This is a genomic window from Microbacterium sp. XT11, from assembly GCF_001513675.1.
GTDB lineage: Bacteria > Actinomycetota > Actinomycetes > Actinomycetales > Microbacteriaceae > Microbacterium.
This window is the reverse complement of record NZ_CP013859.1, coordinates 2,390,588-2,503,331: the sequence shown is the minus strand read 5'-3', so window position 1 is coordinate 2,503,331 and position 112,744 is coordinate 2,390,588. Positions and strand designations below refer to the sequence as shown.

112 protein-coding genes and 2 tRNA genes (2 of these 114 cut by a window edge) are annotated in these 112,744 nt (G+C 68.8%); 41 read left to right on the top strand and 73 right to left on the bottom strand.

The features are described from left to right. A protein-coding gene (gene glgB / locus AB663_RS11760) for a 1,4-alpha-glucan branching protein GlgB (protein WP_067199186.1) crosses the window boundary here: on the top strand, window positions 1-1,500 show its 3' portion. It extends 705 nt beyond the left edge of the window; only the last 1,500 of its 2,205 coding nucleotides appear in the window; its start codon lies beyond the left edge, outside the window; it ends in the stop codon at window positions 1,498-1,500. 38 nt (window positions 1,501-1,538) lie between these two features. Here glgB and AB663_RS11755 read toward each other — a convergent pair whose 3' ends face one another. Both AB663_RS11755 and AB663_RS11750 read right to left on the bottom strand, forming a co-directional pair. Beyond that, complete coding sequence (locus tag AB663_RS11755; RefSeq protein WP_067199184.1) at window positions 1,539-2,465, bottom strand: tetratricopeptide repeat protein; 927 nt, start codon at window positions 2,463-2,465, stop codon at window positions 1,539-1,541. After that, window positions 2,462-4,435: a hypothetical protein gene (locus tag AB663_RS11750; RefSeq protein ID WP_067199182.1), complete on the bottom strand. Its 1,974-nt coding sequence runs from the start codon at window positions 4,433-4,435 to the stop codon at window positions 2,462-2,464. The genes AB663_RS11755 and AB663_RS11750 overlap by 4 nt, the downstream gene beginning before the upstream one ends. Window positions 4,436-4,614: 179 nt before the next feature. On the opposite strand from AB663_RS11750, the gene AB663_RS11745 reads away from it, so the two are divergent. Continuing rightward, window positions 4,615-5,676, top strand: a complete 1,062-nt coding sequence (locus AB663_RS11745; RefSeq protein ID WP_067199178.1) for an AI-2E family transporter — start codon at window positions 4,615-4,617, stop codon at window positions 5,674-5,676. Between the two features lie 3 nt (window positions 5,677-5,679). Here the strand turns inward: AB663_RS11745 and AB663_RS11740 are convergent, their stop codons facing one another. The 9 genes from AB663_RS11740 to rpsB form a co-directional block, all read right to left on the bottom strand. Further along, the gene (locus AB663_RS11740; RefSeq protein ID WP_067199175.1) at window positions 5,680-6,399 is read right to left on the bottom strand and encodes an alpha/beta hydrolase; all 720 of its coding nucleotides are present in this window, start codon (window positions 6,397-6,399) and stop codon (window positions 5,680-5,682) included. Next, window positions 6,396-6,683, bottom strand: a complete 288-nt coding sequence (locus tag AB663_RS17570; RefSeq protein ID WP_067199173.1) for an ATP/GTP-binding protein — start codon at window positions 6,681-6,683, stop codon at window positions 6,396-6,398. Before AB663_RS17570 ends, AB663_RS11740 begins: the two co-directional genes overlap by 4 nt. Window positions 6,684-6,692: 9 nt before the next feature. Beyond that, complete coding sequence (locus tag AB663_RS11730) at window positions 6,693-7,370, bottom strand: transglycosylase SLT domain-containing protein (protein WP_232304536.1); 678 nt, start codon at window positions 7,368-7,370, stop codon at window positions 6,693-6,695. A 48-nt stretch (window positions 7,371-7,418) separates the two neighbouring features. Next, on the bottom strand, window positions 7,419-8,006 hold the full coding sequence (locus AB663_RS11725) for a DivIVA domain-containing protein (RefSeq protein WP_067199168.1): 588 nt from the start codon (window positions 8,004-8,006) through the stop codon (window positions 7,419-7,421). Continuing rightward, window positions 8,006-9,133, bottom strand: a complete 1,128-nt coding sequence (locus tag AB663_RS11720) for a phosphatidate cytidylyltransferase (RefSeq protein ID WP_067199166.1) — start codon at window positions 9,131-9,133, stop codon at window positions 8,006-8,008. Before AB663_RS11720 ends, AB663_RS11725 begins: the two co-directional genes overlap by 1 nt. Window positions 9,134-9,138: 5 nt before the next feature. Further along, the gene (frr, locus tag AB663_RS11715; RefSeq protein ID WP_067199164.1) at window positions 9,139-9,693 is read right to left on the bottom strand and encodes a ribosome recycling factor; all 555 of its coding nucleotides are present in this window, start codon (window positions 9,691-9,693) and stop codon (window positions 9,139-9,141) included. Window positions 9,694-9,765: 72 nt separating this feature from the next. Next, window positions 9,766-10,482 (bottom strand): UMP kinase, encoded by a 717-nt coding sequence (pyrH, locus tag AB663_RS11710; protein ID WP_067199163.1) that lies wholly within the window; start codon window positions 10,480-10,482, stop codon window positions 9,766-9,768. A gap of 91 nt (window positions 10,483-10,573) precedes the next feature. Beyond that, on the bottom strand, window positions 10,574-11,401 hold the full coding sequence (gene tsf / locus AB663_RS11705; protein WP_067199161.1) for a translation elongation factor Ts: 828 nt from the start codon (window positions 11,399-11,401) through the stop codon (window positions 10,574-10,576). Between the two features lie 50 nt (window positions 11,402-11,451). Then, a complete protein-coding gene (gene rpsB, locus AB663_RS11700; RefSeq protein WP_067199157.1) occupies window positions 11,452-12,285 on the bottom strand; it encodes a 30S ribosomal protein S2 in 834 nt (277 codons plus the stop codon). A gap of 302 nt (window positions 12,286-12,587) precedes the next feature. Between rpsB and AB663_RS11690 the strand changes: the two genes are divergently transcribed. Continuing rightward, a complete protein-coding gene (locus tag AB663_RS11690; protein WP_083511225.1) occupies window positions 12,588-13,211 on the top strand; it encodes a murein hydrolase activator EnvC family protein in 624 nt (207 codons plus the stop codon). 88 nt (window positions 13,212-13,299) lie between these two features. Here AB663_RS11690 and AB663_RS11685 read toward each other — a convergent pair whose 3' ends face one another. The 9 genes from AB663_RS11685 to AB663_RS11645 all read right to left on the bottom strand — a co-directional run bounded on the left by AB663_RS11685 (window position 13,300) and on the right by AB663_RS11645 (window position 20,338). Further along, the gene (locus AB663_RS11685) at window positions 13,300-14,202 is read right to left on the bottom strand and encodes a tyrosine recombinase XerC (protein WP_067199150.1); all 903 of its coding nucleotides are present in this window, start codon (window positions 14,200-14,202) and stop codon (window positions 13,300-13,302) included. Window positions 14,203-14,265: 63 nt separating this feature from the next. Then, window positions 14,266-15,441, bottom strand: a complete 1,176-nt coding sequence (dprA, locus tag AB663_RS11680; RefSeq protein WP_083511224.1) for a DNA-processing protein DprA — start codon at window positions 15,439-15,441, stop codon at window positions 14,266-14,268. Then, window positions 15,438-16,967: a YifB family Mg chelatase-like AAA ATPase gene (locus tag AB663_RS11675; RefSeq protein ID WP_067199148.1), complete on the bottom strand. Its 1,530-nt coding sequence runs from the start codon at window positions 16,965-16,967 to the stop codon at window positions 15,438-15,440. The genes dprA and AB663_RS11675 overlap by 4 nt, the downstream gene beginning before the upstream one ends. Next, window positions 16,964-17,326 carry a YraN family protein gene (locus AB663_RS11670; RefSeq protein WP_067199145.1) on the bottom strand — a complete coding sequence of 121 codons (363 nt, stop codon included), beginning with the start codon at window positions 17,324-17,326 and terminating at the stop codon, window positions 16,964-16,966. The genes AB663_RS11675 and AB663_RS11670 overlap by 4 nt, the downstream gene beginning before the upstream one ends. A gap of 98 nt (window positions 17,327-17,424) precedes the next feature. Further along, window positions 17,425-17,751: a DUF2469 family protein gene (locus tag AB663_RS11665; protein ID WP_067199143.1), complete on the bottom strand. Its 327-nt coding sequence runs from the start codon at window positions 17,749-17,751 to the stop codon at window positions 17,425-17,427. A gap of 53 nt (window positions 17,752-17,804) precedes the next feature. Next, on the bottom strand, window positions 17,805-18,464 hold the full coding sequence (locus AB663_RS11660) for a ribonuclease HII (RefSeq protein ID WP_067199142.1): 660 nt from the start codon (window positions 18,462-18,464) through the stop codon (window positions 17,805-17,807). Continuing rightward, the gene (gene lepB / locus AB663_RS11655) at window positions 18,461-19,195 is read right to left on the bottom strand and encodes a signal peptidase I (protein ID WP_067199141.1); all 735 of its coding nucleotides are present in this window, start codon (window positions 19,193-19,195) and stop codon (window positions 18,461-18,463) included. The genes AB663_RS11660 and lepB overlap by 4 nt, the downstream gene beginning before the upstream one ends. Window positions 19,196-19,313: 118 nt before the next feature. Beyond that, on the bottom strand, window positions 19,314-19,661 hold the full coding sequence (gene rplS / locus AB663_RS11650) for a 50S ribosomal protein L19 (RefSeq protein ID WP_067202652.1): 348 nt from the start codon (window positions 19,659-19,661) through the stop codon (window positions 19,314-19,316). Window positions 19,662-19,843: 182 nt separating this feature from the next. Beyond that, complete coding sequence (locus AB663_RS11645; RefSeq protein ID WP_067202648.1) at window positions 19,844-20,338, bottom strand: MFS transporter permease; 495 nt, start codon at window positions 20,336-20,338, stop codon at window positions 19,844-19,846. Between the two features lie 111 nt (window positions 20,339-20,449). Here AB663_RS11645 and map point away from each other — a divergent pair, with 111 nt between their 5' ends. Beyond that, window positions 20,450-21,232, top strand: coding sequence for a type I methionyl aminopeptidase (gene map, locus AB663_RS11640; protein WP_067199139.1), 783 nt, complete (start codon window positions 20,450-20,452; stop codon window positions 21,230-21,232). 7 nt (window positions 21,233-21,239) lie between these two features. Here the strand turns inward: map and AB663_RS11635 are convergent, their stop codons facing one another. Both AB663_RS11635 and AB663_RS11630 read right to left on the bottom strand, forming a co-directional pair. Continuing rightward, window positions 21,240-21,680 (bottom strand): pyrimidine dimer DNA glycosylase/endonuclease V, encoded by a 441-nt coding sequence (locus AB663_RS11635; RefSeq protein WP_067199132.1) that lies wholly within the window; start codon window positions 21,678-21,680, stop codon window positions 21,240-21,242. Then, on the bottom strand, window positions 21,677-22,414 hold the full coding sequence (locus tag AB663_RS11630) for a class I SAM-dependent methyltransferase (protein ID WP_067199129.1): 738 nt from the start codon (window positions 22,412-22,414) through the stop codon (window positions 21,677-21,679). The genes AB663_RS11635 and AB663_RS11630 overlap by 4 nt, the downstream gene beginning before the upstream one ends. A gap of 71 nt (window positions 22,415-22,485) precedes the next feature. Between AB663_RS11630 and AB663_RS11625 the strand changes: the two genes are divergently transcribed. Beyond that, window positions 22,486-23,079, top strand: coding sequence for a histidine phosphatase family protein (locus AB663_RS11625; RefSeq protein WP_232304535.1), 594 nt, complete (start codon window positions 22,486-22,488; stop codon window positions 23,077-23,079). Here AB663_RS11625 and trmD read toward each other — a convergent pair. The 4 genes from trmD to rpsP are packed head-to-tail and all read right to left on the bottom strand — an operon-like array spanning window position 23,076 to window position 25,066. Then, the gene (gene trmD, locus AB663_RS11620) at window positions 23,076-23,759 is read right to left on the bottom strand and encodes a tRNA (guanosine(37)-N1)-methyltransferase TrmD (RefSeq protein WP_067199127.1); all 684 of its coding nucleotides are present in this window, start codon (window positions 23,757-23,759) and stop codon (window positions 23,076-23,078) included. The genes AB663_RS11625 and trmD overlap by 4 nt on opposite strands. 19 nt (window positions 23,760-23,778) lie before the next feature. Then, window positions 23,779-24,399, bottom strand: coding sequence for a ribosome maturation factor RimM (rimM, locus tag AB663_RS11615; RefSeq protein ID WP_067199125.1), 621 nt, complete (start codon window positions 24,397-24,399; stop codon window positions 23,779-23,781). Then, window positions 24,392-24,622, bottom strand: a complete 231-nt coding sequence (locus AB663_RS11610) for an RNA-binding protein (protein ID WP_067199123.1) — start codon at window positions 24,620-24,622, stop codon at window positions 24,392-24,394. Before AB663_RS11610 ends, rimM begins: the two co-directional genes overlap by 8 nt. 6 nt (window positions 24,623-24,628) lie before the next feature. Beyond that, window positions 24,629-25,066, bottom strand: coding sequence for a 30S ribosomal protein S16 (gene rpsP, locus AB663_RS11605; protein ID WP_067199118.1), 438 nt, complete (start codon window positions 25,064-25,066; stop codon window positions 24,629-24,631). A gap of 209 nt (window positions 25,067-25,275) precedes the next feature. Here rpsP and AB663_RS11600 point away from each other — a divergent pair, with 209 nt between their 5' ends. Then, entirely contained in the window at window positions 25,276-26,427 is a 1,152-nt protein-coding gene (locus AB663_RS11600) for a glutamate--cysteine ligase (protein WP_067202640.1), read from the top strand. Window position 26,428: 1 nt separating this feature from the next. Here the strand turns inward: AB663_RS11600 and AB663_RS11595 are convergent, their stop codons facing one another. Continuing rightward, window positions 26,429-27,400 carry a sugar-binding transcriptional regulator gene (locus AB663_RS11595; protein ID WP_067199116.1) on the bottom strand — a complete coding sequence of 324 codons (972 nt, stop codon included), beginning with the start codon at window positions 27,398-27,400 and terminating at the stop codon, window positions 26,429-26,431. Window positions 27,401-27,502: 102 nt separating this feature from the next. Between AB663_RS11595 and AB663_RS11590 the strand changes: the two genes are divergently transcribed. The 3 genes from AB663_RS11590 to glpK all read left to right on the top strand — a co-directional run bounded on the left by AB663_RS11590 (window position 27,503) and on the right by glpK (window position 31,627). Further along, window positions 27,503-29,212: a glycerol-3-phosphate dehydrogenase/oxidase gene (locus AB663_RS11590; RefSeq protein ID WP_067199114.1), complete on the top strand. Its 1,710-nt coding sequence runs from the start codon at window positions 27,503-27,505 to the stop codon at window positions 29,210-29,212. Between the two features lie 93 nt (window positions 29,213-29,305). After that, window positions 29,306-30,058, top strand: a complete 753-nt coding sequence (locus AB663_RS11585; RefSeq protein ID WP_083511223.1) for an MIP/aquaporin family protein — start codon at window positions 29,306-29,308, stop codon at window positions 30,056-30,058. A gap of 54 nt (window positions 30,059-30,112) precedes the next feature. Beyond that, a complete protein-coding gene (gene glpK / locus AB663_RS11580; protein WP_067199112.1) occupies window positions 30,113-31,627 on the top strand; it encodes a glycerol kinase GlpK in 1,515 nt (504 codons plus the stop codon). A gap of 91 nt (window positions 31,628-31,718) precedes the next feature. On the opposite strand, the gene ffh is transcribed toward glpK, so the two are convergent. Both ffh and AB663_RS11570 read right to left on the bottom strand, forming a co-directional pair. Continuing rightward, entirely contained in the window at window positions 31,719-33,272 is a 1,554-nt protein-coding gene (gene ffh / locus AB663_RS11575) for a signal recognition particle protein (RefSeq protein ID WP_067199111.1), read from the bottom strand. A 64-nt stretch (window positions 33,273-33,336) separates the two neighbouring features. Beyond that, complete coding sequence (locus tag AB663_RS11570; RefSeq protein WP_067199110.1) at window positions 33,337-33,921, bottom strand: TetR/AcrR family transcriptional regulator; 585 nt, start codon at window positions 33,919-33,921, stop codon at window positions 33,337-33,339. Window positions 33,922-34,022: 101 nt separating this feature from the next. Between AB663_RS11570 and lipB the strand changes: the two genes are divergently transcribed. Then, complete coding sequence (lipB, locus tag AB663_RS11565; RefSeq protein ID WP_067199108.1) at window positions 34,023-34,676, top strand: lipoyl(octanoyl) transferase LipB; 654 nt, start codon at window positions 34,023-34,025, stop codon at window positions 34,674-34,676. After that, a complete protein-coding gene (gene lipA, locus AB663_RS11560; protein ID WP_067199107.1) occupies window positions 34,673-35,662 on the top strand; it encodes a lipoyl synthase in 990 nt (329 codons plus the stop codon). Before lipB ends, lipA begins: the two co-directional genes overlap by 4 nt. 39 nt (window positions 35,663-35,701) lie before the next feature. Here lipA and AB663_RS11555 read toward each other — a convergent pair whose 3' ends face one another. From AB663_RS11555 to smc, 3 genes are read right to left on the bottom strand one after another with little or no spacing between them, the layout of a single operon-like run. Beyond that, complete coding sequence (locus tag AB663_RS11555; protein ID WP_067199105.1) at window positions 35,702-36,202, bottom strand: DUF2004 domain-containing protein; 501 nt, start codon at window positions 36,200-36,202, stop codon at window positions 35,702-35,704. A gap of 44 nt (window positions 36,203-36,246) precedes the next feature. After that, window positions 36,247-37,119 (bottom strand): signal recognition particle-docking protein FtsY, encoded by an 873-nt coding sequence (gene ftsY, locus AB663_RS11550; protein WP_067199103.1) that lies wholly within the window; start codon window positions 37,117-37,119, stop codon window positions 36,247-36,249. Between the two features lie 44 nt (window positions 37,120-37,163). Further along, the gene (gene smc / locus AB663_RS11545; RefSeq protein WP_067199100.1) at window positions 37,164-40,712 is read right to left on the bottom strand and encodes a chromosome segregation protein SMC; all 3,549 of its coding nucleotides are present in this window, start codon (window positions 40,710-40,712) and stop codon (window positions 37,164-37,166) included. A gap of 523 nt (window positions 40,713-41,235) precedes the next feature. On the opposite strand from smc, the gene AB663_RS11540 reads away from it, so the two are divergent. The 4 genes from AB663_RS11540 to AB663_RS11525 all read left to right on the top strand — a co-directional run bounded on the left by AB663_RS11540 (window position 41,236) and on the right by AB663_RS11525 (window position 44,876). Further along, a complete protein-coding gene (locus AB663_RS11540) occupies window positions 41,236-41,517 on the top strand; it encodes a hypothetical protein (protein WP_067199099.1) in 282 nt (93 codons plus the stop codon). A gap of 8 nt (window positions 41,518-41,525) precedes the next feature. After that, complete coding sequence (locus tag AB663_RS11535; protein ID WP_232304534.1) at window positions 41,526-42,752, top strand: GNAT family N-acetyltransferase; 1,227 nt, start codon at window positions 41,526-41,528, stop codon at window positions 42,750-42,752. A 109-nt stretch (window positions 42,753-42,861) separates the two neighbouring features. Then, complete coding sequence (locus AB663_RS11530; RefSeq protein ID WP_067199098.1) at window positions 42,862-43,557, top strand: ABC transporter ATP-binding protein; 696 nt, start codon at window positions 42,862-42,864, stop codon at window positions 43,555-43,557. After that, a complete protein-coding gene (locus tag AB663_RS11525) occupies window positions 43,554-44,876 on the top strand; it encodes an FtsX-like permease family protein (protein ID WP_067199097.1) in 1,323 nt (440 codons plus the stop codon). Before AB663_RS11530 ends, AB663_RS11525 begins: the two co-directional genes overlap by 4 nt. A 12-nt stretch (window positions 44,877-44,888) precedes the next feature. On the opposite strand, the gene mutM is transcribed toward AB663_RS11525, so the two are convergent. The 6 genes from mutM to AB663_RS11495 all read right to left on the bottom strand — a co-directional run bounded on the left by mutM (window position 44,889) and on the right by AB663_RS11495 (window position 50,062). Then, entirely contained in the window at window positions 44,889-45,752 is an 864-nt protein-coding gene (gene mutM, locus AB663_RS11520) for a bifunctional DNA-formamidopyrimidine glycosylase/DNA-(apurinic or apyrimidinic site) lyase (RefSeq protein WP_067199095.1), read from the bottom strand. Beyond that, a complete protein-coding gene (rnc, locus tag AB663_RS11515) occupies window positions 45,745-46,437 on the bottom strand; it encodes a ribonuclease III (protein ID WP_067199093.1) in 693 nt (230 codons plus the stop codon). The genes mutM and rnc overlap by 8 nt, the downstream gene beginning before the upstream one ends. 17 nt (window positions 46,438-46,454) lie before the next feature. After that, window positions 46,455-46,664, bottom strand: coding sequence for a 50S ribosomal protein L32 (gene rpmF / locus AB663_RS11510; RefSeq protein ID WP_013586329.1), 210 nt, complete (start codon window positions 46,662-46,664; stop codon window positions 46,455-46,457). A gap of 2 nt (window positions 46,665-46,666) precedes the next feature. Further along, window positions 46,667-47,161, bottom strand: coding sequence for a YceD family protein (locus tag AB663_RS11505; RefSeq protein ID WP_067202631.1), 495 nt, complete (start codon window positions 47,159-47,161; stop codon window positions 46,667-46,669). Between the two features lie 171 nt (window positions 47,162-47,332). Continuing rightward, window positions 47,333-47,830 (bottom strand): pantetheine-phosphate adenylyltransferase, encoded by a 498-nt coding sequence (gene coaD / locus AB663_RS11500; RefSeq protein ID WP_067199092.1) that lies wholly within the window; start codon window positions 47,828-47,830, stop codon window positions 47,333-47,335. A gap of 57 nt (window positions 47,831-47,887) precedes the next feature. Further along, the gene (locus AB663_RS11495; protein WP_067199091.1) at window positions 47,888-50,062 is read right to left on the bottom strand and encodes an ATP-dependent DNA helicase RecG; all 2,175 of its coding nucleotides are present in this window, start codon (window positions 50,060-50,062) and stop codon (window positions 47,888-47,890) included. A 62-nt stretch (window positions 50,063-50,124) separates the two neighbouring features. Here AB663_RS11495 and rsmD point away from each other — a divergent pair, with 62 nt between their 5' ends. Next, window positions 50,125-50,718: a 16S rRNA (guanine(966)-N(2))-methyltransferase RsmD gene (gene rsmD, locus AB663_RS11490; RefSeq protein WP_067199090.1), complete on the top strand. Its 594-nt coding sequence runs from the start codon at window positions 50,125-50,127 to the stop codon at window positions 50,716-50,718. A gap of 195 nt (window positions 50,719-50,913) precedes the next feature. On the opposite strand, the gene thiL is transcribed toward rsmD, so the two are convergent. Beyond that, a complete protein-coding gene (gene thiL / locus AB663_RS11485; RefSeq protein WP_067199088.1) occupies window positions 50,914-51,909 on the bottom strand; it encodes a thiamine-phosphate kinase in 996 nt (331 codons plus the stop codon). A 23-nt stretch (window positions 51,910-51,932) separates the two neighbouring features. Between thiL and AB663_RS11480 the strand changes: the two genes are divergently transcribed. Further along, complete coding sequence (locus tag AB663_RS11480) at window positions 51,933-52,403, top strand: DUF3515 family protein (protein WP_067199086.1); 471 nt, start codon at window positions 51,933-51,935, stop codon at window positions 52,401-52,403. Window positions 52,404-52,421: 18 nt separating this feature from the next. Here AB663_RS11480 and AB663_RS11475 read toward each other — a convergent pair whose 3' ends face one another. The 6 genes from AB663_RS11475 to leuC form a co-directional block, all read right to left on the bottom strand. Next, entirely contained in the window at window positions 52,422-53,504 is a 1,083-nt protein-coding gene (locus AB663_RS11475) for a D-alanine--D-alanine ligase family protein (RefSeq protein WP_067199084.1), read from the bottom strand. After that, window positions 53,404-54,543 carry an NAD(P)H-dependent glycerol-3-phosphate dehydrogenase gene (locus AB663_RS11470; protein WP_067199082.1) on the bottom strand — a complete coding sequence of 380 codons (1,140 nt, stop codon included), beginning with the start codon at window positions 54,541-54,543 and terminating at the stop codon, window positions 53,404-53,406. Before AB663_RS11470 ends, AB663_RS11475 begins: the two co-directional genes overlap by 101 nt. Continuing rightward, window positions 54,533-55,285, bottom strand: coding sequence for a lysophospholipid acyltransferase family protein (locus AB663_RS11465; protein ID WP_067199076.1), 753 nt, complete (start codon window positions 55,283-55,285; stop codon window positions 54,533-54,535). Before AB663_RS11465 ends, AB663_RS11470 begins: the two co-directional genes overlap by 11 nt. A gap of 5 nt (window positions 55,286-55,290) precedes the next feature. Then, complete coding sequence (gene murA / locus AB663_RS11460; protein WP_067199073.1) at window positions 55,291-56,658, bottom strand: UDP-N-acetylglucosamine 1-carboxyvinyltransferase; 1,368 nt, start codon at window positions 56,656-56,658, stop codon at window positions 55,291-55,293. Between the two features lie 66 nt (window positions 56,659-56,724). Continuing rightward, window positions 56,725-57,321 carry a 3-isopropylmalate dehydratase small subunit gene (gene leuD / locus AB663_RS11455; RefSeq protein WP_067199071.1) on the bottom strand — a complete coding sequence of 199 codons (597 nt, stop codon included), beginning with the start codon at window positions 57,319-57,321 and terminating at the stop codon, window positions 56,725-56,727. Next, entirely contained in the window at window positions 57,321-58,802 is a 1,482-nt protein-coding gene (leuC, locus tag AB663_RS11450; protein ID WP_067199068.1) for a 3-isopropylmalate dehydratase large subunit, read from the bottom strand. Before leuC ends, leuD begins: the two co-directional genes overlap by 1 nt. A gap of 189 nt (window positions 58,803-58,991) precedes the next feature. Here leuC and AB663_RS11445 point away from each other — a divergent pair, with 189 nt between their 5' ends. Further along, window positions 58,992-60,287: an O-acetylhomoserine aminocarboxypropyltransferase/cysteine synthase family protein gene (locus tag AB663_RS11445; protein WP_067199066.1), complete on the top strand. Its 1,296-nt coding sequence runs from the start codon at window positions 58,992-58,994 to the stop codon at window positions 60,285-60,287. Then, on the top strand, window positions 60,284-61,597 hold the full coding sequence (locus AB663_RS11440; RefSeq protein ID WP_067199061.1) for an LLM class flavin-dependent oxidoreductase: 1,314 nt from the start codon (window positions 60,284-60,286) through the stop codon (window positions 61,595-61,597). Before AB663_RS11445 ends, AB663_RS11440 begins: the two co-directional genes overlap by 4 nt. 21 nt (window positions 61,598-61,618) lie before the next feature. Here the strand turns inward: AB663_RS11440 and AB663_RS11435 are convergent, their stop codons facing one another. Beyond that, window positions 61,619-62,620, bottom strand: coding sequence for a TerC/Alx family metal homeostasis membrane protein (locus AB663_RS11435; RefSeq protein WP_067199059.1), 1,002 nt, complete (start codon window positions 62,618-62,620; stop codon window positions 61,619-61,621). Window positions 62,621-62,915: 295 nt separating this feature from the next. Between AB663_RS11435 and AB663_RS11430 the strand changes: the two genes are divergently transcribed. From AB663_RS11430 to AB663_RS11410, 5 genes are all read left to right on the top strand, one after another. Continuing rightward, entirely contained in the window at window positions 62,916-63,476 is a 561-nt protein-coding gene (locus AB663_RS11430) for an RNA polymerase sigma factor (RefSeq protein ID WP_067199058.1), read from the top strand. Next, complete coding sequence (locus AB663_RS11425) at window positions 63,473-64,582, top strand: DUF4349 domain-containing protein (RefSeq protein ID WP_067199056.1); 1,110 nt, start codon at window positions 63,473-63,475, stop codon at window positions 64,580-64,582. The genes AB663_RS11430 and AB663_RS11425 overlap by 4 nt, the downstream gene beginning before the upstream one ends. 116 nt (window positions 64,583-64,698) lie before the next feature. Beyond that, window positions 64,699-65,247: a helix-turn-helix domain-containing protein gene (locus tag AB663_RS11420; RefSeq protein WP_067199052.1), complete on the top strand. Its 549-nt coding sequence runs from the start codon at window positions 64,699-64,701 to the stop codon at window positions 65,245-65,247. Next, window positions 65,247-66,554, top strand: a complete 1,308-nt coding sequence (locus tag AB663_RS11415) for an MFS transporter (RefSeq protein WP_232304533.1) — start codon at window positions 65,247-65,249, stop codon at window positions 66,552-66,554. The genes AB663_RS11420 and AB663_RS11415 overlap by 1 nt, the downstream gene beginning before the upstream one ends. Next, the gene (locus AB663_RS11410; protein WP_067199050.1) at window positions 66,551-67,870 is read left to right on the top strand and encodes an acyltransferase family protein; all 1,320 of its coding nucleotides are present in this window, start codon (window positions 66,551-66,553) and stop codon (window positions 67,868-67,870) included. The genes AB663_RS11415 and AB663_RS11410 overlap by 4 nt, the downstream gene beginning before the upstream one ends. 98 nt (window positions 67,871-67,968) lie before the next feature. Here the strand turns inward: AB663_RS11410 and AB663_RS11405 are convergent. Then, window positions 67,969-68,041 (bottom strand) — tRNA-Glu (locus tag AB663_RS11405). Between the two features lie 158 nt (window positions 68,042-68,199). Between AB663_RS11405 and AB663_RS11400 the strand changes: the two genes are divergently transcribed. Both AB663_RS11400 and AB663_RS11395 read left to right on the top strand, forming a co-directional pair. Continuing rightward, window positions 68,200-68,838 (top strand): MBL fold metallo-hydrolase, encoded by a 639-nt coding sequence (locus tag AB663_RS11400; protein WP_067199047.1) that lies wholly within the window; start codon window positions 68,200-68,202, stop codon window positions 68,836-68,838. A 1-nt stretch (window position 68,839) separates the two neighbouring features. Continuing rightward, window positions 68,840-69,718, top strand: a complete 879-nt coding sequence (locus AB663_RS11395) for an aminoglycoside phosphotransferase family protein (protein WP_067199045.1) — start codon at window positions 68,840-68,842, stop codon at window positions 69,716-69,718. 32 nt (window positions 69,719-69,750) lie between these two features. Here the strand turns inward: AB663_RS11395 and pepN are convergent, their stop codons facing one another. After that, window positions 69,751-72,237, bottom strand: coding sequence for an aminopeptidase N (gene pepN, locus AB663_RS11390; RefSeq protein ID WP_067199043.1), 2,487 nt, complete (start codon window positions 72,235-72,237; stop codon window positions 69,751-69,753). A 94-nt stretch (window positions 72,238-72,331) separates the two neighbouring features. Between pepN and AB663_RS11385 the strand changes: the two genes are divergently transcribed. Then, entirely contained in the window at window positions 72,332-72,757 is a 426-nt protein-coding gene (locus tag AB663_RS11385) for a MarR family winged helix-turn-helix transcriptional regulator (RefSeq protein WP_067199041.1), read from the top strand. A 45-nt stretch (window positions 72,758-72,802) separates the two neighbouring features. Continuing rightward, window positions 72,803-73,660 (top strand): 3-hydroxyacyl-CoA dehydrogenase, encoded by an 858-nt coding sequence (locus AB663_RS11380; protein ID WP_067199039.1) that lies wholly within the window; start codon window positions 72,803-72,805, stop codon window positions 73,658-73,660. 86 nt (window positions 73,661-73,746) lie between these two features. On the opposite strand, the gene AB663_RS11375 is transcribed toward AB663_RS11380, so the two are convergent. Continuing rightward, the gene (locus tag AB663_RS11375; RefSeq protein WP_083511220.1) at window positions 73,747-74,853 is read right to left on the bottom strand and encodes a DNA topoisomerase IB; all 1,107 of its coding nucleotides are present in this window, start codon (window positions 74,851-74,853) and stop codon (window positions 73,747-73,749) included. 248 nt (window positions 74,854-75,101) lie between these two features. Here AB663_RS11375 and AB663_RS11370 point away from each other — a divergent pair, with 248 nt between their 5' ends. Continuing rightward, window positions 75,102-75,683, top strand: coding sequence for an SRPBCC family protein (locus AB663_RS11370; protein ID WP_083511219.1), 582 nt, complete (start codon window positions 75,102-75,104; stop codon window positions 75,681-75,683). Window positions 75,684-75,730: 47 nt separating this feature from the next. Then, window positions 75,731-76,078 (top strand): nuclear transport factor 2 family protein, encoded by a 348-nt coding sequence (locus AB663_RS11365; RefSeq protein WP_067199036.1) that lies wholly within the window; start codon window positions 75,731-75,733, stop codon window positions 76,076-76,078. On the opposite strand, the gene AB663_RS11360 is transcribed toward AB663_RS11365, so the two are convergent. Further along, window positions 76,075-77,382: an MFS transporter gene (locus tag AB663_RS11360; protein WP_232304532.1), complete on the bottom strand. Its 1,308-nt coding sequence runs from the start codon at window positions 77,380-77,382 to the stop codon at window positions 76,075-76,077. The genes AB663_RS11365 and AB663_RS11360 overlap by 4 nt on opposite strands. Before the next feature lie 272 nt (window positions 77,383-77,654). Between AB663_RS11360 and AB663_RS11355 the strand changes: the two genes are divergently transcribed. The 5 genes from AB663_RS11355 (at window position 77,655) to AB663_RS11335 (ending at window position 80,934) form a co-directional block, all read left to right on the top strand. Beyond that, window positions 77,655-78,239 (top strand): hypothetical protein, encoded by a 585-nt coding sequence (locus tag AB663_RS11355; protein WP_232304531.1) that lies wholly within the window; start codon window positions 77,655-77,657, stop codon window positions 78,237-78,239. A 74-nt stretch (window positions 78,240-78,313) separates the two neighbouring features. Then, window positions 78,314-78,847, top strand: coding sequence for a hypothetical protein (locus tag AB663_RS11350; protein WP_067199029.1), 534 nt, complete (start codon window positions 78,314-78,316; stop codon window positions 78,845-78,847). A 164-nt stretch (window positions 78,848-79,011) separates the two neighbouring features. After that, a complete protein-coding gene (locus tag AB663_RS11345) occupies window positions 79,012-79,635 on the top strand; it encodes a hypothetical protein (RefSeq protein ID WP_157541049.1) in 624 nt (207 codons plus the stop codon). Window positions 79,636-79,691: 56 nt separating this feature from the next. Further along, window positions 79,692-80,465: a hypothetical protein gene (locus tag AB663_RS17195; RefSeq protein WP_067199025.1), complete on the top strand. Its 774-nt coding sequence runs from the start codon at window positions 79,692-79,694 to the stop codon at window positions 80,463-80,465. A 277-nt stretch (window positions 80,466-80,742) separates the two neighbouring features. Next, a complete protein-coding gene (locus tag AB663_RS11335) occupies window positions 80,743-80,934 on the top strand; it encodes a hypothetical protein (protein ID WP_067199023.1) in 192 nt (63 codons plus the stop codon). 184 nt (window positions 80,935-81,118) lie between these two features. On the opposite strand, the gene AB663_RS11330 is transcribed toward AB663_RS11335, so the two are convergent. From AB663_RS11330 to AB663_RS11295, 8 genes are all read right to left on the bottom strand, one after another. Continuing rightward, window positions 81,119-81,190 (bottom strand) — tRNA-Gln (locus AB663_RS11330). A 103-nt stretch (window positions 81,191-81,293) separates the two neighbouring features. Then, a complete protein-coding gene (locus tag AB663_RS11325; RefSeq protein ID WP_067199021.1) occupies window positions 81,294-81,791 on the bottom strand; it encodes a lipocalin family protein in 498 nt (165 codons plus the stop codon). 201 nt (window positions 81,792-81,992) lie between these two features. Continuing rightward, entirely contained in the window at window positions 81,993-83,498 is a 1,506-nt protein-coding gene (gltX, locus tag AB663_RS11320; protein ID WP_067199019.1) for a glutamate--tRNA ligase, read from the bottom strand. A 52-nt stretch (window positions 83,499-83,550) separates the two neighbouring features. Beyond that, window positions 83,551-84,813 (bottom strand): MFS transporter, encoded by a 1,263-nt coding sequence (locus tag AB663_RS11315; RefSeq protein WP_067199017.1) that lies wholly within the window; start codon window positions 84,811-84,813, stop codon window positions 83,551-83,553. Next, window positions 84,813-85,586, bottom strand: coding sequence for a fumarylacetoacetate hydrolase family protein (locus AB663_RS11310; RefSeq protein ID WP_067199015.1), 774 nt, complete (start codon window positions 85,584-85,586; stop codon window positions 84,813-84,815). Before AB663_RS11310 ends, AB663_RS11315 begins: the two co-directional genes overlap by 1 nt. Before the next feature lie 33 nt (window positions 85,587-85,619). Next, entirely contained in the window at window positions 85,620-86,720 is a 1,101-nt protein-coding gene (locus tag AB663_RS11305) for a branched-chain amino acid aminotransferase (RefSeq protein ID WP_067199013.1), read from the bottom strand. Window positions 86,721-86,781: 61 nt separating this feature from the next. Further along, window positions 86,782-87,825 carry a 3-isopropylmalate dehydrogenase gene (locus AB663_RS11300; RefSeq protein ID WP_067199011.1) on the bottom strand — a complete coding sequence of 348 codons (1,044 nt, stop codon included), beginning with the start codon at window positions 87,823-87,825 and terminating at the stop codon, window positions 86,782-86,784. Between the two features lie 65 nt (window positions 87,826-87,890). Continuing rightward, window positions 87,891-89,426 carry an MFS transporter gene (locus AB663_RS11295; protein ID WP_067199009.1) on the bottom strand — a complete coding sequence of 512 codons (1,536 nt, stop codon included), beginning with the start codon at window positions 89,424-89,426 and terminating at the stop codon, window positions 87,891-87,893. 65 nt (window positions 89,427-89,491) lie between these two features. Here AB663_RS11295 and AB663_RS11290 point away from each other — a divergent pair, with 65 nt between their 5' ends. Next, entirely contained in the window at window positions 89,492-90,070 is a 579-nt protein-coding gene (locus AB663_RS11290; RefSeq protein WP_067199007.1) for a TetR/AcrR family transcriptional regulator, read from the top strand. A 75-nt stretch (window positions 90,071-90,145) separates the two neighbouring features. Here the strand turns inward: AB663_RS11290 and serA are convergent, their stop codons facing one another. The 3 genes from serA to AB663_RS11275 all read right to left on the bottom strand — a co-directional run bounded on the left by serA (window position 90,146) and on the right by AB663_RS11275 (window position 92,737). Continuing rightward, complete coding sequence (gene serA, locus AB663_RS11285; RefSeq protein ID WP_067199005.1) at window positions 90,146-91,750, bottom strand: phosphoglycerate dehydrogenase; 1,605 nt, start codon at window positions 91,748-91,750, stop codon at window positions 90,146-90,148. A gap of 121 nt (window positions 91,751-91,871) precedes the next feature. After that, a complete protein-coding gene (locus AB663_RS11280) occupies window positions 91,872-92,228 on the bottom strand; it encodes a hypothetical protein (protein ID WP_067199003.1) in 357 nt (118 codons plus the stop codon). Then, entirely contained in the window at window positions 92,225-92,737 is a 513-nt protein-coding gene (locus AB663_RS11275; RefSeq protein WP_067198998.1) for a hypothetical protein, read from the bottom strand. Before AB663_RS11275 ends, AB663_RS11280 begins: the two co-directional genes overlap by 4 nt. 66 nt (window positions 92,738-92,803) lie before the next feature. On the opposite strand from AB663_RS11275, the gene AB663_RS11270 reads away from it, so the two are divergent. Further along, window positions 92,804-93,754: a hypothetical protein gene (locus tag AB663_RS11270; RefSeq protein ID WP_067198995.1), complete on the top strand. Its 951-nt coding sequence runs from the start codon at window positions 92,804-92,806 to the stop codon at window positions 93,752-93,754. A gap of 42 nt (window positions 93,755-93,796) precedes the next feature. On the opposite strand, the gene AB663_RS11265 is transcribed toward AB663_RS11270, so the two are convergent. Continuing rightward, entirely contained in the window at window positions 93,797-94,459 is a 663-nt protein-coding gene (locus AB663_RS11265) for a GntR family transcriptional regulator (RefSeq protein WP_067198992.1), read from the bottom strand. A gap of 74 nt (window positions 94,460-94,533) precedes the next feature. On the opposite strand from AB663_RS11265, the gene AB663_RS11260 reads away from it, so the two are divergent. Then, entirely contained in the window at window positions 94,534-97,365 is a 2,832-nt protein-coding gene (locus AB663_RS11260) for an FAD-binding and (Fe-S)-binding domain-containing protein (RefSeq protein WP_067198989.1), read from the top strand. Here the strand turns inward: AB663_RS11260 and AB663_RS11255 are convergent. The 8 genes from AB663_RS11255 to AB663_RS11220 form a co-directional block, all read right to left on the bottom strand. Continuing rightward, window positions 97,352-98,617 carry an alpha-L-fucosidase gene (locus AB663_RS11255; RefSeq protein WP_067198987.1) on the bottom strand — a complete coding sequence of 422 codons (1,266 nt, stop codon included), beginning with the start codon at window positions 98,615-98,617 and terminating at the stop codon, window positions 97,352-97,354. The genes AB663_RS11260 and AB663_RS11255 overlap by 14 nt on opposite strands. Window positions 98,618-98,711: 94 nt before the next feature. Beyond that, window positions 98,712-99,740 carry a ketol-acid reductoisomerase gene (gene ilvC, locus AB663_RS11250; protein WP_067198984.1) on the bottom strand — a complete coding sequence of 343 codons (1,029 nt, stop codon included), beginning with the start codon at window positions 99,738-99,740 and terminating at the stop codon, window positions 98,712-98,714. Window positions 99,741-99,780: 40 nt separating this feature from the next. Then, window positions 99,781-100,290, bottom strand: coding sequence for an acetolactate synthase small subunit (gene ilvN, locus AB663_RS11245; protein ID WP_067198982.1), 510 nt, complete (start codon window positions 100,288-100,290; stop codon window positions 99,781-99,783). A gap of 2 nt (window positions 100,291-100,292) precedes the next feature. After that, window positions 100,293-102,095, bottom strand: a complete 1,803-nt coding sequence (locus tag AB663_RS11240) for an acetolactate synthase large subunit (RefSeq protein WP_067198980.1) — start codon at window positions 102,093-102,095, stop codon at window positions 100,293-100,295. An 87-nt stretch (window positions 102,096-102,182) separates the two neighbouring features. Next, a complete protein-coding gene (gene ilvD / locus AB663_RS11235) occupies window positions 102,183-103,901 on the bottom strand; it encodes a dihydroxy-acid dehydratase (protein ID WP_067198978.1) in 1,719 nt (572 codons plus the stop codon). Between the two features lie 10 nt (window positions 103,902-103,911). Beyond that, window positions 103,912-104,709: a trehalose-phosphatase gene (gene otsB, locus AB663_RS11230; protein ID WP_067198976.1), complete on the bottom strand. Its 798-nt coding sequence runs from the start codon at window positions 104,707-104,709 to the stop codon at window positions 103,912-103,914. Between the two features lie 39 nt (window positions 104,710-104,748). After that, complete coding sequence (locus tag AB663_RS11225) at window positions 104,749-106,158, bottom strand: alpha,alpha-trehalose-phosphate synthase (UDP-forming) (protein WP_067198973.1); 1,410 nt, start codon at window positions 106,156-106,158, stop codon at window positions 104,749-104,751. 50 nt (window positions 106,159-106,208) lie between these two features. Beyond that, window positions 106,209-107,450, bottom strand: coding sequence for an MFS transporter (locus AB663_RS11220; protein WP_067198971.1), 1,242 nt, complete (start codon window positions 107,448-107,450; stop codon window positions 106,209-106,211). A gap of 227 nt (window positions 107,451-107,677) precedes the next feature. Here AB663_RS11220 and AB663_RS11215 point away from each other — a divergent pair, with 227 nt between their 5' ends. Continuing rightward, window positions 107,678-108,874: an aminotransferase-like domain-containing protein gene (locus AB663_RS11215; protein WP_232304530.1), complete on the top strand. Its 1,197-nt coding sequence runs from the start codon at window positions 107,678-107,680 to the stop codon at window positions 108,872-108,874. Window positions 108,875-108,883: 9 nt separating this feature from the next. Then, a complete protein-coding gene (locus AB663_RS11210; protein WP_067198969.1) occupies window positions 108,884-109,156 on the top strand; it encodes a hypothetical protein in 273 nt (90 codons plus the stop codon). 86 nt (window positions 109,157-109,242) lie between these two features. Here AB663_RS11210 and AB663_RS11205 read toward each other — a convergent pair whose 3' ends face one another. Genes AB663_RS11205 through AB663_RS11195 form a run of 3 tightly spaced genes read right to left on the bottom strand, consistent with a single transcriptional unit; the run spans window position 109,243 to window position 111,857 of the window. After that, entirely contained in the window at window positions 109,243-110,424 is a 1,182-nt protein-coding gene (locus AB663_RS11205; protein WP_067198967.1) for an acetyl-CoA C-acetyltransferase, read from the bottom strand. Window positions 110,425-110,428: 4 nt separating this feature from the next. Further along, a complete protein-coding gene (locus AB663_RS11200; protein WP_198147861.1) occupies window positions 110,429-111,082 on the bottom strand; it encodes a CoA transferase subunit B in 654 nt (217 codons plus the stop codon). 1 nt (window position 111,083) lies between these two features. Then, the gene (locus tag AB663_RS11195; protein ID WP_067198965.1) at window positions 111,084-111,857 is read right to left on the bottom strand and encodes a CoA transferase subunit A; all 774 of its coding nucleotides are present in this window, start codon (window positions 111,855-111,857) and stop codon (window positions 111,084-111,086) included. Between the two features lie 104 nt (window positions 111,858-111,961). Here AB663_RS11195 and AB663_RS11190 point away from each other — a divergent pair, with 104 nt between their 5' ends. Then, window positions 111,962-112,744: the 5' portion of an IclR family transcriptional regulator gene (locus AB663_RS11190; RefSeq protein ID WP_067198964.1), read on the top strand. Its footprint extends 3 nt past the window's final position; 783 of the gene's 786 nt are visible here — the first part of the coding sequence; the start codon lies at window positions 111,962-111,964; the stop codon falls past the right edge of the window.

Genomic DNA, 112,744 nt, shown 5'->3' with positions numbered 1-112,744 from the left:
TGGATGACGCGCAGGGCGGCGACTCACGCCGTCGCGCAGCCGCTGTCGGTGTACGAGGTTCACCTCGGCTCGTGGCGTCAAGGACTCGGGTACCGCGACATCGCGGATCCGCTGATCGCGCACGTAAAGGAAGCCGGGTTCACCCACGTCGAGTTCATGCCCTTGGCGGAGCATCCGTTCGGCGGGTCATGGGGATACCAGGTGTCGGGGTACTACGCGCCCACGAGCCGCTTCGGCTCCCCCGACGACCTGCGCTACCTCATCGACCGGCTGCACCAGGCCGGCATCGGCGTGATCATGGACTGGGTTCCCGGTCACTTCCCGAAGGACGGATTCGCGCTCGCCCGATTCGACGGTCAGGCGCTCTACGAGCATCCTGACCCGCGGCGCGGCGAACACCAGGACTGGGGGACGCTCATCTTCGACTACGGACGCCCCGAGGTCAGGGGCTTCCTCGTGGCGAACGCTCTCTACTGGCTGAGCGAGTTCCACGTGGATGGGCTGCGCGTCGACGCCGTGGCCTCGATGCTGTACCTCGACTACTCCCGCAAACCGGGCGAATGGGAGCCCAACATCCACGGCGGGCGCGAGAACCTGGAGGCGATCCGGTTCCTGCAGGAGGTGAACGCCACGGCGTACCGCTTGCACCCGGGCATCCTCATGATCGCCGAGGAGTCGACCTCGTTCCCCGGCGTCACCGCGCCGACCGACCATGCAGGACTCGGGTTCGGGTTCAAGTGGAACATGGGGTGGATGAACGACTCGCTCCAGTACATCGAGCGCGATCCGATGTATCGCGCGCACCATGAAGGAGAGATGACGTTCTCGTTCGTCTATGCGTTCGGCGAGAACTATCTGCTCCCCATCAGCCACGACGAGGTGGTCCACGGCAAAGGCAGCCTCCTGTCGAAGATGCCGGGTGACCACTGGCACAAGCTGGCCAACGTGCGCGCATACCTCGCCTACATGTGGGGTCACCCCGGCAAGAAGCTGCTCTTCATGGGGCAGGAGTTCGGTCAGCTCGCCGAATGGTCGGAGTCACGGGAGCTGGACTGGTGGCTCCTCGACCAGCCGTCGCACGCACAGCTGCAGAGCTTCGTCGGCGCGCTGAACCGGACGTACCGGGCGCAGGCGCCGCTCTGGGAGCGGGACAACGACGGGTCGTCCTTCAGCCGGATCGGCGGGCCCTCCTGGGACCCGACCGTGATCGCGTTCGAACGCCGTGACGCGCACGGCGGGCGGCTCGTGGTCGTCAGCAACTTCGCCGGGGTGGAGCGCGGCGGATACCGGCTCGAGCTCCCCCGTGAAGGGGTGTGGAACGAGATCCTCAACTCGGATGCCGCAGAGTTCGGCGGTCGCGGATCGGGCAACCTCGGGATGGTGGTCGCGGTCGCCGCCGACGGCGGCGCTCCGACGGCGACGCTCACCCTTCCCGCTCTCTCGACCATCTGGTTGCGGTACCAGGGAGAGCCGCACGTCCCCACCGTCAACCACGGGTGAGTGATCGATGCGCCCGGAGACCCGGGCGCATCGACCGCTCAGAACAGGAGCGACGTGAGCCGAGTGCGCGCGGCCGCGACGCGAGGGTCGGCGGCGCCGATCAGACCGAAGAGCTCGACGAGGCGCTCACGTACCGGGGTGCGCTCGGCGGCGGGAAGCTTCTCGAACAGATCGAGCAGGCGTGCGAACGCATCGTCGACATGACCGCCCGCGATGTCGAGATCCGCGACGTCGAACTGCGCCTGCACGTCGAGAGGGGCCGCAGCCGCCGCCGCACGTGCCTCCTGCAGGTCGAGGCGCTGCACCCGGGAGAGGAGCTTCACCTGACCGAGTCCGGCGATCGCATCCTCGTCGCGCGGGTTCTCAGCAAGCGCCTTCTCATATGCGGTGATCGCCGCCGCATAGTCACCCGCCTCGATGGCGGCGAACGCCTCAGCGTGCAGAGGCGGAAGGGGCGGCTCTTCAGGTGTCCCACTCTGTCCCCCGCCGTCGCCGACCGGAAGGGTGCCGGAGACGCCGTTCTGCGCCGCCACCTGCAGCAGCTGGGCGAAGACGTCGCGCACCTGCTGCTCGGGGACGGCACCGGTGAACATCGGCACCGGCTGCCCTGCGATCAGCGCGACCACCATGGGGATCGACTGCGCGCGGAAGCTCTGCGCCAGCTGCGGGTTGGCGTCGACATCGACCTTCGCGAGCAGCACCCTGCCCGCCAGCTCCCTCGTCACCTTCTCGATGATCGGGCTGAGCTGCTTGCAGGGCCCGCACCATTCGGCCCAGAGGTCGACCACGACCGGAACCGATCGGGAGATCTCCAGGATCTCGCCGAAGGTCTGATCGGTCGCATCGACGACCACGTCGGTGATGCCCGGCGAAGGTGCCGCCTGCGCGGCCGGTGCAATGGGGCGCCCCCTGAGGGACGAGAGATCGACGGCGCCGCGAAGGGCTGCGGGTGAGATGTCGCTCACTTGATGACCTGCTCTCCAAGAACGTCCTGGTGATAGCCGAGAAGCCGGATCTGCTCCGTGGAACCCTGTGCGGGGACCGCGAAGAAGAGCTGGATGATGTACGTCGACTCGATGCCCGACTTCGATTCCGTCACACCGGTGAGCGCCTTCGCTTGGGCGTTGTCGTTGAACCGGATGACGGCGTCGGGGTTCGTCGGCGTCACGCGCTGCGTGTCGACGACGGAGACTCCGACGATCGCGCCGCTGTCGAGCGTCGTCAGCGCCACCGGAGGTGCCGCGTCGTACGGCGTCATGTCGAAGGTCGCCTGCGACGTCTCGGATGCTCCGCTGTCGGCGAGCTTCTGCACGATGCCCTGTCTGCTGTCCCGGATCGACTGGGCGAGCGCCAGCGTCTGCTCATCGAACGAAGACGCCGATGCGCTCTTGTCGGCCTCATCGACGACGTCCGAGAACGCCGCGGCGAGCTTGCCGGGGGCGATGCTGAGGAACGCGGAATCCGCCGGGACGAGTGCGGTGCCCAGCCAGGCCGCCGCCACGTTGAGCTCGAGCTTGTCGGAGGACACGTCTGCGATGTTGGTGACCTTGTAGTTCGACCACGGGTCGGCCTGGGTCATCGTGAGAAGCACCTGCGGCGAGTCGTCGGAGCCCTTGTTCTTCGAGACCGTGAGGACGGTTCGCGGCCAGCGGTCGGTGGCCTCTGGGAGGATCACCTGCACGTCGTCGGTCGGGATGGCCGTCGGGGCCGGCGTCTCGGGGATCGCCGCGCGAAGGCGGTATTCGGTGGTCCTCGCCGCCAGCGCCGAGCCGTCGAGGCGCGTCTTGGCCAGTTCGATGTCCAGAGCGGCGTCCGCTTGCGAGAGCGTCGACGAGATCTCTCCGAGGATCCGCGTCGCCTGCGCTTCCGTGACCGCCGGTGGCTTCTGGTTCTCCGGCGCGATCACCGTCGGGGTCGGCGTGGGTTCCGCACTCGGCGTCCCCAGCTGCGGCCACGAGTCGGCGGAACAGCCGGCGGCGAGAAGGGCGGTGAGACCAAGAGCGGGCACCGCCAGCATCCGCCGACGAGACCGACGCGCGGGCCGAGAGCGCATCTCGGACGTCCCCTCGCGAGAGGGCGCTCCATCCTCATTCTTCGCCCCCGGGGTCTCCGGGTTCGTTGCGCCGTCGGGAGCAGCGTCGTCACGGGATCCCGGGCCCGAGATGGCTGCCCGATCGGCTGCCGGGATCGCCTCCAGGTCGATCGGCTCGGTCACGGGCAGCGGGCCCGGCCCCTTGCGGCGCGGACCACGCCCGCGCCGCTGATGACGGATGCCGAGGATGTACAGCACCAGCCCGATCAGCAGCACCACGACGCCGGAGGCGACGAGGGGGCCCGCGGCGGGGGTCGAGGTGTCGAGCGGCCACGAGACGGTGATGTCGTCCGGCGCCGCCTTCGAGCCGTCGTATGCGACGAGCATGCTCACACCTTCGGGGAGCATCAGGTCATCGGCGATCAGCGCGTCCTTGTCGGTGTACGAGTCGAGCCACAGGTCCGATCCGGAGGGATTGCGCCCCGCGGCCGCGGCGTCCGCAGGAGGAGCATCCGCTCCCTCGGCGCCCTCGTCGGGCGCTGGGGTCTCCGACGGCGTCGTCGACGAGTCGCCCTGCGATGCTGCGGGCACCAGCTCGACGTCGATGGCGCCCTTCTTGTTCATGGTCACGTGGTTGTAATCCGTGTCGGCGAGCCACGCCTTCATGTCGGCGGTGCGGCCGTACGCGGCGAAGATGTCCCCCTCACCGCGGATGAGGAGCGTCTGCGTGCCGGGGTGCTCGCGGAGCACGGCGCCGTCGATCATGATGAACGGAGCCGGGTCGCCGACCTCCACACTCACCTGCTGCGAGGACGGTCCAAGGAAGATCGTCCGCTGAGCGATGCCGGCGCCGATCAGCCCGAGGGCCACCACGAAGGCCACGACGGCCCATACGAAACGCACGAATAGTCTCCTCACGCGACCAGCGGGTGAGTCCACGGTCGCAACACTCGACATTTCAGACTAGCGAAAGCACCTGTGTGTTGCCCACGAGGTGCCGTCGCCGGCGCCCGGAGGGTCTGACAGCGGAGCGTGCTCGACGTCGGTAGCCTGTGAACGTCCGCCACTCCGAGGAGCACCCGATGAAAATCCACAACCCGTTCCGCACCGCGCTGGTCGCGACGCTCGGAGTGGGCCTGGGCATCGTCCTCATCGGCAGCCTGCAGAGCCTGTCGACCATCCTCCTCTACGTGGGCACGGCGTTGTTCTTGAGCCTCGGCCTCGACCCGCTCGTGTCCTTCCTGGAACGACGGCGGCTCCCGCGATGGCTCGCAGTGCTCGTCACGATCCTCGGCGTTCTGGCGGTGTTCGTGGGAATCGTTCTGATCGTGCTGCCCGTGCTCGTCGATCAGATCTCCCAGCTCGTCGCGCAGATCACGGCGATCGTGCAACGGGGCACCGCGATCGACGACCTCAAGGACTGGATGAAGGACACGTTCCCGAACCTGCTCGTCGACGACATCTTCACCAACGTCGAGTCCTGGCTCACGACGAACCTCACCGAGATCGGCGGTTCGATCGGACAGGGCGTGCTCGTCGCGAGCGGCGCCGTGCTGAGCGGCCTCTTCGGCGCGTTCATCGTGCTCATCCTCACGATCTATCTCACGGCGTCGACTCCATCGCTGAAGCGGGCTGTGTACCAGCTCGCCCCGGCCTCGAAGCGCGAGCGCTTCGTCGACCTGGCGGAGCAGATCACCGACTCCGTCGGCTTCTACGTCATGGGGCAGGTGTCGCAGGGGGTCATCAACGGCGTTCTGAGCATGATCTTCCTGTCGATCATCCGGGCGCCGTTCCCCGCGGTGCTCGCGGTCGTGGCCTTCTTCTTCTCCCTCATCCCGCTCGTCGGGACCCTCACCGGGTCGACCATCATCGTGCTCGTCTGCCTCATCCCGGGGCTCGGCTCTCCGGCGACCGCGATCGCGGCGGCGATCTACTACCTCATCTACATGCAGATCGAGGCTTACGTGATCTCGCCGCGCATCATGAGCCGAGCCGTCGCCGTGCCCGGAGCGGTCGTGGTCGTGGCGGCGCTTGCCGGCGGAAGCCTCCTCGGGCTTCTCGGGGCGCTCATCGCGATCCCCGTCGCGGCGAGCATCCTGATCATCTATCGCCAGGTGCTCATTCCACGCATGAACGAGCTGTGACGCTCACTCGGCAGGCCAGTGGGTCGGCAACGGGAGCGCCGCCGGGTTGACCGCTGCGACGATCTCGGTGAGCACCCGTCGGGTCTGGTTCTCCCCCACCCAGAGATGCTTGGCGCCCTCCACGGCGATGAGGCGGGCATGCGGAATCGATGCGAACCGCTCCGCCGCTTCTGCAGGACGCAGGTAGTCGTCGAACTCCGGGACCAGGATCACGACGTCGCGAGAGGATCGGCCCCACGCGGCGACCTCGTCGGGCGTCGCTCGGTGCAACGGCGGAGAGAGCAGGATGATCCCCTCGACGTCGTGCTCGCGGCCGTACTTCAGAGCGAGCTCGGTGCCGAACGACCACCCCACCAGCCACGGCCGCGGGAGTCCCCGCTCGCGGACGAAGTCCATGGCGGCGGCCACGTCGAACTGCTCTGCCGAACCGCCGTCGAACGCGCCCTCACTCGTACCCCGCGGAGAGCTCGTACCCCGAGTGTTGAAGCGGAGCACGGCAAGATCGGCCAGCGCGGGCAGTCGCGCTGCCGCCTTGCGCAGGATGTGTGAATCCATGAACCCGCCCGCGGTGGGCAGCGGATGCAGGGTCACGAGGGTCGCCACGGGTGACCCGCTCTCGGGGAGCGCGAGCTCGCCGACGAGCGTGAGGTCATCCACGGTCTCGAGAGTGATGTCTTCGCGGCGCGCCGGGAGTTCCAGCGGTCCCCTGATCTCGATGGTCATGCGATCCTCCAGCAGTGCGAGTGCCAATGTCTACGGGCCGCCAGATCCGCGGCGTCCCCCAGCACGCCGTCAGCGCGCCAGGCGACCACGTGCGCCGTGCCCGGCTCGATGACGCGGCCGCACCCCGGGCAGACGTACTCCTTCTGCGCCTGGAGCGCGGAGACCGGCTGCACCGTCCATGACGCGCCGCGGCGCACCTCGGTGCGCTTCCACGAGGCGAGGAGTCTGTCGAAGGAGTCTTCGGTGTCAGGGCGCGCCGGACGGCGCCGGTGCGAGCGCGGCACGGCTGCGGTTCACCACCAGTGGTTCTTCGACCAGAACGCGTAGGCGCCCGCCCAGCCGCCATACCGACTGGAGGCGTAGCCCGAGCCCCAGCGCAGGTTGTCGACAGGGTTGTAGCCGTTCCCCGGCACCTTGCTGCAGGGCAGCGCCTGCACGAGACCGCACGCACCGGACGAACGGTTCGTCGCGTTCGGATTCCAGCCGCTCTCGTGCGAGACGATGTAGTCGACGTAACCCCAGTCCGATTCGGGGATGCCCGCGGCCGCCATCCACTCGGCCGGAGCGCCGCCACCCGTATAGAACAGCGGGCCACCCCCGCCCCCGCCGCCGCTGCGACGCGACGAGGCGACCTCTGGGGTCGGCGTCGGCGTGGGCTTGGGCGTCACGTACACCGAGAACGTGCCGCGCTCCACCGGTGCGATCGCAGCACCCTCAACGGTGACCGTGAGATTCTGCGTGTCGGCGAGAGCTGCGGAGTATGCGGATTCCGTCGCCGGCTCAGCGGGGGGATCGGCGAGCGCCATTCCCGTCGGTGCCACCATCGCCGCAGCGAAACCGACCACGGCAAGGCCCGCGATGACGCCTGCGGCGCCACGCTTGCGCGCGCTCGTCCGGGGCGCAGCCGTCGTGCTCGCAGGCGCCGGCGAGACGAGTTCACCGTCGGGAGTCATGTCGTTTCGGGAGTTCACGATGGGTGACAGCCTACCGCGACGTCTCTGAGATGACCATGGGAACGCTCAGCGGACCGCGAGGATGACGTCGACCGTGGCGTCGAGCAGCGCGTCGACCTGCTCCTCGCGGTACCCTCCGCGCTGCATCCGGAACGCCGCTGCACGCACCTGATCAGCCGTGAGGGGCTCGCCGTCGCGCAGATAGCGCACGATGCGCGTTGCGACGTGGTCGACCTCGTCGATCCGGTACCCGAACGTCAGGAAGCCGGTGCGCGCGAATCGGTGTCGGCGCGGCCTTGCAAGGTGATCGAGGATCTCCTGGGCCTCATCGCGGGCCCGCTCCACCCACACGCCCGCGCCCTGCGCGCGGACCGCCCGCTCACGTTCACGAGCTGCCAAGGCGTCCTCGACGCGTCCGAGCGCGGCGTCGACCTCGCTGACCACGTACCCGTTCTTCACGAGCGGGAACGAGGCCATGCGGACGTCGGCGGCGGTGAGTTCGCCGCCGCCGTTCTCGAACGCGGTCCGCGCCGCGGCGAGGAACGTGTCGACGGCGGAACGATGGTAACCCCGCGCACGCCCCGCGGCGAGCGAGAGGGCGGGCGGCCGCTGCTGCTCGCGCGCGTCGGTGCCGAGGACGTCGTCAGATGCCATCACAGAACCACCCATGGTGAGAGAAGGAAGTAGAGACAGAGCGCGGGGATCGTGGAAGGAAGGATGCTGTCGAGCCGGTCGAGCAGCCCGCCGTGTCCGGGGAGCCAGGAGCTCATGTCCTTGATGCCGATGTCGCGCTTGAGCATCGATTCGCCGAGGTCTCCGAGGGTCGCGGAGAGGAGGATCGCGGCACCGAAGATCACTCCAGCCCACCACGGCAGCTCCAGCAGGAACATCGCCAGCAACACGCCGGCTGCGACAGATGCCACGACGGCCCCGGCGAAACCCTCCCAGGTCTTCTTCGGGCTGATGCGCGGCGCCATCGGATGCTTGCCGAAGGCGAGGCCTGTGGCGTAAGCGCCGGTGTCCGCCGCGACGGCGATCGTGATGAAGCTCAGCACCCACCATTGCCCGCCCTCCTGACGGAGCAGGATCAGCGCGACAGCGGCGAGGAAGGGCACGTAGATCTGGACGAACCCACCGATGACGGCATCCGCGAGCACATCGCCGTAGGTGCGTCCGTCCTTCGCCACCATCTGAGCGAGCAGACGCCACACGATCACGAAGGCAACGGCGACGAACAGCATGACCCATACGAGCCAGATCTGCACGAAGTAGGCCGGCAGCACGACCACCGCCGCAGCCACCAGCTGCGGGACGACGTCGATGCGCCGTCCAGCGCCGCGCAGAGCGAGAGCCAGCTCGTACACGCCGAGCAGGGCAGCCGCCAGCGCGAACGGGATGAAGAAGACCTTGGTGAAGAGCAGCGATGCGAGGAGCGCCGCGCCGAAGGCGAGACCGATCGCGATCGCGACGACGAGGTCGCGCCCTGTCCGCTGCTTGATCCGCTCGTTGGCCTGGTCGAGCTGGTCGCGCGCATGCGACACATGGGTGCCGAGCTCATCGCGCGCGGCGCGCCACTGCTCGCGGATCGCCCCGAGGTCGCCCGTCTCCGTGCGGCCTCCGCTGCGAGTCGGCGTCGGAAGCGGCGGACGCGGCGGGATGCTCGTCGCGTCGAAGCCCGGAAAGGCCTCATCCGCCAAGGGCGCCCCCGTCGCTGAGCCGTCGCCGGCCTGCCGCCGCTTCGGCGGCAGTGGCTCGCCGCGGTCGCTGATGTCGTCGGACATGCCGCCTACACCTCGAGGAGCTCGGCCTCTTTGCGCTTGAGTGCGTCGTCGATGAGGTCGACATGCTGGCGCGTGAGGGCGTCGAGCTCCTTCTCCCCCCGTGCGATCTCGTCCTCGCCGAGCTCGCTCTTGAGGGCATCGAGCTCGTCCTTCGCCTTGCGGCGGATCCCGCGGACGTGCACCTTGGCGTCTTCGGCCTTCGATTTGACCAGCTTGACGTACTCCTTGCGACGGTCCGCCGTCAGCTCCGGCATCGTGACGCGGACGATGTTGCCGTCGTTCGAGGGGTTGGCGCCGAGGTTCGGCATGTCGCGCACGGCCTGCTCGATCGCCTTGAGCGCCGACTTGTCGTAGGGCGTGATGATGAGCGTGCGAGCCTCGGGGTTCGCCAGCGACGCCAGCTGCGCGAGCGGCGTCGGGGAGCCGTAGTAATCCACCATCAGCTTCTGGAACAGCTGCGGGTTGGCACGGCCGGTGCGGACCGTGGCGAAGTCCTCCTTGGCAGCTTCGACCGCCCGGGCCATGCGAGAGGTGGTTTCAGCGAGGACGTCCGCGATCACGGGTGACTCCTATCGTCGGGGTGTTCAGCTCAATTCTATCGGGCAGCCGGTCACCGCCCAGGGAAGCGGCGCTCAGGCGGTGACGAGCGTGCCGATCGGCTCGCCGAGAAGCGCCCTGGTGACGTTGCCCGCCGGCTCCATGCCGAAGACGCGCATGTCCATGTTGTTGTCCATGCACAGGCTGAATGCGGTGGAGTCCACGACCTTGAGACCGCGCTGCAGCGCGTCGCGATAGGTCACGCGATCGATGCGCTCGGCGTCCGCATGCTTGTTCGGATCGGCCGTGTAGATCGCGTCGACGCCGTTCTTCGCCACGAGGACCTCCGTCGCGCCGATCTCAAGCGCGCGCTGAGCCGCCACGGTGTCGGTGGAGAAGTACGGGAGTCCGGCGCCTGCGCCGAAGATCACGACGCGGCCCTTCTCCATATGACGCTCGGCACGGCGCGGGATGTACGGCTCGGCGACCTGCGTCATCGAGATCGCCGACTGCACGCGCGTGGCTGCGCCGGCCTGCTCGAGGAAGTCCTGCAGGGCGAGAGCGTTCATGACAGTGCCGAGCATGCCCATGTAGTCGGCTCGTCCGCGATCCATGCCGCGCTGGCTCAGCTCGGCGCCGCGGAAGAAGTTGCCTCCCCCGACGACGACGGCGACCTCGACGCGATCGACCGCTGCGGCGATGTCACGCGCGATCTGGCTGACGACATCGGGGTTGACGCCGAGCTGCCCGGCTCCGAATGCCTCGCCCGACAGCTTGAGGAGGACGCGGCGGCGTCCGGTGCGTTCGGTCATGGATGTGGTCCTCTCGTCCCGATTCAAGATAGTGCCTCGTAGGCATGAAGAAGGGGTTCGGATCGACTCGATCCGAACCCCTTCGCGGCTGTTACGCGCCGACCTTGAAGCGCGCGAAGTCGGTGACGGTGATACCGGCATCCTTCGCGACCTGGCCGACCGACAGCTTGTTGTCCTTCGCGTAGTCCTGCTCCAGCAAGGCGACCTGCTTGATGAACGCGGCGACGCGACCCTCGACGATCTTCGGCAGGGCAGCCTCGGGCTTGCCCTCGTTGCGCGAGATCTCGGTGACGATCTCGCGCTCCTTCTCGACGGCGTCCGCGGGGACGTCCTCGCGCGAGAGGTACGACGGGTTCGCGAAGGAGATGTGCTGCGCGATGCTGCGAGCCGTCTCGGCGTCGTCACCCGTGTAGGCGACCACGACGCCGATCTGCGGCGGGAGGTCCTTGCTCGTACGGTGCAGGTAGACCTCGACCTTGTCGCCGGAGATCGTGCGCACGCGACGGAGCTCGACCTTCTCGCCGATGATCGCCGCCTCCTCCGAGATGAGCTGCTCGACGGACTTGTCGCCCGCCTGCGCGGCCAGAGCCGCCTCGACGGAGTCGGCCTTGACGGCGGCGACCGCGTCGGCGACCTTGTCGGCGAGAGCGATGAAGCGCTCGTTCTTCGCGACGAAGTCGGTCTCGCAGGCGAGCTCGACGAGCGTCACGGCGCCGTCCTGCTCGCGAGCGACGACGAGGCCCTCGCTGGTCGAGCGGTCAGCGCGCTTCGCGTTGCCCTTGGCACCCTTCAGGCGCAGGATCTCGGTGGCCTTCTCGACGTCTCCGTCAGCCTCCTCGAGCGCCTTCTTGGTGTCGACCATGCCCGTGCCGAGCTGCTCACGCAGCGCCTTGAGGTCGGCGATGGTGAAGTTGGCCATGTGTGGTGGCTCCTTGCTTCGTAGGTGTGAGTGCGTGGTGTTCGCGTGGATTACTGGGCGTCGGCGGCAGGAGCCTCGACAGCCTCAGCCGTCTCGGTCTCCGCTGCCTCGGCGGCGGGAGCCGGTGCGGAGCCGGACTCGAGGAGCTCCTGCTCCCACTCAGCCAGCGGCTCGGCGTCGCCCGCGTCGGGGTTGTGCTTCTGCTGCAGACCCTCGGCCGCGGCGTCCGCGATGATGCGCGTGAGCAGCGACACCGAACGGATGGCGTCGTCGTTGCCCGGGATCGGGTACTGGAAGTCGTCGGGGTCGGCGTTGGTGTCGAGGATGCCGATCACCGGGATGCCGAGCTTCTTGGCCTCGTCGATGGCGAGGTGCTCACGCTTGGCGTCGACGACCCAGAGAGCGGACGGCGTCTTGGTGAGGTTGCGGATGCCGCCGAGCGACTTGTGCAGCTTGTCGAGCTCGCGCTTCTTGAGCAGGAGCTCCTTCTTGGTGAAGCCGGAGGTCGCCGGGTTCTCGTAGTCGAGTTCCTCGAGCTCCTTCATGCGGGCGAGACGCTTCGCGATGGTCGAGAAGTTCGTGAGGAGGCCACCGAGCCAGCGCTGGTTGACGTAGGGCTGGCCGACACGGGTCGCCTGCTCGGCCAGGATCTCCTGGGCCTGCTTCTTCGTGCCGACGAAGAGGATGGTTCCGCCGTGCGCGACCGTCTCCTTGACGAAGTCGTACGCCTTGTCGATGTACCCGAGCGACTGCTGCAGGTCGATGATGTGGATGCCGCTGCGCTCCGTGAGGATGAAGCGCTTCACCTTCGGGTTCCACCGGCGGGTCTGGTGTCCGAAGTGCACGCCGCTGTCGAGCAGCTGGCGGATGGTGACCACTGCCATGGTCGTCTCCTTGTTCTGGCGTCGGGCGCCGTTGAGGTTGTCGCCGACCGGTCGGTCGGACTTCCTGGTGCCCGGCGCACTCCCGCCACCTCGGTGAAGTGGACCTGTGGGAATGGATGCCGCGACCGCAGTCGCTGTGGGCACGCGTAGTCACCCCGATTCGGGGGTGCCCGTCAAGCATACAGGATCGCGCCCACGGACTCGTCCTGCACCGTGCGCCCACCTGGCGGGTTATCCCCGATCACTGCGGTTCCTCGCACGGGAGGTGCCCGCTCCACACGCCGGTCCGCGACCATGACCGCATGACCTCCAGACACCCTCTCGCGCTTCTCCTCATCGTGGCGTCGTGCGCATCGCCGGCGTCCGCGACAGCGTCGCCGTCATCGTCCGCCGTGCACTCCGTACCCGTCGCGCAGGCCTCACCCGGCTCACCCGCACCCGCTGCCATGCGCGACGCTCCCGGCATCCATGTCGCGCCCGGCATCGCGGCGGCCGACGCGGCAGGTGTCGCAGCATGGCTGTGGCCTGTCGACGGACCGCGGCGGGTCGCCGCGCCGTATCGCGCGCCGGCGCACCGATTCGGGGCCGGCCACCGCGGGGTCGACATCGAGACACCTCAGGGCGGGACGGTGCGCGCACCCGCCGACGGCGTGGTCGCGTTCCGCGGAGTCGTGGTCGACCGGGCGCTGCTGACGATCGAACACCCAGGGGGCTACGTCACGACCTTCGAGCCGATGGAGTCCCCGCTGTCCGCGGGCGACCCCGTCGCCGCCGGAGACCTCATCGGTACGGTATCCGCGGGAGGACACACGGCTCCAGGGCGGCTGCACCTCGGCGTGCGGCTGGACGGGGAGTACATCAACCCGATGCTGCTCTGGGGCGACATCCCCCGCGCGGTGCTGCTGCCGTGCTGTGACGCCGGCTGAAAGCGACCAGGCCGTGCCGCCGGGCCGCTCGGACGGCGCACCGACGTGTCGTTCGTCCCCTCCCCCGCACCCCGGCCTGTGGGCGCCGTCACGCCCGCGGGTGCGCGAGTCGGTAGGTGGCGGTCAGGCGCTCTGCCGAGACATGCGTGTAGATCTGTGTGGTGCCGAGGCTGGCGTGGCCGAGCAGTTCTTGCACGGCGCGCAGATCAGCGCCCCCGTCGAGCAGGTGTGTGGCCGCGGTGTGCCGCAGCGCATGCGGGCCCACCGTCTCTGTGCCGACGAGCGGGGCGAGCACGTCTGCGACGAGGGCGTACACCGCACGTGGCCCCAATCGACCCCCGCGGCTGCCGAGGAACATCGCTGCCCCGTCGCGTGTCGCTCTCGCCGCCAGTACGGGGCGCCCCCGGGTGAGGTACGCGCCGATCGCGTCCCCGGCAGGAGCCCCGAACGGGACGACGCGCTCCTTCGATCCCTTGCCGAGGACCCGCGCCGTACCCCGTTGCAGATCGACGTCGTCGACGTCGAGTCCGCACAGCTCCGACACGCGGATGCCCGCCCCGTATAGGAGCTCGAGGACGGCATGGTCTCGAAGATTCACCGGATCGCCGCCGGCGGCGAGCTCCCGCCTGCCGTCGAGCAGCTGGGCCATGGCCTCTTTTGAAGCGACGGTGGGGAGGCTGTGTCCCCGTTTGGGCGCGATGAGCCGGAGGCTCGGGTCGTGTGCGATGAGCTGCTGCTCCGTCGCCCAGCCGAAGAATGATCGCGCGGCCGCGGCCCGTCGCGCGAGGGTGGATCGTGCGTCTCCTCGCTGCGTCGCCCGCCAGAGCCAGTCGCGCAGCGCTTCCAGGTCCACCGATTCCAGACCGACGGACCCCGCCGCATCGCGGAGATCACGGAGGTCGGTGCGGTATGCGCGTACGGTCGCCGGCGACAGCCTGCGCACGGTGCGCAGGTGCTCCGCGAACGCGTCGATCGCCGCTTCGAGGTCCATGGGTCCCAGCTTGCCGCACCTCGACACGGGTTCCGGATGCCCCGCCGGAGAGGATGAGGGCCGTCATCGCTTCGCCGACGCCAGGCGCCATCCGCCGTCGACCTGCCGTACCCGCCCGTCGAGCTCGAGGAACCCGAGGCGTGCACTGACCTGCTCAGGCGCGAGGCCGCTCCGCCGCGCGATCTCGCTGGTCGTGATGCCGGTGCGCGTGCTCAGGGCGTCGAGCAGTCGCTGCTCCACCCGGTCCTCCCCCTGCCCCAGGGCGGCGGGCCCCGCGGGCTCACCCCAGAGTTCGCGGATCTCCCCCACGGTTGTCACGCAGGTGGCGTCATACTCGCGCAACAGTCGATGGCATCCCGACGACGCCGCGCTGGTCACCGGACCCGGTACGGCACCGAGCGGCCGTCCGAGGCTGGCGGCATGTCCGGCCGTGTTGAGAGAACCGCTGCGCCAGCCGGCCTCCACCACGACGGTCGCGTCGCTGACAGCAGCGATGAGCCGATTCCGGGCGAGGAATCGCCATTTCGTGGGAGCCGTGCCGCACGGAACTTCGCTCACGACGGCTCCGACCTCCGAGATCCTGCGCAGGAGCTCACGATGGCCCTGCGGATAAGGACGGTCGATCCCCCCTGCGAGGAAAGCGATGGTCTTGCCCTGTACCTGGAGCGCCGCACGGTGGGCGGCTCCATCGATGCCGTACGCACCTCCGGACACGATCACCGCCCCCGAGGCGGCCAGATCGCCGGCGAACTCCCCCGCGAGCATCTCACCATAGGATGTCGCCGCACGGGCGCCCACGAGAGCGACCTTGGGCGCCGCCTCGAGGAGACCCGGGTCTCCTCGCACCCAGAGAGCGGCCGGAGCGTTGTCGCCGAGGTCGTCGACGGACACGGGCCATGCGGCATCCCCTGGCAGCACCAGACGAGCACCGACATCGGTCGCGCTCATCACGGCAGCCTTGACGGCCGACGCTTTCGCGCGGGGAAGCCACCGGGCGATCGCCTCACGGAGCCGTCGCCTGTCGACCCCGGGCGAGACGAGCGGAGTCGCCTCTCCCCCGAGCAGCAGGAGCGCGTCGGTCGCTCCCATGTGGGCGATCACCGCGCCTGCGTCGCCGTCTCCCGGCTCGGCGATGACGCTCCATGCCGCCCGGGCGATCGCGTCGTCGATGCACGATCCGTCTCGCAACGCCTCGACGGCACGCCGCACCCTGGCATCCGCCCGCAACTCCGCGATCACGACGCCACTCCTCTCTTCAGGAAGAGGGCATGGCCGATCTCCTCCTGACCAGGGCGATCGCGGTCGGCGAGATCGGCCATCGTCCAGGCCAGTCGCAGCACCCTGTCGTATCCGCGCAGCGTCAGCGCTCCGCGTTCCAGCGCACGATCGAGAGGTGCGCGTGCCGCGGCGTCGACGCGCTGCGACGGCTGCCGCAACCACGATCCCGGAACCTCGGCGTTGCGCGCCCACGGCGTTCCCTTCAGCCGCTCGGCTGCGCGGCGGCGTGCCCGACCGACCCGTTCCCTCGCCTCTGCCGTGGTCATCTCCGCGCGCTCTCCCGCGGTCGCCCGCGAGGCCGCGACGCGGGACACGTGCAGCTCGATGTCGATCCGATCACGCAGCGGACCCGACAGCCGGCTCGCATACCTGCGGATCGCGATCGAGGGGCACACGCATTCGGCGCCGCGCACGCCGTAGTTGCCGCAGGGGCACGGGTTCATCGCCATCACCAGCTGGAAGCGGGCGGGGAATCGGGCGTGGAACCCCGCCCGGTGAATCTCGATGATCCCCGATTCGAGGGGCTGCCTGAGCGCATCCAACGCTCCACGGGAGAACTCCCCCGCCTCATCCAGAAAGAGCACCCCTCGGTGGGCGCGCACGATCGAGCCGGGTCTTGCCATCCGCGATCCTCCGCCGACCAGGGCCGTCGACGACGCGCTGTGATGCGGCGCCTCGATCGGAGGCACAGGGTCCAGCCGGTGAACCGGCTGCCCGGAAAGCGACCGGATCGACGCGACCTCCAGTGCCTCTTCGTCGGTCAGGTGAGGGAGGATCCCGGGGAGTCGCCGCGCGAGCATCGTCTTCCCCGCGCCGGGCGGACCGCTCAGCAGGATGTGATGGCCTCCTGCGGCAGCGGCGATCAAGGCATGCACCGCCTCCTCCTGACCGACCACATCAGCCAGATCGAGACTCTGGACGGGCTCGGGGATCTCGGTGCGGACGCCCACCGGATCGACCTCGGGCACCTCGACGTCCGCACCGTGCCAGACCGCCACCTCTGCAAGAGTGGTGGCCGCACGCACGTCGATACCGGCCACCAGCCGTGCCTCCTCCTCGTTCGCACTGGGCACGACCACCCGGTCGAACCCAGCGCGTGCCGCGGCGAAGACAGCGGGGAGCACCCCTGGGACGGGGCGGAGACGCCCGTCGAGACCGAGTTCTCCGATGTAGACCGTGTGTGCGATCGAGCGGAGTGTCAGAGCCCCGCCCGCGGCGAGGGCCACCACGGCGATGGCGAGATCGAATCCTGACCCGTGCTTCGGCAGGCTCGCCGGTGAGAGATTCACCGTGAGGCGACGACGCGGCAGGTCCATTCCGGAGTTCTTGCACGCGTTGTGCACTCGTTGCACGGCCTCGCCGAGGGACTTGTCCGGCAAGCCGATGATCTTGAACTCCGGCGTCTGATTCGACAGGTCGGCCTCCACCTCCACGAGGTGGCCGTCGACGCCGGTGAGAGCGACCGCCCAGGCGCGCGCCGTGCTCATACGACGTCCACCAGATGCTCGAGAGTCGCGCTGAACGGGTCCGCGCCGGTGATCCCGATGACATCTACGCGCAGGGACCGGCCGTGCGCCATGTCGGGGTGCTGAGCCATCCACGCATGGGCCAGCTTCCACAGACGCCGCCTCTTCCGCACGTCGACGGCTTCAAGCGGATGGCCGTATGCCATGGAGCGACGGGTCTTCACCTCCACGAACACGAGCACTCTGCCGCCGAGGGCGACGATGTCGAGTTCCCCCTGAGGGCACCGCCAGTTCCGATCGAGGATGTCGTACCCGGCGGCGGTCAGATACCGTGCCGCCCGTTCTTCGCCCGCTCTTCCGAGGTCGTCTTTCGCTGCCATGCCGACAGCGTGCCCGGAAGGCGACGCTCCGCGATCGGCTCAGCCTCGGATTCCTCAGCGACTGTGGAGAAGCCGCCGCGTTCCGCGTTTGTGGAGGATCACTCGCCGTCGAGGGAGAGCTCCTGCGGCAGCTCGAACTCGCGGCGCTGGAGCTCCTCGACGTTCACATCCTTGAACGTGAGCACCCGCACCGCCTTGACGAAGCGGTCGGCTCGGTAGATGTCCCACACCCACACGTCGCTCATCGAGATTTCGAAGTAGAAATCGTGCTCCGTGTCGCGGCGGACGACGTTCACCTCGTTGGCCAGATAGAACCGACGCTCGGTCTCGACGACGTACTGGAACTGCCCGACGACGTCGCGATATTCGCGGAACAGGGCCAGCTCGAGTTCGCGGTCGTAGTCGTCGAAGGCTTCCTCATCCATGATGAGACCATCCTAGGCGCTGACTCTGATCACCGTCGCACGGGCGGAGGCCATCAGAACAGCGTGGGAGCATCAGCGATCGCCCAGGATGCGCGATGGTGCGGCGAAAGGCCGAGGGCGCGGATCGCGTCGCGGTGCTCGACGCTGGCGTAACCCTTGTTGCGGTTCCACTGATAGTCGGGGTGCTCTGCGTGGAGGTCGATCATCAGTGCATCACGCGCGACCTTCGCGATCACCGACGCCGCAGACACCGACGCGCAGTCGCGGTCCGCCTTCACCTTCGAGCGAACGCGCAGCGGCGCCGGATGCACGGCCGAGACGTAGTCGTGGTTCCCGTCGAGAAGCACCAGGGCGTTGTCCATCGTCACCCCCTGCTCGACGACGCACAGGATGGCCCGCGACGCGGCGAGGCCCAATGCCCGCATGATCCCGACGCGGTCGATCTCGGCTGCGCTCGCCCACCCCACCCCGGAGGCCTGAACCCATGCAGCGGCTCTGGCCGCGACCTCCGGCCGGCGCCGCTCCGGCACGAGCTTGGAATCCCGCAGACCCTCGGGCACCCTCCTCCGAGCGCCTTTGGCGTCGATCACAGCGACCCCCACCGCCACAGGACCGGCCAGGGCACCCCTGCCCACCTCGTCCAGCGCGACGAGGAGCTCGCTCTCTGCCAGGAGTTTGCGTTCGAGCGTGAGCTTCGGTGCGACGACGGTCATTTTGGATCGGGGACCCCGGTGAAGCTGTCGTGGTGGCCGTCGATCAGCCCGAAACGGTCGAGGGGCCATGTCGTAAGGAACGCCTTGCCGACGACGTTCTCCAGCGGCACGAATCCCCCACTGGGGAGGTCCTGGTGCTCACGGGAATCGCGCGAGCGATCGCGATTGTCACCGAGCAACCACAGCGACCCCTTCGGCACCACGACGTCGAACGGGCTGTTCGAGGCCGCCGTGTCACCGGCGGGCAGGTTGAGGTACCCCAGTTCATCGACCGGAGTCCCGTTGATCGTGATCTGGCCGAGTGCGTTGCAGCAGATGACGTGATCGCCGGGGAGGCCGATCACCCTCTTCACCAGGTGGTCCTGCGAATCCGTGGCGGAGATGCCGACGAGGTTGAGAGCCCAGTCGACCGCTTGCACGAGCGGCGGACCCGGAGGAGTCTGCGGCTGCGCGTCCAGCCATCCGCCCGGATCCTTGAACACGACGACGTCGCCGCGCTCGTACCCCGTCCACCGCGGGGTGAGTTCATCCACGAGGATGCGGTCGTTGACCATGAGGGTCCGCTCCATCGACGCCGACGGGATGTAGAACGAGCGGACGATGAACGTCTTCACCAGAAACGAGACGAGCGCAGCGATCACGACGATCACCAGCACATCGCGAAGGAACATGAGGAACCCGCGGCGCCGCCTTCCGGCGGGGTTCGACGCGGGAACGGAGTCGATCGTCATAGGGTTCCTTCACTGTCTCGCACCGCTCGAAGACGGCATCTACTAGGGTCGCACACCCCGGATAGAACACAGCACCCCGGGACATCGTGTCCCGGGGTGCCGTGGAGAGCAGCGCGCGTCAGTTCTCGCGCTTCTCCTTGATCTTCGCCTTCTTGCCGCGCAGTTCGCGCAGGTAGTAGAGCTTCGCACGGCGCACGTCACCGCGCGTGACGACCTCGATGTGGTCGATCACCGGGGAGTGCACGGGGAAGGTGCGCTCGACGCCCACCTGGAAGCTGATCTTGCGGACGGTGAACGTCTCGCGCACGCCGTCGCCCTGGCGGCCGATGACGACGCCCTTGAAGATCTGGATGCGGGAGCGGTTGCCCTCGGTGATGTTGACGTGCACGTTGACCGTGTCACCGGGGCCGAAGTCGGGGATGTCCGAACGGAGGGAAGCCGCGTCGACGGCGTCGAGGATCTGCATGATCGTCTCTCTCTGCATTCGCCACAGGTCGCATGCATGCTGGAAGGAACAAGAATGGGGTGTGCACCGTACGGCGCCGAGGCGTCCGCGGGCTCCCCTGTGGCAGAGCCGGTCACGGCACAAGGACCCATTCTGCCATGGAAGGGTGCGCGCACCAAAACCCGGCGCGCTCGACGGGACGGTCACTCCGTCGAGTCGGTCTCCCTCACGACGATCACGCGATGCGGTGTCGTCCGCTCATCGCCTGCGCGCTCCTCAGCCGGCGTCACGGTGCGCCAGGTGATGGTCTCACGGATCCTCGTCCCGCTGCCCTTCGCCTCGTTCCACAGCTGCCACAGCTGCAACCAGATGAGGGCGATGCCCACGACGATCGCACCGGTGAGCAACCAGCCGAAGGCTCCGTCGATGAAGCACCCGACCGCGATGGTGAGCCCGTGCCACAGGGAGAACCCTGCGACATCCCACCACGACACGGCTCGTTCGACCCGCACGGACGGGCGCGAGCGCGTCAGGAGGGTGAGCAGCAGCTGGCCGAGGAAGACCGACGGGATGGCGATGAAGAGCACCCAGAGGATGGCCCATCCGCCCTGGAAGACACCCCAGCCGATCAGAAGCCAGGCGGGGAGCACGAAGGCCGCCGGCAGCAGCCATCGGAAGAACGCCCTTCGCACCCACATGCTCCGATCGTACGACCCGAGCGTCTGGCGCGCTCGCGTGTTCGCTGTGAGCACGCGAGACGATGACGCCGCCTGCATCGGGGAGAATGGAGGGGACGAGAGGACACCCCCATGATCGAACTGCGCACGCCCGCCGAGATCGACGAGATGCGCGCCGCCGGACGCTTCGTCGCCGAGACCCTCGCCACGCTGCGCGACGAGACCAAGGTCGGGACGAATCTCCTGACGATCGACCGGCGCGCGCACGACCTGATCCGACGTGCCGGGGCGGAGTCCTGCTACATCGACTACCACCCGTCCTTCGGGGCCAGCCCGTTCGGCAAGGTCATCTGCACCTCTGTCAACGACGCGGTGCTGCACGGACTCCCCCACGACTACACGTTGCGCGACGGTGATCTGGTCTCGCTCGACTTCGCCGTGTCCGTCGACGGGTGGGTGGCCGACTCCGCCGTCTCGTTCGTCGTGGGAACCCCGCGCGACGAAGACCTGCGGCTGATCGAGACGACGGAACGCGCGCTCGACGCGGCGATCGCGGCCGCGGTCGTCGGCAACCGCATCGGCGACATCTCGGCCTCCATCGCCGAGGTCTCCCGCGGCGCCGGCTACTCGATCAACACCGAGTTCGGCGGGCACGGAGTCGGCCGCATCATGCACGGCGACCCGCACGTCCCGAACGACGGCCGGGCCGGCCGCGGGTTCCCTCTCAGGGCCGGCCTCGTGTTCGCGCTCGAGCCGTGGCTCCTCGCCACAACGGACGAGCTCGTCACCGACCCCGACGGGTGGACGCTCCGCAGCGCCGACGGCTCCCGCGGCGCGCACTCCGAGCACACCGTCGCCGTGACCGAGGACGGGCCTATCGTCCTCACCGACCGGTCGTTCCTCGGCGTCGACTGAGCGCGGTTCACGCGCCGGCGCGCTCCCAGGAGGCGGCCGGACCCGCCTCCACACGGAACAGCGGGTGCGGCTCGGGATCGCGGACCCCGTCCCACAGCGCGAGCCGATCCGGATCGCGCACGGCGAGCTTGCCGCGCAGATGCAGCCACTCGATGCGCAGCTGCCCGGTCGTGACGGTCAGGTGCTCGCCGAGCCGTACATCCGCCGTATCGACGCGCGAGCGATCGAACCGATAGCCACGCCCGGCCGCTTCATCGGCAACAGCCGTGAGATAGGCGCCGATCGCCGCGACCGGGTCGGCCGCGGAGCGGAATCGTTCGAGCTGGGGATGCCGCGTGTAGCCGACCGTTCGTCCCGCCAGCACCGCCTGTGCGAGCAGCGACTCCCTCCAACAGGCCACGAGCCCTTGACGATCGAGGTACCGCGGATGCAGCGACCAGATCCTCATGCGCGGCGATAAACGAAGACGTCGGTGACGTGCGGGAGGTCGAACTCCGAGCGCCCGGCCGTGTCAGGATCGGTGTCGATCACCAGCGATATCGCCTCGATCAGCCTGGAGCGTCGTTCCGGAGGTGCGACGAGGTAGCTGCTCACCGTGGTCCACCGCCCCACGTAGTCGTCTCGGGAGATCCGTTCGGTCCATGCGATCTCCCTGTGCTGCTCGAACGCGAACCCCGGCAGCACAGCGGCGGCCGAACTCGTCGTGTCGTCCTGAGACCCGACCGCGGGATGAAGAAGTCGATGGCAGGCCCTGTCCCATGCGCACCCGACGTCGGATCTGTTCCAGATGAGGCCGAGCACACCGTCGGCACGGAGGACACGCGCGATCTCGGCACACGCCGCGTCGCGATCGAACCAGTGGAACGCCTGCGCCACGGTGACCGCATCGACGGACGCATCAGCCAGGGGGATGTTCTCCGCGCCCCCCTGATACGTGACGACACCGGCCACCTTGTCACGCAGCACGCCGAGCATCGCGTGGGACGGCTCGACCGCGACGACCTCATCGGCCCACGGCACGAGGAGCCGCGTGAACTTGCCCGTCCCCGCCCCGAGATCCAAGACCCGTCCGACGCGCTCCGGCAGCACCGCGTGCAACGCCCCGTCCGGGAAGCCAGGCCGGAAGCGGTCGTACTCGGCTCCGATGCCCTCGAAGGAGCGGGCCAGCGTCTCGTGCGCCATGATCCGACGTTAGCAGCGGCTGTCATGCAAGACGCCAACGGCGGACCATGGCGGTGTGCCATATTGAGTGGATGATCCCGGAGGACCGTCATGTGCCGGAACGCCTCTTCCTCGCGAGGCACGGCCAGACCGAGTGGAACCTCCAGCACCGGCTGCAGGGACAGCTCGACTCGGCCCTCACACACGACGGCATCCGCCAGGCCGAGACGACCGCTCTCCTGCTGACCGGCAGAGGCATCGTCACGGTGTGCTCGAGCCCGCTCGGCCGTGCCCTGCACACGGCGACCATCATCGCCGATCGGCTCGGGGCCGAACTCGTCGAGGTGCCGGAGCTCGCCCAGGTGCACCACGGCGATATGGCGGGCATGACCTGGGACGAGATCGACCAGATCTATCCGACGGCCAGGGCAGACCGTGCGGCGAACCGGTATGGCTGGGCATTCCCCGGCGGCGAGAGCTATGCCCAGGCGCGTGCACGCGCGCGACGCGCGCTCTCCGCATGCGGGTGGGCTTCGTCCGGCACTCCCCTCCTCATCGCACACGAGATGATCGGGCGGATGCTGCGCGCCGAACTCCGCGGGCTGGATCCCGCTGGTGCGCTCGCCCTCAGGCATCCGCACAGCATCGTCTTCGAGATCGACCGCGGGACGGAGCGGATGCTCTAGCTGAGAAGATCCGGCCGACGACGACGCGTGCGCTCGATCTGCTGCTCACGGCGCCAGGAGGCGATCGCGCCGTGATTCCCGCTCAGCAGCACCTCGGGAACGGCGCGCTCGCGCCACACCGAGGGCTTCGTGTACGAGGGGTACTCGAGCAGGCCGTCTTCGTGCGACTCCTCGACCAGGCTCTCCGGATTTCCCACCACGCCGGGGAGGAGGCGTCCGATGGCCTCGATCATCGCCATCGTCGCGACCTCGCCCCCGTTGAGGACGTAGTCGCCGAGGCTGATGAGGCGCACCTCGCCCAGCTCCGAGGCGTACTCGAACACCCGCTCGTCGATGCCCTCGTACCGACCGCATCCGAAGACCAGGTGGTCTCTCGTCGCGAGCTCCCTGGCGGTCGCCTGCGCGAACACCTCCCCCGCCGGAGACGGGAAGATGATCGTCGGGCGCTCCGACGCGCCCGCCAGCTCATCGAGAGCGAGTCCCCACGGCTCCGGTTTCATGACCATGCCTGCGCCGCCGCCGTAGGGTGTGTCGTCGACGGTGCGGTGCCGATCGTGCGTCCAGTCGCGCAGGTCGCGAACGGAGAGGTCGAGGATGCCTGCGTCCTGCGCCTTACCGAGAAGGGAGAGCGTCAGGCCGTCGAAGTACGACGGGAAGATGGAGACGACGTCGATGCGCACGGGGGAACCGTATCAGCGGTCACTCGGGCGCGTCCGCGGTGGCAGCGTCGTCGTCCGCCGCCGGGACGTCATCGGCATCCGGCAGTTCCTCGAAGAGCCCCGCCGGCGGCGTGACGACCAAGCGGCCGGCTGCGATGTCGACGGTGGGGACGATGGCCTCCACGAAGGGGACCATGATCTCCTGGTCACCGGTCTTCACGATCAGCAGATCCTGTGCGGGGAGGTGGTCCACCCGGACCACCCGTCCGACGACCACCTCGTCGCGGACCACGTCGAGTCCCACCAGCTGGTGGTCGAACCACGCGTTGTCCTCGACGTCGATCTCAGCGGCGTCCTGATCGATCCACAGGATCGCACGGACGAGGCTCTCGGCGGCGGTGCGGTCGTCGACACCCTGGAAGAACACGACCGAGTTGCCGTTCATCACCCGGTAGTCCCGCACGGTGACGGTCTTGCCGTGCCACGGAGATGCCTCTGGCACCTGCAACGTGAACTCGGCGCCCGGGACGAAGCGCCGCTCCGGGTTGTCGGTGTACAGCTCCAGCTTGAGCGCGCCCTTGAGGCCGTGGGCCTTGACGAGGCGCCCGACGCGCAGCTGGTTCTTGCCCTGGTTTCGTTCTCTGGACACCACGTCAGTCATCCGCGACATCGACGCGGACACGCCGCCCATCCGCCAGGGCGGAGATGAGCGTGCGCAGGGCCTTCGCGGTGCGGCCGCCGCGCCCGATCACGCGTCCACGGTCGTCGGGGTGCACGCGCACCTCGAGCAGTTCGCCTCGCGGCGACGTGGATTCGGTGATGCGCACCTCGTCGGGGTGATCGACGATCCCCTTGACGATGTGTTCGAGCGCGGCGGCGAGCACGACGGATTACTCGGCGTCGGCGGCGGGAGCCTCAGCGGCCTCCGCGTCGGCCTCGGCGGCGGGAGCCTCCTCAGCGGGAGCCTCCTCCTTCTTCTCCGCCTTGGGCTTGATGACCGACTTCTTGGAGGCGTCGGCCTCGAACGCAGCCTTCTCCTCGGCGACCTTGAGGGTGGACTTCGCGTCCTTGTCGCCCTTGAACTTGCCCCAGTCGCCGGTGATCTTCAGCAGCGCGGTGACCTGCTCGGTCGGCTGTGCACCGACGGACAGCCAGTACTGGGCGCGCTCGGAGTCGATCTCGATGAACGAGGGCTCCTCGGTCGGGTGGTACTTGCCGATCTCCTCGATCACGCGACCGTCGCGCTTGGCGCGCGAGTCGGCGACGACGATGCGGTAGTAAGGCGCGCGGATCTTGCCCAGGCGCTTGAGACGAATCTTGACAGCCACGATTCTCCTGAATGGTGTGGAAGGAAACGAACCGGTCGCCTGGAGCGTGGGGTGCACACCCGGCGGAAGCTCTGAAAGGGAGGATGAGTGCTGGATAGAGGGTCGAGCACGTCGTCCGACCCTCTATTCTGCCAGATGCCGGGCACGGGCGCGAAACCTGGCGACACGACGGCTGCCGTGTCGCGGCTGCCGCGTGCGAGACTGTGCTCGTGACGCTCGAATTCGCGCCCTCCGCCCGCTCCACCGTCGGCCTGGAGTGGGAGATCATGCTCGCGGATCCGGCGAGCGGCGACCTCGTCGGCCGCGCCCCCGAACTGCTCGATGCCTTGGAGGCGGAGAGCGAGGACGAGCGGCACACGGTCACCGGCGAGCTGCTCACCAACACCATCGAGGTGACGAGCGGGGTCGGAGCGTCTGTCTCGGATGCCGTGGACGACATCGGCAGGGCGATCGCCGCAGTGCGTGCGGCGACGGATCCGGCGGGCATCGAGCTCCTCTCCGCCGGCAGCCACCCGTTCGCGCAGTGGTACGACCAGCAGGTCACCGACAAGACCCGCTACCACAAGCTCATCGAGCGCACGCAGTGGTGGGGCCGCAACATGATGATCTGGGGCATCCACGTGCACATCGGCGTCGAGGACCAGCGCAAGGTCTTCCCCATCATCAACGCCCTCGCCGCCTATCTCCCGCACCTCCAGGCGCTGGCCGCGTCGAGTCCCTTCTGGGCTGGTGAGCGCACGGGATACGCGTCGAACAGGGCGCTCGTCTTCCAACAGCTCCCCACGGCGGGGCTGCCCTGGCCGTTGCACGAATGGTCGGAGTTCGAGACCTACCTCGACGACATGGTCCGCACAGGCGTGATGGCTGATGCGTCCGAGGTCCGCTGGGACATCCGCCCGGCCCCGCGCTGGGGCACGATCGAAGTGCGCGCCTGCGATGGGCTCTCCACACTGCCGGAGCTGGCCGCGGTGGCGGCCCTCGTCCAGGTTCTCGTCGAGCACTTCTCCCGTGCGCTCGACGAGGGACGCAGCCTCGATGAGCTCCCGGCCTGGTTCCACCGGGAGAACAAGTGGAGGGCCGCGCGCTACGGCGTCGACGCGAGGGTGATCGTCGACAGAGCGGGCACGCAGCGCCCGGTGCGCGAGCACCTCACCGAGACCTTGGAAGAACTCGCCCCCGTCGCGACCGACCTCGGGTGTGCGGCGGAGTTCCGCAGCATCGGCCGCATCCTGGAGGACGGTGCGAGCTACGCCCGGCAGCTCGCGGTGGCCGATGCCGCCGGCGGCGACCTCACCGCGGTCGTGCATCACCTCATCCGCGAGTTCCGCTCCGGCCCCGAGGCGTCCCTCCCGGACGAATGAGTCACTCCTCCGCGAGCTGCCTGGCCAACCCCTCATCGAGCACGACGTCGGTGATGAGATCGGCCGCGATGGCGGCGCGCAGGCTCACGAGCTTCGGGATGCCGGACACGACGCAGACGCGCCGCGGCACCCGGCGCAGCCTGTCGAGGCCGGGTCCCGTGGCCCGAGCGTTGAGCCGGATGTCGCGCCACGAGCCGTCGGCGCGGAAGAACACGGTCGCGACGTCGCCGATCGCGTGGTCCTCCCGAAGACTGCGATAGTCGTCGCGCCCGAGGTAGCCGCCGACGTACACGCGGCTCGGCACTTCGGCAGCCGGCGATCCGAGGCTGAACACGGCGATGTCCATCTTGGACTGGAGGTCGAGCACGCGCAACGTGCTGCGCTCCCGCCACATCGCCTCACGCGTCGACGGATCGTCGAAGAAGGCCGGCACGGGGAACTGCTGCACCTGGGCGCCGAATGCGCTGCCGAAGCGCTGCAGGATGTCGCTGGAGTACTCGACCCCGCTGGTCTGGGTGTTGCCCGCGCCGTTGAGCTGGACGATCGTGGTGTTGTGCGTCTCCTTCTGTGTGAGGGCGCGGCTCACGGCACTGATCGTGGAGCCCCAGGCGACGCCGATGATCATGTTGGAGTCCACGAACTGGGACAGCAGGCGCCCTGCCGTGAGGGCGACGCGCTCGAGCCGCTCCATCTCGCTGACGATCTCCGGCATCGGCACCACGTGCGCGACCACCCTGTGCCGATCGCGGATGCGCTGCTCCAGCATCCCGAGCCGCTCAAGGGGTGAATTGATACGGATGTCCACGAGCCCCGTCTCGCGCGCGAAGCTCAGCAGCCGCGAGACGGACGAGCGCGAGGTCCCGAGCTCCTGCGCGATGACCTCCATCGTCTTGTCCTGCATGTAGTACAGCTGCGCCGCGGTGAGCGCCGCGACCACCTTCGAATCCCGCGAACGTGCGTCTGAGTGAGCCATGAGTCGTCCTCCGGAATCGATACTTGCACATATGTGCAGCGGGCTTGCGCGTAACGGCTCGTCGGGTCGATGCTGGGGGCAAGCAGAGAAGAGAGGTCGAAGATGATCGAGTCGACACACTCATCGCCGGAGCGCGCAGAGGTCCGCGCCGTTCGCGAGGCCGGGCGCACCAGCGTCCTCATCATCGGTGCCGGGATCAACGGCATCTCCACGTTCCGCGACCTCGCTCTTCAGGGAGTCGATGTCGTGCTCGTCGAACGAGGCGACTTCGCGTCGGGCGCGTCGTCGGCGTCGAGCCACATGATCCACGGCGGCATCCGCTATCTCGAGAACGGCGAGTTCCGCCTGGTGCGCGAGTCGGTCGAAGAGCGCAACGGGCTCCTCAAGATCGCGCCGCACTACGTCAAGCCGCTGCAGACGACCATCCCGATCTACTCGACCTTCTCGGGGATCCTCTCAGCGCCTCTGCGGTTCCTCACCCACAAGAGCGGCAAGCCGAAGGAGCGCGGCGCGTTCCTCATCAAGGTCGGGCTCACGATCTACGACACGTTCTCCCGTGACGGCGGGACCGTCCCCCGTCACCGGTTCCTCGGCCGCAAGAAGTCGCTCGCCGAGCTTCCGGCGCTCGACCCGAAGATCAAGTACACCGCCACCTACTACGACGCGTCGATGCATGACCCCGAGCGTCTGGCCCTGGACGTGCTGCAGGACGGACGAGCCGCCCACCCGGGTGCGATCGCCCTCAACTACGTCGAGGCGATCGGCCGTGACGGAGACAAGGTTCTGCTGCGCGACCGCGAAAGCGGCACGGAGTTCGCCGTCGCCTCGGACGTGGTCGTCAACACGTCGGGTCCGTGGACCGATCTCACGAACGACGCCCTCGGCGAGCTCACCCGATTCATGGGCGGCACCAAGGGTTCCCACATCGTCCTCGACCACCCCGAGCTGCTCGAGGCCACGCGGGGTCGGGAGATCTTCTTCGAGCACTCCGACGGGCGCATCGTCCTCATCTACCCGCTGAAGGGGCGCGTGCTCGTCGGCACCACGGACATCGACGCCGACCCGCGCGAGGTCCCGGTGTGCACCGAGGAGGAGATCGACTACTTCTTCGACCTCATCCACCACGTGTTCCCGCAGATCTCGGTGTCGCGCGATCAGATCGTCTTCAACTTCTCCGGCATCCGTCCGCTCCCCCGGCATGAGGACACCGCACCTGGCTTCGTGTCGCGCGACTACCGCATCGAGGTCGACGAGAAGGGGGCCGTCCCCCTGGTCAGCCTCGTCGGCGGCAAGTGGACGACCTTCCGTGCGCTCGGCGAGTCTCTCTCGAACGTGGTGCTGGGGTTGATCGGGCGCTCGCGCACCGTCTCCACGGCCGGTCGCGCCATCGGCGGAGGCCGTGACTTCCCCCGCACCGAGAAGGCGCGGCGCGCATGGATCCAGGAGAACCTCCCCGGCGCGGGAGAACGCGCCGATCTGCTGCTCCAGCGCTACGGCACGCGTGCCGCCGAGGTCTGGCAGTTCGTCGAGCAGGGGCCGGACTCCCCGCTCGCGAGCGGTGCCCTCTCCACGCGCGAGCTCGAGTGGATGGTGCAGCACGAGATGGTCGCGCGGCTGCAGGACGTCGTGCTGCGCCGGACGAGCATCGCGTTCACGGGGAACGTCGATGCGGCGGTCCTCGACGAGCTGGGCGACGCCCTCGCGCCGCTCCTGGGGTGGGACCGCGAGCGGCACGACGCCGAGGTCGAGCAGACCCGGCTGCTGCTGAACGAACGCCACGGACTTCACATCCCGTCCCGCACCCGCGGCTGACGGGACCTCCGACCGCCACCCTCCTCGAGGCGTACTCCCATAACAGGTGCCGGGGCTGAGGGGCCCCGACACGCAAGAAAGGTCAATGAAGACATGACTGAAGTGAACCTCGGTCTCTACTTCCTCTCGGAGTTCGTAGGAACCGCGATGCTCGTCCTGCTCGGATGCGGCGTGGTCGCCAACGTCGCGCTGACGAAGAACAAGGGCTTCGGCGGCGGCTTCCTGATGGTCAACTGGGGATGGGGCCTCGCGGTCTTCGCCGGTGTGCTCGCTTCGGCGTACTCCGGCGCGATCCTCAACCCCGCCGTCGGCATCGGTCTCCTCATCGCTCAGAAGATCACATTCAGCGCCTTCCTCGTCGCGACCGCGGCCGAGCTCGTCGGTGCGATCGTCGGCGCCATCGTGTGCTGGCTGGCGTACAAGCAGCACTTCGACGAGGAGCCGGATGCCGCGAACAAGCTCGGCGTCTTCTCCACCGGACCCGCCATCCGCTCGTACGGCTGGAACCTCGTCACCGAGATCGTGGGCACGTTCGTGCTGGTCTTCGTGATCTTCGCCTTCGCGGACTACGGCGACATCGAGGTGGGAACCCCCGGAGGCCTCGGCCCGCTCACCGCGCTTCCGGTCGCACTGGTCGTCGTCGCCATCGGCGCGTCGCTCGGTGGTCCCACCGGGTACGCCATCAACCCGGCACGTGACCTGGGTCCGCGCATCGCGCACGCCATCCTCCCCATCAAGGGCAAGGGGTCGAGCGACTGGGCATACTCCTGGGTGCCCGTGGTCGGCCCGCTCATCGGTGGCGCGCTTGCCGCGCTCGCCTCGCCCGTGCTGCTGCACCTGGCCTGACGATCCTCAGCCTGACCACTTCGAACAGCATCCTGACTTCAAAGGAGAACACCCATGGCTGACTACATCATCGCCATCGATCAGGGAACCACGTCCAGCCGCGCGATCATCTTCGACAAGAAGGGCAGCATCGTCGCGACCGGACAGAAGGAGCACGAGCAGATCCTTCCGAAGGCCGGCTGGGTCGAGCACGACGCGCTGGAGATCTGGCGCAACGTGCAGGAGGTCATCGGCCTCGCGTTGAGCCGCGCAGATCTCACCCGCCACGACATCGCGGCAGTGGGCATCACGAACCAGCGCGAGACCGCCGTCGTGTGGGACAAGAACACCGGTAAGCCCGTGTACAACGCCATCGTGTGGCAGGACACCCGCACGCAGGAGATCGTCGACCGCCTCGCGGCCGACGGAGGCGTCGAGCGGTTCAAGCCGGTGGTCGGCCTTCCTCTTGCGACCTACTTCTCCGGCACCAAGATCGCCTGGATCCTGGAGAACGTCGAGGGCGCACGCGAGAAGGCAGAGGCCGGCGACCTGCTCTTCGGCACGACCGACTGCTGGGTGCTCTGGAACCTCACCGGCGGCGTCGACGGCGGCGTGCACGCCACGGACGTGACCAACGCGTCGCGCACGATGTTCATGGACCTCGAGACGCTCGAATGGCGCGACGACATCCTCGAGGCCTTCGGCGTCCCGCGGTCGATGATGCCCGAGATCCGTTCGTCCTCCGAGGTGTATGGCGTGGCGGAGAGCTCCTCCCTGCTGCGCGAGACGCCGATCGCCGGCATCCTGGGCGACCAGCAGGCGGCGACGTTCGGTCAGGCGGCGTTCAACACGGGCGAGAGCAAGAACACCTACGGCACCGGCTGCTTCCTCATCTTCAACACGGGTGAGGAGGTCGTGCACTCCAAGAACGGACTGCTGACGACCGTCGGCTACAAGCTGGGCGACGGACCGACGCACTACGCGCTTGAGGGCTCGATCGCCGTCACCGGATCGCTGATCCAGTGGCTGCGCGACCAGCTCGGCATCATCGACTCGGCCCCCCAGGTCGAGGAGCTGGCGAGCCAGGTGGAGGACAACGGCGGTGTGTACATCGTCCCGGCGTTCTCGGGTCTCTTCGCGCCGTACTGGCGCCCCGACGCTCGCGGGGCGATCGTCGGCCTCACCCGCTACGCGAACAAGAACCACATCGCGCGCGCCGCGCTGGAGGCCGTCGCCTTCCAGACGCGCGACGTGCTCGATGCGGTCAACGCCGACGCCGGTGTGGACCTCACCGAGCTCAAGGTCGACGGCGGCATGGTGGCGAACGACGCCCTCATGCAGTTCCAGGCCGACGTCCTCGGCGTCCCGGTCGTGCGCCCGGTGGTGGCGGAGACGACGGCGCTCGGCGCCGCGTATGCTGCCGGTCTGGCCGTGGGCTTCTGGAGCGGCCTGGACGACCTGTCGTCCAACTGGCAGGAGGACAAGCGCTGGGAGCCGAGCCTCGACGAGGCCGAGCGCGACCGTCAGCTGCGTCTGTGGCGCAAGGCCGTGACCAAGTCCATGGACTGGGTCGACGAAGACGTGCGCTGATCCCGCATCCGATGACGACGGCCCCGGAGGTTCTCCTCCGGGGCCGTCGTCATGCATGGCGAGCGGGTCTGCGCTCGCCGGCGCCCGTCTGTCAGTTCTTGCCGAAGAGCTTCTGGATCTCGGCGAGGTCGGCCTCGGTCGGGGCCGGCGCGCCGCCCAGCCCGAAGCCGGAGCCCGTCGGGGTGGTCGAGGCCGCGAGGCCCGCGTTCTCCGCCGCCCGCTTCGCGGGGTTGCCCGAACGCGAGCGTCCGGCGGACTTGCCCTTCTTGCCGCGCTTCGACGACGCACCGGGGCGTCCCATGCCGGGCATCGGGCCCATGCCGGGGATGTTGGGGGTGCCGCCGCGAGCCACGGTCTTCATCATCTTCGCCGCCTGCTCGAAGCGCTGCACGAGCTGGTTGACGTCGGTGACCGTCATGCCGGAACCGCGTGCGATCCTCAACCGGCGTGACCCGTTGAGGATCTTCGGGTTGCGTCGCTCAGCCGGGGTCATCGAGCGGATGATGGCCTCGGTGCGGTCGATCTCGCGCTCGTCGAAGTCCTCGAGCTGCTGCTTCATCTGCCCCATGCCAGGCAGCATCCCGAGCATCTTCTTCATCGAGCCCATCTTCTTCATCTGCTGAAGCTGCTCGAGGAAGTCTTCGAGGGTGAACTGCTCCTTGGCGAGCTTCTCCGCGACCTTGAGCGCTTCCTCCTCGTCGAAGGCCTGCTGGGCCTGCTCGATGAGGGTGAGGATGTCGCCGAGGTCGAGGATGCGGCTCGCCATGCGGTCGGGATGGAAGGGCTCGAGGTCTTCGAGGCGCTCGCCGGTGGACGCGAAGATGATGGGACGACCGGTCACCGACGCGACCGACAGCGCCGCACCACCGCGGGCGTCGCCGTCGAGCTTCGACAGCACGACGCCCGTGAAGTCGACACCGTCCTGGAACGCCTTCGCCGTGTTCACAGCGTCCTGACCGATCATGGCGTCGATCACGAAGAGCACTTCGTCGGGGTCGACGGCCTTGCGGATATCGGCGGCCTGCTTCATGAGCTCGGCATCGACGCCGAGGCGGCCGGCCGTGTCGATGATGACCACGTCGTGCTGGTGGCGACGGGCGTGCTCCACGCCGTCACGAGCGACCCGGACGGGATCACCCACGCCGTTGCCGGGCTCCGGGGCGAAGATCGTCGCGCCGGCGTGCTCCGCGACCACCTGCAGCTGGTTCACCGCATTGGGTCGCTGCAGGTCGGCGGCGACGAGCAGCGGCGTGTGGCCCTCGCCTTCCAGCTGCCTCGCGAGCTTTCCGGCGAAGGTGGTCTTTCCGGATCCCTGCAGTCCGGCCAGCATGATGACGGTGGGCGGCGTCTTCGCGAACTGCAGGCGCCTCTGCTCACCACCGAGGATCTGGATCAGTTCCTCGTTGACGATCTGCACGACCTGCTGGGCAGGGTTGAGCGCCTTGTTCACTTCGTCGCCCAGCGCGCGCTCGCGGACCCGCGCGGTGAACTCCTTCACGACGGACAGTGCGACGTCGGCGTCGAGCAGCGCCCGGCGGATCTCGCGCACGGTGCCGTCGACGTCGGCGGCGCTGAGCTTTCCCTTCGTGCGGAGGTTGCGGAAGGTCTCGGTGAGCCGGTCGGAGAGCGTGCCAAAGGTAGCCATGGTGCTCTCGATTCTACGCGAGCGGAGCCGAGCACTCGGCGCGGGATCCGGGTTCTCTGCCCTGCTACGCCCAGGTCAGGTCGTCGATTCCTCTCAACGCGGCGTCGAGCATGGCTTCAGGAGGCCCGAAGCCCGCACCCTGCTCGGCCCAGACGCGCAGGGACGACAAGAGGGCCGCTGCATAGGCGGCCCCGATGATGTCGGATCGGACCACGCCCTTGCCCGCCGCGCGTGCGGCTCCCGAGATCGCTGAGGCCAGTCGCACCTGCCGGATGCCGGTGTCGCGCACCAGCTCGTCGTCGAGGCCCATCGCCGACCGATGCCGCAGCGCGAGCGCAAGGGGGTCGGGATCGAAGTCGCGCACGATCTCCCGCAGCACGTCGCGCACGGCAGGGCCGTCCGCCGTGCCGCCCATCGCGGCGAGCGAATCGGCGGCGGCGGCGATGCGGGCGTCCAGCCCCGACCACACGACGTCGCTCTTCGACGAGAAGTAGTTGAAGAAGCTCGACCGGCTGACGCCCGCCCTGCGGGTGATGTCTGCCACCGAGGTGGCTGCGTAGCCGCGCTCGAGGAACAGTTCGCACGCCGCCTCGGCAAGCGTCTCGCGAGAAGACGCCTTCGGCCGGCCGGCTCTGCTCGTGCTGTTCATGCCATCACGTTAGCGCGCGAGGGGCCGACCACCGGCAGGATGGACTCAGGGAGGAGTATTGTTAGACGCAATCCAATTACTCTCCGACAGGCGGTCATCGCATGCTCGACATTCTCATCCCCGGTCTCGCACCGGCGCTGGTCCCGTACTCCGAGGGGTGGGAGCTCCAGCGCCGCATCCATGCCGATGTCGTCTCGGGCGCCCGGCCGGACACACTGCTCCTGCTCGAGCACGAAGCGGTGTACACGGCGGGGAAGCGCACAGAAGAGCACGAGCGGCCGAAGGACGGCACGCCCGTGATCGATGTCGACAGAGGCGGGAAGATCACCTGGCATGGACCCGGTCAGCTGGTCGGATACCCGATCGTCCGGCTCCCCGAGCCCATGGATGTCGTGGCCCACGTGCGCCGGCTCGAGCGGCTGCTGATCGAGGTGCTCCGCCCGCTCGGCGTCGACGGGTACCAGGTCGCGGGGCGCAGCGGCGTCTGGGTCCGCCGACCGCTCTCCGAGGACAAGGTCGCCGCGATCGGCGTGCGCGTGCAGCAGGGCGTGACGATGCACGGATTCGCCATCAACTGCGACAACAGCCTCCAGGGGTTCCGCGGCATCATCCCGTGCGGGATCACGGATGCCGGCGTCACCACCGTGAGCGAGGTGGTGGGTGCCGACGTCTCCCCCGCCGACATCGTGGAGCGCGTGGCTGCGGCCTTCACCGCCGAGTACGCCTCGGCCGCGCTCGCCGGAGAAGCGGCATGACCGCCGCGCCGGAGGGACGGAAGCTCCTGCGTCTCGAGGTGCGCAATGCGCAGACGCCCATCGAGCGCAAGCCGGAGTGGATCAAGACCAAGGCGAAGATGGGGCCCGAGTACACCGCGCTGCACTCGCTCGTGAAGAGCGAGGACCTGCACACGGTGTGCCAGGAGGCCGGCTGCCCGAACATCTTCGAGTGCTGGGAGGACCGGGAGGCGACGTTCCTCATCGGTGGCTCCCAGTGCACGCGGCGCTGCGACTTCTGCCAGATCGATACCGGCAAGCCCGCAGACTACGACACCGACGAGCCGCGACGTGTGGCGGAGAGCGTAGTGCGCATGAACCTCCGCTACGCCACGGTGACCTGCGTCGCACGCGACGACCTCCCCGACGGCGGTGCGTGGCTGAACGCGGAGACCGTGCGGCAGATCCACGCGATGAACCCGAACACCGGGGTGGAGCTGCTGGCCACCGACTTCAACGGCGACCCCGGGCAGCTCGGCGTCGTGTTCGACTCCCGCCCCGAGGTGTTCGCGCACAACGTCGAGACGGTCCCCCGCATCTTCAAGCGCATCAGGCCTGCGTTCCGCTACGAGCGTTCTCTCGACGTGCTCACCCAGGCGCGCGATGCCGGACTGATCACCAAGTCCAATCTCATCCTCGGCATGGGCGAGGAGCCGGAGGAGGTCGTGCAGGCGCTGCACGACCTGCACGACGCGGGCTGCGACATCATCACGATCACTCAGTACCTGCGTCCGTCGCCTCGGCACCTCCCCGTCGCCCGTTGGGTCAAGCCCGCCGAGTTCGTGGAGTTCAAGGAGGAGGCGGAGCGGATCGGCTTCCTCGGGGTGCTCGCCGGGCCGCTCGTCCGTTCGTCGTATCGCGCCGGCCGCCTCTGGGCGCAGTCGATGATCTCCAAAGGACGGGAGATCCCGCCGCACCTCGCGCACATCGCGGAGAGCGCCGAGCTCGGATTCGCCCAGGCGGTCTGAGCGGCGACGGCGAAGGACGCGGCTGCGCCTCGGCGGTGCTCAGTCGGCGCTCATCACCGACTGAACACTGCCGTCGGAGCCCAGGTTCACCAGCAGCACGTCGTCGGTCGTCCCGGCGTCGAGCGCGTACTCCAGCACGGCGAACGGCTCGGAGCCGCCATGCTCGTCGGCGAGGATCGTCATGCTCATGAGCCGCAGCGATCGGATGATGTCGACGGCCGCATCACCGCTCACGTCGACGAGGACGTCCTCGAGCTCGTCACCGTATGCCTCCTGCTGCTGCAGGATGAACTCGGTCACCTCGCTCGTGCGATCGTCGACCTCTGCCAGCATGCCGCGTCGAGCCGTCCCGTCGACGCTCTCCAGCCCGGAGATGAGCGCCGCGGCGATGTCGAGCGCCTCGGCGGAGACGTCATCCTGGTCGGGAGCCGTGAGGTCGACGGTGACGCTCTGGTCGCCAAACTCCACCGTCTCCGACCAGAAGATCGATCCGTCGGCGCCGGATGACAGCAGCCCGAAGAAGTCGTGTTCGATCGCCATACCGCTATGAAACCAGCCTCCCGCGTCCGGCGGTAGCCCCGCCGTCAGCCGACCAGGGACTGGACGAAGACGTGGGGAGTGAATCCCGTGAGGTCGTCGATCCCCTCACCCTGCCCGAGGAGCTTCACGGGGATGCCGGTGCGCTCCTGGACAGCGAGGACGAAGCCGCCCTTCGCCGATCCGTCGAGCTTGGTGAGGACCAGTCCCGTCACGCCTGCATGCTCGAGGAACGCTTCGGCCTGCATGACGCCGTTCTGCCCCGTCGTCGCGTCGAGCACGAGCAGGACCTCGCTGATCGGGGCCTGCTTCTCGACCACGCGCCGGATCTTCGAGAGCTCGTCCATGAGCCCGCCCTTGGTGTGCAGGCGCCCGGCCGTGTCGATGATGGCGATCTCGATGCCCTGGTTCTTCGCGAACTCGATGGTCTGGAATGCGACCGACGCCGGATCCTGCCCCTCCTGCTGCGGACGCACGATCGCCGCCCCGCCGCGCTGAGCCCACGTCGCGAGCTGGTCCACGGCGGCCGCGCGGAACGTGTCGGCCGCGCCGACCACGACGCTCCGCTGATAGCCGCGGAGGAACTTCGTGAACTTGCCGATCGTCGTCGTCTTGCCCACGCCGTTCACGCCGACGACGAGTACGACGGCGGGGCGCTCGGTCAGCTTGAGAGTGGTGTCGAACTTCGCGAAGTGCTCTTCCAGCGTCTCGCGAAGCATCCGCTGCAGATCCTTGGGATCTGTCGTGCGATACCTGTCGACCTTCTCACGCAGCTCGTCGATGACGCGCTCGGTGATATCGGGACCGAAGTCCGCCGTGAGGAGCGCTGTCTCGAGGTCCTCCCACGTCGACTCGTCGATCGTGGGCTTGACGAACATGCCGCGCAGCGCGCGACCGAGGGACCAGGACTTCTCCGCCATGACTCCAGCCTACGGGTACGCGTCCGGCGTCGTGTCGAGCCCGCTCAGCTCGCCGCTGCCGCCGCACGGTCGCCGACGCGCTGGCCGACGACCGCCGAGACGCCGTCCTGCCGCATCGAGACGCCGTACAGCGCGTCCGCGATCTCCATCGTGCGCTTCTGGTGCGTGATGACGAGGAGCTGCGAACTCTCGCGGAGCTGCTCGAAGACCGTCAGCAGGCGACCGAGGTTGGCGTCGTCGAGCGCGGCCTCGACCTCGTCGAGGATGTAGAACGGGCTCGGACGCGCCTTGAAGATGGCCACCAGGAGCGCCACAGCCGCGAGCGATCGCTCGCCGCCGGAGAGCAGCGACAGGCGCTCGATCTTCTTCCCCACCGGCCGCACCGACACCTCGATGCCGGTCGTGAGCATGTTGTCGGGGTCGGTGAGCGCGATGCTTCCCGTCCCACCGGGGAACAGGAGCGGGAACACCTCGCCGAAGGCCTTCTTCGTGTCTTCGAAGGCGCTCGCGAAGATCGTCTGCATGCGCTCGTCCAGGTCAGCGATGATCGTCAGCAGATCCTGCCGGGTCTGCGTCAGGTCAGCCAGCTGTTCGGTGAGGAAGGCGTGTCGCTGCTCCAAGGCCGCGAACTCCTCGAGCGCGAGCGGGTTGACACGGCCGAGCTGCGCCAGCTTGCGCTCCGCTTCAGCGAGGCGACGCTGCTGCACGCGGCGGTCGTAGGGCACCGCGCCCTCGTGGACCAGTTCCCCATCGGGCACACTCGCACCGGGATCAGGCGGAATGAGCTGATCGGGGCCATATTCCGCAATGAGAATATCCTCGTCGAGGGAGAGCTCGGACGAGACGCGCTCGAGCAGGCTGCTGAGGTGCAGCTTCTTCTCGTGGATCTGCAGCTCCAGCCCGTGGACGCTCTCGGTCAGGCCTGCGAGACGCTCACGCAGCGAGGTCTCCTGGGCGCGGAGAGCGGTCAGCTCCTCATTCTGCGCAGAGCGTGCTGCTTCGGCCTCCGCGAGCGCAACTCGCGCCTCCGTCACGGATCGGTCGATCGAGTCGAGGATGCGAGGAAGTTCCGCCGCCACACCGGACGCCGCCTCGCGCTGTGCTCGTCGGATGACAGCGCGGCGCGCCGCCTCCGCGGCCGCCTCCCGCTCCTGCTCACGCTGGCGTTCCAGCGCCGCCACCCGCGCCTGTGCAGCACGGATGCGCTCACGAAGGGTCTCGATCTCGAGACGAGCCTTCACCTCGCCCTCGCGGGCCTGTTCCAAGGCCTCGAGCAGACCGTCGCGCGCCGATGCGTCGAGCACCGGCCGCGGCGCGGCGACCGCCTCGTCGAGCTCCGCCTTCGCCGCCTCTGCTTTCGCCTCCGCGTCGGCGACCGCGGCCTGCGCCTGCGCGAGTCCTGCCTCGAGCCGCTCGCATTCCGCCACCGCAGCTTCGTGTCGGACGGTGATGCGGTTCACCTGTTCGGCGTGCGTCGCGAGGGCGGCATCGTGCTCTCGCAGCGCCCGCAGCGCGTCCTTCGCCTCCCGCCGGGTCGTCTCGACCCGGTCGTTCGCATCAGCGCAGGCTTCGCGCAAGGAATCGACGATGACCTGAATCTCGGAGAGGCGTTCGGTCGCCGCATCACGCTCGGCTGCGAGCTCCAGTCGCGAGCGTTCGTCGCCTGAACCGGTCCGCAGCGTGTGCGCCGTGACGACCTCGCCCGTCGTGGTGACGATCGTCGTCGTGGTGTCGCCTGCGGCATCCAGCGCCGTCCGTGCGTTCTTCGCCGCGGCGAGATCCCCCGCGATCAGAACGTGGGCGAGGATGCCGAGCACCCCCTCCGGAGCCGTGACCGTCTGAACCGCGGGGGTGACGCCGTCGATCTCCGGAAGCGCGACGACGGGCATCCGAGCGTCGGCGACGACGAAGTCGACCACTCCCCTGCCGCGGCCGCCTTCCTCAGCCGCCAGGGCGAACGCGCGGGCGGCCGTGTCGACGAGCACGCCTTCAGCGAGCGGTCCGAGCACGGCGGCGATCGCCGCTTCGAAGCCGGAAGTCACCTGCACGGAGTCGCCCACGAGTCCCCGGACTCCCTCATGCCCCGCCTTGACGACCTCAGCGGCCCCTCCGGACAGCGCGAGCGCACTGCTCAGGGCCGCGGCCTTCGCCGTCAAGGCGTCGACCTCGCGCTCCGCGGTGTGCAGTCGCTCACGAAGGGCTTCTCGTTCAGCCTCCGCCGCAGTCGCCGCGCGCTGCGCGCTCTCGTACACGGCGGCATGCTCGGCCGCGGTTCCCTCAGGCGCTTCGGCATCCTCGATCGCTTCGAGCGCCTCCGCTGCCTCACGCCTGCGTGCGTTCGCGGCTTCGAGCGCGTTCTCCTGCCGCAGCACGGCGCCGCGCACGGCTGCCAGCGTCGACGCTGCGGCATCAGCCGCACCGCGCAGAGCCGTGAGCCGCATGTCGTACTCAGACACCAGTGCGCTCTGCTCGGCGATGTCGACGTCGAGCGTGTCGAGCTCGGCTCGCGCGTGCATGACCTCGCGGCTCGCCACGGACGCCGCGTCCTGAGCGTCGCCGAGACCCGCGGAGATCTCCGTGATCTCGTCCTTGGCTTCGTCGATCATCGCCTGGGTCACCGTCACCGCGGTGACAGCGGCATCGTCCTCCTCCGTGCCGAGCAGAGCCAGCCGCTGATTGGCCAAGGTGTACAGCCCCCGCATCCGCTCCTGCACCTGCTCGAGCCCGAAGGCCACGCTTCTCGCATGGTCCACCGCAGACGAGTTCTGATCCTGCTCCAGGCGGGCGATGTCCGCTCGGACGGATTCCAGCTGGTCGGTGAGCACGAGACGCTCCGTGTGGCGCTCCTGCTCGGTCCTTGTGTGGTCGGCCAGAGCCGTGCGCAGGGCGACGACGTCGTCGGCGAAGATGCGAGCCTTCGCGTCACGCACCACAGCCGCGATGGTCTGGGCCTCGCGGGCGATCTCCGCTTGACGGCCGAGCGGCTTGAGCTGGCGCCTGATCTCCCCGGCGAGGTCGCTCAGCCGCGTGAGGTTCGCCTCCATCGCGTCGAGCTTGCGGAGCGTCTTCTCCTTGCGGCGCCGGTGCTTCAGGATCCCCGCCGCCTCCTCGATGAACCCGCGCCGATCCTCCGGCGAGGCCTGGAGCACCGTGTCGAGCCGCCCCTGGCCCACGATCACATGCATCTCACGGCCCAGACCGGAATCGCTCAGCAGCTCCTGCACGTCGAGCAGACGACAGCTCTCGCCGTTGATCGCGTACTCGCTCGAGCCGTTGCGGAAGAGCGTGCGACTGATGGTGACCTCGGCGTACTCGATCGGCAGCGCTCCGTCGCTGTTGTCGATGGTGAGCTGCACCTCGGCGCGGCCGAGGGGCCCTCGCGTCGAGGTGCCTGCGAAGATGACGTCCTCCATCTTGCCGCCGCGCAGTGTCTTCGCGCCCTGCTCGCCCATCACCCAGGCGAGGGCGTCGACGACGTTCGACTTGCCGGAGCCGTTCGGGCCGACGATGCACGTCACGCCGGGTTCGAACACGAAGGTCGTCGGCTGCGCGAACGACTTGAACCCTTTGAGAGTCAGGCTCTTCAGATGCATGCGAGCACCGCTCTTTCCGGGAGAATCACGCCCATACGCTACCGGAATCCCGCGGAACTCCCCGCATCCCGCGCGGGAGCCCGGCGATCCCGTGCCGCGTGCGACACGCCGGACGACACGCCCGGCGCTTGACCCTTCCTGAGAATCTTCGCTACGGTAACCTCCGGATCACAGGACGAAAGGAGGTCACCGATGATGATTCAGCTCAACGCACAGGCCACAGGCCACGCCGCGCGTGTTCACTCCGCGCCGCGCTTCGCGTTCTCGGTGACCGCCGGCGTCCGCCGCAGCGCGCTCTCGTAGAACCACTCCACGAAGACGAAGCCCCGTCCGGGCTCTCTCGTCGATGCTTCTCCGCGCTCCTCCCCTGTGCATCTGCGCTCGGGGACATCCATTCCGCGAATCGGTGACCGTTCCACGTCACCCTCGTCCGCTCCTCTCCGGCCCGTTCGGCGGCCAGCCCTCGCGGCGATCTCCGACGGCGCCTTCCGCACCCCTTTCCATTCACCTCGAAGGACGCACCGTGAACATCACGTCGCACCGCAGCACCACCACCCATCCGCCGGATACCGGGGACCCGCAGGTCCTCCACATCCCTGACCCCGCCGAGTTGCGAGAGCTGCGCCTGGCAGATCGGCTGTCGTTCCGCATCGGCCTGTGGCTCCTCGAACGCGCGCAGGCGGAGCGCACGGCTCCGGCCGTTTCGCCCGCGCTGCACGACGGTCTCGTCCTGCGCGAGCGACCGCTCACCCCGCACGAGAGCCACGCTCGGCTCGCGTATCACCTGCAGCAGCAGCTGCGCTGAGAGACGCCGTGACCACGCGTCTCTGCACCACCGTCGCCCTGCATCCGCTCGTGCTCCCCGCGCGGGCGGATGCAGGCGGCGCCCACCCCCTCGAATCCGTCACCGAGACCACCCGACGCACGCCCTCCGCATGCCTGGGGCGTCTGGAAGAAGAGAACGACATGACCACTGTGACCATCGCACCGCTCACGGTTCCCCACGACGTGCACGCCGACGACGCCGCCGACTTCCTCGCGTTCGCCGCGCTGAGCCGCCGCATCTGCGACGAGTCCGTCGGCCTCCCCGAGCTCTCGCCCTCGGCGGCGGAGATGCTCCCCGCATGGCTGGACGACACCGACAGCCGTCAGGTCGGATTCGTCGCGCGTGACGACGAAGGGATCGTCGGCGCCGTGAACGTGTCGTACCCTCAGGAGGACGGCGCCAGGGTGGCCGAGATCGACCTCCTGGTGCCGCAGGAGCACTGGGGCAACGGCGTCGAGGAGGCTCTGCTGGCGAGGGCCGAGGCCGACGCCGACGCGAACGGGCGCGACATCCTGCAGAGCTGGACGCTCCATCGCCCTGTGGACGGGGAGGACATGCTCGTTCCGAAGACCGGCTGGGGACGCGTGCCCCGCACTCCCCTTGCGGAGCTGCTCGCCCGCAGCGGGTATTCCCTCGAGCAGGTCGAGCGAAACAGCGAGCTGGACCTGCGCGCCGATGACTCCGTTCTGCGGCAGAAGCTGGCCGAAGCCGAAGAGGTGGCGGGCGCCGACTATCGCGTCGTGTCGTGGACGCTGCCGACACCGCCGGCGCTCCGCGACGGCTACGCTGCCGTGCTGGCGCGGCTGTCGACCGACGCTCCGAGCGGCGACATGGACTTCGTCGCCGAGGAATGGGACGCCGACCGTGTCGTCCGGCGCGACGCGCGCCTGACGGGCGCCGGTCAGCTCGTGTCGGTCGTGGCGGTCGAGCACGTGCCGACCGGGGAGCTCGTTGCCTACAACGAATTGCTCATCCCCTCCGACCGCTCGGGCGTCACGCATCAGTTCGGCACCCTCGTGGCACGTCATCATCGAGGACATCGGCTCGGGACCATCGTGAAGTGCGCCAACCTGCTGCGCTGGCGGGAGCTGGTTCCCACCTCACCGCGGGTGTCGACGTTCAACGCCGAGGAGAACCGGCCCATGCTCGACATCAACGAGGCCATCGGGTTCGTCCCGGTCTCGTACGCGGGCGCCTGGCAGAAGAGGGTCTGAAGGGCTGGGCGCCGGCGCGCCGACGGACGGGTCCGGATCATCCCGGGGATGTATCCGGATCCGTCCGACGACCGATGCTCCCGCACGCCGGCGTCGGCAGGCTGGAAGCATGAACAGACCCGTGCTCGAAGCCCACGCGCTGACAAAGTCCTACGGCTCGACCCGTGCTCTCGCCGGTGTCGACCTCGCCGTCGCCCGAGGCGAGTCCGTCGCCATCATGGGTGCATCGGGGTCGGGTAAGACGACACTCCTGCACGTCCTCGCCGGCATCGTCGCACCTGATAGCGGCACCGTGACGTTCCGTCCCGCCGTGGGATCGGAAGTCGAGGTCACCGCTCTCGGCGAGACCGCACGCTCCCGCCTTCGACGTGAGCGCCTCGGCTTCGTGTTCCAGCAGGGCCTTCTCATCCCCGAGCTGACGGCTGTCGAGAACGTCGCGCTCGCCTCGATGATCAACGGCGTCAAGAAGGCGGATGCCGTGCAGCATGCGTCATCGTGGCTCACAGCGCTCGGCCTCGCCGGGATGGAGGACCGGCGCATCGGAGAACTGTCGGGCGGACAGGCGCAGCGCGTCGCCATCGCCCGCGCGCAGGCGACGGGCGCCGAGCTGGTGTTCGCCGATGAACCGACCGGCGCCCTGGACTCGCAGACGTCACGCGAGGTGATGGATGCACTGCTGTGGTCGACGACCGGGCAGGGGCGGACTCTCGTCGTCGTCACGCACGACGCCGACGTGGCAGCGCGATGCTCACGCGTCGTCGCCGTACGCGACGGGCGCATCGTCTCCTCGGCGGTGAACGCATGAACGCGCGCGTCCTGGCGCTGCTGCTCCGTCCGTCGCCGGGCCAGAACAGCGTGATCGCGCTACCCGTGGTGGCGTTCGGCATCGTCACGGCCCTCGTGCTCACGGTCGTGGGCGGTGCGCAGTCGTTCTGGGCATGGACCGACGCGTACGCACCGCTGTACCAGGCGCTCGCCGCGATCGCCCTCGCCCTGCTGATCGTGCCGCTCATGGGGCTCGGGGGCGCGGCGGCGCGGCTGTCCGCTCGGCGCAGGGATGAGCGGCTGTCCACGCTCCGGTTGCTGGGAGTCACCCCTGCCGGCGTCGGTGTGGCGACGGTGCTCGAATCCGTGCTGCTCGCGGGTGCCGGTGCCGTGGCGGGAGTGCTGGGCTATCTCGCCCTCAGCCCGCTGATCGGCCTGATCCCTTTCCGCGGAGAGGCGCTGGGAGTAGCGGCCGTGCTGCTGCCGGTGCCGTCCGTCATGGCGGTGGTCGGTGCCGTGCTCGTCGTCGCGGCGGGCAGCGCAGCCCTCGGACTGCGCCGTGTCGTGATCTCACCGCTCGGCGTGCGAACTCGTGCCGCCGCGTCTGGGGTGCACTGGTGGCGCATCGTGCTCGGGCTGAGCGCGATCGCGATGGCCTTCGTGCTCATCTCGGTCGTGCCGCAGATCGCCGGTCTCGTCACCACGATCGTGGTGCTCTCCCTGCTGTTCGGAGCTGCCCTGGCGGTGCTCAACCTGATCGGCCCGTGGGTGCTCAAGGTCTCGGCGTCGCGGCAGCTGCGCCGGGCGGCGGTGCCGGAACGGCTTCTCGCCGCACGGATCGTGCTCGACTCCCCCAAGGCCGCGTGGCGGCAGGTGAGCGGCATCGCGATGGCCAGCTTCATGGCCGTCTTCGCCGGCACCGGCGTGTCGCTCATGAACGTGCTGGGGGCGGAGGGGGCCGCGGCGTCGGACATCGCCCTGGTCGAGGACATGCGCACGGGCCTCATCATCACGCTCGTCGCCTCGTTCCTCATGGTCGCGGCATCCGTGGGGGTGAACCAGGCATCGGGCATCCTCGACGAACACGAGCTGCATCGCAGCCTCCACTACCTCGGCGTGCCGCTCGAGACCGTGGACCGCGCGCGTCGCAGGGCGATCATGTCGCCGCTGCTCATCACGGCGATCGGGTCGGCGGTGTGCGCGGGCGTGCTCGTGTTCCCGCTCCTGGGTATCGCGATGATCGTCGCGCCGCTCTCCCTCCTGACCATCACCCTGGTCGTCGGTGCGGGGATCGCCGTGGTCTGGCTCAGCACGACCGCGACGCGGCCTCTGCTCGCGAGGTCGTTCGCGGCCGCGTGAGCGCTCCCGCTGTCAGCGGACGCGCTGGCAGCGGGGGCAGAAGTGCGAGGAGCGGTTCATGAACGCTTCGCGCCGGATCGGCGTCCCGCATCGTGCGCAGGGAGCACCGGTGCGTCCGTATGCGTTCAACGAGTGCGCGAAGTAACCCGCCTGCCCGTTCACGTTCACGTATTGCGCGTCGAAGCTGGTCCCGCCCTCGGCGAGGGCCTTGAGGAGCACGGCCCTGATCTCTCCGAGGAGTCGGCGGACGGCCTGCGTCGACAGGGCCGAGGCGGGCTTCTCGGGGTGAATGCGGGCCGCCCACAGCGCCTCATCCGCATAGATGTTGCCCACCCCGCTGATCACGGTCTGATCGAGCAGCACCCGCTTGATTGCGCTGCTCCTGCGACGGACCGCGTCCCGGAACCGCACGTCGTCGAAGAGAGTGTCGAGAGGATCGCGCGCGATGTGGGCTGCCTGTGTGGGGATGCGCGTGGGGCCGTCGTCGACGAGCGCGTCGACCGCGAGCGAACCGAACGTCCGCTGGTCGGAGAAGACCACGGCGAGCTCGCCGTGCGACGGATGCTCCAGATGGATCCGGATGCGCTCATGCCGCTCCGCCGGCGCGTCCGGACGGCGCAGCAGCATCTGTCCGCTCATGCCCAGGTGCGCGATGAGGGCACGATCGCCGTCGTCGAGCGCCAACCACAGGAACTTGCCCCGTCGGTCGGCATCGACGAACCGCCGGCCTTCGAGCTGAGTCGCGAAGTCCTCAGCGCCCGCGGGGTGACGTGTGAGCGCGCGCTCGTCGAAGACGCTGACAGCCGAGATCAGCGAGCCCGTGGTCGCCGGTGCGAGCCCAGCCCGCACGACCTCCACCTCGGGAAGTTCAGGCACGGTCGTTGAGCTCGTGCCACGCGTTGAGCGCAGCAGCCATCTCCGCCGTCTTCTTGCTCGTGCCGTTTCCGGTCATCGTCACGTCGCCCACGACGACCGTCGCGGTGAACCGACGGTCGTGATCTGGGCCACTCGCCTCGACCGAGTACTGGGGTGGCGTCGCACCCACGCGAGCTGCGAGCTCCTGAAGGCTCGTCTTCGGGTCCATCGCGGCGCCGTAACGCTCCGGGTCGGCGAGCAGCGGCTTCGTCAGCCGCAGCACGAGCTCGGTCGCGGCATCGGGCCCCGCGGAGAGGTAGGTCGCCCCGATCACAGCCTCCATGGTGTCGGCCAGGATCGAGTCCTTGTCGCGGCCGCCCGTCTGCTCCTCCCCTCGCCCGAGGAGAAGGTGGCTGCCGAGACCGATGCCGCGGGCGACCTCGGCGAGGGCGACGGTCGACACGACGCTTGCGCGTCGCTTGGCCAGTTCGCCCTCGTCGAGCTCCGGGTGCGTCGTGAAGAGCATCACCGTGACGGCCTGCCCGAGCACCGAGTCGCCGAGGAACTCGAGTCGCTCGTTGTGCGGGATCCCACCGTGCTCGTACGCGTACGAGCGATGAGTGAGGGCCAACTCCAGAAGCTCCGCGTCGATGTCGACGCGGAGCTTTGCCGGAAGAGACTTCGCCGCCTCAGCGACCTCAGTCACGATCTGCGAGTCGCGACTCAGACGTCGGCGACCTTGCGGCCCTTGTACTCGAGGAAGAGCTCGGTGCCCTGCGAGTCGGTGACGACCTTCGCCTGGTGCGGACGGCTGTAGACGACCTTGCCGTTCTCGATGGTCTTGACGAGCGCGGGAGCCTCCGCCTTCCACTGCGCGCGGCGCGAGCGGGTGTTCGAACGGGAGACCTTGCGCTTCGGGGGGTTACCGGCCATGACTAGCTCTCTTCTTTCTCGGCGGCGCGACGTCCTGTCGTGCCGTCTTGGTCTGTGATCTGCTGGAGCGCACTCCATCGAGGATCGATGGGAGCGGCCTGCTCCGTGCCGGCGCTCTCGGTCAGTCGCTCACCCGTTATCGGGTCGAGACCCGGGCAATCCGGCTGACACACCGGCTGAAATGGAAGCGACAATACGGCCGCATCCCTGACGAGAGTTTCAAGATCCACGTGGTCGTCTTGAACCTCGAAGTCAGTTTCTTCCTCACCAGGATACGCGAAAAGCTCCTGGAACTCGACTTCGACAGGCCGGGCGATGTCGGTGAGGCATCGTCCGCACACTCCCGTGTACTCCCCGTCGGCCGTTCCGGAGACCAGGATCCCCTCGTGGACCGACTCCAGGCGGACATCGATGTCGAGCTCCGACCCGGCGTCGAAGGCGACGATCCCCTCACCCCACGGTTCGTCAAGGGTCACCGTGAAGGCGTGCTCGCGCATCTCCCCCGGCTTGCGGACGATGTCTCGGACGGGAAGGACGAAGGGGCCGTTGTTGCGCGTTCTCACCCGGCCATGCTACCCGTCTGCACCTGCACGAGGGCCGAGTCGCAGACGGTAGCGGGGTCAGCGATGAGACCCGGCTCGACGTCGAAAGACGGAGGCGGCGGGACGTCAGATCCCGCGCGCGCCGGTGTCGAGGAACGCAGCCACCGCGGGAGGCACGAACGGGGACACATCACCGCCGAGACCGGCGACCTGACGCACCAGCGAGCTGGACACCATGGCGTGCGACGGATCGGGAAGCAAGAACACCGTCTCGATGTCGGCGAGGTGCCGGTTCACGATCGCCATGGGCGATTCGTATGCCACGTCGACCTGCGAGCGGATGCCCTTCACGAGCACACCGGCGTTGACGTCGCGCGCGTAGTCCACGAGCAGGCCCATGCTCCACGAGCCGACGATGATGTTGCCGTCCATGCCGTCTTCGGCGATGGACTGCTCGAGCAGCGACAGCCGCTGCGAGATCGGCAGCATCGCCTCCTTGCCCGGGTTGTGCACGACCAGGACGTGCAACTCGTCGTACAGAGCGGCCGCACGACGGATCACGTCGAGGTGACCCAGCGTCGGCGGGTCGAACGAACCAGGGACGACGGCGATCCGGCTGCTCACGACGACTCCTTCGACCCCTCGATACGACGCATGGTTCCACCCTAGGGCACGCCGTGATCAGTTCTTCGCGAGCGCCGCCCTGTCTTCGTCACTCACGCGGCGGGCGATCGCCTCGCGCAGGCCGGGGTGCGCATCGAGGTGCGGATCGACGGTCAGGATGCGCTCCGCGAGCTCGCGCGCCCTCACGATGAGCTGGGAGTCCTTGACCACCCGCAGCAGCTTGAGCGACGAGCGGACGCCGGCCTGCGCGGCCCCGAGCACATCGCCCTCGCCGCGCAGCTCGAGGTCGACCTCGGCCAGGGCGAATCCGTCGAGGGTCGCCGCCACCGCCTCGACGCGCTCCCGCGCCAGCGTCCCGGCCTCGGCCTCGGTGACGAGAAGACACAGCCCCGGCACGCCGCCTCGCCCCACGCGTCCGCGGAGCTGATGCAGCTGCGACACACCGAACCGGTCGGCGTCGAGCACGATCATGGTCGAGGCGTTCGGGACGTCGACGCCGACCTCGATGACGGTCGTCGCGAGCAGCAGGTCGATCTCACCGCGCGCGAAGGCCTGCATGACGGCATCCTTCTCGTCCGCCGGCATCCGGCCGTGCAGCACGGCCCTGCGGACCGAGCCCAGCGTCGGATGCGTCGCGAGCGCCTCGTCGAGTTGCACGACCCCCCAGCGCGGCCCCGCGGTCCCCTCGGGCTGCACCGGGAGCTGGTCGTCCTGCTCGACGGTCTTCTTGGCCGTGTCGATGGCCGCGCACACCGCGAAGACCTGGCGCCCCTGGGCGATCTCCTCCGCCGCGCGCTGCCAGACGCGGTTGAACCACGCGGGATGCTCGGCGAGCGGCGCGACGAAGGTCTCGATCCCGGCGCGTCCGGCCGGCATGGTGCGGATCACGGAGGTGTCGAGATCACCGAACACGGTCATCGCGACCGTGCGCGGGATCGGGGTCGCGGTGAGGACGAGGGCGTGCGGGCTCGAGCCCTTCGCCCGCAGCGCCTCGCGCTGCTCGACGCCGAAGCGGTGCTGCTCGTCGACCACGACGAGGCCGAGATCGGCGAACGTCGTCTTGTCGCCGAGGAGGGCATGCGTGCCGACGACGATGAGGGCCTGACCAGACGCCACGCGCAGGGCCGCCTTACGCCGCTCGGCCGCGGGCATCTGCCCCGTGAGGAGCGTGGGCATGAGCTCCGGGGCGAGCTGCGGTCCGAGCATCTTGGCGATCGAACGCAGGTGCTGAGCGGCGAGCACCTCCGTCGGGGCGATGAGGGCGGCCTGTCCTCCGGACTCTGCCACCTGCAGCATCGCCCGCAGCGCCACGAGCGTCTTGCCGGACCCCACCTCGCCCTGGACGAGACGGTTCATCGGCCAGGCACCGACGAGGTCTCGGGCGATCTGCTCGCCCACTGTCTGCTGATCAGGCGTGAGCGAGTAGGGCAACGCCGCGTCGAAGCGTTCGAGCAGACCACACTTCGTCGCCGGGCGGGGGGTCGCGGCGAGAGCGCGAACCGCGTCGCGTTGCTGCAGCAGCGCCGTCTGCAGGGTGAGCGCCTCGTGCATGCGCAGGGTGCGCACCGCCGGGTCGATGTCGTTGCGCGTCTTCGGACGGTGGATCTGCTCGAGCGCCTGACGAGCCGACAACAGTCCCTCACGCTCGCGGACCTCGGACGGCAGGGGGTCGGGGACGTCGTGCAACGCGTCGAGGACGCGGCCCACGAACTTCGCGATCTGCCACGTCTGCAGGCTCGCCGTGGCGGGGTAGATCGGAATGAGCGCAGCGGTCTTGGCGTCGGCCCTCCGCCGCGCGGCGTCTTCGTCGTCGAACAGCTCGTACTCCGGGTGGGCGAACTGCATGACACCGTTGAACTCGCCGACCTTGCCGGAGAACACGCCTCGACGACCCACCGCGAGTTCCTTGGCTCTCCACTCCGCCTGCGGCATGCCTTTGGCGAAGAACGTCAACGACATGCGGCCGATGCCGTCGCCGATCATGACCTCCACCATCGCCCCGCGCCTGTTGCGCATGGGTCGTGCGACGGATGAGAGCACTTCGGCCACGATCGTGACGGTCTCGCCGACGGGAAGCTCGCGGATCGGGGTCAGCTCTCCCGGGTCGGCATACCTCCGGGGATAGTGCGACACGAGGTCGCCGACGAACTGCATCCCGAACGCGCGCCCCAGGCTCTTCGCGGGAGCCGCGCCGAGCGCGTCCTCGAGCGGGGAATCGAGCGTGACCGGCATGCTCCGAGTCTAGGGAAGCCCGCCGACACGACGGAGCATCCGCTCTGCCGTATCGTGATCAGGTGACCAGGATCATCGCCGGCAAGGCACGGGGGGCGCGGCTGGACGTGCCGGGTTCCGGGACGCGTCCGACCAGCGACCGGGTGCGTGAGTCCCTCTTCGGAACGCTCGAGTCGGCGGATGCCATCATCGGCGCCCGCGTTCTCGATCTGTATGCCGGATCGGGCGCTCTCGGTCTCGAGGCTCTCAGTCGTGGTGCCGCCGCCGTGGACCTCGTGGAGCGCGGACGGCCTGCGGCTGCGATCGTCCGGCGCAACGCGGCCATCGTGGCGAAGGCCGGAGCACCCTCGACGGCACGCGTGCACGAGGTCGCGGTCCGCTCCTTCCTGCAGCGCGCGATCGGCCCGTACGACCTCGTGTTCTCGGATCCTCCCTACGATCTCGACGATGACGCGATATCGGGCGATCTGCGTGTTCTCGCTCCCCTGCTGTCGGCAGACGCCCTCGTCATCGTCGAACGGGCGCGCCGCTCATCGCCGCCGGACTTCGAAGCCGCCGGCCTCCGCCTCCTGCGGGAGAAGGGCTACGGCGACACGACGCTCTGGTGGGGAGAGCCGCACGGTGCCGATCAGGCCGGTCCGGACGCCTCGGTCTGACGGCATCCGACGCGCACTTTGTCGGGAGATGTCCCGTTCGTCGGTGTGAAACAGCGCGACACGCCGTGGATGCGCTCCCCGCTCCCGACAAAGCGACACGCCCGACGGCTCCGCGGGACGGACGGCGCCCGGAACGGACCGCACGGCACCACGGGACGGACGGCACGCCGACGACGGATGGCACGGCCCACGCGGTCAGCCCGCCGCAGCGTCCCAGTCGCGATAAGGATCCCAGCCGATGATGTCGGCGGGCTCGTCGTCGACCACCACGGCGGCATCACCGCGCGCACGCACCTCGCCGATCAGCCGGAACCCGGGAGGAAGCGCCTCGCCGCGGAAGGTGGCGAGCAGCGCGTGGTCCTCCCCTCCCGCCAGCGCGCGCTCCGGTCGTTCGCCGAGCGCATCGCTCCGGAGCGCGACGGTGACGCCCGACGCGTCGGCCAGGCGCCTGGCGTCGAGGGCGAGTCCGTCGGAGACGTCCATCATGGCCGTCGCGCCGGCGACGGCGGCGACGGGTCCCAGCCCGATCGGCGGAGACGGACGGAGCTGCGCAGCAAGTGCCGCCCGCTCACCCCGGCCGAGACGGCTCTGGTCGACGGGAACGGGCACATCACCAGCGCGGAAGCGTCCGAAGAGCACGGCGAGGCCCTGCGCGGCGAGACCGAGCTCTCCGGCGACGGCGACCCGGTCTCCCGCGCGCGCCCCTGACCGCGTCACCGGTGTGCGGCCTTCGAGGTCGCCGAACGCGGTGACGGCGACGGTGAGCACGTCGGAGACCGTGAGGTCGCCGCCCACCACGGCGCATCCAGGCGCGAGGGACTCGCAGGCGTCGCGCAGACCGTCGGCCATGCTCTCCACGAACGAGAGCCGAAGATCGCGCGGGACGGCCAACGCCACGAGGAGCCCCGTCGGACGCGCCCCCATCGCCGCCACGTCGGCGAGGTTGACGGCCGCGGACTTCCAGCCGAGGTCGTAGCCGCTCGACCACGCGAGGCGGAAGTCGGGTCCGTGCACCAGCGTGTCGGTCGTCGCCACCACGCTCCCCGACGGCGCCGCGATCACGGCGGCGTCGTCACCCGGCCCGAGCAGGGCATGCGCGCCAGGTGGCGTGCGGGCGAGGATCGCGCGGAGGATGTCGCCCTCGGAGAGATCCTCCAGGCGAGGGTCGGCGTCGTCGGGTCGGGAGGGCATCAACTCAAAGGTAGCCTGGAAGCATGCCCTTGATCCGTCGCCTGGCAACCCTCGCGGCACCTGTCGCCCTCGTCGCGGCCCTCACCGGATGCTCGACGACGATCCACCTCGAGGCTGCGGAGGACGCGAACAACCCCGCGTGCGCAGACGTGTCCGTACTGCTGCCGTCGGCGATCGGCGATCTCGAACGCGTCTGGACGGATGCGCAGGCCACCGGTGCGTGGGGAGACCCCACCGTGGTGCTGAAGTGCGGCGTTCCCGTGCCAGCCCCGTCCACAGAGCAGTGCACGACGATCGCGGGCGTCGACTGGCTCGTGCTGGCGCAGGAGGAGGAACGCCAGCGCCTCGTCACGTATGGGCGCGATCCAGCCGTCGAGATCGTCATCAAGCGCGGCGCGGAGATCGACTTCCGGTCCGTGGTCGAGACGCTGTCGACCAGCATCCAGTCAGGGTTGCAGCCGGCCACCGCGAAGTGCACGGAGCGCGTGGGCTGAGCGAGCTCCCACCGGTCGTCAGCGGCGCAACCCCGCCTCGATCAGCTCGGTGATGAGCTCGCCGTAGCTGAGCCCCGAGGCGACCCAGCACTTCGGGAACATGGAGATCGGCGTGAAGCCCGGCATGGTGTTGAGCTCGTTCACCACGAGCTCGCCCGAGGCCGTGAGGAACATGTCGACCCTGGCGAGGCCGCGACCGTCCACGGCCTCGAACGCGCTGATGCCGACGCGCTGCACAGCGGCGATCTCGGCATCCGTCAGATCAGCAGGGCACACGACGTCGACCCCGTCACCGCCGAGGTACTTGCCTTCGAAGTCGTAGAACCCGCGCGAGGTGAGCACGATCTCCCCCGGCAGCGACGCACGGACGCCGTCGGCCCCCTCGAGCACCGCCACCTCGATCTCCCGGCCCGAGACGCCGGTCTCGATGAGCACCTTGTCATCTTCGGCGAACGCGATCTGCAAAGCGGCATCGAGCTCTGCGGGACTCTCGACCTTGGACACTCCGACACTCGACCCGGCACGCGCTGGCTTGACGAACAGCGGGAGCCCGAGCTCAGCTGCCGCGGCCCGAACGCCGTCTGCATCCGTCTCCCACTGCCGCGAACGCACGGTCACCCACGGTGCGACCCGGATTCCCGCGGCCTGCAGCGCGATCTTCATGAAGTGCTTGTCCATGCACAGCGCCGAATCGAGAACGCCGCCGCCCGCGTACGGGATCTCCAGCGTGTCGAAGAAGCCCTGGATCGTGCCGTCCTCGCCGTGCGGGCCGTGCAGGATGGGCAGCACGACGTCGATCTCGCCGAAACCATCGGTCGAGCCGTCCGGTCGCACGACCCGAAGCATACGGTCTCCGCCGGGCTCCGGCCAGAGGATGCGCGTGCCGTTGTCGACGACCTCGGGGAGGTGCGCCGCATCGAGCGGGAACTTCGCGGGGTCGTCCTCTTCGAGGACGAACGCTCCCTCTCGAGTGATCCCGACCGGGATCACCTCGTAGCGGTCACGATCGATCGCGCCGAGCACCCCGCCCGCCGTCGCGGAACTGATCGAATGCTCGCTGGAGCGCCCGCCGAAGAGCACCACCACCTTCTGCTTGTCCATGGTTGGTCCTCTCCCCCTGCGGGGTGTCGTCGTCCGTCGTCAGATGCGGGGCGATGTCGCGCGGATCCATCTTGCCGTCGAGCACCATCTTCACCTGCTCGACGATGGGCATGTCGACCTCGGACTCGCGAGCGAGCTGCAGCACGGGAGCGACCGACGCAAGTCCTTCGGCCGTCTGCTGCATCTGCTTCACGACGTCCTGGAAGCTGTAGCCCTGCCCGAGCAGACGTCCGGCCGTGTTGTTCCTGCTCAGCGGGGACTGGCACGTGGCGATGAGGTCACCCAGCCCGGCGAGCCCCTGCAGCGTCTCGGGGTGCGCGCCGTTCGCCACGGCGAAGTCGGTCATCTCGACGAGGCCCCGCGTGATGATCGACGCCTTGGTGTTCTCGCCGTAGCCGACGCCGTCGACGATGCCGATCGCGACGGCGATGAGATTCTTCAGAACGCCGCCGAACTCGGTGCCCACCACGTCGGTGTTCACGAACGTGCGGAAGTACCTGTTGCGGGCCGCTCGCGCGATCGTCTCGGCGGTCTCCAGGCTCCGCGACGAGATCACGGCGGCGGTCGGCTGCTCCCTGGCGATCTCCAGTGCGAGGTTCGGCCCCGAGGCCACGGCGATCCGGTCGGGGTCGCAGCGCAGCTCCTGCTCGATGACCTGGCTCATGCGCAGGCCGGTCGACCGCTCGACGCCCTTCATGAGGCTGACGATCTTCACGTCGTTGTCGGCGAGCAGCGGGCGGAGAGCCTTGAGGTTCTCCCGGAGCGACTGACTGGGCACGGACAGGTACACCTGTTCGACGCCGTCCATGGCCCGGCCGAGCTCATGCGTCGCGGACATCGCTCGAGGCAGATTGATGCCGGGGAGATACCGAGAATTGCGCTTGGCTTCGTCGATCTCGTGCGCGAGCTCGGCTCGACGCGCCCACATCGTGACCTGTGCACCGCCGTCGGCGAGGATCTTGCCGAACGTGGTCCCCCAGCTCCCCGCTCCGATGACGGTCACTCGAGGGCCGGCGTGCGGAGTTCTCTTAGGAGTCAAGGCGACCGGTCTCCTTCTGCCCGTGCGACGCCGGGTTCCACCGCTCGGCGGGGGCCTTCTCACCGCGGATGTCTTCGAGCAGCGCGGTGATCGCGTTCATCAGCCGTGTGCTGGCCTCGGCGAGGGCCGCCGGCTCTCCGGCCCTGCCACGCAGGTCCGACAGATCGACGGGATTTCCGAGCACGACCGTGACAGGCTTGCGCAGGGGCCACAGGCTCAAGCCCTTCTGATACCGCCCCATGATCGCCTGCGTGCCCCACTGGGCCATCGGGATGAGGGGCAGGTCTCTGGCGAGGGCGAGCCGGACGGCTCCCGACTTGCCGCGCATGGGCCAGAGGTCGGGATCGCGCGTGAGGGTGCCCTCGGGATACACGATCACACCACGGCCGTGCTCGACGAGCTCCGTCGACTGGCGGAGCGTCTGCTTCGCCGCCGCAGCCGACGAGGACCGCGCGACCGGGACCATGCCGGTCGAGCGCAGCACCCATCCCAGCACGGGAACGCGGAACAGGCTCTCCTTCGCCATGAACCGCGGGGCCCGTCCCATCCGCCACACCGCCACCGCGACGATGAGCGGATCGAACTCCGAGTAGTGGTTCGGGGCCAGCACGAACGCGCCGTTCGCCGGCAGCTTCTCGCGTCCGACGATGCGGATCTTCGCGAGGAGCGACACCAGCGGGACGACGATCACCGCGAGCGGCCAGAAGAGGCTGGGCCGCCGCCGTTCCGACCTGGGGGCCATGGAGGTCACCGGATGACGTCGAAGTCGGCGCCGAGGGCGTCGAGCTTGGCGAGGAACTTCTCGTATCCGCGGCTCAGGATGTCGACGCCGGAGACGCGCGACTCACCGGTCGCCGTCAGCGCGGCGATGACGTGGCTGTAGCCTCCGCGGAGATCGGGGACGACGATGTCCGCCCCGTGCAGCGGCGTCGGGCCGGTGATGACGGCGGCCTGCTCCAGCTCGCGGCGCGCGACGCGACGCGGACCGTCCTGAAGTCCGTGCGGATGCACCACGATGTCAGCACCCATCTTCACGAGCGCCTGGGTGAAGCCCATGCGATTCTCGTAGACCGTCTCGTGAACGACCGAGCGCCCGTGCGCCTGCGTGAGTGCGACGACGAGCGGCTGCTGCCAGTCGGTCATGAATCCGGGGTGGACATCGGTCTCCACGACCACGGGCTTGAGCTCTCCGGCGCGCCGGAAGAGGATGCCGTCCTCCTGGATGTCGAACCAGCCGCCGGCCTTGCGGAAGACGTTGAGGAAGGTCAGCATCTCCTGCTGCCGGGCCCCGCCGACGAAGATCTCGCCATCGGTCGCCAGGGCTGCGGATGCCCAGGATGCCGCCTCGTTGCGATCGAAGATCGAGCGGTGGTCGTACCCTCGCAGCGACTCGACGCCCTCGATGAGGATGACCCGGTTGGGCTCGTAGGAGATGATCGCGCCCATCTTCTGCAGCACGGCGATCAGGTCCATGATCTCCGGCTCGATGGCGGCGTTGCGGAGCTCGGTCACGCCCTCCGCGCGGACAGCCGTCAGCAGCACCTGCTCGGTGGCGCCCACGCTGGGGTACGGAAGGTGGATGTTCGCGCCGCGGAGACGTCCGTTCGGCGTCGAGAGACGGATGCCGCTCGGCAGCTTCTCGACGACCGCGCCGAACTTGCGCAGCGCGTCGAGGTGGAAGTCGATGGGGCGGTCGCCGATGCGGCATCCCCCCAGGTCGGGGATGAAGGCCTGGCCGAGGCGGTGCAGCAACGGGCCGCAGAAGAGGATCGGGATGCGCGAAGCGCCCGCGTGCGCGTCGATCTCCTCGAAATGGGCCGACTCGACACCGCTCGGGTCGAAGACCAGCGAGCCCGGCTCGTCGCCGGGGGTGACCTGCACGCCGTGAACCTCGAGCAGCGAGCGCACCACGGCGACATCGCTGAGATCGGGCACATCGCGCAGCGTGCTCGACGTCTCGCCCAGCAGCGTCGCGACCATCGCCTTCGTCGCGAGGTTCTTCGCCCCCTTGACGTCGACGCGACCGCGCAGCGGACGCCCGCCTCTGATGGCGATGACGTCTCCGGTGAGAGCCGGGGCTCCGTCCGGTAGAGCGTCGCGCACGGGTGTCGTCATTCGGAGCCTCACTTCAGATCTGCGGTTGGGGGCGGGTTGCCCTTCGACTCGCCCGCCCCCGCCGTGTCACTGCACGGGAAGGGTCCGGGGGCGCCACGACTCTCGTCGGGCCTCGAACTGCGCGATCTTGTCTTCGTTGCGCAGCGTGAGCCCGATGTCATCGAGCCCTTCGAGGAGCCGCCATCTAGTGTAATCGTCGATCCCGATGTCGGCCTGGATGCCGCCGATCGTCGCGGTGCGCTCGACCAGGTCGACCGTCATCTCCGTACCGGGGTTGCGGTCGATCTCGGCCCAGATGCGCTCGAGGTCCTCTTCCGAGATGGTCGCGGCCAGCAGGCCCTGCTTGCCGGAGTTGCCGCGGAAGATGTCGGCGAAGCGCGGGCTGAGCACGACCTTGAACCCGAAGTCGCGCAGTGCCCACACGGCGTGCTCCCGGCTCGACCCCGTGCCGAAGTCCGGCCCGGCGACGAGCACGGTCGCCCCCTGGAACGGCGCCTGGTTCAGCACGAAATCGGGGTCCTGCCGCCACGCGTGGAACAGCGCGTCGTCGAATCCGGTCTTGGTGACACGCTTGAGGAACACCGCGGGGATGATCTGGTCGGTGTCGACGTTGGAGCGCTTCAGCGGGGCCGCGACGCCCGTGTGCGTGGTGAACTTCTCCATCAGTTGCTCTCCTTCGCCTCGGCACCTGCGCCGATCAGGACGTCGTCGGTCAGGTCGCTGGGGCTCGACAGAGTGCCGCGGATCGCGGTCGCCGCGGCGACCAGCGGCGACACGAGGTGCGTGCGGCCTCCCTTGCCCTGCCTGCCCTCGAAGTTGCGGTTCGAGGTGGATGCGCACCTCTCCCCTGGGGCGAGCTGATCAGGATTCATGCCGAGACACATGGAGCAGCCGGCGAAACGCCACTCGGCCCCGAAATCGGTGATGATCTTGTCGAGACCCTCTGCCTCGGCCTCCAGCCGAACGCGGGCAGAGCCGGGGACGACCATGACGCGCACGCCGTCGGCCTTCTTCTTGCCCTTGATGATCGACGCGAACGCCCGCAGGTCCTCGATGCGGCTGTTCGTGCACGACCCCATGAAGACCGCGTCCACCGCGACCTCCTTGAGCGGCGTGCCGGGCGTGAGGTCCATGTACTCCAGCGCCCGCTCGGCGGCGGCGCGCTCGTTCGGGTCGTCGAAGTCGGCCGGGTCGGGCACGGACGCCGACAGCGAGCTGCCCTGTCCGGGGTTCGTGCCCCACGTGACGAACGGCTCGAGCTCGTCTGCGTCGATGAAGACCTCGGCGTCGAACACCGCCCCCTCGTCGGTCGGGAGGGTGCGCCAGTAGGCGACGGCATCCTCCCAGTCCTGGCCCTTGGGTGCGTGCGGCTTGTCCTTGACGTAGGCGAAGGTCGTCTCGTCGGGGGCGACCATGCCGGCGCGGGCTCCTGCCTCGATCGACATGTTGCAGATGGTCATGCGCCCTTCCATCGACAGCGCACGGATCGCACTGCCGCGGTACTCGAGCACATAGCCCTGGCCTCCGCCCGTTCCGATCTTGGCGATCACGGCGAGGATGATGTCCTTCGCGGTGACCCCGGGCTTCAGCGTGCCCTCGACGTTGATGGCCATGGTCTTGAAGGGCTTCAGCGGCAGCGTCTGGGTGGCCATGACGTGCTCGACCTCGCTGGTGCCGATCCCGAACGCCATGGCGCCGAACGCCCCGTGCGTCGACGTGTGCGAATCGCCGCACACCACGGTGATGCCGGGCATCGTCAGACCGAGCTGGGGCCCGACGACGTGCACGATGCCCTGCTCTGAGTCGCCGAGCGAATGCAGGCGGACGCCGAACTCCTCGGCGTTGCGGCGCAGGGTCTCGATCTGCGTGCGGCTCGTCAGATCGGCGATGGGCTTGTCGATCGCGAGGGTCGGGGTGTTGTGGTCCTCGGTGGCGATGGTCAAGTCGAGGCGCCGCAGCGGGCGTCCCTCGGCGCGCAGACCGTCGAACGCCTGCGGGCTCGTGACCTCGTGCACCAGGTGCAGATCGATGTAGATGAGGTCGGGCTCGCCGTTCTCACCCTTGACGACGAGGTGGTCCTCCCAGACCTTCTCGGCCAGGGTTCGCTTGCGTGCGGGAACGGCATCGGATGCGGGGGTGTTCATTGCGTGTCTCCTGAAGCTGGCGGTTCGGCCCACAGTGGACTCCGCGACGAGGAGGGGCTCAGAACGAGGTCTCGTCGCGGCCGCTAAGAAGAAGGAGCTCGGTCCGCATGACGTCAGATTACCACCGCTTCAGCCCGAGGCGCGCCGACGTGACACGCTACACACACCTGACCAGCGAGAGGCACCAGCATGACCGTCGACACCGCCAGCTTCTTCACCCGGGCCGTTCACGCGGGCCGCGGCCAGCAGCCGGCTGCCTCGCGCGCGACTCCGATCTATCTCACGGCGGGCTTCGAGTTCGAGGACTTCGACCACGCCGCGAGCCACTTCGGCACCGGCGCCGGGTTCGGCTACACCCGCACGGGCAATCCGACGGTGCAGGCTGTCGAGCGCCAGCTGGCGGCGCTCGAGTCGGGCGCCGACGCGGTTCTGCTCGGCAGCGGCCAGGCCGCGATCGCGACCGCCCTGCTCACGGTCGCCGGGGCCGGCGATCACATCGTGTCGTCGACGCACATCTACGAGGGCACGCGTGGCCTCCTGCTCGACAACCTGTCGCGGCTGGGGATTGAGACGACCTTCGTCGACGACATCGCCGATGGCGATGAATGGCGGGCGGCCATCCGCCCGAACACGAGGGCCCTGTTCGGCGAGTCGATCGCGAACGCCCGCAACGACGTCCTCGACATCGCCGCCGTCAGCGCGATCGGAGACGAGTACGCCATCCCGCTCATCGTCGACAACACTCTCGCGACGCCTTTCCTCGTGCGCCCGATCGAGCACGGCGCCGCCATCGTCGTGCATTCGGCGTCGAAGTTCCTCGCCGGGCACGGCTCGGTGCTCGGCGGCGTGATCGTCGACGACGGACGCTTCGATGCGGCACGCGCAGGCCACAACGCCCCGCACCTCGTGCTGCCCGGGCGCGGCGGGCTGGCGAGCGTCGCAGAGCGCCACGGCTCGCGAGCGCGGGGCGCCTACGCGCGGGAGTCCGTCGCTCCGAGGTTCGGCGCCTCGCCGTCGCCCTTGAACGCGTTCCTCATCGGACAGGGCGCGGAGACATTGGGGCTGCGTGTGGAACGACAGTCTCGTTCGGCGCTCAGCATCGCCCGCTGGCTCGACGCGCACGACGACGTGGAGAGCGTCGACCATGTCGGCCTGGAAAGCCATCCCCACCACGCCACAGCGCTCCGTTACCTCGACGGCGGGTTCGGCTCGATCTTCACGTTCACCCTGCGCGGCGGGCTGGAGGCTGCGCGGCACTTCGTCGAGAGCGTCGACGTGTTCACCCACATGACGCATATCGGCGATGTCCGCTCTCTGGTGCTGCACCCCGCTACCACGAGCCACGCGTACCGCACGGAGGAGGAGCGCGAGGTGCTCGGTGTCCGCCCCGGGACCCTGCGACTGTCGATCGGCATCGAAGACCCCACGGACCTCATCGCCGACCTCGACCGCGTGCTCAGCGGCGTGCGGGAGGTCGTCGCATGAGCCGCCTGCAGCACTTCGGATGGTTCCTCGCCAGAGGCTTCGGTCCGCAGGGGTGGGGATATCCGTCGTGGGAGTGGGACTACGACTGGACGCGGCCCGACGTCTACCAGGAGGCGGCCCGCACTCTGGAGCAGGCGGGGTTCGACCTGGTCATCATCGAGGACGCCCCGTCTCTCGGATCGCCCGAGACCATCGACCTGCGTGTGCGCCACGCCTTCGGCGGGCCCAAGCACGATCCGCTTCTGCTCGCGCCGTATCTCTTCCAGGCGACTCGGCACCTCGGCGTCGTGCCGACGGTTAACCCCGCGGCCGTCCTTCCGTACACGGCGGCGCGTCAGTTCGCGACGCTGCAGCACCTGAGCGGTCACCGCCTCGGACTCAACGTCGTGACGGACACCGGCAGCGCTCGCCACTTCTCCGACGCACCGCAGCTCGGTCACGATGAGGCGTACGACCGCGCCGAGGAGTGGCTCGCCGGTGTCCGCTCCCTGTGGCGCAGCTGGGACGAAGGCGCACTCGTGGCCGACCGCGGCTCCGACGTGTACGCCGACGGCACCCGCATGCGGGCCGTGCGGCACCGCGGCGACCATTTCGCGTTCGACGGCCCGCTCAACGCGCTCCCCTTCGAGCACGGCGAACCGGCTATCGTCTCGCCGGGGGGCTCCGGTCGCGGGCTGGCCTTCGCGGGGGCCAACTCCGATGTGCAGCTCGCGCTCGCGCCTCTGACCGAGCAATCGGTGCGGGCTTATCGGTCGAGGATCCACGAGGCCGCCGTCGGCGCGGGGCGCCGACCGGACGACATCAAGATCCTGTTCGCGATCCAGCCCGTCCTCACCGGCTCAGCGGAAGAGGCGGACCGCATCGTGGCGGCGTCCGCCGATCCCGACGACACGGTCCTGCTGCAGATCGCCCGCAAGCAGTCCAGTGATCTGGAGACGGATCTCACGGCGCTGGATCTCGATCGTCCGCTCGACCCGTCGATCTTCGGGGGGCATGTCAGCCGAGGCAGCATCCAGCGCCTCATCGGCGACCGCGGAGAGGACGCGCCCCTCCGCGCACACCTGGCCGCGCTCGCGCGCGCCGGCCGGATCTCCGACCGCAGCGGCTTCGTGGGCACGGCCGAGGAGTTCGCCGACCTCATCGAGGAGCTGGGCGACTGGGGGAACGACGGAGTGCTGCTGTGGGGCGACTTCCACCCCGTGACGCTGCATCGCACGCTCGACGAGCTCGTGCCGGTGCTGCGTCGCCGCGGAATCCTGCGCCGCGAGTTCGCGGACGGCGGCCTGCAGGCGAACCTGCGCTCCTTCTGAACGCAGGTTCACCCGTCGCACTCACTCGCCGACGGCTGCCCGCTCCGCCCGGTTCTCGCGAGACGAAGCCACGAGGCTGGCGATGGTCGCCACCGCCATAGAGACGACGATCACCGTCAGCGACAGCCAGATCGGGATGTCCGGCGCCCAGTCGATGTGCTGGCCGTTGTTGATGAAGGGCAGCTCGTTCACGTGCATCGCGTGCAGCACGAGCTTGATCCCGATGAACCCGAGGATGACCGCGATGCCGTAGTGGAGGTACCGCAGCCGGTCGAGCAGGTCTCCCAGCAGGAAGTACAGCTGGCGGAGGCCCATCAGGGCGAAGATGTTCGCGGTGAAGACCAGGAAGCTGTTGTGCGTGATGCTGAAGATCGCGGGGATCGAGTCGATCGCGAACATGAGATCGGTGACACCGATCGCGACGAAGACGATGAGCATCGGCGTCCAGACCTTCTTGCCGTCGACGACGGTCCGCAGCTTGTTGCCGTCGTACTCGTCGCTGATGTCGATGCGACGGCGGAGCAGCCGCACGATGAAGTTCTCGCGCTTCACCTCCTCATCGTGATCACCCTCAGGCATCGCCTGCTTGATGGCCGTCCAGATCAGGAACGCACCGAAGATGTAGAACACCGGCGAGAAGTTCTCGATGATCGCGACGCCGAGCAGGATGAAGACGCCTCTCAGGACGAGCGCGATGATGATGCCGACCATGAGCACCATCTGCTGCAGGCGCCGCGGCACGGCGAACTGCGCCATGATCAGCACGAAGACGAAGAGGTTGTCGATGGAGAGGCTGTACTCCAGCGCCCATCCCGTGAGGAACTCCCCCGCGTACTGCCCGCCTGCGAAGAAGTACAGCAGTCCGGCGAAGACGAGTGCGAGGCCGACGTAGAAGACGACCCACAGGGTGGATTCCTTCGTCGACGGGATGTGGGGGCGGAACTTGGCGAGCAGCAGGTCGCCGACGAGGATGAGGACCAGGACGACGAGTGCGCCGATCTCGAACCAGACAGGGATGTTCACGGGTGCGCGGCACCTTTCGGGAGGGACGGGAAGAACCGAAAGTCTCTCCCCCGCACGAAGTGCGTCGCGCGCCCGGAGCAGCGGTGACGATGCTCGTGATGACGTTGCGCGCGGTGATGGGATACTCCCTCTCGCTCACGCCATCCTACCGGAGCGCGGCCGCGGGCGCGTAACCGCCGTCACGGCGGCCGCATCCGTGCGACCGGTGCTCGGCCCATGACGGACGTCACGGAATCTGAGACGATGAGGCTCCCGGCGACACCATCGGGTGAGAGACACACCGAACGGAACCAGGATGCCCGTGCAGACGAGTGACCACAGCTGGACGGCACGCGCCGCGGCCGGCGACGAGAACGCCTTCCGCGAGCTGTATCGCGCGTACGTCCGTCCTGTGTACTGGATCGCCCGCGGCATCCTGTCTTCAGCTCCGGATGCCGAGGACGTGACGCAGGAGACCTTCGTGACGGCCTGGCGCAAGCTCCCCGGTTTCGAGCTGCAGGGCGACTCGCTGCTGCCGTGGCTGGCGACGATCTGCCGCTTCCAGGCGGCGAATCGCCTGCGCCGCCTGCGGCGCGACGAGGCGCACACGGCCGAGGCGATGCACGACGCCGACATGCCTGCGACGATCAGCGTCGAGGACCAGGTCATCACGACGGCCCTCGCCGAACGCATCGCGCGGGAGGTCGGGACCCTCGGCGAGCTGGACAGAGAGATCTTCCGCCTGTGCGCCGCCGAGGGGTACGCCTACCAGGCCGCCGCGGACGAGCTCGGAGTCAGCCATGCCGTGGTGCGGAACCGTCTCTCGCGAGTGCGCACGCAATTGCGCGGTGCCGTCAAGGAGGCGAGCGACGCATGAACGACAAGATCGATCTGACGGGCGAGACGGATCAGCCCGACCTGCCCGAGCTCTCGGACGCGACGGTCGCGCGGATCGAGTCGGCGGTCTTCGCCGAGATCGCGCGCGATCGGGCCGGCACCACGGAGAGAGCCGACCTGCGCCGCACGAGGAGACGTCGGTGGTTCACGGCTGCGGGCATCGCCGCCGCGTTCGTCGCCGGCGTGCTCGTGACCCCTCCCCTCCTCGGCACGCTCGGCGGATCGGTGACGGCCACCTCCGGCGGAAGCGTGGTCGACAGCAGCACCGCGGAGTCATCCGGCGTCGCGCCGTTGACGGACTCAGCTGAGAGCACCGACACCGCACGCGGCGGACAGTCCGCAGCCTATTCGCCGGAGAGCGGCCGCGACATCATCGCGACGGCCAACGCCACGATCGAGGTCGCCGACGTGTCGAAGGCCGCCGACGAGATCGCTGCGCTGGCGGAGGCGCACGGAGGGTACGTGGAGAGCACCGAGATCGGGAAGTCCTCGCCCGCCGACGCGGCGACATCCACGTCTCCGGCACCGGCTGATCCGGGCTACGGGTGGATCAGCATCCGGGTCCCCTCCGCCGACCTCACCGCCGTGATCGACGACCTCAGCGACTCAGGAGAAGTGCTGTCGTCGTCGATCTCCAAGCAGGACGTGACCTCCACCGCCGTCGACCTGCGCGCCCGCGTCGAGGCGACGAGGGCTTCCGTGCAGCGGCTGACCGAACTGATGTCGCAATCGGGCTCGGTGTCGGAGCTCATCGAGGCCGAGGTGGCGCTCACCGACAGGCAGGCGCAGCTGGAGTCGTACGAGCAACAGCTCACCATGCTCGAGGATCAGGTGGCGATGTCGACGCTGCAGGTTCAGCTCACCCGCCCCACGCCCCAGGCCTCGGCCGATCCCGCGGGATTCGGCGACGGCCTTCTCGCCGGCTGGAACGGGCTGATCGTGTCGCTGAATGCCCTGGTCGTCGCGCTCGGCTTCGTTCTGCCGTGGCTCGCGATCGCCGCAGTGGTGTTCATCGCCGTCTGGATCATCCGACGCGTGCGTCGTCGCCGGCGGGCCGCCGCGGAGCAGACGCCCGACTCGGAGTGACCAGAGCCTCGGGCGAGGAGCGGCCGTCCGCGCCGCGACGACCGCTTCTCCTGTGATTTTCCGCGATATACAAGAGGTCTTGTGGGTCTGGGCAACCGGTCGTAGCGTGACTTCTCGTGGAAGAGATCTCCGTCATCACCGCCGTGCACCATCCCTTGCGGCGTCGCATCTACGACTACTTGCTCCTGTACGGCACGTCGCAGGTCACCGCGATCGCACGGGCGCTCGACAGTCAGGTGGGCAGCGTCAGCCACCATCTGCGGATGCTCGAGCGAGCCGGCATCGTCGAACGGGCCGAGGATCCGACGGGCGATCGGCGCACGAGCTGGTGGGCGCTCGCCCGCCGGGGCCTGAGCTGGTCGGTGGAGGACTTCGCCGACCCCCCCGCCGATGCCCTGCTGGCCAGGGAGGCGCAGCGGCAGGGCATCCGCATGCAGATCGAGCGGCTCCAACGCTGGCATCGTCGCCGCGGAGATCCCGCGGTCGCCGCGTACGACGCCTCGAACACCGAGACGACGGCGTGGGCCTCCCCCGATGAGTTGCGCGACCTCTCCGATCGCGTGGTGGCGCTGATCCGGGAGTGGCAATCGTCGATCGATCTGGGCGACGGGCAGCAACGCATGCCCGTCTTCTTCTTCGCCCACGCCTTCCCCACGGAGCCGTGATGAGCGTCGGCGAACCCCTGCAGGTGATCGAGCCGCCCGCGTTCCGGCGCGACGTCCGGGTACATGCGTGGATCTGCGTCAAAGCGCTCTCCGACGCCGGCGACGCGCTGTGGAGCATCGCGCTCGCGTGGACGGCCGTGCAGATCGCCCCGCCCGCGATCGCCGGGCTCGTCGTCGCGGCCGGGACGGTGCCGCGAGCCCTCGTCCTCCTGCTCGGCGGCGTCGTGGCCGATCGTTCGGATCCACGGCGCGTCATGCTGCTCGTGACCGTGCTGCGCATCACTGTGCTGCTCGGCGTGACGGCGTGGGTGCTCGCGACGCCGCCATCCGTCCCGGTGCTGCTCCTCGCCGCCGTCGCCTTCGGACTGTGCGACGCCTTCTACGAACCATCGGCCGGCACGATCGCGCGCCAGCTCGTCCGCACGTCCGACCTCCCCGCCTACGGGGCGATCGCCCAGACCGCGACCCGGCTCGGCACGATGGCGGGAGCGGCAGCGGGCGGCGTGCTCGTCGCCATGGCGGGTCTCGGCGGGAGCGCGGCGGCCAACGCGCTGACCTTCGCCCTCGTCGCGAGTTTCATCGCTGTCTGGCTGCGCCCTCGGTTCCGCCTCGCACGCGCGCCCCGCGACTCGGCTCTGCGCGGGATCGCCCAGGGTTTCTCCCACCTGCGCGGGAACCCGCACACGCGCACGCTCGTCATCGCCCTGTCGGGGCTGAACCTCGCGGTGGGACCTGCCGTGGGGATCGGCATCGCACTGCGCGCACACGAGCAGGGATGGGGCGCGCAGTCCGTGGGGCTGCTCGAGGCACTGCTCGGGCTCGGCGCAGCCCTGGGTGCCGTCGCCGTCGCGAAGTGGCGCCCGCGGCACGAGGCGCGCGGCGGCTTCTGGGCCCTCATGGCGCAGGGGGCGTGCATCGTGTGCATGGGGATCGGCCCTCTGTGGAGCACCGCGGTCGCGGCCTTCGTCATCGGCTGCACCGCCGGTTTCGCCTCCGTGCTGCTCAGCGCCACGTTCTCGGCGACGGTGGACACGGCGTTCCTCGGGCGGATGGGATCGCTCACCCGGCTGGGAGACGACTGCCTCATGCCGCTGGCCATGGCTTGCTTCGGTGCCCTCGCGACGGCGACCCGACTCTGGGTGCCGTTCGCTCTCTTCGGAGCCGCGATGATGGCGCTGATGATCCTGCCGCTGCGGGCACCCGTGTTCCGGACGATGACACTTCGCACAGATGCTTATGTGAACTCCGCAGGGGCCGCCGATCCCGACCGCATCGCTCCCGCGGCGCGGATAGAGTCATCCGCATGAGCAGAGTCGCCATCGGTTCGACGCAGCGGTCCCTCCCCGCTGGACGCGACCTCACCCTCGACCTCACGCGCGTCGCCTGCGTCATCCTCGTGGTGTTCGTCCACATCCTCTTCACCGGCGTCGGCCGTTCCGACGACGGGTCGTTGCTCATCGAACGAACCGTCGAACAGCAACCGTGGTTCACGGCCGCCTCCTGGATCGCGAACATCATGCCGCTGTTCTTCGTCGTCGGAGGGTACGCGGCCAGGGCAGGATGGCGCTCGGCAGCGACCAGGGGCGACTCGGCCGACACATTCATCCGGGTCCGGCTCGCCCGCCTCGCTCGGCCGGCCGTGCCGCTGCTCGTCTTCTTCACCGCGGCGCTCGGCATCGCCCGTGCACTGCACGTCGACCGAGAGCTCGTCGACACGGTCGCGATCGGCGTCGGATCTCCGCTGTGGTTCCTCGCGGCCTACATGATCGTGCAAGCGGCGGCCCCCGCCATGATCCGGATGCATCAGCGGTTCGGGGCCATGGTTCTCGCCGCCCTGCTCGTTGCGGCCCTCGCCGTCGACGCCTTCCGATTCCTCGTGGTCGGCGGGCTCCTCGGCGTCGAGCCCCTGCCGCCGACGGGCTACGGTGTCGGGCAAGAACTGTTCGGCATCCCGAACATCGTCTTCGTGTGGCTCTTCGCTCAGCAGGTCGGCTTCTTCCTCTTCGACGGCTGGTTCGCCCGCCGCAGCCGGTGGCAGCTGCTTTCGATGGTGACCGTGGGCTACGCCGCCCTGTGGGCGCTGGTCTCCGCCGGCGGATATTCGTGGAGCATGCTCGGCAACCAGTGGCCGCCCACCGCACCGATGGCTGTGCTCGCGGTCGTGCAAGCCTCGGCGCTGACCCTGCTGCACCGCCCCCTCACAGCGCTCATGCGGACCCGCGTCGCACAGGGGCTGGTGTACGTCGTCGGCTCGCGTCTGATGACGGTCTACCTGTGGCACCTCCCGCTGATCATGGTGCTCACAGGCGTCGAGCTCGTGCTGCCCGTGCCCATGCCCGCGCCCGGTGGCGCGACCTGGTGGTGGACGCGTCCGCTGTTCCTCATCGCCGTCCTCGGCGCCGTATGGGTGCTGTCGCTGTGGCTCGGCCGGTACGAACAGGCGCCGCCACCCGGTCCTGCGAGGTTCCCTCAGCGCATCGCGACCGCGGGCGCAGTGCTCTTGTTCGTCATGCCGTTCATCGCGATCACGGCATACGGTCTGGACTTCCCGCTGGCGGCGGTCGCTCTCGCATGCACGCTCGCTGCTCTCTTCCTGACTGCGGCACGTCGTCCCTGGCGATGAGGTCTCGACGGACAGACGAACCGAGGGGACTCAGGCGAGACGACCCCTCGGAGAACGACGAAGGCCCCCGGATGATCCGGGGGCCTTCGTCTGTTGTGTGACCCCAGCGGGATTCGAACCCGCGTTACCGCCGTGAGAGGGCGGCGTACTAGGCCGCTATACGATGGGGCCGTCTGGCGGAGCTTTCCGTTCCGCGACAACTGTTCAAGTATGCCATGGCGGATCTCGCCCGACCAAATCGGCGCCCGCCCGCCGCGAATCCCGGGCGTGGCGCTCCCCTGCGACAGCCGGGGTTTGCCTCCTGCGGCAGAGAGGAGTTGACTCGTCTCATGCGCGTCACGAAGTTCGAACATGCCTGCCTCCGCATCGATGAGAACGGCGAGACCCTGCTCATCGATCCCGGGTCGTTCACGACCCCGGTCGACGACCTCGGCCGCCTCGTCGCCGTCGTCCTCACGCACGAGCATCCGGACCACTGGACTCCGGAGCATCTCGACAGGATTCTTCGGATGGTCCCGGATGTGCCCATCTACGCGCCATCGGGCGTCGCACGCGCAGCCGAAGGGTACGACATCACCGTGGTCACCCCCGGTGACATCGTGCAGGTCGGCACCTTCACGATGCGCTTCTTCGGCGGTACGCACGCGGTCATCCACACCTCAATCCCCCTGGTCGAGAACGTCGGCGTGCTCGTGAACGACGAGCTCTATTACCCCGGCGACTCCTACGCCGTCCCCGAGGGCGTCGATGTCGGCACGCTGGCGGCCCCCATCGGCGCGCCGTGGTTGAAGATCGGCGAGGCCATGGACTTCGTGCTCGCCGTCGCACCGCGCCGCGCTTTCGGCACGCACGACATGACCCTCTCTGTCGCGGGGAAGACCATGCACCGCCAGCGTCTGCAGTGGGCCACCGAGCAGCACGGCGGCGAGTTCTTCGCGCTCGACCCCGGCGACGCGCTCGACCTCTGACATGGCGGACGCTCCGGCCGCCGAACGCACCCTCGACGAGGACGGCGTTCGGCGGCTTCTTCGCCGGTGGGCACCACGGCTCGCCGAGCTGTCGCTCACGCACGTCGGCGACGGCTGGGACAACGCCATCTGGCGACTGGGCGACGACCTTTCCGTGAGGATTCCGCGTCGACAGGCGGCCGCACCCCTCATCGAGCACGAACAGCGTGCCCTGCCGATCCTGGCGCCCCTGCTCCGCCCCGCGGACGTCGAGGTGCCCGCCCCCGTGGTCGCCGGCCTCCCGAGCGACGAGTTCCCCTGGCCATGGTCGGTCACGCCATGGTTCCACGGCTCGACGGCCCTCGCCTGCGCAACCGCCGAGAATCGTGCGTGGGCCGCCGCTCTCGCACACGCCCTGGTTCACCTGCACGTGACCGCGCCGGACGATGCGCCGCGCAACCCGGTGCGCGGGGTCCCGCTCGCGCTCAGGGACGCCGCGCAGCGGTCTCGCCTGACCGGCCTCGGTGCCCCTCCACACCTGCAGGAGGCGTGGGACGCGGGTCTCGCCGTGCCGCCGACCTCCGAGGGCGTATGGATCCATGGCGATCTGCACCCAGGCAACATCGTCGTGTGCGACGGTCGCCTGCGAGCGCTCGTCGACTTCGGCGACGTCACGCGCGGCGATCCGGCCTACGACCTGGCCTCGGCGTGGATGCTCTTCGATGCGGACGGGCGATCCGAGTTCCGCGCTGCGACCGGCGACCGATACGACGAACACACCTGGACCCGCGCCAGGGCGTGGGCGTCGTACATCGCCACGACGCTGCTCACCCTGAGCGACGACCGGCCCGAGTACCGCGCGGCCGGCGACCGCACGTCAGCGCATCTCGCGGAGGGCTGACCGCCCTCGGCCGCGACGGTCCTCCGGCGCGCTCAGTTCTGCGCCGCTCGGACACGCAGGTCACGGGCGAGGTGATCGCGCTGTTCGACGACGATCCGCCGAAGAGCCGCAGGAGCGCTTTCGTTCTCCGCGAGCCACTTGTCGACCTGCGCGACGGAATCCGACGCGGGGAACAACCCGACGACCAGCCGCTGCGCCAGCTCGATGCTGCGCGTCTGCCAGGCCTCGAGGATGCGCCGGAAGTACTCCCCGTCGAACTCGGCGATGAGGTCTCGCCGCCCGCCGGCGCGGAAGCCGCCGATCTCCGCATCAAGATGATCGTTGCTGAGCGTCAGATCGTTCCACGCGGCGTCCCAGGCCGCGGCGCGAACGTCACGGTCGGGGCGCGAGGCCAGGGCGCGCCGGGCCGCGGTCCGTCCAGAGCCCGTGTCGTCGCGCTCGAGCTCCGCGGTGACATCGAGCGCGGACGCATGCCCGGTCGACACGAGAGCCGTCAGCAGCTGCCACCGCAGGTCCGGGTCGACGACGAGGCCCTCGGGCGCCCTGCCCTCGAGGAGAGAGCGCACCTCCTCATGGCGCACGTCATCGAACGCCGAGGCCGTGGCGAGGGCACGCGCCCAGGAGAGCTGCGCATCGCTTCCCGGGTCGGCGCCGTTCAGCGCGTGCCAGGTCGTCTCGGCCCAGGCCCGCTGCTCGGCCTCGCGACGCGCGTCAGCCACGTAGTGCCGGAGCGCGAAGGCGGCGTTCGGCAGCACGCCGGAGAGCAGCCCGATATTCGCCTCGCGAGGAGCGTGCCGCCGAACGATCGCGAGGTAGCGCGTCGCATCGAGCTCGCCGTCGCGCGTGGCATTCCACAGCGACGACCACACGAGGGCGCGCGCGAGCTCATCGTCGATGTCCGACAGCGACTCCTCGACCGTGGTGAGCGAACGGTCATCCAGACGCGTCTTGGCGTACGTGAGGTCGTCGTCGTTCACGAGAACCAGGTCGGCGTCGTCGAGCGTGATGGGAGTGCGCTCGTCGGAGATGTCGAGGGAGATCTGATCGCGCCGCACGATCCGCTGCCCGTCGCGCCGGTAGAGCCCGATGCGCAGCCGATGCGGTCGCGGGTCGGTCTGGTGCAGCATCCACTCCCCTGCCTCGGCGTCATGGACGAGCGAGAGCGTGGAGACACCGGTCGTCTCCAACCATGACCGCGACCACGCGGTCATGTCCCGGCCCGACACATCGCTGAGCTGAACGAGGAAGTCCTCGAGCGTCGTATTGCCGAAGGCGTTCGCGGCGAAGTACCGTCGCGCTCCCTCGAAGAACGCCTCGTCGCCGACGAACGCGACCAGCTGCTTGAGCACGGCCGCTCCCTTAGCGTAGGTGATGCCGTCGAAGTTCAGTTTCGCTGCCTCGAGGTCGACGATGTCCGCGACGATCGGATGGGTCGTCGGCAACTGGTCCTGCTGGTAGGCCCAGGCCTTGCGGCTCGCGGCGAACTTGACCCACGCGTCGCGGAACCGCGTCGCTGCGGCCGACGCGTGCGCCCCCATGTAATCGGCGAAGGACTCCTTGAGCCACAGATCGTCCCACCACTTCATGGTGACGAGGTCGCCGAACCACATGTGCGCCATCTCGTGCAGGATCGTGTTGGCCCGGGCCGCGCGCTGCGCATCGGTGGCCGCGCCGCGCGACACATACGCCTCGGTGAACGTCACGAGACCGGGGTTCTCCATGGCGCCGAGGTTGTACTCCGGAACGAAGATCTGGTCGTACTTTCCCCAGGGATACGGGAACGCGAAGACCTCGTCGAAGAAGTCGAGACCCTGCCGCGTGATCTCGAGGATCTCCTCGGCTTCCAGATGCTGCGCGAGCGAGCGCCGCGCGAAGAGCCCCAGGTCGACGCTCTGCTCTCCGCGCTCCCAGCGTCCGTCGATGCGGACGTACGGACCCGCCGCGACCGAGGTGATGTAGCTGGAGATCGGGAGGGTGGGGGCGAACTCGACGCGCTGCACGCCGAGACCGCGATCGACGGCAGCGGGCACCTGGTTGGACAGGACCTCCCACCCCGCCGGCGCGTCGACGACGAACGTGTATGCGGCCTTGATGTCCGGCTGCTCGAAGCACGCCATGACGCGCCGTGAGTCCGCCGGCTCGTACTGCGTGTAGAGGTAGGTCTCGCCGTCGGCCGGATCGTGGAAGCGGTGGAGGCCCTCGCCCGATCGGCTGTAGGAGGCCGTCGCATGAACGGTCACGGTGTTGGCGGCGCCGAGTCCGCGGAGGACGACCCTGGCCCCGTCGTACTCCACGGGCACGTCCTGGCCGTTCAGCACGACGCGGTCGACCGATTCACCGATGAAGTCGAGCCAGGTCTCGGACGCCGTCGCGTCGAAGTCGAGCGTGGTCGTCGTCGGGAATCCCGTGCGGGCCCGTTCCGGTGCTCCGGTGAGGTCGAGTTCGACGCGGATGCTGCGAACGGAGACCGCCGCGGATCGCGCCGCGGTCTCCTCGCGAGTCAGGTTGGCGGTGTCCATGTCCCCATCCTTTCATCCGAGGTCGGCGGACCCACCTTGATGTTGCGGAATGCAACAGTCAGGCGTAGTGTTGCATTAAGCAACAGGAGGCGTGATGAGCAGAGAGCAGGACAGCGGGACGATCCTCCGCTCCCTCGTGGCGATCACACGCCGGGGCCTGGTCGATGCCCGGTTCGGTGATGCGCCGCTGTCGATCACTGACCAATCGATCGTGATGGCCATCGCCGAACAGCCCGGAATCCGCTCGATCGACATCGCTCGGATGTTCCGGCTCAACCGATCGACCGTCTCGCGGCAGCTCGCCGGGCTCATCGCGCTCGGGATCGTCTGCGACGCGCCATCGGATGCCGGGCGCGGGCGCCCTCTGGCGCTCACAGACGCCGGCCTCGAGGCGTATCGCGGCACGCTCGGAGCCCTGCGCCGCGTCATCACCGACCAGCTGGCGGAGTGGAGCGACGACGAAGTGTCGCGGTTCGCGCACGACCTGCAGAGATTCGAACGGGGACACGGCGAACGCTGACCCCGCAGAGCCCGACCCACAAGGTCACCAGAGAAGGAAGAGGAAATGAAGAACATCACGGTTCTCGGCACCGGCGTACTCGGATCGCAGATCGCGTTCCAGACGGCGTTCCACGGTTTCACGGTCACCGCCTACGACATCGACCAGCCGGCGCTCGACCGCGCGGCGGAGCGTTTCCGCGCTCTCGCCGCACGCTACGAGGCTGAGGGCGTCGACGGCGCAGCAGACGGCGGTGCAACAGCAGCGCTCGACCGCATCCGTCTCACCTCCGATCTCGCCGACGCGGTCGCCCAGGCGGATCTCGTGATCGAGGCGGTGCCGGAGAACCTCGAACTGAAGCAGGGGATCTACCGCACGCTGGCCGATGTCGCGCCGGCGAGCACGATCTTCGCGACGAACTCGTCGACACTGCTCCCGAGTGATCTCGCCGATGCGACGGGCCGCCCCGACCGCTTCCTCGCCCTGCACTTCGCCAACGAGATCTGGTCGCACAACACCGCGGAGGTCATGGGCACCCCCGCGACCGACCCCGCCGTGTACGCCGACGTCGTCGAGTTCGCTCGGCAGATCGGGATGGTCCCGATCGAGATCAAGAAGGAGAAGGCCGGGTACCTGCTGAACTCGCTGCTCGTGCCGTTCCTGCAGGCTGCCGGCGAGCTGCTCGTCAACGGCATCGCCGAGCCGGAGGCGATCGACGCCACCTGGCGTATCGGTACGGGGGCGCCGAAGGGTCCGTTCGAGATCTACGACATCGTGGGCCTGACCACGGCGTACAACATCTCGCTCATGGGCGACGAGACGCAGCAGCGGTTCGCCGCGCTCATCAAGGAGCAGTACATCGACAAGGGCAAGCTCGGCGTCGCGACGGGTGAGGGCTTCTACACCTACCCGCGGGAAAACTGATCCCACCGCTTCGCCTCGAGCACAGACCTGTTTCTGCCGAGGCCGGCCGTCCTAGGGGTGGCCGGCCTCGCGCGCGCAGTGCGGTGTCACACGGACTCCCGTGCGCGCCCACGGCGTCGCCCGCCTCTCGGCCGCGCCTTCCGGATCGTCCGCGCTTCGCGCCGGCGTTCTCGTGAGTCGTCCCTGCGCGAACGTCCGCCCGGCCTGGCGGGCCGCCGCTCTCCGGTGATCCCTCCCCGGAGAAGCCGTCGGATGGCGGTCTCGGGTGCCACGTCGAGCTCGAGAGTCCGGCCGCGCGCATACTGCCGGAACACGCGGGGGTCGATGTAGCTGCCCCTCGCCACCGCCGTCGTGTTCCCGAGTGCGGATGCCGTGGCCTGCACGGCGAGACGCTCGGCCCGGTCGCGCTCGGCCTGCGTGTCGAGCGGTCCGATGCGCGCGAGGGCGTCCGCGGCGAGGATCGTGCCGTGCAGGGTACGGAAGTCCTTCGCCGTGAACACTCCCCCGGTGACCTCGCGCAGATAGTCGTTCACCTCCGCCGGGGTGATCTTCACCCGGCGCCGCCCCCTCCGGTACGCCAGCAAGGGGGCTCGCGGGGAGCCGACTGCGAGTTCCGAGAGCGTCTCGGCCAGGCCGGCGTCCGTGATCTCGATCTCCGCGCGACGACCGCTCTTGGCCGGGAACGAGAGTGCGACCTCATCTCCGTCGATGCGGACATCGCGCCGGTGCAACGTGGTGAGCCCACGACTGCCGTGGCGCACCAGGTACCGTTCCGACCCGACGCGGAGCGCTGCGTCGTCAAGCAGCCGGAAGGCCGCCGCGAGCACGCGCTCGCGCGTCAACCCTTCGCTCCGCAGTCCCCGGGTGACGCGAGCACGGGCATGGGGCAACGCGGCCGCCAGGTCGAGTGCACGCGCGAACTTGCGGCGATCGCGGCCGGCGCGCCACAGCGGGTGGTAGAGGTACTGCCGGCGTCCCGCCTCATCCGTGCCCACGGCCTGGATGTGCGCGAGCGGGTCAGCCGCGATCCACACGTCGGTCCACGCGGGAGGGATGACGAGGTCGCGGATCCGCTCGCGGTCGGCACCAGCCACGGGGACGTTGTCCTGGTCGACATAGCGAAACCCGGAGCCGGAACGCATCCGGCGGTAACCGCGGTCCTTGCCGGGTACCACGCGTGCGAGGCGAGCCATTCTTTTCCCTTCCTGCCCGCGTCTGCGAGATCTCCCTCTGCTGCCTGAGCAGAACCGTGCGCCACCGCAGACCCTCCTCGCAGACTGCACCCATCTCCGTCGTCGAGCCAAGGGAGTAGCGGGATGACCGAGACGCATGCTAACGACCGCCCACCGCATAGACGTCGCATCGCTGATGTTCAACCCCCTCTGCTCCCGCTCGGAGCACACCTACCGTGGGCATCCCGAGATCACGAAGGAGAAGGAACATGAGCACGATCACAGCCGACATCGACGTGAACGTTCCGGTTCGCACTGCATATGAGCAGTGGACGCAGTTCGAATCGTTCCCGGAGTATTTGAGCAGCGTCGAGAAGGTGACCCAGCTCGACGACACCATGACCCATTGGGTCGTGAACGTCGCAGGTACGCGCCGGGAGTTCGACGCACGCATCGTCGATCAGGTGCCGGACGATCACATCAGCTGGCGCAGCGTCGACGAGCCGCGCCACGCCGGCCGCGTCTCCTTCGTGCCGGGCGACGAAGGCACTCATGTCGAGCTCAGCATGGAGTGGGAGCCCGAGGGCTTCGTCGAGAAGGCGGGTGCCACCCTGCACCTCGACGACATGGCCGTGAAGCGCGACCTTCAGCGGTTCAAGGAGTTCATCGAGTCCCGCCATGAGCCGACCGGGGCGTGGCGAGGAGAGGTGCACGGCGGCGTGACCGAGCCGTCGACGGGAGCGGCGGGCGACGCCGGCACATCCTCGGCGGCGAGGACCTCGACGGCATCCGGAACTCCCGGTCCGCGAAGCGATGATGTGCGGGGCGACGACCCCGACCTGCTGGTCTGACGGAGTGCGGGCCCCCTCGCGGGGCCCGCACTCCTGAGAAATGAGAAATGGTGCGCACCACGACAGAAGTGATCCACGATCACTTGAAGCGTCGACTCGAGGGAGATCTCGACGGTGATCTGTCCAACTACCACGCGGATGTCGTGCTGCTCACCGGCTCGGGCGTCTATCGCGGGCATGACGGAGTGCGGGCGTGCGCAGCCGAGCTCGAGCGGCTCGTCGGTCCTGCGGAGTTCGTGTTCTCGCAGACACTCATCGACGGTGACTTCGGTTATCTGGAGTGGGGTGCCCATGATGGAGATGTGAAGGTGTGCGACGGAGCCGACAGCTTCGTGGTTCGAGACGGACTCATCGCTCTCCAGACCGTGCACTACACCCCGCAGAAGACGGACTAGGACTCGGTTCGTCCGCGGACGACGGTCGATCCGTCTGCGACATCCTCCGCTGCCGTGACCTCGATCCCATTGGCGGATGCCGGTACGACGCGCTCGAGGATGATCGCGAGCACGCAGACGACCACCGCGCCCGCGATCATGACGGCCACGAAGCCCGTCGTGAGACCTTCGCCGAGCATGACCCCGGCCACGAGCGGACCGGTGATGGCCCCGCCCTGGAAGGCGGCGGCGTTGATGGCGTTGTAGCGACCGCGCGTGCGGTCGCTGGCGAGGTCGTTGCACATCGCCGGAACCGTGGGCTGCAGCATCGTCTCGCCGAAAGCGAAGACGCCCATGAAGGCGATGACCCCGATGGCGGCACCGAGCGTGTGCGGAAGGAGACCGGTGGCGCCGAGGACGAGCCACGAGCCCGCCCAGATCGCTGCCATGGCCTGCATGACGCGCGTGCGCCGACGTCCGCGGATGAGCCGCAGTACGGCGAACTGCAGCAGCACGATCACCGCGGTGTTCACGGCGAACGCGATGCCGACGACCTGGGTGGACACGCCCGACACCTGGCGCGCGAAGGCGGGGAACCCGGCCTCCATCTGGCCATAGCCGATGAACACCGAGAGAAAGGTCAGCACGGTGAGCCAGAGCACGGCGGGGCGACGCAGGATCTCCCGGTAGCCGATGTGCCGCTCGTCCGCGTCGGCGGCGTCGGGCTGCGCGTGCGTCCGCACACGGCGGAGCGGGCCGAGCAGGAGAGCCAGGGGCACAAGTGAGGAGGCCGCGTCGACGAGGAAGATGACGGTGAAGGTCACAGGATCGTCGACGTTCACGAAGAACCCCCCGATGACGCCGCCGATGCCGATCCCCAGGTTCACCAGGGCGAAATTGACCCCGAAGTACTGCTGACGGAGTTCGCCGGACACAACAGTGGCGATCAGTGCGTTGAAGCCGGGCCATGAGACTCCGAAGTTCACGCCGATGAGCACCACAGCGACGGTGGCGACCGCCGGGTGCGTCGCGAACGCCAGCAGGCTGCACCCGGCGATCATCGAGAGGAGTCCGGCGATCAGCACCCTCCGCGCTCCGAACCGGTCGATCAGAGTGCCGCCGGGGCCGGTCACCACGAGGCCAGTGACGGCGATGAGGCTCATGAGCGCACCGGACAGGCCGAGGTCGAACCCGCGGACCTCATGGAGGTAGATGATGGTGAACGGCAGTGTCATTCCACGACCGAGGGTTTGCACCACGACGGTCGACAGCAGCCACCGTCCTTCGGTGGGCAGTGCGTTCCAGAAGCTCCTGATGCCGATCACCGCATCATTCTTCCGGATGCCTCCGACATTGGCGGACGGCGAAGGTCAGGCCCGACGACCGGTGGCCTCGTCGGCGGAAGCCGCATCGTGGCAGGTAGGCTCATGCTCGGCGATCGCACCCGACAGGAGCGCTCCCGCGCCACGAGAGGATCGAGGTGAACATGACCGCGGATCGTCCCCGCCCTGTCGTCGTCACTTATGACGGCTTGCCCGTGTCGTCAGGCGGCGCGCATGCGATGAGGATCCGAGCACCGCGTGACGCATGGCGAGCAGTGACGTCGTTCGTTCGCGCGTGCGCGCGCACGAACGACACCGGCGTGTACGCGCTGCGTCTCCTGCGGGGCGGCCCCGCCGAGGTCACTGAACGGCTTCGCGACCTCGCGGCCTCGAGGCTGGGCGGGCCGCGCGCGCAGGACCGCATCGGCATCGAGTGGCGCGTTCGCGACGGGGCGGTCGATGACGTTCTCGACGTGCTCGCGACCGACGGCGCCGGAGCAGTGACGGAGCACGGCCAGCCACTCGCTTCACTGATATGGGACACGGATGCAGCCCTGCTCGATCCCGCCACCGGCGAACCGTACTCCGATATCACTGCGGAGGCCTTCGGCGGTTTCGCCGTCGACGGGTACGGGCGCAGGCTCGGCGTCTCGGGGATTCGCGCATCGATCGGCACCACGGCGTCGTCGTTGTCGCTCTGGCTCAACCTGCCTGCCGACGAGCGTCTGGGCCGCGCTGCCCACCACATCGAGGAGCACGTGCCGATCCGCCTGTCCACGAAACACTGGCGTCAGTGGCTCCCGACGAGGGACGGCTCCGGCTACCGGTCGGTGAAGATCACCTCTCCGCTCGCCGGCTGACGTCGCGTCCTCGGCGAGCGTGACGTCGCATGCCACAATCGGAGAGACGGCCGTGGAGCAATGGGAGGCAGCCGGTGGCGACGTACGAGCTCCTGCATCCGACAGCACTGGGCGAGTTCTCGATCACGATGCGCGGGGAAGACGACTTCGGCTGCAGACTCTTCGTCGACGACGCCTCGGCAGAGCTGACGGTGGACGCCGTCGACATCGACATCGACCTCGACGTGCGACGATTCGACAGAATCGCCCCCGACTACCTTCAGACGACCAAGGGCGTCCCCCTGTTCTCCGAGACGTTCGTGGCGGTGATGCCCGCCGCGTTCGCCGATGATGTGACGGTCGTGCCCGCGTCACTGCATCTGCGCGGAGGCGACCGGACGTTCCTCGCGGGCAGGATCGAACGAACCCTGGAACTCATCGACACCGAGAACTCCGCCTTCTCCGATATCCGCGGCATCGCCATCCTCACCCGTCCGGCCTTCGCCCCGCTCACCGAGAAGTACATGCTGGCGCGGGACGTCCGCTTTCGCACGTACATGTTCGCCTCGGAGGATTTGATCACGCACGCGCAGCGAGCCGGACTGGCGGTGGAGTTCCTTCCCTACTGAAACCTCCGTCTGACCCGGGGGTTCCGGTTGGCTGGGGCGCCTCGGAACGAACGCTACACGAGGGCGTTCCACGCGCCCGAGCGGCGTCCTGATCAGAGCGACGCACTCGCCGGGGCTGTGGATAACGCTGACGGTGTGTTCGCTGATGTCGCTACCGTGACGGCGTGACTCCCGTACGACGCACCGCCGCATCGGCTGTGGCACTCCCGCCCCTCGCCCACCCCACCGCCGAGAGCACCCCTCGTGGCCGGCGCGGTGCGTTCGTTCGGGGGCGCGGGCGATCCGCCGTGTCGACAGCGATCGCCCTCGGTGCCGTGGCTCTCGCAGGTTGCGCCTCTGGTCCGGCGCCCTCTCGCACACCGACCGCGGCTTTCGCCAGCGCCGACGAGGCCTACGCCGCTGCGGAGAAGGTCTACCGGGCGTACAACGACGCGCTCAACGATGAGCGGGCCGGAGGAACAAGCAACTCCCGGACCTATCTCGTCGGACTGGCTCTTGAAAGCGACACGAACACGAGCAGGCTGCTCACCGAGAACGGCCTGAAGATCGTCGGAGAAGGCGCGGTCGTGAGGTTCTCCGGCGAGTCTGCGGATCTTCGATCAGATGACGGACGGGTCCGAGCGTCCGTGTGTCTCGACGTGAGCTCAACCAGGGTCATCAATGATGCGGGCGAAGACGTGACTCCGCCCACGCGCGTCAACCTCGTGCCGCTCGACGTCATCTTCGTTGCTTCAGACGACGGGCTTCTCATCTCGGAATCGAACTCTCTCGAGGAGGAAGAATGTTGATCGCTGCGCTCATCGTCAGCGCAATGTCTGCTCTCTCATCGCCTCACGTTCCACCTATGACGGCCGCCACATACGACGCGAAGGCAGCAGCAGCTGGGATCTGCGGAGCAGACGGTGGGTCGACGCTCACCCTCACCGCATCGCGCACCCAGCCACTGAACTCTGAGACCCCCACCAGCCCGGCGCCTTCGGCTCCGGACCGCGAGAACCCGACGAACCCGAACCCCGCCCCCGCGCCCGAAACGAAGCCCCTCGCAGAATGCCCCGAATGGAGCGACACCAACCGCCAGTGCTTCGCCACCACCCCAGCACCCACACCCGACCCCACACCCCCCACCCCCACCGCATCCGCGATCACCACCACCGACCTCGCCCAATTCGCCCCCGAACCCCCCACCCTCACCACCGAACCCGCCACCGCCGGCATCGCCGGCACCCCCACCAACTTCCTCACCACCGCCACACCCCACACCCGCACCGGCACCCTCTTCCACCACCCCCTCACCATCCACTTCACCCCCACCCACTACACCTACGACTACGGCGACACCACCACCCTCACCCTCACCACCCCCGCCCGCACCTGGAACGACCTCACCCAACCCGACTTCACCCCCACCCCCACCAGCCACACCTACACACACCGCGGCACCTACACCACCACCGTCACCACCCACTGGACCGCCACCATCGACCTCGGCACCGGCCCCACCCCCATCCCCGGAGAACTCACCACCACCAGCCCACCCCACACCCTCACCATCTACGAAGCCCACACCGCCCTCGTCACCCACACCTGCACCGAACAACCCACCGCCCCCGGCTGCTAACCCACCCCCAGGCACCCACGACCGAAACCGGAACGGCGCGACTTCTTGCCGCCCGAGCGAAGGGACGCGCAGTGACAAGCGCATCATCGGCGGACGCGTGATCTTCCGGTGATCACGGCGGCGGTTGCCAGGCTCTTGCCTCAGGTGCCGTTCCTGCACCGGACACCCTGGGGTCGTATATTGCAGGGCATGACGACAGCATCCGAAGAAGCCGCCTCGGGATGACGAGGCGGACCTGGGAGTCGCCGCTGGCACCTTCTTCTTCGCCGTCTGGGCTGTGCTGATACTTGCCGCGATCATCCTCGCCGTCGTCCGAGCGCGCGAAGCCGAGGGTGAAGAACGGCGATCCCTCCGCGCCATGGCTGCGGTCGTGCCGCTCGTCAGCATCGCCCTGATCCTCGTCGTCACGCCCATCGTGCTCGGCCAGGGCGGGGCGCAGCTGAACCCGCCGGACGAGGTGGGGCGGTGACGAGGAGCGCGCCGCGACCCGTTGATGTGCGACTCAGGGCGCCGTCGGCCGCGGGCGGATCGCTACCGAGATCTTGCCGTCGATGACCGCGGTCGCGTGGCGCAACGGCTCTCGACTGCCCTGCACCTCGGATCGATACCACCGAATGCAAGAAAACCCCCGATAAACGGGGGTTTTTCTCTTGCTGGGGTACCTGGACTCGAACCAAGAACAACTGAACCAGAATCAGCCGTGTTGCCAATTACACCATACCCCAAGGGCGAAACCGCGGCCTCGCACCGAGATTCAACTTTACCCGACGCCCCCGTGTGCGCCAAATGCAGCGCGCCGCCCGCGCGTGGCGCAGGGGCCCGAACGTGTCACGCCTCGACCACGGTCCCCGACTGCGGTGTCGTGATCCACGGCTCCAGGTCGAAGCCCTGGTCGCGAGCGGTTCGCAAGAAGTCCTCCGCCACCGCCGGGTCGATGCGCGGCTCGCGGGCGAGCAGCCACAGATAGCGATGGTCCGGAGTTCCGACGAGAGCGTGCCGGTAGTCGGCATCGACGCGCAGCACCCAGTAGTCGGCCCTCGTGAACGGCAGCCAGCGCAGCTTCTCCGGCAGGAAGGACACACGCAGCCGCCCGGGATGCTCCTCGTCCGGCACGGCTTCGCCGACGACCCGCTGCGGTTTGCCGTCCTTGTCGAGACACCGGTTGTCGACCGTGACGGTGCCGTCCTCCGCGAGCGTGTACTCCGCGGTCACGTCCCGCGCCTCGTCGTCCTCGTACCGCAACGGAAGCCGTCCCTGCTCGAACCAGAGTCCGAGATATCGATTGAGCTCCAATGCCGGCACAGACCGGACCACCTGATCGTCCATCGCTCCTCCTCCGTCGTGACGCACAGCCCCTCTTCCATCGTGAGGCACACGCTACGCCGGCCTGCCCGCCGGGTCGACCGGGTTGCCCAGACGAACGGGATGTGCAACGACCAAGCCGACAACACGGTCATCCAGGTCCCGCCGAGCCATACGCACAGGGAGGCGCGCCGTCACGGCACGCCTCCCTGTGCGCAGCGTTGGTCAGCGGCTCAGGAACTCCGCCAGCGCGCGAAGCCGGCGCAGCGACTCGTCCTTGCCGAGCAGCTCCATCGACTCGAAAAGCGGCGGAGACACCCGGCGCCCGGTGATCGCCACACGCGGCGGGCCGTAAGCGACTCGCGGCTTCAGACCCAGGTCCTCGACGAGAGCCTTGGCGAGTGCATCCTGAACGGCCTGCGGAGTGAACTCGGCGACGGGCTCCAGTGCGGCGACGCACGCATCCAGCACCTCGGCGGCGTTCGCGGGCAGCCCCTTGAGCGCGTCCTCGTCGTACGACACCTCATCGGTGAAGAGGAATCCGAGCATGCCAGGGGCCTCGCCCAGGAGCTGCACCCGCTCCTGGATCAGCGGTGCGGCACGGAACGCCAGCACCAGCTGCTCGTGCGTCGGCTCGTCGAACAGGCCGGCGGCAGCCAGATACGGCACGATCCGCTCGGCGAAGTCCTTCTCGTCGAGCATCCGGATGTGGTCGCCGTTGATCGACTCAGCCTTCTTCTGGTCGAAGCGCGCGGGATTCGGGTTCACGTTCACGATGTCGAACGCCTCCGTGAACTCCTCCAGAGAGAACACGTCGCGGTCGGGACCGATCGACCAGCCGAGCAGCGCGAGGTAGTTCAGCAGCCCCTCGTGAATGAAGCCGCGCTCGCGGTGCAGGAACAGGTCTGCCTGCGGGTCCCGCTTGGAGAGCTTCTTGTTCCCCGTCTCCCCCAGCACGAGAGGCATGTGCGCGAAGCGCGGCACGAACGTAGTCACGCCCGCGTCGATGAGCGCCGCATACAACGCGAGCTGCCGCGCTGTCGACGGCATGAGGTCCTCGCCTCGCAGCACATGCGTGATGCCCATGAGCGCGTCGTCGACCGGGTTGACGAACGTGTACAGCGGAACGCCGTTCGGGCGCACCACCACGAAGTCCGGGAAGGAGCCGGCAGGGAACGTCACCTCGCCGCGGATGAGGTCGACGTAGGTGAGATCTTCGTCGGGCACTCGCAGGCGCAGCGCAGGCTGCCGGCCCTCTGCACGGAACGCGGCCTTCTGCTCCTCGGTGAGGTCGCGGTCGTAGTTGTCATAGCCGAGCTGCTTGGCCCGCCCGTTCGCCTCGTTGCGCGCGTCGATCTCCTCGGCCGTCGAATAGCTCTCGTAGAGCGCGCCGGTCGCGACGAGCTTGTCGATAACCTCGCGGTAGATGTCGTGACGCTCGGACTGGCGGTACGGCGCGTGCGGGCCACCCACCTCGACGCCCTCGTCCCAGTCGATCTTCAGCCAGGTGAGCGCGTCGACCAGCTGGCGGAAGCTCTCCTCGCTGTCACGGGCGGCGTCGGTGTCCTCGATGCGGAACACGAGCTTGCCGCCGGTGTGCCGGGCGTACGCCCAGTTGTAGAGGGCGGTGCGGACCATGCCGACGTGCGGCAGACCGGTGGGCGACGGGCAGAAGCGGACGCGGACGTCTGCGCCGCTCGCGGTCGTGGTGAGGGGGTGCGGGGTAGCCATATCCCTTCAATCCTACGGCTCGGCGGATGCCGTCACCGTCCGGTGCCGTGCGTCAGCCGGCCTCCGCGGCGCGCGCCCGCGCGAGCGGAGACAGCACCACGATCGCCACCACGACGACGGATGCCGCGACCCCGAGTCCGGCGTACTGGAAGTTCGACAGGATCACGCCGGCCAGCACGGCGCCCGCTGCGGCGCACAGGCTCATCAGCGAGTCGCTGCGGCCCTGGCGACGCGTGCGGAGTTCCGGTGCGCTGGACTCCGTGAGGAGCGCGGCACCGGCGACGGTCGCCGCGCTCCAGCCGAGGCCGAGCAGGATCAACGCGACCATCACGCCCCACGCCTGGTCGTTCGCCAACACCGCGAACACGAGCGCTCCGCCGAGCAGCGCCTGCCCGAGCAGGATCACCCGCAACCGGCCCCAGCGGTCGGCGAGGATGCCGAACACGGGCGACAGCGCATACATGCCTCCCACGTGCAGGGCGATCGTGATCCCGACGAGCGCCGAGACGTCGGCCGGCGTGGTGTCCATGCCGTGCATGGTGTGCGCCATGTGCGAAAGATGCACGGGCGTCATCGCCATGACCGACGCCATCACGACGTGCGAACCCGCGATGGCGAAGATCGCATAGCGCGCCACGACGGGCTTGTCCTCGCGCACGACGCCGGTGACCGCCGCGGCGGCCGTGGCCAGTCGCTGTGCGGCGAGCAGAGGGTCGGGGCGCAGCGCGATGAGATAGAGGATCAGCGCGGCGCACTGCGCCACGAAGGAGAACGCGTACGACCCGGTCTGCGGCGGCATCCCGATCGCATGGCCGACGAACTCGCCGGGTCCCAGCAGCAGAGGCCCCGCGACTCCTCCGATCGTCGTCGACCACACCACGATCGACAGGTCGCGGCCTCGATGCTGGGGCGACGCGAGATCCGTGGCGGCGAAGCGGGACTGGAGGTTGCCGGCGTTCCCCGCTCCGATCGTCAGGGTTCCGAGCAGCAGGAGCGGGAAGATGCGCAGCGACACCGCGAGCACGACGATCGCGATGCCGACGAGAGCGAACACGTTGCCGAGAGTCAGCGCGCGACGGCGTCCGAACCGCGCCGCCATGCGCGCCAGCGGGATCGAGCACAGCGCAGGCCCCAACGTCACCGACGCGGTCGCGAGACCCGACAGGCCGTCGTTGCCGGAGATGTCCGCGGCGAGCAGCGCGCCGAGCGACACCGTGGCGCCGAACGCGATGCCTCCGAGCACCTGACCGAGCGACAGCACCGCCACGGTGCGCCGCTGGACGGCGGTCTGCTGTTCGAGGGTGAGCGCGGTCACTACGCCGGCTGCGCGTCGCGCACGGTGTTGCGCAGGATGCCGAGACCCGAGATCTCGACCTCGACCACGTCTCCCGCGTCGAAGGTGCCGACGCCGGCGGGGGTGCCGGTGAGGATCACGTCGCCGGGAAGCAGGGTGAACACTGCCGAGGCGTACTCGATGATCGACGCGACCGAGTGGATCATGTCGGTCAGCGGCGCGTGCTGACGCACCTCGCCGTTGACGCGCGTCTCGATGGTCGCGGTCGACGGATCGAAGTCGGTCTCGATGACCGGACCGAGCGGACAGAAGGTGTCGAAGCCCTTGGCGCGTGACCACTGACCGTCCTTGCGCTGCAGGTCGCGCGCGGTCACGTCGTTCGCCACCGTGTAGCCGAGCACGTAGTTCGCCGCGTCTGCCGCCTTCACGTTCTTGGCGATCTTGCCGATCACCACGGCGAGCTCGCCCTCGTACTCGGTGCGCTCCGAGAGCGTCGGGCGCACGATGACGTCTCCCGGCCCGATCACCGCCGTGTTCGGCTTGAGGAACAGGAGCGGCTCCTCGGGCGCCACTCCCCCCATCTCGGCGGCGTGGTCGTGGTAGTTCTTGCCCACGCACACGACCTTCGACCGCGGGATCACCGGAGCGAGCAGCACGGCGTCCGCGAGCGGCACGCGTGCGCCGGTCGTCTCGTATCCGGCGAACATCGGGTCGCCTGCGAGCACGACCAGATCGGTCTCGTCGACGATCCCGTACATGATGGCGTCTTCGTGGCTGAATCGGGCGATCTTCACCCGTCCAGCCTAGTCAGCCGCGCGGCGCCCCGCTCAGGCGTCGAGGCGCACGAGCCAGCCGTGCCGGTCCTCGCGGCGGCCGTACTGGATGTCGGTGAGTTCCTCGCGTAGCGAGAGCGCGAGCTCTCCCAGGGGCTGCGGCTCGTCGAAGCCCTCGCCGACGAGCGCGCCGATCGGCGTGACCACGGCTGCCGTGCCGCACGCGAACACCTCGACGATGTCGCCCGAGGCGACGCCCTGACGCCACTCGTCGATGGAGATCTTGCGCTTCTCGACCGTGTACCCCCGGTCGGCCGCGAGCTGCAGCAGCGAATCCCGGGTGATGCCCTCGAGGATGCTGTCGGACTCGGGCGTCACGACACGCCCGTCCTTGAACACGAACACGATGTTCATGCCGCCGAGCTCCTCCACGTCGCGGTCCTCGTTGAGGAAGACGACCTGGTCACAGCCCTTCGCGTAGGCCTCGGACTGCGGCAGCAGGCTCGACGCGTAGTTGCCACCGGTCTTCGCCTTGCCGGTGCCTCCCCGTCCGGCGCGCGCGTACTCCTCCGACAGCCAGATCCGGACGGGCTTCACCCCACCCGCGAAGTACGCGCCGGCGGGGCTGGCGATCACGTAGTAGGCGACCTTCTGCGCCGCGCGGACGCCGAGGAAGGCCTCCTTCGCGAACATGAACGGTCGCAGGTACAGGCTCTGGTCCGCTCCAGACGGGACCCACCGTCCGTCGACCGCGATGAGCTCACGGAGCGACTGGATGAAGTACTCCGTCGGCAGCTCCGGCAGGGCCAGGCGCCGTGCGCTCGCCTGCATGCGCGCGGCATTGCGGTCGGGACGGAACGTGTGGATCGAGCCGTCCGCGTGGCGGTACGCCTTGATGCCTTCGAAGATCTCCTGTGCGTAGTGGAGCACGGATGCCGCGGGGTCGAGTGGGATCGGCCCGTACGGCTGTACGCGCGGACGGTGCCAGCCGCCCTTGGCCGACCAGCAGATGTCGACCATGTGGTCCGTGAAGACCGTGCCGAAACCAGGGTTCTCCAGGACCTCGGCGACCCGCGCGGGCGTGGCCGCGTTCAGGTTCTTCGTCACCGCGAACTCCAGCGGAGCCACGGTCGCCTCGGCGTCGATCGTCGTCATGTCGTCATCCGTTCCTCGTGGGTGGGCGCATCCTCGCGCCGTCTCAGCCTACGCCTGTCGTTCAGAGGCGTGCAGCGATGGCGGAGCCGATCTCCGCCGTGGTGCGCGTACCCTCGCGGGACGCGATATCGGCCTCGACGGCGGCCGTCACACGGCCGGCTTCCGCCGTCAGCCCGAGATGGTCGAGCAGCAGGGCCACCGACAGGATCGCGGCGGTCGGGTCGGCCTTCTGCTGACCGGCGATGTCGGGGGCCGAGCCGTGCACGGGCTCGAACATCGACGGGAAGGCGCCATCAGGGTTGATGTTGCCCGATGCCGCGAGGCCGATGCCTCCGGTCACCGCCCCCGCAAGGTCGGTGAGGATGTCGCCGAAGAGGTTGTCGGTCACGATCACGTCGAAGCGCGACGGGTCCGTGACCAGGAAGATGGTGGCGGCGTCGACGTGCAGGTAGTCGACGGCGACGTCCGGGTGCTCGGCCGCGACCTCGTCGACGATGCGCTTCCAGATCGCGCCGGCGTGCACGAGCACGTTCGTCTTGTGCACGAGCGTGAGCTTCTTGCGGCGGCGCTCGGCAAGGTCGAAGGCGTAGCGGACGACGCGCCCCACTCCGAAGGCGGAGTTCACGCTGGTCTCATTGGCCACCTCGTGCGGAGTGCCGACGCGGATCGCTCCCCCGTTGCCCACGTACGGACCCTCGGTGCCCTCGCGCACGACGACGAAGTCGACCTCCCCCGGGTTCGCGAGCGGGCTCGTCGCGCCCGTGAACAGCTTTGAGGGACGCAGATTGACGTAATGGTCGAGCGTGAAGCGCAGCTTGAGCAGCAGACCGCGCTCGATGTTGGCATCCTTCAGGCGCGGATCTCCGGGCTGTCCGCCCACCGCGCCGAGGAGGATGGCGTCGTGCTGGGCGATCGCGGCGAGATCGTCGTCGGTGAGCGTGTCGCCGGTGTCGAGGTACCGGGCCGCCCCCAGTGAGAACGGAGTCTTCTCGAACGTCACGTCGCTGTCCGCCGTGACCGCGTCGAGGACCTTCTCCGCCTCGGCGATGACCTCGGGACCGATGCCGTCACCCGGGATGACGGCCAGCTTCACGACACGCGACATGGCACTCCTTGCATGGGGATGGACCGGCGCCGCTCGGCGGGACGCCGGTCCATCCAGCGTAGTGGTCAGTGACTCGGGGACGTGCGCAGTGTGACGGCGGCGATCGCTCCGGCCACGACCACGAGGGCCGCGCCGATCATGGACGTCACCATGACGCCCGACCCGAAGGCGGCGGCCGCCGCCTCCCAGAGCGCGTCGCCCTGGCGGGCCGGCAGCTCGGCGGCCGCCGTGTAGGCGCCGGCGAGCGTCTCACGTGCCGTCGCCGCCACCCCGTCGGGGAGGCCGGGCGGCAGCACCAGAGCGCCGCGGTAGAACGCCGTGATGATCCCCCCGAGGATGGCGGTTCCGAGCACAGCGCCCAGCTCGTACGCCGTCTCGGACACGGCGCTGGCGGCGCCCGCCTTCTCCGCAGGAGCGCTGGAGAGGATCAACTCGTTCGAGATGGTCTCCGCCGCGCCGATTCCGATGCCCAGCACGACGAACGCGAGGATGAGCGGCACGACGCCGTGGTCCGAGGTCGTGAACGCCACGAGCAGGTACCCCGCCACCGAGAACACGAGCGCACCGGGGATGAGCAGGCTCGGTCGCACGCGCCGAGACACCGGCACCACCAAGAGGCCGGAGACGATCATCGCTGCCATGCCCGGAACCAGCGCGAACCCCGCTTCCATGGGTGAGAGTCCGAGCACCAGTTGCACATGCTGCGACACGAAGTAGAGGAAGCCCACGAGCGCGACGACACTCAGGAGGTTCACCAGGATCGCCCCGGAGAACGACCCCAGACGGAACAACGCCATGTCGAGCATCGGGATCTCCGCCCGCAGCTGACGCCGCACGAAGAGCACCCCCATCACGACGCCGAGGGCGGCCCATCCGCCGGCGGTCCACGTCGGTCCGTCGACGGCGAGCGACTTGATCGCGTAGACCGCGGGGATCATCGCCGCCATCGACAACAGGATGCTCAGCGGGTCGATCCGGCCGGGGTTCGGATCGCGGCTCTCCGGCACGACCAGCGGCGCGAAGACGAGCAGCGGGATGAGCACGGGAACGGCGACGAGGAAGACCGATCCCCACGCGAAGTGCTCGAGCAGGAACCCGCCGACGATGGGACCGAGCGCGGACCCCGCGGAGAACGCGGACGCCCAGATCGCGATCGCGAGACGCCGCTGGTCGCGGTTCTGGAAGATCGATCGCAACAACGACAGCGTCGACGGCATGAGCATCGCACCGAAGAAGCCCAGCAGAGCGCGCGCCGCGATCAGCATGGCCGCCGTGGGCGCGAAGGCTGCCAGAGCGGAGACCGCGGCGAAGCCGGATGCGCCGATGAGCAGCAGCCTCCGCCTGCCGAACCGATCGCCCAGCGTGCCCATGGTGACCAGCAGCCCCGCGAGCACCAGCGGATACACGTCGATGATCCACAGCTGCTCCGCGCCAGAGGGCGCAAGCGCGATGGAGATCTCCGGCAGCGCGAAGCTCAGCACGGTGTTGTCCACCGACACGAGCAAGACGGGGAGCATCAGGACGACGAGCGCCGCCCATCCGCGGATGCCGACGCGCGCGGCATCCGTCTCGATCGTGGGAATCGACGCTGTGCGCGTCATGAGGCACCTCTCCTGGGTCGATTGAGGCACGGTTACTAAACCGTCCGGCTGGTATAGTAACAGACATGGCCCGACCTCCCCATGCCCGCGAAAAGGTCCTCGACGCGTTCGAGGCGATCGTCATCGCCGACGGTGAGCGCGCGGCGACCCTCGATGCCACCGCCAGAGCGGCGGGAGTCTCGAAGGGCGGGCTGCTCTATCACTTCGGCTCGAAGGATGAGCTCGAAACCGGTTTCCTCGTGCGCTTGGAGGCGCTCACTGCGGCCGATCTCGAACGAATGGCGACGGCGGACGAAGGACCGGTCGCCTACTACCTGCGGACCTCCGTGATGGAGGATGAGGCACTCGATCGCGCACTCATCGCCGCGTCACGCCTTGCGCAGGGAGGCTCGACCGCCGCCGCCGAGACGCTGAGACGCATGAGGGGGCTGTGGAAGGACGCGATCCGTCCGCATGTGCGCGACACGGCGAGCCTCGATCTGATCATGCTGCTCGGTGACGGGCTCTACTTCAACAATTCCCTCGACGTGCACGGGGCGGAGCATCTGGTTCCCACGGGCCGAGACCTGGATGCGCTCATCGAGCTCGTGCTGCAGGCGACGGCACGCGACGAGGACTCACAGACGCCCCCGAGCGAGTCATGACGCGCGGGGGGGGCGGGGGTGGACTCCCCCGCCCTCCTCGCCTGTGGTGCCGCTGCTCACCGGCAGCGGCCGCGCTCAGACCTCGGTGATCTCGATCTGGCGGAACAGGTCGGCGTCGATCGCCGTCCGCACGTCGTCGAGCAGCTCTTCAGAGACCGGCGAGTCGAGCGTGAGCACACTCAGGGCCTGGTCACCCGCGGCCAGGCGGCCGATCTGCATGCCGGCGATGTTGATGCCCGCCTCGCCGAACTTCTGACCGTAGACCGCGACGATGCCGGGGCGGTCGGTGTAGAGCATCACGATGTGGTGCTTCTCGATCGGGAGCTCCAGTGCGTGGTCATTGATGCCGACGAGCTTCTCGATCTGCTTCGGCCCGGTGAGGGTGCCAGACACGCTGAGCTGCGAGCCGTCGGAGAGCGCCCCGCTCAAGGTGATGACGTTGCGGTACTCGTCGCTCACGTCGTCCTTGATCAGACGAACGGCGATGCCGCGCTGCTCGGCGAGCAACGGCGCGTTGACATACGAGACGGTCTCGCTGACGATGTTCGTGAACACGCCCTTGAGCGCCGCGAGCTTCAGGACGCTGACGTCGTAGTCGTTGAGCTCGCCGTGGACTTCGACGTCGAGGCTCGTCAGAGGCGACGTCGCGAGCGCGGCGAAGATCTGACCGAGCTTCTCCACGAGCGAGATCCCAGGACGGACGTACGGGTCGATGACGCCCCCCGCCACGTTGACCGCGTCGGGCACGAGGTCGCCGCCGAGTGCGAGGCGCACGGACCGGGCGACCGAGATGCCGGCCTTCTCCTGCGCCTCGTCGGTGCTGGCACCCAGATGCGGCGTCACGACCACGTTCGGCAGGTCGAGGAGGGCCCGCGCCGTCCCGCCCTCCGCCGGCGGCTCCGATGTGAAGACGTCCAGACCCGCGCCGGCGATCTCGCCCGCCACCAGTGCGTCGTACAGCGCGGCCTCGTCGATGAGACCGCCGCGGGCGACATTGACGACGAAGGCGGTCGACTTCATGGCCTTGAACTGCTCGGCGCCGATCATGCCCGTCGTCTCGGGCGTCTTGGGCATGTGGATCGTGAGGAAATCGGCCTCTGCGACGAGCTCTTCGAGCGAGAGGAGCTGGACGCCGAGCTGCTGTGCACGCGCCGACGTCACATACGGGTCGTACGCGACGACACGCATGTCGAATGCGGCGAGACGCGCGGCGACGAGGGCGCCGATACGGCCGAGCCCGACGATCCCGACGGTCTTCTCGAACAGCTCCGCACCCGTGAACGAGCTGCGCTTCCATTCCCCGGCAGAGAGCGACGCGTGCGCGGCGGGGATGCGCCGAGCCAGACTCAGGATGTGTCCGATGGTCAGCTCCGCCGCCGACACGATGTTCGAGGTCGGCGCGTTGACGACCATCACTCCTGCGGCCGTCGCGGCCTTGATGTCGACGTTGTCGAGCCCCACGCCTGCACGGGCGACGACCTTGAGCTTCGGCGCGTGCGACAGCGCCTCCTCATCGATGCGCGTGGCGGAACGGATGAGCACGGCATCGGCGTCGGCCAGCGCGGCGAAGAGCGCCGCACGATCGGTGCCGTCGACGTTGCGGACGTCGAAGTCGGGGCCGAGGGCCTCGATCGTGGCGGGAGAGAGTACTTCGGCGATGAGCACGACAGGCTTCGGCACAGTGGATCCTTCGGGGCAGCGCGACAGGGCGGGAGGGGCCGATGCGCCGCACACCGTCGGGGGCGCGATCGCTACCACCATACCGGAGCGTCTCGCCGTCGTCCGCCGTGTGACGACGGCGTCAGGCGCCGGAGCCGGTGAGCTCCGAGAGGTTCAGCACGCTGTAGCCGAGCAGACTCAGCCAGAAGACCGCCACGATGCCCAGGCCGGCCAAGAGCACGAGCGACAGCTCGCCGACACGCCTCCGCCGGCCGATGGCCAGTGCGAAGGCGAAGACGAGCGCCGGGAACACCACTCCGAACAGGAGCGTCACCCAGCCGAGCCCGGTGAGCCCGCTGGGAGCGGCCATGGAGATGAGGTGAGCGACGGCGTTCCAGACCGCGTAGGCGTAGAAGAGCCCGAACAGGCCCAGCACGAGGCCGACGAGCCAGCGCGGCGAACCCTCGGCGATCACGGTCGCCCTGCGCGAATCGGTCATGAGCCGATCACCCCCACGGTCACGAACGGCCACGGAACGAGCAGCACGACCCCGAGGAGCAGCATCGTGACGCGGATCCACGCCGCCCGGCCGCGAGTGAGCACCCACGAGGCGAGGAACCACAGCGCAGGGGCGGCCACCGCGAGGACGAACCACGGCACGTACATGGCATCGGCCACGATGAGGTTCGCGAGCGGCTTGAGCCGCAGTCCGCCGACGACCCACCCCACGCTGTAGAGCAGATAGACGCCGCCGACGATTCCAGCGGTGAGGAGCATCGCGGTGCTGAGGCCCTCGCGTTCGGCGGCAGCATCCTCGTCGTCGGCCTCGTGGGCCGCCCGACGGCCGGTCTCCGCACGGGACTCCGAGACGACGTCGGCCGGACCGTGAGCCTCGGGCGTCTCGGCCCCGGCTCTCGTGCGCCGGGCTGCCGGGCGACGGCGATCGGCGGCCGCCGCGTCGTCGTCACCCTCCCAGCTGAGAGCGTCGTCGTCGGAATCGGAGTTCATGTCTCCAGAGTAGGACACCGTGTCCACTAGGCTCAGGGGTGCATTTCAGGGGAAGGGGTCACCACCGTGACGGAACGACGCACGACCAAGGGCGGGAGCGCGTCCGGCGCACACGCCGCCGACAACGCACCGTCTCAGGGCTGGACGCCGACCCCCGAGGCCAAGCGCAAGGCCGCGACGTTCCGCTGGATCGCCGCCGCGCTGTGGCTGGTGGCGATCGTCGGCGAGGCGGTCTCGATCTTCTGGCTGCTCCGGCAGCGCGTCTTCGTCGGCGAGGACGGCGCCCTCGTGCGCGACCCCGACACGGGTCTCCTCGAAGAACAGGGCGTCACGGCGCAGTTCCCCCAGTGGGCCTTCATCACACTGCTCGTGATGCTCGTCGTGATCGCCGCGCTGTCGATCACCGGATCGATCCTGTGGAAGAAGTCCAACCGCCTCGACCCCGCACGCAAGTCCGATCGGGTGCGCTTCTTCGTGCAGAACCAGCTCGGCGCGATCATCGCCATCGTCGCCTTCCTGCCGCTCATCATCCTCATCTTCCTCAACAAGGACATGGACAAGGGGCAGAAGGCGACGGCCGGCATCGTCGGCATCGTGCTCGCCGCCATCGCCGTCGTGGTCGGCGTCGACTTCACCCCGCCATCGGTGGAGCAGTACACGGCAGACCAGTCCGCGGTCATCCAGCTCCTGGGCAAGGACGAGGTCGTCTGGGTCGACGGCGGCTCGGTCTACCACGTGTGCGACCAGGTCTCCGACATCCAGACGGGGAGCGAGAAGCGCACGGGAACGACCGCCGAGGCGGTGGAGGCCGGCAAGATCCGGCTGACGCTCAAGTTCGCCTCGGAGCTCCGGACGTGCGGTCTCTCCGTGCCGGAGAACGCTGACGAGATCGCCGATGCGCTGCGGGCGATCCAGGCCGGCCAGACAGACACGCTCCTGCCTGCTCCTGAGTGGGCGAACCCCGCAGATGCTCCGATCGTCGTCGAGGACGCGCCCGAGGAGGCTCCGGCGGAGTAACCGCCGCCCGGACGCCGGCCCGCGCAACGCCTCGATGTCGGCTCAGCCCGCCCGGAGAGCGTCGACGAGACGGTCTTCCGCCGAACCGAGGTGCCCAGAGAGCACGGCGGCGGCGCGCTCCGCGTCTCCCTCCTGCAGCGCGTCGAGGATCGCGGCGTGCTCCGCTGCGATCACCGCTGCGTCGAGGAGCCGCCTGCCCTGCACCTGAGCCATGCACAGACGCACCTCGTCGGTCACGCTGCGGTACATGCGCGTCGTGCGCTCGCTGCCCAGTGCGTCGATGAGTGCGGCGTGGAACCGGTGGTCGGGGTCGACTGTCGCCGGGTCTGGTCCCGGCGGCATCGCCTGGATCTCCGCGTTCGCGGAAACGGCCGCATGAGGCACCGTGCGCGTCGCGGCAAGCTCACGCAGGGCGGCGCTCTCGAGCCGGGTCCTGGTGCGATAGACATCGCTCACCGTGTCGGGGTCGATGGCGACGACGCGCGCGCTGCGATGCGCCGAGCGCACGAGGAGTCCGGCGCCGACGAGCTGCTCGATGGCGGCCTTGGCGCTCGGCCGCGCCACGCCGTACGTCTGCGACACGGCTGCCTCGGTGAGCGGTTCACCAGGGCGGATCTCACCGGTGAGGATCCGCGCGCGCAGTCTCGACGTCACCGCGTCGACCACGCCGACCACGCCCAGCTCGGCATCGGGGGCATCCGTCATGCGACCGATCCTACCCAGGCGCGCGATCTCGGTACACTTGTCTGACAATCTGGCCCGGAGCATCGAGGAGTACCGTGTCGACGACGATCGCATCACCGCTGGACGCGGGCATTCTGGGGCCCGGCACGCAGGTTCACTCCCGGTCGATCGACCGGTTCGCCCGCGCACACGACGCCTCGCACTACCTCCTCGTGCCGGACGCGGTGCTCTCCCCCGTGGATGCCGCGGGCGTCGCACGAGCCTTCCGCGCGGTGAGCGCCGCCGGCCGCACCCTCACATTCCGCTCCGGAGGCACGAGCCTGTCCGGCCAGGGCGTGAGCGGCGACATCCTCGTCGACACCCGCAGCCACTTCCGCGACATCCACGTGGAAGACGACGGCGCGCGCGTCCGCGTCGGACCCGGCGCGACCGTACGCCAGGTGAACACGCGTCTGGCGCGGTTCGGCCGCAAGCTCGGCCCCGACCCGGCGAGCGAGATCGCCTGCACCATCGGCGGGGTCGTGGCGAACAACTCCAGCGGCATGGCGTGCGGGATCACCGAGAACTCCTACCAGACCATCGACTCGCTCGTGCTCGTGCTGCCGAGCGGGACTGTGATCGACACCGGGGCGGACGACGCCGCCGCCCGGCTGCGCGCCACGGAACCGCGTATCGCCGACGGGCTCCTCGCCCTGCGCGAACAGCTGCTCTCGTCGCCGGAGAACGTGGAGACCGTTCGGCGGCAGTTCTCCATGAAGAACACGATGGGCTACGGCATCAACGCCCTCCTCGACTTCGACGAGCCCGCGCGAATCCTCGAGCACCTCGTCATCGGCTCAGAGGGCACCCTCGCCTTCGTCGCCGAGGCGCGGTTCCGCACCGTGCCCGTCCGGCCGGCGATCGCCACCGGCCTTCTCGTGTTCGCCACGCTCTCCGACGCGATGGCGGCGCTGCCTGGTCTGACCGAGCTCGGTCTCGCGACCATCGAGCTCATGGACGCCGCCTCGCTGCGGGTCGCGCAAGGACTCAGCGATGTCCCTCCGGCGATCTCGGGCATCGACGTCGACGAGCATGCCGCGCTGCTCGTCGAGATCCATGCCTCGGACGACGCAGAGCTCGCCGAGGCCACCGTCGGGGCACTCGCCCACTTCGACGCGCTTCCCCTCACCTTCCCCGCCTCTCTCACGAGGGACGCGGGCGAACGAGCGGCACTGTGGCACGTGCGCAAAGGGCTGTACACCGCGGTCGCGGGCGCGCGCCCTTCCGGAACCACCGCGCTGCTCGAGGACATCGTCGTCCCGGTGGACCGGCTGCTGCCGACCTGCCAGAGCCTGATCGCCCTCTTCGCCGAGCATGGCTATGAGGGTTCCGTGATCTTCGGACACGCCAAGGACGGGAACGTGCACTTCCTGCTCAACGAGCGCTTCGACGACGAGGAGAGCGTGCGACGCTACCGGCGCTTCACGGACGACCTCGTCGACCTCGTGCTGGGTCACGGAGGATCACTCAAGGCGGAGCACGGAACGGGGCGCATCATGGCCCCCTTCGTGCGACGCCAGTACGGCGACGAGCTCACCGACCTCATGTGGGACATCAAGAGGCTGATCGATCCCGCGGGCATCCTGAACCCCGGCGTGCTGCTCTCCGAGGACCCGGATTCCTACCTGCGAGACCTCAAGCGCGTTCCCACGGTCGAATCCGAGGTCGACCGCTGCGTGGAGTGCGGCTACTGCGAGCCCACCTGCCCCAGCAAGAATCTCACTCTCACGCCGCGTCAGCGCATCGTCCTGAGACGGGACATGGCATGGGCGGAGGATGCCGGCGACGTCGAGCTGCTCGCCGAGCTGCGCAGGGACTACGACTACGACGGGGTGCAGACGTGCGCCGTGGACGGGATGTGCGGCGTCGCGTGCCCGGTCGACATCAACACCGGAGACCTCGTGCGCCGGCTGCGCGCCGAGCAGGCGGCCCCGATCGAGGACCGGCTGTGGGATGCCGCCGCATCGTCCTGGAGCGCCGTCGCACGAGCCGGCGGAATGGCGCTGACGGTCGCCGACGCCCTCCCCGCCCCGCTCGTGACCGGAGCGACACGCATCGGACGCGCCCTGCTCGGCGAGGACACGGTGCCGTTGTACGACGCGAGACTGCCCCGAGGCGGGACGCGGCCGCCTCGGCCGACGGCGCCGACCGACGCCCGCGTCGTGCTCTTCGGCGCATGCATCGGCACCATGTTCGGCGCCGAGGGCGGCGGCGAGGGTTCGCGCGAGGCCGTGCACGCGCTCCTGGAGCGCGCGGGGATACCCTTCGCGATCCCCGACGATACCGGCGGGTTGTGCTGCGGAACCCCGTGGAAGTCCAAGGGTCACCTGCGCGGTTATGAGCGGATGACCGAGCGCGTGCTCGCGTCACTGTGGACGGCGAGCCGCGAAGGCGCATTGCCTGTCGTCTGCGATGCGGCCTCCTGCACCGAGGGCCTCCAGGTGATGCTCGCGAAGGCGGCGTCCGCGCACCCGGAGTACCGCGACCTCGTGATCGAGGACGCGACGACATACCTCGCCAGGGAAGCCCTCCCCCATCTCACCGTGCACCGCAGGCTCGACAGAATCGCCGTCCATCCGACGTGCTCGACCACAGCGCTCGGCGCGACATCAGCGCTCACGGTGCTGGCGGCGGCCGTCGCGGACGATGTCTTCGTCCCCGACGGCTGGGGATGCTGCGCGTTCGCCGGCGACCGCGGCATGCTGCATCCCGAGCTCACGGCCTCAGCCACAGCCGTCGAGGCTGCGGAGATCGTCGCTGCCGAGGCGACGGGAGGCTTCGACGCGTACGTGTCGGCCAACCGCACGTGCGAGCTCGGCATGACGCGGGCGACCGGGCATGCCTACCGCCATGTGGTCGAGGTGCTCGAGGAGCTCACTCGCCCGTGAGCGTCAGCTCCACCACCGGGATGAGCACATCCGGCCGTCGAACAGGCAGGTGCACGCTGAGCGTGCCCTCCGCCTGGCCGGCCGGTGTCATGAGATCCGCCTGCTGCTCCGGATCCGAGACGCTCGTACGGAGCCACGACCCGTCGTTGAGCAGGCGGGCGTAGCTCACCTTGTCCGCGAGCCCCGGAAGGTGCACGACGCCGAGGGGCCACGTGAACAGGCTCAGATAGAGGCGATCGCCGCGCCGGGTGTACACCCCTTCCCGGGGCGGCGTGAAGGGGGCGTGCCCCGCACCGATCACGGCAGCCCGGTGCAGGCGCATCCACTCGCCGATCTCGTCGAGGGTCGCGGCATCACGCGGGGCGATCGCGCCGCGACCGTCGGGACCGATGTTGAGCAGCATGTTGCCGTCCATCGACACCGAGTCGACGAGCATCTGTGCCAGGAGCGTCGCGGACTTCTGGTCGGTGTTGTCGCGGTGGTAGCCCCACGACCCGTTCATCGTCTGGCAGGCCTCCCACGGCACCGGCACGCCGTCGCGTTCGAGTGGCGAGGTCGGCTGGTACTGCTCCGGGGTCACGAAGTCGCCGGGGATCCCCAGCCTGTCGTTGACGAGCATGCCGGGCTGAAGCTCGCGGCACAGTGCAAGGAGCCCTTCCGCGTCCCAGTCCTCCGGACCCTTGCCCGCCCAGCCGTCCTTGGCCTCGGGGTAGGTGAAGTCGAAGAAGAGATAGTCGATCTCGCCGTACTCCGTGAGCAGCTCGCGCACCTGACCGTGGAGGTACTCGCGGTACACGGCCATGTCGCGGCCGCGGTTGAGTTCGTGCGCGTTCTCGTCGTCGCGGCGAGGGTGGTTCCAGTCCACGGTGAAGTGCGGGTGGTGCCAGTCGATGAGCGAGTGGTAGAGCCCCACCTTGAGACCCTCGGCGCGCAACGCATCGACGTATTCGCGGACGATGTCGCGACCCGCGGCGTGCACGGATGTGAAGTCGGTGAGAGCCGAGTCCCAGAGGCAGAAACCGTCGTGATGCTTCGTCGTGAGCACGACATACCCCATGCCCGCGCGCTTGGCAGTGCGCGCGAGCGCGGCGGCGTCGAAGAGATCCGGGTCGAAGTGCTCGAAGTACTGGCGGTAGTCGAGGTCGTCGAGCCGCTCGTAGCTCTGCACCCATTCGTGCCGCGCCGCCGCGCTGTAGAGCCCGAAGTGGACGAACATCCCGAAGCGCGCCTGCGCGAACCAGTCCTGCCGCATGCCCCCATCCTGCCATAGACATCGGATGTCTGCGCGGACGTGGATGGGAAACGACAAACGGGCGCCCAGAAAGGGCGCCCGTTGGTCGGAGGATTCAGCGTGCGGCGCTGCCGTCGACGTAGTCCTCGTCCTGCTGCTTCCAGGCGAAGAGGGCGCGCAGCTCCTTGCCCGTCTGCTCGATGGGGTGCTGCTCCTCCTTGGCGCGGAGAGCCAGGAACTCCTGTGCACCGTTGTCCTGGTCGTCGATGAAGCGCTTCGCGAAGGCACCCGACTGGATGTCGGCGAGCACGCCCTTCATGTTCTCCTTGACGCGCTCGTCGATGACGCGCGGCCCCGAGACGTAGTCACCGAACTCGGCCGTGTCGGAGATCGACCAGCGCTGCTTGGCGATGCCGCCCTCCCACATGAGGTCGACGATCAGCTTGAGCTCGTGCAGCACCTCGAAGTACGCGATCTGCGGCTGGTAGCCGGCCTCGACCAGCGTCTCGAAGCCCGCCTGAACGAGGTGGCTCATGCCGCCGCACAGCACGGCCTGCTCGCCGAACAGGTCGGTCTCGGTCTCCTCGGTGAAGGTCGTCTTGATGACGCCGGCGCGGGTGCCGCCGATCGCCTTGGCGTACGACAGGGCCGTCGCCCAGGCGGAGCCGGACGCGTCGCGCTCGACGGCGATGATGTCGGGGATGCCGCGACCGGCGACGAACTCACGGCGCACGGTGTGCCCCGGGGCCTTCGGCGCGACGAGGATCACGTCGACACCCTCCGGCGCATCGATGTAACCGAAGCGAATGTTGAAGCCGTGGGCGAAGGCGAGCGTCTTGCCTGCCGTGAGGTTCGGCGCGATGGACTCGCTGTAGATCGTGCGCTGGTGCTGGTCCGGCGCGAGGATCATGATGAGGTCGGCCCATTCGGTCGCCTCGGCCACGGACTTGACCGGGAAGCCGGCCTCCTCCGCCTTCGGCGCCGACTTCGAGCCCTCCTTGAGGGCGATCGCGACCTCGACACCCGAGTCGCGCAGGTTCTGCGCGTGGGCGTGGCCCTGCGAGCCGTAGCCGACGATGGCGACCTTCTTGCCCTGAATGATGGACAGATCGGCGTCTGCGTCGTAGAAGATCTCGGTGCTCACTTGTTTCTTTCTCCTTGATAGGGGTTCGTGGAAGCTGGGTTCAGCCGCGCAGCACGCGCTCGGTGATGCTCTTGCCGCCGCGTCCGATGGCGAGGAGGCCCGACTGCGCGATCTCCTTGATGCCGAAGGGCTCGAGTGCGCGCAGCAGCGCCTCGACCTTGCCCTTGTCGCCGGTGACCTCGACCACCAATGCGTCAGCGGCGTAGTCCACCACCGCCGCGCGGAAGAGGTTGACGACCTCGATCACGTTCGATCGCGTCGAGTTGTCGGTGCGGACCTTCACGAGCATGTGCTCGCGCTGCACCGAGGTCGCCGGGTCGAGCTCGACGATCTTGATGACGTTGATCAGCTTGTTGAGCTGCTTCGTCACCTGCTCGAGCGGGAGGTCCTCGACATCGACGACCACGGTGATCCGGGAGATCCCCGGCACCTCGGTGACGCCCACGGCGAGGGAGTCGATGTTGAAGCCGCGGCGGGCGAACAGGCCCGCCACACGGGTCAGCAGGCCGGGGGTGTTCTCCACCAGCAGGCTCAGCACGTGAGTCGACATGGTCAGTCCTCCTCGTCGAAAGCGGGCGCGTGGTCGCGGGCGTACTGGACGTAGCTGTTGCTCACGCCCTGCGGCACCATGGGCCACACCATCGCGTCGGCCGACACGACGAAGTCGATGACGACGGGACGGTCGTTGGTCTCGAGGGCCAGCTTGATCGCCGCGTCCACGTCCTCCTCCTTCTCCACGCGGATGCCGAGGCAGCCGTAGGCGTCGGCGAGCTTGACGAAGTCGGGCACCCGCACCGTGCCGTGCCCCGTGTTGAGGTCGGTGTTCGAGTGCCGCCCGTCGTAGAACAGGGTCTGCCACTGCCGCACCATGCCGAGCGAGGAGTTGTTGATGATCGCGACCTTGATCGGGATGTTGTTGATGACGCAGGTCGCGAGCTCCTGGTTCGTCATCTGGAAGCATCCGTCGCCGTCGATCGCCCACACGACACGATCCGGCTCGGCGACCTTCGCGCCCATCGCCGCGGGCACCGAGTACCCCATGGTGCCGGCGCCGCCGGAGTTCAGCCACGAGTTGGGCCGCTCGTACTTGATGAACTGCGCCGCCCACATCTGGTGCTGTCCGACGCCTGCCGCGTATACCGCCTCAGGGCCGGTGAGCTCGCCGATGCGCTGGATGACGTACTGGGGCGAGAGCAACCCGTCGGTCGTCGGCGCGTATCCCAAGGGGAACTCCGCACGCAGGCCGTCGAGGTACGACCACCACTCCTCGATGTCGGGCTTCGCCGACCCGGTCACGCCTCGGAAGGCGGACTCGAGGTCGATCAGCACCTCGCGCACATCGCCGACGATCGGGACGTCGGCGGTACGGATCTTCGAGATCTCCGCGGGGTCGATGTCGACGTGGACGACCTTCGCGTGCGGGGCGAACAGGGCGGCTTTGCCGGTCACGCGGTCGTCGAACCGTGCGCCGAGCGAGACGATCAGATCGGACTCCTGCAGGGCGAGCACCGCGGGAACGGTGCCGTGCATGCCGGGCATCCCCAAGTGCTGGGGGTGCGAGTCGGGGAACGCGCCGCGCGCCATCAGCGTGGTCACCACCGGGGCGCCCGTCGACTCCGCGAGGTCACGCAGCTCGGCCGACGCGCGTCCGCGGATCACGCCGCCGCCGACGTACAGCACCGGCTTCTTCGCCTCAGCGAGCAGGGCGGCTGCTGCCTGGATCTGCTTGCCGTGCGCCTTGGTCACCGGTCGGTACCCCGGAAGCTCGATCTTCGGCGGCCAGACGAAGGGGGCCTTGGCCTGCTGCGCGTCTTTGGTGATGTCGACGAGCACGGGACCAGGGCGCCCCGTGGAGGCGATCTCGAAGGCCGCGGCGATGGCGCCGGGGATCTCAGTGACGTCCTTCACCAGGATGGAGTGCTTCGTCACGGGCATCGTGATGCCGACGATGTCCGCCTCCTGGAAGGCGTCGGTGCCCATGAGGGTCGAGAAGACCTGGCCGGTGATCGCGACGATCGGCACGGAGTCCATGTAGGCGTCGGCGATGGCCGTGACGAGATTGGTCGCCCCAGGGCCGGACGTCGCGATCGTCACGCCGACCTTGTTCGACGCCGATGCATAGCCTTCCGCTGCATGCCCTCCGCCCTGTTCGTGGCGGACCAGGATGTGCCGGAGCTCCGTCGAGTCGAGCAGCGGGTCGTACACCTCCATGATCGCGCCGCCGGGGATCCCGAAGACGTCGGTGACGCCGAGGAGCTCGAGGGATCGGACGACGGCCTGCGCCCCCGAGAGCACGGGAGCGGCGGTCGCGGTGGCGGGCGGCCTCGGCACGGCCGAGACGGAGTCAGCAGTCATGGATCTTCCTTCTGATGTCTGTTGGCACGTCGGATGCCGGAGCAGACGAGCCGGTTCTCACCGGGACTCGTGAGTCCGACGGCGGGATCAGCCTGTCGTCGCGCCCTCTGCGGCGGACCGCACGAGCGCTGCGTACTTGGCAAGAACGCCACGGGTATAGCGCGGGGGAAGCGGCTCCCAGCCAGAGCGGCGGGAGGCGAGCTCCGCCTCGTCGACGAGTAGGTCGAGAGAGCGAGCTGCGATATCGACCCGTATCAGATCACCATCGCGCACGAAGGCGATGGGACCAGCGTCCACCGCTTCGGGTGCTATGTGGCCGATGCACAGGCCGGTTGTGCCGCCTGAGAATCGTCCGTCTGTCAAGAGTAGTACATCTTTTCCGAGCCCAGCGCCCTTGATGGCCGCCGTGATCGCGAGCATCTCCCTCATGCCGGGGCCGCCCTTGGGTCCCTCATAGCGGATGACGATGACGCTTCCGGGCTCGATCGTCCCCTCGGCCACGGCATCCATCGCCGAGCGCTCCCGTTCGAAGACCCGGGCAGGACCCTCGAACACGGCGGCGTCGAAGCCCGCGGTCTTCACCACGGCGCCCTCGGGGGCCAGCGAACCGTGCAGGATCGTCAGCCCGCCGGTCGCGTGGATCGGGTCGTCGAACGTGTGGATGACCGTGCCGTCGATCGGCTGAGGGTCGAGCTCGGCCAGGTTCTCCGCGAGCGTCTTGCCGGTCACGGTGAGTGCGTCTCCGTGCAGCATGCTCTCGTCGAGCATCGCCTTCATGATGACCGGGATCCCCCCGTGGCGGTCGACGTCGTTCATGACGTACCGGCCGAACGGCTTCATGTCGGCGACGTGGGGCACGCGGTCGCCGATGCGGTTGAAGTCGTGCAGGCTCAGCTCGACATCGGCCTCGCGCGCGATCGCGAGAAGGTGCAGCACGACATTGGTGGAGCCACCCAGGGCCATCGCCAGGGCGATCGCGTTCTCGAACGCCTCCTTGGTGAGGATGTCGCGTGTGGTGATGCCCTGACGCAGGAGGTTCACGACCGCCTCGCCCGACCGATGCGCGAAGTAGTCCCGGCGCCGATCGGCCGCGGGCGGTGCAGCAGACCCCGGCAGGCTGAGACCCAGAGCCTCGGCGACGGATGCCATGGTGTTCGCGGTGTACATGCCGCCGCACGCGCCCTCACCTGGTGCGATCGCGCACTCGATGCGCTTGAGGTCTTCCTCGCTCATGAGGCCGGCGCGGCACGCACCGACCGCCTCGAAGGAGTCGATGATGGTGACGTCCTTCTCCGTGCCGTCCGACAGCTTCACCCACCCTGGAGCGATCGAACCGGCGTAGAGGAACACGCTGGAGAGGTCCAGCCGGGCGCTGGCCATCAGCATGCCGGGAATCGACTTGTCGCATCCGGCGAGGAGCACCGAGCCGTCGAGTCGCTCGGCCATCATCACGGTCTCGACGGAGTCGGCGATCACCTCGCGGGAGACGAGGGAGAAGTGCATGCCCTCGTGCCCCATCGAGATGCCGTCTGAGACGGAGATCGTCCCGAACTGGAGCGGATAGCCGCCGCCGGCGTGCACGCCCTCCTTGGCGCCCTGCGCGAGCCTGTCCAGGCTCAGATTGCAGGGCGTGATCTCGTTCCAGCTCGACGCGATGCCGATCTGCGGCTTGTCCCAATCGGCATCGCCCATGCCGACCGCGCGGAGCATGCCGCGGGAGGTCGTCGCCTCGATGCCGTCGGTGACGACGCGGCTGCGCGGCTTGATGTCGATGGAGGCCGGGTTGTCGGTGTCATGCGAGGACATGACGGAAAGTCTATTCCGGTCGCGACGCGCGCTCGTCCGCCAGGGCCTCCAGAAGAAGCGCGATCTCTTGTGGATCGCGCACACGAAGCGTCGCAGCGGTCTCCCCCTCCCCCACGCGCACGCCAAGGTCGGCCTCCGTGAGCACGCGCATCGCGTCCTCGTCGGTGACGTCGTCGCCGGCGAACAGGATGGCGGTGGGGTGGAAACGGTCACGCAGCGCCGCCATCGCGGCATCCTTCCCTTCGGCTCGCGAAGAGAACTCGAGCACGTGATGGCCGAGGCGGCGGCGCCAGTGGGGGAATCGGGCGGCAACGAGCTCATCGACCTCGGCGAAGAGCGCCCGTTCGGCCTCCGGCGTCGCCTTCCGGGTGTGCACGCCCATCCCGAAGGTCTTCTCCTCCAGCTCGGCTCCCGGATACCGTTCGATGAGCGGTCGCACCGCCGCCCAGAGCTCCTCGCGCGTCCCGTCGGCCATCGCGTCGGCCGCGTCCTCCGCGGCTCCGACGCCGGGGAACCAGTACTGGGCACCGTGCGATCCGGCGAGCGCGATCGGCGAGTCGTCGCTGTGCGCGGTGATGACACGGAGATCCTCCATGCTGCGGCCCGAGACGTACGCCACGACCGTGTCCGGCATGGCCGCGAGCCTGTCCACCTGAGCTGCAACCTCCGGCAACGCGCGTGCCTCGAGCGGGTCGAGCACGAAGGGTGCGGCTGTGCCGTCGAAGTCCAGCGCGACGACCAGCCGCGGCGTGGTAGCGATGGCGCTCAGGTCAGGGTCTGGCGTCCCTGGCGTCCAGGTTCGGGTCACGGAGTCTCCTTATCGGTTCGCGGTGGCGGTCGTCGCGGGTCAGCGCGACCGCACCTCGTCGAGAGCGCGGAGGAACGCCGACGACCAGGCGCTCACGTCGTTGTCGAGCACTCGTCGCCTCAGCGCCCGCATCCGTCGCATCTGCTCCTTCGGCGGCATCTCCACCGCGGTCATGATCGCGTCCTTGAGGCCTTCGATGTCATGTGGGTTGACCAGCACCGCCTGACGCAGCTCATCCGCGGCTCCCGTGAACTCGCTCAGCACGAGCACGCCGTGGTTGTCGATGCGGGTGGCGATGTACTCCTTCGCGACGAGGTTCATGCCGTCCCGAAGGGCGGTGACGAGCATCACGTCGGCGGCGAGATACAGGGCCACCATCTCCTCCCGCGGGTAGCCCTGGTGCAGGTAGCGGATCGCGGTGTGACCCATGGTGTCGTTGTCGCCGTTGATCCTGCCGACCGCGAGCTCGATCTCGTCGCGGAGGTGAACATAGGCGTCGACGCGCTCCCGGCTGGGGCTGGCGACCTGCACGAAGGTGACGTCCTCGACGTTGAGGCGTCCCTCGGCGAGAAGCTCACCGTACGCCTTCACCCGGTGCCGGATGCCCTTTGTGTAGTCGAGCCGGTCGACGCCGAGGAGGATCCGCGACGGATTGCCCAGGCTCTCGCGGATCTCGGCCGCGCGAGCACGGATGTCGGGACGGGCGGCGAGCTCGACGTAAGGCGTTGTGTCGATCGAGATCGGGAAGGCGCGGGCGACCGCGACCCGGGTGCCGCCGCCGGCTTCGGGAACCGAGACGGCGGAGCCGCGCACCTCGTACTTCAATCGGCGCCGCACCGCGGTGAGGAAGTACGTGGCGTCCTGCGCCCGCTGGAAGCCGATGACGTCGGCGCCGAGCAAGCCGTTCAGCACCTGGTCCCGCCATGGCAGCTGCGCGTAGAGACCGTGAGCCGGGAACGGGATGTGGTGGAAGTACCCGATGGTGACGTCGGGCCTGAGCTCCCTGATCATCTGCGGCACGAGCTGCAGCTGGTAGTCGTGCACCCACACCGTGCCGTCCGGTGCGACGGCACCGGCTGCCGCCGCGGCGAACCGCCTGTTCACCGTGACGTACGCGTCCCACCACTCGCGGTGGTACTGCGGCGGCGCGATGACGTCGTGGTACAGCGGCCAGATCGTGTCGTTCGAGAACCCTTCGTAGTACTCGGCGACCTCCTGTGCGCTGAGCCTCACCGGGATGAGGTCGATCCCGCCGATCTCGAACGGATCGAGTTCGACGTCGGCGCTGCCTGCCCATCCGACCCACGCGCCGTGCGCGCTGCGCATCATCGGCTCGAGTGCCGCGACCAGACCACCCGGCGACGTGCGCCACTCCTCCGTCCCGTCCGGGTTCTCCACCCGGTCGACGGGGAGGCGGTTGGCGACGACGACGAGATCTGCAACGGACATCGTGGGCTCCTCAGGTCTTCGGTTCGTTCCCCCCAGGCTACCCAGGCGCGTCACGCCGCGGCGACGCGTCGCCCAGGGGCGCTCAGCCGCCAGTTCGCCAGCGACGCCGTGAACGCTACGGCGGCTGCCACGACGGGCAGAGCGAGCGCGGCCGTGGTGCCCAGGCTCTCCGCCACCTCCCCTGCGACCGCGGCGCCGATCGACTGCCCGACGATGACACTCGAACCGAGCATGGTCATGACCGTCGCAGAACGGCCGAGCGGACTGCGGGCGGCTCCGAGGCTGTACTGCGTCACCAGCGTCGGACCGATACCGACGCCCATCACGGCGAGCGCGAACATCATGGTCCCGGGCGAGTCGACCACGAGGAGCAACAGGGTTCCGGCCAGCAGCACGGCGGCGAACACGATCCAGCGTGCGCGCAGCGAGAAGCGCGCGGGCAGCCAGGCGACCCCGAGAGCCAGGGCCGCGGAGCCGACACCCATGACGCCGTAGAGGAGCCCCGCCTGCTCCGAGGCGCCGCGGTCCGCCATGAACGAGGTCAACGAGGTCAGCATCGTTCCGAAGAACATGCCGACGCCCAGGATGCCGATCACCACCACCATGAGACGCGGCGAAAGGAGTTCGGCCGGTGACGAGGGCGCTCTCCCGTCGGCGCCGCGATGCCGCGAGATCACGCGGGCACTGGGATGCAGCGCGAAGGCGCCGACGAAGAGCACGGTCAGAGCGGCCGCGCCGACGAGCGGAGCCCAGGGCGCGAGGGCCGACGCCAGCACGCCGACCAGGAACGGCCCGAAGACGAACACGGTCTCGTCCGCGGCGGACTCGTACGCCATGGTGCCGGAGAGGGTCCGCGGCCTGCGTTCCTCCGGCATCCGCTCGCTGATGAGCGTGACGAGCCGGGAGCGCGACATGGGGGCGACCTGCGGCGCCGTGGCGCCGATGCCGAACGCCGTGGCGAGCACGAGAGCGTCGGGGCCCGACCCGTAGACGACGATCGTGAACACGACCAGCGTCGCGCCGTTCGCGAGAGCGACCGCGAGGAGCACCGGCCGCTGTCCGAAGCGATCGGCCGCGGCCCCGAGGAGCGGCCCGAAGCACGCCGTCCCGAAGCCGACGGCGGCGGAGGTGAGTCCGCCGAGCGAGAGCGATTCCCTTGCGGAGACGACGACGGTGAGCACGCCGACGACCATCATCGCGAAGGGCAACCGCGCGATGAAGGCGATCAGGAAATAGGGCAGACCGGCAAGGCGGAAGAGGCTCGTCCGCGACGAGGAGTACGTGTGTGTCATGGCTCTCGCGCGCCGCACCGGGCGCGTCAATCGGGTGCCGCCGCTGTCCGCCGAGGGATCGGCGGCCGGTAGATACACGGTGTGCGGCCGCGGACGACGCCGCGACACATCCATCCTACCCGTCCGTGCGCACGGCGGCGAGGCGTCACACCGCCCTGGCCGCCGCGCCGACGGCAGTAGGGTGGACCGCACACAACGAGCAGAAGCAGCAGACCGAGGAGAGTCCCGTGCCGTCCGTCATCACCTCCACCGCAACGTTGCCACCCAAGTCGGCGCGCGCCGGCTCCGCGAAGACGTCGCCGGTGCGCGACCTCCTCGCCCTCACCGAGCGCCCGGACGTGATCTCGTTCGCGGGCGGGCTTCCCGCGCCCGAACTCTTCGACCTCGACGGCATCCGTGACGCATACGCCGCTGCGCTGAGCACTCCCGCGGTGCTCCAGTACTCCACCTCGGAGGGCAATGCGCGGCTGCGGGAGATCGTCGCCGCGCAGTACACAGCAGAGGGACTTCCGACCGCTGCGGAAGACCTCCTCGTGACGACGGGATCCCAGCAGGGGCTCGGGCTCTTCGCGACGACGCTCCTCGATCCCGGCGACGTCGTCCTTGTGGAGGAGCCGTGCTATCTGGCGGCTTTGCAGACGTTCGCCCTCGCCGGCTCGCGCGTCATCGGCATCCCCTCATCGGACGGCGCGCTCGATCTCGACGCGCTCGACGCGGCAGCCGCCGCGCACGCACCGAAGTTCTTCTACACGGTGCCGACTTTCCAGAACCCGACGGGCCGCACGCACGACCTGGAGTCGCGCGAGCGGATCGCCGCATCGGCCATGCGGTACGGATACCGGATCGTCGAGGACGAGCCCTACCGGCAGCTCCGGTACTCCGGTGACGCGCTCCCCTCTTTGGCGCACTTCGCGCCCGATCACGTCCTGAGCCTCGGCACCTTCTCCAAGGTGATCGCTCCAGGCCTGCGCATCGGCTGGGTGCGCACGACGCCCGACATCCGCCCCGCGGTCACGATCGCAAAGCAGGCCGCAGACCTGCACACCTCGACGATCGACCAGGCCGCAGCCGCGGAGTATCTGGCGTCAGGGCGGGCAGCCTCCGCTCTCTCGCGCATCCGCGCGGAGTACGCCGCCCGACGCGACGCGATGCTCAGCGCGCTCCCTTCCGCGTTGCCTGACGGGAGCACGTGGAACACACCAGACGGCGGGATGTTCGTGTGGGCCCGGCTCGCCGACGGCTGGAACGCCACGACGGCACTGGGTGAGGCGCTCGCGCACGATGTCGCTTTCGTGCCCGGCGCACCGTTCTACGCCGGTGCGCCGGACGAACGCACTCTGCGCCTCTCCTTCACGACATACGCGCCGGAACGGATACTGGTCGGAATGTCAAGGCTCGGCGCGGCCTTCCAGACCGACCGGTAGCGTAGGCCTATGCGATACCTGTTCAGCACGGGCCTGTTCGCCGCCATCACCGGAGGGATCACGCTGCTTCGCGGCTCGCGTGAGACTCCGGTCACGTGGCGTTCGGTCCTCGCGTGGGTCAGCTGGGGCATCACCTTCGCCCTCGCCATCGGGGCCGTCATCGACACGCGGCGCGACGAGCGCGGCGACCCCGCCCCCGCCGATTCCCCGCTTGCTCCGGTGCAGGAGAAGCGCGCGAAGAAGGCCGAGAAGGCGGCCGCCAAGGCGAAGAAGCACCGCTGACCCGCGCGGGGCACGGCGGACCCGCGCCGGCCCCGCGCCCGGACTCAGCGGGTGGGGCCACGGACTCAGCGGGTGAGGCCACGGACTCAGCGGGTGAGGATGACCGCCTCTCCCTGCCCGCCGCCGCCACAGAGCCCGACGGCCGCGACACCCGTGCCGCGACGTGAGAGTTCATGCGCTGCATGCACGACGAGACGAGCGCCCGAGGCGCCGATCGGGTGGCCGATGGCGATGCCTCCGCCGTGGACGTTGACGATCGAGCTGTCGAGGCCGAGCTCGGTCTGCGAACGCGCGACCACGGCGCCGAACGCCTCGTTGATCTCCACGAGGTCGAGATCGGACGGCGTGATCCCCTGCTTCTCGCACGCGCGCTCGATGGCTCGGGCCGGCTGCGCATGCAGGGAGTTGTCCGGTCCGGCAGTCTGACCGTTGGCGCCGATCGTCGCCAGGACCGTCCAGTTCTCTCGCTGCGCTCGGTCACGGGTCGTGACGACAAGAGCGGCCGCGCCGTCGGAGATCTGTGACGAATTGCCCGCCGTGATCGAGCCTCCCTCGACGAACGCGGGGCGCAGGCGCGCCAGCGTCTCGACGGTGGTGTCCGGGCGCACACCCTCGTCGCGAGTGACGCGCGTGGGCTCGCCCTTCCGCTGAGGCACGTCCACGGGGACGATCTCCTCGTCGAACACGCCGCTGTCCTGCGCTGCCGCGGCGCGCTGGTGCGAGAGGGCGGCGACCTCATCCTGCGCCTCGCGCGTGAGCTCGTAGCGTGCGTTGTGACGTTCCGTTGAGGCACCCATGCTCTCCTCGTCGTACGCGTCGGTGAGGCCGTCGTACGCCATGTGGTCGAGGACCTCGACGCTGCCGTACGTCCAGCCGTCACGCGACCCCATGAGGAGGTGGGGCGCGCGGGTCATCGACTCCATGCCGCCGGCCACCACGACCTCGGCGTCGCCGGATCGGATCATCCGGGCCGCATCGATCACCGCGGTCAAGCCCGAGAGGCAGACCTTGTTGACGGAGTGCGCCGGCACATCCCATCCGATTCCTGCTCCGCGGGCTGCCTGCCTCGCCGCGTTCTGACCGGATCCCGCTGCGAGCACCTGTCCCATGATGACCGCGTCGACCGACGCGGCGTCGACGGTGCCCTGCTCCAAGGCGCCGCGGATGGCGATGGCACCGAGCTGCGGAGCGGTGAACGACGCCAGCTGCCCCTTGAGTCGGCCCTGCGGCGTACGCGCGGCCGCCACGATGACGATGTCGTCTGTCATGTTCTCATCCTTCATCTCTGCTGTCGGCGGGGACGATCAGCGGCGGCTCGGTCGCCGCCACGACGTCGGCCACGGTCACTCCGGGCGCGGTTTCGACGAGCACGAGCCCGTCAGGGGTGACGTCGATCACCGCCAGGTCGGTGATGATCCTGTCGACGACGCCCCGCCCGGTCAGGGGCAGAGAACACTCGTCCACGATCTTGGGCGAGCCATCTTTCGCGACGTGCTCCATGAGCACGATCACCCGTCCGGCGCCGTGCACGAGGTCCATGGCGCCTCCCGGACCCTTCACCATCTTGCCGGGGATCATCCAGTTCGCGAGGTCCCCGCGAACCGACACCTGCATGGCGCCGAGGACGGCTGCATCGATCTTGCCGCCCCGGATCATGCCGAAGCTCAGTGCGGAATCGAAGAAGGCCGCACCGGGGAGGGTCGTGACCGTCTCCTTGCCCGCGTTGATGAGGTCGGGGTCGACGTCCTCCTCACGCGGGTACGGTCCGACGCCGAGGATACCGTTCTCGGACTGCAACACCACCGTCACACCCGCCGGCACGTGGTTGGGCACGAGCGTCGGGAGTCCGATGCCGAGGTTGACGTACTCGCCGTCTCGCAGCTCTGCTGCGGCGCGCGCCGCCATCTGGTCACGAGTGAGGGCCATCTCACGCCCCTTCCGCGGCGACGGTCCGCCGCTCGATTCGCTTCGGGACGTCGGTACCGACCTCGACGACCCGGTGCACGTACACACCGGGCAGGTGGATGCGGTCAGGGTCGAGCTCTCCGGGTTCGACGAGACGCTCCACCTGAGCGATGCAGACCTTGCCCGCCATCGCCGCGAGCGGATTGAAGTTGCGTGCGGCCTTGTTGAAGACGAGGTTGCCGTGCCTGTCGCCGACAGCGGCGTGCACGAGGGCGAAGTCCGTGCGGATCGCCTCCTCGAGCACGAACGTGCGGGGCTCCCCGTCGATGTCGAAGGTGCGAACGTCCTTCGCGGGCGATGCCACGGCCACCGTGCCATCCTGCCCGTACCGACGCGGTAAGCCGCCGTCCGCCACCTGCGTGCCGACGCCCGTCTGCGTATAGAACGCTGCGATGCCCGACCCTCCGGCACGGAGCTTCTCTGCAAGCGTGCCCTGCGGCGTCAGCTCCAGTTCCAGCTCTCCCGAGAGGAACTGCCGCTCGAACTCCTTGTTCTCCCCCACATACGACGACGTCATCTTCCGGATACGCCGCGCAGCGAGGAGGATGCCGAGTCCCCAGTCATCGACGCCGCAGTTGTTGCTGACGATGCTGAGATCCGTGGTCCCCTGTGCCAGCAGTGCTTCGATGAGTGCGATGGGGTTTCCCGACAGCCCGAACCCGCCGACGGCGAGGGACGATCCATCGGGGATGTCGGAGACGGCCTCAGCCGCAGACGCCCATTGTTTGTCGATCACGCGTGCTCCTTCGAAACGTGTGCCCTCTCCAGCATCCGCCTCCCCTCCTCGGGGTGGAAGCCCGTTCTTGCCATGTGGGCCGACGGCGGCGTAGCGTCCACATCATGGAATCATCGCGGAGCGTACCGGGAGCTCAGGCGATCGCGCGTGCAACCCGCCTCCTCCGCCTGGTGACGGCGTCGGGAGCGGAGGGCGGCTCTCTGCAGGAGTTGGCGCGCTCCGCGGAGCTGTCGCGCTCGACCGCGCACCGGCTGCTCACGGCACTGCGCGCCGAGGGCCTGGTCGACAGGGACCCCGAAAGCACCAGATGGATGCCGGGACCCGAGCTCTTCCTCATGGGGTCGGTCGCTGCGGCCCGCTACGACGTGACGACGCTCGCACGCGACATCGTGCGCTCACTCGCCGTCAAGACCGAGGAGAGCGCGTTCTTCTCGGTGCGCCGCGCCGATGAGACGGTGTGCCTGCTCCGCGAAGAGGGTTCGTTCCCCATCCGGTCCTTCGTGCTCAGCGAAGGCGTGCGTTTCCCCCTGGGGGTCGCGAGCGCGGGGCTCGCCATCCTCGCTTTCCTGCCTGACCACGATGTGGATGCATACCTCGACCGGCACCCCGAGATCGAGCGCGAGTGGGGACACGCACACGCGGTCCAGCCGTTGCGAGCCCGCCTGGCGGAGACGAAGGAGCGGGGGTACGCGGTGAACCCCGGTCTCATCGTGGAGGGCAGCTGGGGCATCGGCGCCGCCGTGTTCGACAGGGCGGGACGACCGGAGTGGGCGCTGAGCCTCACCGGGGTCGAGTTCCGGTTCGGCCCGGATCGGATCGCGGATCTCGGCCGCACGCTGCTCGCCCACGCCCATCAGCTGTCGGCTCGGATAGCGAGCGCTCGACGC

Coding starts and splice junctions, on each gene's coding strand:
- AB663_RS11745 (WP_067199178.1), top strand. CDS start 4,615: ATGAAAATCCACAACCCGTTCCGCACCGCGCTGGTCGCGACGCTCGGA.
- AB663_RS11740 (WP_067199175.1), bottom strand. CDS start 6,399: ATGACCATCGAGATCAGGGGACCGCTGGAACTCCCGGCGCGCCGCGAA.
- AB663_RS11725 (WP_067199168.1), bottom strand. CDS start 8,006: ATGGCATCTGACGACGTCCTCGGCACCGACGCGCGCGAGCAGCAGCGG.
- AB663_RS11720 (WP_067199166.1), bottom strand. CDS start 9,133: ATGTCCGACGACATCAGCGACCGCGGCGAGCCACTGCCGCCGAAGCGG.
- pyrH (WP_067199163.1), bottom strand. CDS start 10,482: ATGACCGAACGCACCGGACGCCGCCGCGTCCTCCTCAAGCTGTCGGGC.
- tsf (WP_067199161.1), bottom strand. CDS start 11,401: ATGGCCAACTTCACCATCGCCGACCTCAAGGCGCTGCGTGAGCAGCTC.
- rpsB (WP_067199157.1), bottom strand. CDS start 12,285: ATGGCAGTGGTCACCATCCGCCAGCTGCTCGACAGCGGCGTGCACTTC.
- AB663_RS11690 (WP_083511225.1), top strand. CDS start 12,588: ATGACCTCCAGACACCCTCTCGCGCTTCTCCTCATCGTGGCGTCGTGC.
- AB663_RS11685 (WP_067199150.1), bottom strand. CDS start 14,202: ATGGACCTCGAAGCGGCGATCGACGCGTTCGCGGAGCACCTGCGCACC.
- AB663_RS11675 (WP_067199148.1), bottom strand. CDS start 16,967: ATGAGCACGGCGCGCGCCTGGGCGGTCGCTCTCACCGGCGTCGACGGC.
- AB663_RS11670 (WP_067199145.1), bottom strand. CDS start 17,326: ATGGCAGCGAAAGACGACCTCGGAAGAGCGGGCGAAGAACGGGCGGCA.
- AB663_RS11665 (WP_067199143.1), bottom strand. CDS start 17,751: ATGGATGAGGAAGCCTTCGACGACTACGACCGCGAACTCGAGCTGGCC.
- AB663_RS11660 (WP_067199142.1), bottom strand. CDS start 18,464: ATGACCGTCGTCGCACCGAAGCTCACGCTCGAACGCAAACTCCTGGCA.
- lepB (WP_067199141.1), bottom strand. CDS start 19,195: ATGACGATCGACTCCGTTCCCGCGTCGAACCCCGCCGGAAGGCGGCGC.
- rplS (WP_067202652.1), bottom strand. CDS start 19,661: ATGCAGATCCTCGACGCCGTCGACGCGGCTTCCCTCCGTTCGGACATC.
- AB663_RS11645 (WP_067202648.1), bottom strand. CDS start 20,338: ATGTGGGTGCGAAGGGCGTTCTTCCGATGGCTGCTGCCGGCGGCCTTC.
- map (WP_067199139.1), top strand. CDS start 20,450: ATGATCGAACTGCGCACGCCCGCCGAGATCGACGAGATGCGCGCCGCC.
- AB663_RS11635 (WP_067199132.1), bottom strand. CDS start 21,680: ATGAGGATCTGGTCGCTGCATCCGCGGTACCTCGATCGTCAAGGGCTC.
- AB663_RS11630 (WP_067199129.1), bottom strand. CDS start 22,414: ATGGCGCACGAGACGCTGGCCCGCTCCTTCGAGGGCATCGGAGCCGAG.
- AB663_RS11625 (WP_232304535.1), top strand. CDS start 22,486: ATGATCCCGGAGGACCGTCATGTGCCGGAACGCCTCTTCCTCGCGAGG.
- rimM (WP_067199125.1), bottom strand. CDS start 24,399: ATGACTGACGTGGTGTCCAGAGAACGAAACCAGGGCAAGAACCAGCTG.
- AB663_RS11595 (WP_067199116.1), bottom strand. CDS start 27,400: ATGGCTCACTCAGACGCACGTTCGCGGGATTCGAAGGTGGTCGCGGCG.
- AB663_RS11590 (WP_067199114.1), top strand. CDS start 27,503: ATGATCGAGTCGACACACTCATCGCCGGAGCGCGCAGAGGTCCGCGCC.
- AB663_RS11585 (WP_083511223.1), top strand. CDS start 29,306: ATGACTGAAGTGAACCTCGGTCTCTACTTCCTCTCGGAGTTCGTAGGA.
- glpK (WP_067199112.1), top strand. CDS start 30,113: ATGGCTGACTACATCATCGCCATCGATCAGGGAACCACGTCCAGCCGC.
- ffh (WP_067199111.1), bottom strand. CDS start 33,272: ATGGCTACCTTTGGCACGCTCTCCGACCGGCTCACCGAGACCTTCCGC.
- AB663_RS11570 (WP_067199110.1), bottom strand. CDS start 33,921: ATGAACAGCACGAGCAGAGCCGGCCGGCCGAAGGCGTCTTCTCGCGAG.
- lipB (WP_067199108.1), top strand. CDS start 34,023: ATGCTCGACATTCTCATCCCCGGTCTCGCACCGGCGCTGGTCCCGTAC.
- lipA (WP_067199107.1), top strand. CDS start 34,673: ATGACCGCCGCGCCGGAGGGACGGAAGCTCCTGCGTCTCGAGGTGCGC.
- AB663_RS11555 (WP_067199105.1), bottom strand. CDS start 36,202: ATGGCGATCGAACACGACTTCTTCGGGCTGCTGTCATCCGGCGCCGAC.
- ftsY (WP_067199103.1), bottom strand. CDS start 37,119: ATGGCGGAGAAGTCCTGGTCCCTCGGTCGCGCGCTGCGCGGCATGTTC.
- smc (WP_067199100.1), bottom strand. CDS start 40,712: ATGCATCTGAAGAGCCTGACTCTCAAAGGGTTCAAGTCGTTCGCGCAG.
- AB663_RS11530 (WP_067199098.1), top strand. CDS start 42,862: ATGAACAGACCCGTGCTCGAAGCCCACGCGCTGACAAAGTCCTACGGC.
- AB663_RS11525 (WP_067199097.1), top strand. CDS start 43,554: ATGAACGCGCGCGTCCTGGCGCTGCTGCTCCGTCCGTCGCCGGGCCAG.
- rpmF (WP_013586329.1), bottom strand. CDS start 46,664: ATGGCCGGTAACCCCCCGAAGCGCAAGGTCTCCCGTTCGAACACCCGC.
- AB663_RS11505 (WP_067202631.1), bottom strand. CDS start 47,161: ATGCGCGAGCACGCCTTCACGGTGACCCTTGACGAACCGTGGGGTGAG.
- AB663_RS11495 (WP_067199091.1), bottom strand. CDS start 50,062: ATGCCGGTCACGCTCGATTCCCCGCTCGAGGACGCGCTCGGCGCGGCT.
- thiL (WP_067199088.1), bottom strand. CDS start 51,909: ATGCCCTCCCGACCCGACGACGCCGACCCTCGCCTGGAGGATCTCTCC.
- AB663_RS11480 (WP_067199086.1), top strand. CDS start 51,933: ATGCCCTTGATCCGTCGCCTGGCAACCCTCGCGGCACCTGTCGCCCTC.
- AB663_RS11475 (WP_067199084.1), bottom strand. CDS start 53,504: ATGGACAAGCAGAAGGTGGTGGTGCTCTTCGGCGGGCGCTCCAGCGAG.
- AB663_RS11465 (WP_067199076.1), bottom strand. CDS start 55,285: ATGGCCCCCAGGTCGGAACGGCGGCGGCCCAGCCTCTTCTGGCCGCTC.
- murA (WP_067199073.1), bottom strand. CDS start 56,658: ATGACGACACCCGTGCGCGACGCTCTACCGGACGGAGCCCCGGCTCTC.
- leuD (WP_067199071.1), bottom strand. CDS start 57,321: ATGGAGAAGTTCACCACGCACACGGGCGTCGCGGCCCCGCTGAAGCGC.
- leuC (WP_067199068.1), bottom strand. CDS start 58,802: ATGAACACCCCCGCATCCGATGCCGTTCCCGCACGCAAGCGAACCCTG.
- AB663_RS11445 (WP_067199066.1), top strand. CDS start 58,992: ATGACCGTCGACACCGCCAGCTTCTTCACCCGGGCCGTTCACGCGGGC.
- AB663_RS11440 (WP_067199061.1), top strand. CDS start 60,284: ATGAGCCGCCTGCAGCACTTCGGATGGTTCCTCGCCAGAGGCTTCGGT.
- AB663_RS11430 (WP_067199058.1), top strand. CDS start 62,916: ATGCCCGTGCAGACGAGTGACCACAGCTGGACGGCACGCGCCGCGGCC.
- AB663_RS11425 (WP_067199056.1), top strand. CDS start 63,473: ATGAACGACAAGATCGATCTGACGGGCGAGACGGATCAGCCCGACCTG.
- AB663_RS11415 (WP_232304533.1), top strand. CDS start 65,247: ATGAGCGTCGGCGAACCCCTGCAGGTGATCGAGCCGCCCGCGTTCCGG.
- AB663_RS11410 (WP_067199050.1), top strand. CDS start 66,551: ATGAGCAGAGTCGCCATCGGTTCGACGCAGCGGTCCCTCCCCGCTGGA.
- AB663_RS11400 (WP_067199047.1), top strand. CDS start 68,200: ATGCGCGTCACGAAGTTCGAACATGCCTGCCTCCGCATCGATGAGAAC.
- AB663_RS11395 (WP_067199045.1), top strand. CDS start 68,840: ATGGCGGACGCTCCGGCCGCCGAACGCACCCTCGACGAGGACGGCGTT.
- pepN (WP_067199043.1), bottom strand. CDS start 72,237: ATGGACACCGCCAACCTGACTCGCGAGGAGACCGCGGCGCGATCCGCG.
- AB663_RS11385 (WP_067199041.1), top strand. CDS start 72,332: ATGAGCAGAGAGCAGGACAGCGGGACGATCCTCCGCTCCCTCGTGGCG.
- AB663_RS11380 (WP_067199039.1), top strand. CDS start 72,803: ATGAAGAACATCACGGTTCTCGGCACCGGCGTACTCGGATCGCAGATC.
- AB663_RS11375 (WP_083511220.1), bottom strand. CDS start 74,853: ATGGCTCGCCTCGCACGCGTGGTACCCGGCAAGGACCGCGGTTACCGC.
- AB663_RS11370 (WP_083511219.1), top strand. CDS start 75,102: ATGAGCACGATCACAGCCGACATCGACGTGAACGTTCCGGTTCGCACT.
- AB663_RS11365 (WP_067199036.1), top strand. CDS start 75,731: ATGGTGCGCACCACGACAGAAGTGATCCACGATCACTTGAAGCGTCGA.
- AB663_RS17195 (WP_067199025.1), top strand. CDS start 79,692: ATGACGGCCGCCACATACGACGCGAAGGCAGCAGCAGCTGGGATCTGC.
- AB663_RS11325 (WP_067199021.1), bottom strand. CDS start 81,791: ATGGACGATCAGGTGGTCCGGTCTGTGCCGGCATTGGAGCTCAATCGA.
- gltX (WP_067199019.1), bottom strand. CDS start 83,498: ATGGCTACCCCGCACCCCCTCACCACGACCGCGAGCGGCGCAGACGTC.
- AB663_RS11305 (WP_067199013.1), bottom strand. CDS start 86,720: ATGACGACGATCGACGCCGAGGCGACCGTGGCTCCGCTGGAGTTCGCG.
- AB663_RS11300 (WP_067199011.1), bottom strand. CDS start 87,825: ATGTCGCGTGTCGTGAAGCTGGCCGTCATCCCGGGTGACGGCATCGGT.
- AB663_RS11295 (WP_067199009.1), bottom strand. CDS start 89,426: ATGACGCGCACAGCGTCGATTCCCACGATCGAGACGGATGCCGCGCGC.
- AB663_RS11290 (WP_067199007.1), top strand. CDS start 89,492: ATGGCCCGACCTCCCCATGCCCGCGAAAAGGTCCTCGACGCGTTCGAG.
- AB663_RS11280 (WP_067199003.1), bottom strand. CDS start 92,228: ATGACCGATTCGCGCAGGGCGACCGTGATCGCCGAGGGTTCGCCGCGC.
- AB663_RS11275 (WP_067198998.1), bottom strand. CDS start 92,737: ATGAACTCCGATTCCGACGACGACGCTCTCAGCTGGGAGGGTGACGAC.
- AB663_RS11265 (WP_067198992.1), bottom strand. CDS start 94,459: ATGACGGATGCCCCCGATGCCGAGCTGGGCGTGGTCGGCGTGGTCGAC.
- AB663_RS11255 (WP_067198987.1), bottom strand. CDS start 98,617: ATGCGGCAGGACTGGTTCGCGCAGGCGCGCTTCGGGATGTTCGTCCAC.
- ilvN (WP_067198982.1), bottom strand. CDS start 100,290: ATGTCGACTCACGTGCTGAGCCTGCTGGTGGAGAACACCCCCGGCCTG.
- AB663_RS11240 (WP_067198980.1), bottom strand. CDS start 102,095: ATGACTGCTGACTCCGTCTCGGCCGTGCCGAGGCCGCCCGCCACCGCG.
- ilvD (WP_067198978.1), bottom strand. CDS start 103,901: ATGTCCTCGCATGACACCGACAACCCGGCCTCCATCGACATCAAGCCG.
- AB663_RS11225 (WP_067198973.1), bottom strand. CDS start 106,158: ATGTCCGTTGCAGATCTCGTCGTCGTCGCCAACCGCCTCCCCGTCGAC.
- AB663_RS11220 (WP_067198971.1), bottom strand. CDS start 107,450: ATGACACACACGTACTCCTCGTCGCGGACGAGCCTCTTCCGCCTTGCC.
- AB663_RS11210 (WP_067198969.1), top strand. CDS start 108,884: ATGCGATACCTGTTCAGCACGGGCCTGTTCGCCGCCATCACCGGAGGG.
- AB663_RS11205 (WP_067198967.1), bottom strand. CDS start 110,424: ATGACAGACGACATCGTCATCGTGGCGGCCGCGCGTACGCCGCAGGGC.
- AB663_RS11200 (WP_198147861.1), bottom strand. CDS start 111,082: ATGGCCCTCACTCGTGACCAGATGGCGGCGCGCGCCGCAGCAGAGCTG.